At 59.7% G+C, this 112,419-nt stretch carries 113 protein-coding genes and 2 pseudogenes (1 of these 115 cut by a window edge); 58 read left to right on the plus strand and 57 right to left on the minus strand.

Annotated features, from left to right (window positions below; all coding sequences use genetic code 11):
* Nucleotides 1-56: 56 nt before the first annotated feature.
* A complete protein-coding gene (locus tag ABH912_RS08260) occupies nt 57-227 on the plus strand; it encodes a hypothetical protein (RefSeq protein ID WP_156363914.1) in 171 nt (56 codons plus the stop codon).
* Between the two features lie 3 nt (nt 228-230).
* Here the strand turns inward: ABH912_RS08260 and ABH912_RS08265 are convergent, their stop codons facing one another.
* The gene (locus ABH912_RS08265) at nt 231-884 is read right to left on the minus strand and encodes a peroxiredoxin (RefSeq protein WP_033056703.1); all 654 of its coding nucleotides are present in this window, start codon (nt 882-884) and stop codon (nt 231-233) included.
* A 419-nt stretch (nt 885-1,303) separates the two neighbouring features.
* Between ABH912_RS08265 and ABH912_RS08270 the strand changes: the two genes are divergently transcribed.
* Nucleotides 1,304-2,020 carry a glycosyltransferase family 25 protein gene (locus ABH912_RS08270; protein WP_050482804.1) on the plus strand — a complete coding sequence of 239 codons (717 nt, stop codon included), beginning with the start codon at nt 1,304-1,306 and terminating at the stop codon, nt 2,018-2,020.
* Nucleotides 2,021-2,121: 101 nt separating this feature from the next.
* On the opposite strand, the gene ABH912_RS08275 is transcribed toward ABH912_RS08270, so the two are convergent.
* On the minus strand, nt 2,122-2,451 hold the full coding sequence (locus ABH912_RS08275; protein WP_033056705.1) for a hypothetical protein: 330 nt from the start codon (nt 2,449-2,451) through the stop codon (nt 2,122-2,124).
* Nucleotides 2,452-2,635: 184 nt separating this feature from the next.
* On the opposite strand from ABH912_RS08275, the gene potE reads away from it, so the two are divergent.
* Nucleotides 2,636-4,039, plus strand: a complete 1,404-nt coding sequence (gene potE, locus ABH912_RS08280; protein ID WP_429510336.1) for a putrescine-ornithine antiporter — start codon at nt 2,636-2,638, stop codon at nt 4,037-4,039.
* Between the two features lie 2 nt (nt 4,040-4,041).
* Nucleotides 4,042-6,327, plus strand: a complete 2,286-nt coding sequence (locus ABH912_RS08285; protein WP_429510337.1) for an Orn/Lys/Arg decarboxylase N-terminal domain-containing protein — start codon at nt 4,042-4,044, stop codon at nt 6,325-6,327.
* A gap of 90 nt (nt 6,328-6,417) precedes the next feature.
* Here the strand turns inward: ABH912_RS08285 and betA are convergent, their stop codons facing one another.
* The 4 genes from betA to speB all read right to left on the minus strand — a co-directional run bounded on the left by betA (nt 6,418) and on the right by speB (nt 12,324).
* Nucleotides 6,418-8,106: a choline dehydrogenase gene (betA, locus tag ABH912_RS08290; RefSeq protein WP_429510338.1), complete on the minus strand. Its 1,689-nt coding sequence runs from the start codon at nt 8,104-8,106 to the stop codon at nt 6,418-6,420.
* Nucleotides 8,107-8,108: 2 nt separating this feature from the next.
* Nucleotides 8,109-9,677, minus strand: coding sequence for a purine-cytosine permease family protein (locus tag ABH912_RS08295; protein WP_429510339.1), 1,569 nt, complete (start codon nt 9,675-9,677; stop codon nt 8,109-8,111).
* Between the two features lie 106 nt (nt 9,678-9,783).
* Nucleotides 9,784-11,292: an aldehyde dehydrogenase family protein gene (locus ABH912_RS08300; protein ID WP_429510340.1), complete on the minus strand. Its 1,509-nt coding sequence runs from the start codon at nt 11,290-11,292 to the stop codon at nt 9,784-9,786.
* A 27-nt stretch (nt 11,293-11,319) separates the two neighbouring features.
* Nucleotides 11,320-12,324 (minus strand): agmatinase, encoded by a 1,005-nt coding sequence (gene speB / locus ABH912_RS08305; RefSeq protein ID WP_429513073.1) that lies wholly within the window; start codon nt 12,322-12,324, stop codon nt 11,320-11,322.
* Nucleotides 12,325-12,475: 151 nt separating this feature from the next.
* On the opposite strand from speB, the gene ABH912_RS08310 reads away from it, so the two are divergent.
* From ABH912_RS08310 to lipA, 6 genes are all read left to right on the plus strand, one after another.
* Nucleotides 12,476-13,390, plus strand: coding sequence for a LysR family transcriptional regulator (locus tag ABH912_RS08310; RefSeq protein WP_429510341.1), 915 nt, complete (start codon nt 12,476-12,478; stop codon nt 13,388-13,390).
* 56 nt (nt 13,391-13,446) lie between these two features.
* Nucleotides 13,447-14,955, plus strand: a complete 1,509-nt coding sequence (locus tag ABH912_RS08315; RefSeq protein WP_429510342.1) for a sigma-54-dependent transcriptional regulator — start codon at nt 13,447-13,449, stop codon at nt 14,953-14,955.
* A gap of 464 nt (nt 14,956-15,419) precedes the next feature.
* Complete coding sequence (gcvH, locus tag ABH912_RS08320) at nt 15,420-15,797, plus strand: glycine cleavage system protein GcvH (RefSeq protein WP_429510343.1); 378 nt, start codon at nt 15,420-15,422, stop codon at nt 15,795-15,797.
* Between the two features lie 10 nt (nt 15,798-15,807).
* Complete coding sequence (gene gcvP / locus ABH912_RS08325) at nt 15,808-18,663, plus strand: aminomethyl-transferring glycine dehydrogenase (RefSeq protein ID WP_429510344.1); 2,856 nt, start codon at nt 15,808-15,810, stop codon at nt 18,661-18,663.
* Between the two features lie 133 nt (nt 18,664-18,796).
* A complete protein-coding gene (gene glyA, locus ABH912_RS08330; RefSeq protein ID WP_429510345.1) occupies nt 18,797-20,053 on the plus strand; it encodes a serine hydroxymethyltransferase in 1,257 nt (418 codons plus the stop codon).
* Between the two features lie 209 nt (nt 20,054-20,262).
* Nucleotides 20,263-21,279, plus strand: a complete 1,017-nt coding sequence (lipA, locus tag ABH912_RS08335; protein ID WP_429510346.1) for a lipoyl synthase — start codon at nt 20,263-20,265, stop codon at nt 21,277-21,279.
* Here lipA and ABH912_RS08340 read toward each other — a convergent pair.
* Entirely contained in the window at nt 21,254-21,754 is a 501-nt protein-coding gene (locus tag ABH912_RS08340) for a winged helix-turn-helix transcriptional regulator (RefSeq protein WP_429510347.1), read from the minus strand. The genes lipA and ABH912_RS08340 overlap by 26 nt on opposite strands.
* 100 nt (nt 21,755-21,854) lie before the next feature.
* Here ABH912_RS08340 and ABH912_RS08345 point away from each other — a divergent pair, with 100 nt between their 5' ends.
* Together ABH912_RS08345 and ABH912_RS08350 are read left to right on the plus strand one after the other, a co-directional pair.
* Nucleotides 21,855-22,484, plus strand: coding sequence for an isochorismatase family cysteine hydrolase (locus ABH912_RS08345; protein ID WP_429510348.1), 630 nt, complete (start codon nt 21,855-21,857; stop codon nt 22,482-22,484).
* 4 nt (nt 22,485-22,488) lie between these two features.
* A complete protein-coding gene (locus ABH912_RS08350; protein ID WP_429510349.1) occupies nt 22,489-24,054 on the plus strand; it encodes an aldehyde dehydrogenase (NADP(+)) in 1,566 nt (521 codons plus the stop codon).
* A gap of 81 nt (nt 24,055-24,135) precedes the next feature.
* On the opposite strand, the gene ABH912_RS08355 is transcribed toward ABH912_RS08350, so the two are convergent.
* From ABH912_RS08355 to ABH912_RS08365, 3 genes are all read right to left on the minus strand, one after another.
* Nucleotides 24,136-24,516, minus strand: a complete 381-nt coding sequence (locus tag ABH912_RS08355) for a RidA family protein (RefSeq protein WP_033058768.1) — start codon at nt 24,514-24,516, stop codon at nt 24,136-24,138.
* Between the two features lie 85 nt (nt 24,517-24,601).
* A complete protein-coding gene (locus ABH912_RS08360) occupies nt 24,602-25,060 on the minus strand; it encodes a metallophosphoesterase family protein (protein ID WP_429510350.1) in 459 nt (152 codons plus the stop codon).
* 33 nt (nt 25,061-25,093) lie between these two features.
* Nucleotides 25,094-25,486, minus strand: coding sequence for a GFA family protein (locus ABH912_RS08365; protein ID WP_429510351.1), 393 nt, complete (start codon nt 25,484-25,486; stop codon nt 25,094-25,096).
* A 111-nt stretch (nt 25,487-25,597) separates the two neighbouring features.
* Between ABH912_RS08365 and ABH912_RS08370 the strand changes: the two genes are divergently transcribed.
* The 5 genes from ABH912_RS08370 to ABH912_RS08390 all read left to right on the plus strand — a co-directional run bounded on the left by ABH912_RS08370 (nt 25,598) and on the right by ABH912_RS08390 (nt 30,488).
* Complete coding sequence (locus tag ABH912_RS08370; protein ID WP_129436701.1) at nt 25,598-25,999, plus strand: hypothetical protein; 402 nt, start codon at nt 25,598-25,600, stop codon at nt 25,997-25,999.
* A gap of 240 nt (nt 26,000-26,239) precedes the next feature.
* Entirely contained in the window at nt 26,240-26,521 is a 282-nt protein-coding gene (locus ABH912_RS08375; protein ID WP_033058760.1) for a DUF3303 domain-containing protein, read from the plus strand.
* A 289-nt stretch (nt 26,522-26,810) separates the two neighbouring features.
* Nucleotides 26,811-28,427 carry an arylsulfatase gene (locus tag ABH912_RS08380; protein WP_429510352.1) on the plus strand — a complete coding sequence of 539 codons (1,617 nt, stop codon included), beginning with the start codon at nt 26,811-26,813 and terminating at the stop codon, nt 28,425-28,427.
* 69 nt (nt 28,428-28,496) lie between these two features.
* On the plus strand, nt 28,497-29,765 hold the full coding sequence (locus tag ABH912_RS08385; protein WP_033058756.1) for an OmpP1/FadL family transporter: 1,269 nt from the start codon (nt 28,497-28,499) through the stop codon (nt 29,763-29,765).
* Nucleotides 29,766-29,813: 48 nt separating this feature from the next.
* Nucleotides 29,814-30,488 (plus strand): DUF3313 domain-containing protein, encoded by a 675-nt coding sequence (locus tag ABH912_RS08390; RefSeq protein ID WP_033058754.1) that lies wholly within the window; start codon nt 29,814-29,816, stop codon nt 30,486-30,488.
* Nucleotides 30,489-30,612: 124 nt separating this feature from the next.
* On the opposite strand, the gene ligD is transcribed toward ABH912_RS08390, so the two are convergent.
* Genes ligD through ABH912_RS08405 form a run of 3 tightly spaced genes read right to left on the minus strand, consistent with a single transcriptional unit; the run spans nt 30,613 to nt 35,589 of the window.
* The gene (gene ligD / locus ABH912_RS08395) at nt 30,613-33,204 is read right to left on the minus strand and encodes a DNA ligase D (protein WP_429510353.1); all 2,592 of its coding nucleotides are present in this window, start codon (nt 33,202-33,204) and stop codon (nt 30,613-30,615) included.
* Nucleotides 33,201-34,193: a methyltransferase gene (locus tag ABH912_RS08400; RefSeq protein WP_429510354.1), complete on the minus strand. Its 993-nt coding sequence runs from the start codon at nt 34,191-34,193 to the stop codon at nt 33,201-33,203. The genes ligD and ABH912_RS08400 overlap by 4 nt, the downstream gene beginning before the upstream one ends.
* Nucleotides 34,194-34,203: 10 nt before the next feature.
* Nucleotides 34,204-35,589, minus strand: a complete 1,386-nt coding sequence (locus ABH912_RS08405) for an iron-containing redox enzyme family protein (RefSeq protein WP_429510355.1) — start codon at nt 35,587-35,589, stop codon at nt 34,204-34,206.
* A 194-nt stretch (nt 35,590-35,783) separates the two neighbouring features.
* On the opposite strand from ABH912_RS08405, the gene ABH912_RS08410 reads away from it, so the two are divergent.
* Nucleotides 35,784-36,227, plus strand: coding sequence for a cupin domain-containing protein (locus ABH912_RS08410; protein WP_429510356.1), 444 nt, complete (start codon nt 35,784-35,786; stop codon nt 36,225-36,227).
* A gap of 67 nt (nt 36,228-36,294) precedes the next feature.
* Here the strand turns inward: ABH912_RS08410 and ABH912_RS08415 are convergent, their stop codons facing one another.
* Nucleotides 36,295-36,738, minus strand: coding sequence for a hypothetical protein (locus ABH912_RS08415; RefSeq protein ID WP_429510357.1), 444 nt, complete (start codon nt 36,736-36,738; stop codon nt 36,295-36,297).
* A gap of 380 nt (nt 36,739-37,118) precedes the next feature.
* Nucleotides 37,119-37,844, minus strand: a complete 726-nt coding sequence (locus ABH912_RS08420; protein ID WP_429510358.1) for a tellurite resistance TerB family protein — start codon at nt 37,842-37,844, stop codon at nt 37,119-37,121.
* A gap of 171 nt (nt 37,845-38,015) precedes the next feature.
* Here ABH912_RS08420 and ABH912_RS08425 point away from each other — a divergent pair, with 171 nt between their 5' ends.
* The 3 genes from ABH912_RS08425 (at nt 38,016) to ABH912_RS08435 (ending at nt 39,866) form a co-directional block, all read left to right on the plus strand.
* Nucleotides 38,016-38,441, plus strand: a complete 426-nt coding sequence (locus ABH912_RS08425; RefSeq protein ID WP_033058741.1) for a GNAT family N-acetyltransferase — start codon at nt 38,016-38,018, stop codon at nt 38,439-38,441.
* A gap of 248 nt (nt 38,442-38,689) precedes the next feature.
* On the plus strand, nt 38,690-39,406 hold the full coding sequence (gene pcsA / locus ABH912_RS08430; protein ID WP_111448744.1) for a phosphatidylcholine synthase: 717 nt from the start codon (nt 38,690-38,692) through the stop codon (nt 39,404-39,406).
* Nucleotides 39,407-39,479: 73 nt separating this feature from the next.
* Nucleotides 39,480-39,866, plus strand: a complete 387-nt coding sequence (locus ABH912_RS08435) for a DUF488 domain-containing protein (protein ID WP_429510359.1) — start codon at nt 39,480-39,482, stop codon at nt 39,864-39,866.
* Nucleotides 39,867-39,903: 37 nt separating this feature from the next.
* Here ABH912_RS08435 and ABH912_RS08440 read toward each other — a convergent pair whose 3' ends face one another.
* Nucleotides 39,904-40,371 carry an Lrp/AsnC family transcriptional regulator gene (locus tag ABH912_RS08440; RefSeq protein WP_429510360.1) on the minus strand — a complete coding sequence of 156 codons (468 nt, stop codon included), beginning with the start codon at nt 40,369-40,371 and terminating at the stop codon, nt 39,904-39,906.
* 139 nt (nt 40,372-40,510) lie between these two features.
* On the opposite strand from ABH912_RS08440, the gene ABH912_RS08445 reads away from it, so the two are divergent.
* Nucleotides 40,511-41,722, plus strand: a complete 1,212-nt coding sequence (locus tag ABH912_RS08445; protein ID WP_429510361.1) for a diaminopropionate ammonia-lyase — start codon at nt 40,511-40,513, stop codon at nt 41,720-41,722.
* 68 nt (nt 41,723-41,790) lie between these two features.
* Nucleotides 41,791-42,558 carry a metallophosphoesterase gene (locus tag ABH912_RS08450; RefSeq protein ID WP_429510362.1) on the plus strand — a complete coding sequence of 256 codons (768 nt, stop codon included), beginning with the start codon at nt 41,791-41,793 and terminating at the stop codon, nt 42,556-42,558.
* Here ABH912_RS08450 and ABH912_RS08455 read toward each other — a convergent pair.
* Nucleotides 42,532-43,407 carry an alpha/beta fold hydrolase gene (locus ABH912_RS08455; RefSeq protein ID WP_429510363.1) on the minus strand — a complete coding sequence of 292 codons (876 nt, stop codon included), beginning with the start codon at nt 43,405-43,407 and terminating at the stop codon, nt 42,532-42,534. The genes ABH912_RS08450 and ABH912_RS08455 overlap by 27 nt on opposite strands.
* Nucleotides 43,408-44,047: 640 nt before the next feature.
* On the opposite strand from ABH912_RS08455, the gene ABH912_RS08460 reads away from it, so the two are divergent.
* Entirely contained in the window at nt 44,048-44,488 is a 441-nt protein-coding gene (locus tag ABH912_RS08460) for a hypothetical protein (RefSeq protein ID WP_429510364.1), read from the plus strand.
* A gap of 49 nt (nt 44,489-44,537) precedes the next feature.
* On the opposite strand, the gene ABH912_RS08465 is transcribed toward ABH912_RS08460, so the two are convergent.
* The 3 genes from ABH912_RS08465 to ABH912_RS08475 all read right to left on the minus strand — a co-directional run bounded on the left by ABH912_RS08465 (nt 44,538) and on the right by ABH912_RS08475 (nt 46,764).
* The gene (locus tag ABH912_RS08465) at nt 44,538-45,551 is read right to left on the minus strand and encodes a GlxA family transcriptional regulator (protein ID WP_429510365.1); all 1,014 of its coding nucleotides are present in this window, start codon (nt 45,549-45,551) and stop codon (nt 44,538-44,540) included.
* Between the two features lie 158 nt (nt 45,552-45,709).
* A complete protein-coding gene (map, locus tag ABH912_RS08470) occupies nt 45,710-46,501 on the minus strand; it encodes a type I methionyl aminopeptidase (RefSeq protein WP_429510366.1) in 792 nt (263 codons plus the stop codon).
* Nucleotides 46,498-46,764, minus strand: a complete 267-nt coding sequence (locus tag ABH912_RS08475) for a ParD-like family protein (RefSeq protein ID WP_033058726.1) — start codon at nt 46,762-46,764, stop codon at nt 46,498-46,500. The genes map and ABH912_RS08475 overlap by 4 nt, the downstream gene beginning before the upstream one ends.
* Nucleotides 46,765-47,074: 310 nt before the next feature.
* On the opposite strand from ABH912_RS08475, the gene ABH912_RS08480 reads away from it, so the two are divergent.
* Together ABH912_RS08480 and ABH912_RS08485 are read left to right on the plus strand one after the other, a co-directional pair.
* Nucleotides 47,075-48,754 carry a thiamine pyrophosphate-binding protein gene (locus ABH912_RS08480; RefSeq protein WP_429510367.1) on the plus strand — a complete coding sequence of 560 codons (1,680 nt, stop codon included), beginning with the start codon at nt 47,075-47,077 and terminating at the stop codon, nt 48,752-48,754.
* Nucleotides 48,755-48,876: 122 nt separating this feature from the next.
* Nucleotides 48,877-50,094: a DUF3422 domain-containing protein gene (locus tag ABH912_RS08485; RefSeq protein ID WP_429513074.1), complete on the plus strand. Its 1,218-nt coding sequence runs from the start codon at nt 48,877-48,879 to the stop codon at nt 50,092-50,094.
* A gap of 32 nt (nt 50,095-50,126) precedes the next feature.
* Here ABH912_RS08485 and ABH912_RS08490 read toward each other — a convergent pair whose 3' ends face one another.
* The 3 genes from ABH912_RS08490 to ABH912_RS08500 form a co-directional block, all read right to left on the minus strand.
* Entirely contained in the window at nt 50,127-51,245 is a 1,119-nt protein-coding gene (locus ABH912_RS08490) for a glycosyltransferase 61 family protein (RefSeq protein ID WP_429510368.1), read from the minus strand.
* A gap of 74 nt (nt 51,246-51,319) precedes the next feature.
* Nucleotides 51,320-52,474, minus strand: a complete 1,155-nt coding sequence (locus ABH912_RS08495) for a hypothetical protein (protein WP_429510369.1) — start codon at nt 52,472-52,474, stop codon at nt 51,320-51,322.
* A gap of 323 nt (nt 52,475-52,797) precedes the next feature.
* Complete coding sequence (locus tag ABH912_RS08500) at nt 52,798-53,007, minus strand: hypothetical protein (RefSeq protein ID WP_033058718.1); 210 nt, start codon at nt 53,005-53,007, stop codon at nt 52,798-52,800.
* Between the two features lie 251 nt (nt 53,008-53,258).
* Here ABH912_RS08500 and ABH912_RS08505 point away from each other — a divergent pair, with 251 nt between their 5' ends.
* Nucleotides 53,259-53,741: a hypothetical protein gene (locus ABH912_RS08505; protein ID WP_419866198.1), complete on the plus strand. Its 483-nt coding sequence runs from the start codon at nt 53,259-53,261 to the stop codon at nt 53,739-53,741.
* 14 nt (nt 53,742-53,755) lie between these two features.
* Here the strand turns inward: ABH912_RS08505 and ABH912_RS08510 are convergent, their stop codons facing one another.
* The 6 genes from ABH912_RS08510 to ABH912_RS08535 are packed head-to-tail and all read right to left on the minus strand — an operon-like array spanning nt 53,756 to nt 59,786.
* Nucleotides 53,756-54,520, minus strand: a complete 765-nt coding sequence (locus ABH912_RS08510) for an ABC transporter ATP-binding protein (protein WP_429510370.1) — start codon at nt 54,518-54,520, stop codon at nt 53,756-53,758.
* A 6-nt stretch (nt 54,521-54,526) separates the two neighbouring features.
* Nucleotides 54,527-55,858, minus strand: a complete 1,332-nt coding sequence (locus ABH912_RS08515) for an ABC transporter substrate-binding protein (protein WP_033058715.1) — start codon at nt 55,856-55,858, stop codon at nt 54,527-54,529.
* 52 nt (nt 55,859-55,910) lie between these two features.
* Nucleotides 55,911-56,978 (minus strand): branched-chain amino acid ABC transporter permease, encoded by a 1,068-nt coding sequence (locus ABH912_RS08520; RefSeq protein WP_429510371.1) that lies wholly within the window; start codon nt 56,976-56,978, stop codon nt 55,911-55,913.
* A 22-nt stretch (nt 56,979-57,000) separates the two neighbouring features.
* Nucleotides 57,001-57,882, minus strand: coding sequence for a branched-chain amino acid ABC transporter permease (locus tag ABH912_RS08525; protein WP_429510372.1), 882 nt, complete (start codon nt 57,880-57,882; stop codon nt 57,001-57,003).
* 2 nt (nt 57,883-57,884) lie between these two features.
* Entirely contained in the window at nt 57,885-58,685 is an 801-nt protein-coding gene (locus tag ABH912_RS08530; RefSeq protein ID WP_429510373.1) for an ABC transporter ATP-binding protein, read from the minus strand.
* Nucleotides 58,686-58,694: 9 nt separating this feature from the next.
* Nucleotides 58,695-59,786 (minus strand): AMP-binding protein, encoded by a 1,092-nt coding sequence (locus tag ABH912_RS08535; protein ID WP_429510374.1) that lies wholly within the window; start codon nt 59,784-59,786, stop codon nt 58,695-58,697.
* A gap of 293 nt (nt 59,787-60,079) precedes the next feature.
* Here ABH912_RS08535 and ABH912_RS08540 point away from each other — a divergent pair, with 293 nt between their 5' ends.
* Both ABH912_RS08540 and ABH912_RS08545 read left to right on the plus strand, forming a co-directional pair.
* Nucleotides 60,080-60,241: a hypothetical protein gene (locus ABH912_RS08540; protein WP_008156931.1), complete on the plus strand. Its 162-nt coding sequence runs from the start codon at nt 60,080-60,082 to the stop codon at nt 60,239-60,241.
* The gene (locus ABH912_RS08545) at nt 60,238-60,885 is read left to right on the plus strand and encodes a helix-turn-helix domain-containing protein (RefSeq protein ID WP_008156932.1); all 648 of its coding nucleotides are present in this window, start codon (nt 60,238-60,240) and stop codon (nt 60,883-60,885) included. Before ABH912_RS08540 ends, ABH912_RS08545 begins: the two co-directional genes overlap by 4 nt.
* A gap of 71 nt (nt 60,886-60,956) precedes the next feature.
* On the opposite strand, the gene ABH912_RS08550 is transcribed toward ABH912_RS08545, so the two are convergent.
* Nucleotides 60,957-61,463, minus strand: a complete 507-nt coding sequence (locus ABH912_RS08550) for a hypothetical protein (RefSeq protein ID WP_429510375.1) — start codon at nt 61,461-61,463, stop codon at nt 60,957-60,959.
* 297 nt (nt 61,464-61,760) lie between these two features.
* Here ABH912_RS08550 and ABH912_RS08555 point away from each other — a divergent pair, with 297 nt between their 5' ends.
* Nucleotides 61,761-62,060 carry a hypothetical protein gene (locus ABH912_RS08555; protein ID WP_429510376.1) on the plus strand — a complete coding sequence of 100 codons (300 nt, stop codon included), beginning with the start codon at nt 61,761-61,763 and terminating at the stop codon, nt 62,058-62,060.
* Nucleotides 62,061-62,200: 140 nt separating this feature from the next.
* Nucleotides 62,201-63,127: a universal stress protein gene (locus ABH912_RS08560; RefSeq protein ID WP_046046606.1), complete on the plus strand. Its 927-nt coding sequence runs from the start codon at nt 62,201-62,203 to the stop codon at nt 63,125-63,127.
* 69 nt (nt 63,128-63,196) lie between these two features.
* Here the strand turns inward: ABH912_RS08560 and ABH912_RS08565 are convergent.
* Both ABH912_RS08565 and ABH912_RS08570 read right to left on the minus strand, forming a co-directional pair.
* A pseudogene (locus ABH912_RS08565) lies at nt 63,197-64,011 on the minus strand (class I SAM-dependent methyltransferase).
* A 37-nt stretch (nt 64,012-64,048) separates the two neighbouring features.
* The gene (locus tag ABH912_RS08570; RefSeq protein ID WP_033060295.1) at nt 64,049-64,318 is read right to left on the minus strand and encodes a DUF4242 domain-containing protein; all 270 of its coding nucleotides are present in this window, start codon (nt 64,316-64,318) and stop codon (nt 64,049-64,051) included.
* A gap of 180 nt (nt 64,319-64,498) precedes the next feature.
* Between ABH912_RS08570 and ABH912_RS08575 the strand changes: the two genes are divergently transcribed.
* Nucleotides 64,499-65,491: an AraC family transcriptional regulator gene (locus tag ABH912_RS08575; RefSeq protein WP_429510377.1), complete on the plus strand. Its 993-nt coding sequence runs from the start codon at nt 64,499-64,501 to the stop codon at nt 65,489-65,491.
* Nucleotides 65,492-65,500: 9 nt separating this feature from the next.
* Here the strand turns inward: ABH912_RS08575 and ABH912_RS08580 are convergent, their stop codons facing one another.
* The 3 genes and pseudogenes from ABH912_RS08580 to ABH912_RS08590 form a co-directional block, all read right to left on the minus strand.
* The gene (locus tag ABH912_RS08580; RefSeq protein WP_033060291.1) at nt 65,501-66,712 is read right to left on the minus strand and encodes a cytochrome c biogenesis protein DipZ; all 1,212 of its coding nucleotides are present in this window, start codon (nt 66,710-66,712) and stop codon (nt 65,501-65,503) included.
* Nucleotides 66,713-66,947: 235 nt separating this feature from the next.
* A pseudogene (locus tag ABH912_RS08585) lies at nt 66,948-67,159 on the minus strand (hypothetical protein).
* Between the two features lie 48 nt (nt 67,160-67,207).
* Nucleotides 67,208-67,471: a DUF2790 domain-containing protein gene (locus ABH912_RS08590; RefSeq protein ID WP_429510378.1), complete on the minus strand. Its 264-nt coding sequence runs from the start codon at nt 67,469-67,471 to the stop codon at nt 67,208-67,210.
* A gap of 305 nt (nt 67,472-67,776) precedes the next feature.
* On the opposite strand from ABH912_RS08590, the gene ABH912_RS08595 reads away from it, so the two are divergent.
* On the plus strand, nt 67,777-68,517 hold the full coding sequence (locus ABH912_RS08595; protein WP_033060285.1) for a response regulator: 741 nt from the start codon (nt 67,777-67,779) through the stop codon (nt 68,515-68,517).
* The gene (locus tag ABH912_RS08600) at nt 68,514-69,815 is read left to right on the plus strand and encodes a sensor histidine kinase (RefSeq protein WP_429510379.1); all 1,302 of its coding nucleotides are present in this window, start codon (nt 68,514-68,516) and stop codon (nt 69,813-69,815) included. The genes ABH912_RS08595 and ABH912_RS08600 overlap by 4 nt, the downstream gene beginning before the upstream one ends.
* A gap of 45 nt (nt 69,816-69,860) precedes the next feature.
* On the opposite strand, the gene ABH912_RS08605 is transcribed toward ABH912_RS08600, so the two are convergent.
* The 3 genes from ABH912_RS08605 to ABH912_RS08615 are packed head-to-tail and all read right to left on the minus strand — an operon-like array spanning nt 69,861 to nt 72,115.
* Entirely contained in the window at nt 69,861-70,271 is a 411-nt protein-coding gene (locus ABH912_RS08605) for an SRPBCC family protein (RefSeq protein WP_429510380.1), read from the minus strand.
* Between the two features lie 27 nt (nt 70,272-70,298).
* The gene (locus tag ABH912_RS08610) at nt 70,299-71,096 is read right to left on the minus strand and encodes an SDR family NAD(P)-dependent oxidoreductase (RefSeq protein ID WP_429510381.1); all 798 of its coding nucleotides are present in this window, start codon (nt 71,094-71,096) and stop codon (nt 70,299-70,301) included.
* Nucleotides 71,097-71,098: 2 nt separating this feature from the next.
* Entirely contained in the window at nt 71,099-72,115 is a 1,017-nt protein-coding gene (locus ABH912_RS08615; RefSeq protein ID WP_429510382.1) for an aldo/keto reductase, read from the minus strand.
* A 118-nt stretch (nt 72,116-72,233) separates the two neighbouring features.
* Between ABH912_RS08615 and ABH912_RS08620 the strand changes: the two genes are divergently transcribed.
* Complete coding sequence (locus tag ABH912_RS08620; RefSeq protein ID WP_429510383.1) at nt 72,234-73,133, plus strand: LysR substrate-binding domain-containing protein; 900 nt, start codon at nt 72,234-72,236, stop codon at nt 73,131-73,133.
* A gap of 54 nt (nt 73,134-73,187) precedes the next feature.
* A complete protein-coding gene (locus ABH912_RS08625) occupies nt 73,188-74,108 on the plus strand; it encodes a LysR substrate-binding domain-containing protein (RefSeq protein ID WP_429510384.1) in 921 nt (306 codons plus the stop codon).
* Here ABH912_RS08625 and ABH912_RS08630 read toward each other — a convergent pair.
* The 4 genes from ABH912_RS08630 to ABH912_RS08645 all read right to left on the minus strand — a co-directional run bounded on the left by ABH912_RS08630 (nt 74,029) and on the right by ABH912_RS08645 (nt 78,213).
* Nucleotides 74,029-74,625 carry a DinB family protein gene (locus ABH912_RS08630; RefSeq protein ID WP_429510385.1) on the minus strand — a complete coding sequence of 199 codons (597 nt, stop codon included), beginning with the start codon at nt 74,623-74,625 and terminating at the stop codon, nt 74,029-74,031. The genes ABH912_RS08625 and ABH912_RS08630 overlap by 80 nt on opposite strands.
* Before the next feature lie 244 nt (nt 74,626-74,869).
* Nucleotides 74,870-75,988, minus strand: coding sequence for an NAD(P)/FAD-dependent oxidoreductase (locus ABH912_RS08635; RefSeq protein ID WP_429510386.1), 1,119 nt, complete (start codon nt 75,986-75,988; stop codon nt 74,870-74,872).
* Nucleotides 75,989-76,004: 16 nt separating this feature from the next.
* The gene (locus ABH912_RS08640; protein WP_429510387.1) at nt 76,005-77,309 is read right to left on the minus strand and encodes an MFS transporter; all 1,305 of its coding nucleotides are present in this window, start codon (nt 77,307-77,309) and stop codon (nt 76,005-76,007) included.
* Nucleotides 77,310-77,424: 115 nt separating this feature from the next.
* A complete protein-coding gene (locus ABH912_RS08645) occupies nt 77,425-78,213 on the minus strand; it encodes an SDR family oxidoreductase (protein WP_429510388.1) in 789 nt (262 codons plus the stop codon).
* Between the two features lie 379 nt (nt 78,214-78,592).
* Here ABH912_RS08645 and ABH912_RS08650 point away from each other — a divergent pair, with 379 nt between their 5' ends.
* From ABH912_RS08650 to ABH912_RS08660, 3 genes are all read left to right on the plus strand, one after another.
* The gene (locus tag ABH912_RS08650) at nt 78,593-79,759 is read left to right on the plus strand and encodes an iron-containing alcohol dehydrogenase (RefSeq protein ID WP_429510389.1); all 1,167 of its coding nucleotides are present in this window, start codon (nt 78,593-78,595) and stop codon (nt 79,757-79,759) included.
* A 12-nt stretch (nt 79,760-79,771) separates the two neighbouring features.
* Nucleotides 79,772-80,086 carry an NIPSNAP family protein gene (locus tag ABH912_RS08655; protein ID WP_033060265.1) on the plus strand — a complete coding sequence of 105 codons (315 nt, stop codon included), beginning with the start codon at nt 79,772-79,774 and terminating at the stop codon, nt 80,084-80,086.
* A 150-nt stretch (nt 80,087-80,236) separates the two neighbouring features.
* The gene (locus ABH912_RS08660; RefSeq protein WP_429510390.1) at nt 80,237-81,220 is read left to right on the plus strand and encodes a cyclase family protein; all 984 of its coding nucleotides are present in this window, start codon (nt 80,237-80,239) and stop codon (nt 81,218-81,220) included.
* On the opposite strand, the gene ABH912_RS08665 is transcribed toward ABH912_RS08660, so the two are convergent.
* The 3 genes from ABH912_RS08665 to ABH912_RS08675 form a co-directional block, all read right to left on the minus strand.
* Entirely contained in the window at nt 81,213-82,145 is a 933-nt protein-coding gene (locus ABH912_RS08665; RefSeq protein ID WP_429510391.1) for a LysR family transcriptional regulator, read from the minus strand. The two genes, ABH912_RS08660 and ABH912_RS08665, sit on opposite strands and share 8 nt — an antisense overlap.
* Nucleotides 82,146-82,371: 226 nt before the next feature.
* On the minus strand, nt 82,372-83,712 hold the full coding sequence (locus tag ABH912_RS08670) for a PQQ-dependent sugar dehydrogenase (protein WP_429510392.1): 1,341 nt from the start codon (nt 83,710-83,712) through the stop codon (nt 82,372-82,374).
* 185 nt (nt 83,713-83,897) lie between these two features.
* Nucleotides 83,898-84,821 carry a LysR family transcriptional regulator gene (locus ABH912_RS08675; RefSeq protein WP_033060260.1) on the minus strand — a complete coding sequence of 308 codons (924 nt, stop codon included), beginning with the start codon at nt 84,819-84,821 and terminating at the stop codon, nt 83,898-83,900.
* 175 nt (nt 84,822-84,996) lie between these two features.
* Between ABH912_RS08675 and ABH912_RS08680 the strand changes: the two genes are divergently transcribed.
* The 12 genes from ABH912_RS08680 to ABH912_RS08735 all read left to right on the plus strand — a co-directional run bounded on the left by ABH912_RS08680 (nt 84,997) and on the right by ABH912_RS08735 (nt 97,991).
* On the plus strand, nt 84,997-86,136 hold the full coding sequence (locus tag ABH912_RS08680) for an iron-containing alcohol dehydrogenase (RefSeq protein WP_429510393.1): 1,140 nt from the start codon (nt 84,997-84,999) through the stop codon (nt 86,134-86,136).
* A gap of 72 nt (nt 86,137-86,208) precedes the next feature.
* A complete protein-coding gene (locus ABH912_RS08685) occupies nt 86,209-86,988 on the plus strand; it encodes an enoyl-CoA hydratase-related protein (RefSeq protein WP_033060257.1) in 780 nt (259 codons plus the stop codon).
* Nucleotide 86,989: 1 nt separating this feature from the next.
* Complete coding sequence (locus ABH912_RS08690) at nt 86,990-88,195, plus strand: CaiB/BaiF CoA transferase family protein (RefSeq protein WP_033060254.1); 1,206 nt, start codon at nt 86,990-86,992, stop codon at nt 88,193-88,195.
* 166 nt (nt 88,196-88,361) lie between these two features.
* Nucleotides 88,362-89,405, plus strand: coding sequence for a TRAP transporter substrate-binding protein (locus tag ABH912_RS08695; RefSeq protein WP_429510394.1), 1,044 nt, complete (start codon nt 88,362-88,364; stop codon nt 89,403-89,405).
* A gap of 15 nt (nt 89,406-89,420) precedes the next feature.
* Complete coding sequence (locus ABH912_RS08700) at nt 89,421-91,319, plus strand: TRAP transporter large permease subunit (RefSeq protein WP_429510395.1); 1,899 nt, start codon at nt 89,421-89,423, stop codon at nt 91,317-91,319.
* A 41-nt stretch (nt 91,320-91,360) separates the two neighbouring features.
* Nucleotides 91,361-91,819 (plus strand): thioesterase family protein, encoded by a 459-nt coding sequence (locus ABH912_RS08705; protein ID WP_429510396.1) that lies wholly within the window; start codon nt 91,361-91,363, stop codon nt 91,817-91,819.
* A gap of 15 nt (nt 91,820-91,834) precedes the next feature.
* The gene (locus ABH912_RS08710) at nt 91,835-92,794 is read left to right on the plus strand and encodes an amidohydrolase family protein (protein ID WP_429510397.1); all 960 of its coding nucleotides are present in this window, start codon (nt 91,835-91,837) and stop codon (nt 92,792-92,794) included.
* The gene (locus tag ABH912_RS08715; RefSeq protein ID WP_429510398.1) at nt 92,787-93,746 is read left to right on the plus strand and encodes an amidohydrolase family protein; all 960 of its coding nucleotides are present in this window, start codon (nt 92,787-92,789) and stop codon (nt 93,744-93,746) included. Before ABH912_RS08710 ends, ABH912_RS08715 begins: the two co-directional genes overlap by 8 nt.
* 31 nt (nt 93,747-93,777) lie before the next feature.
* Nucleotides 93,778-95,355, plus strand: coding sequence for an aldehyde dehydrogenase (NADP(+)) (locus ABH912_RS08720; RefSeq protein ID WP_429510399.1), 1,578 nt, complete (start codon nt 93,778-93,780; stop codon nt 95,353-95,355).
* 124 nt (nt 95,356-95,479) lie between these two features.
* Entirely contained in the window at nt 95,480-96,052 is a 573-nt protein-coding gene (locus ABH912_RS08725; protein ID WP_429510400.1) for a PPC domain-containing DNA-binding protein, read from the plus strand.
* Nucleotides 96,053-96,150: 98 nt separating this feature from the next.
* On the plus strand, nt 96,151-97,458 hold the full coding sequence (locus tag ABH912_RS08730) for an OprD family porin (protein ID WP_429510401.1): 1,308 nt from the start codon (nt 96,151-96,153) through the stop codon (nt 97,456-97,458).
* 215 nt (nt 97,459-97,673) lie between these two features.
* Nucleotides 97,674-97,991, plus strand: coding sequence for a DUF2388 domain-containing protein (locus ABH912_RS08735; RefSeq protein WP_033060240.1), 318 nt, complete (start codon nt 97,674-97,676; stop codon nt 97,989-97,991).
* Nucleotides 97,992-98,043: 52 nt separating this feature from the next.
* On the opposite strand, the gene ABH912_RS08740 is transcribed toward ABH912_RS08735, so the two are convergent.
* Nucleotides 98,044-98,976, minus strand: a complete 933-nt coding sequence (locus ABH912_RS08740) for a pyridoxal-phosphate dependent enzyme (RefSeq protein ID WP_429510402.1) — start codon at nt 98,974-98,976, stop codon at nt 98,044-98,046.
* A 67-nt stretch (nt 98,977-99,043) separates the two neighbouring features.
* Nucleotides 99,044-99,835 (minus strand): SDR family NAD(P)-dependent oxidoreductase, encoded by a 792-nt coding sequence (locus ABH912_RS08745; RefSeq protein WP_429510403.1) that lies wholly within the window; start codon nt 99,833-99,835, stop codon nt 99,044-99,046.
* Between the two features lie 123 nt (nt 99,836-99,958).
* On the opposite strand from ABH912_RS08745, the gene ABH912_RS08750 reads away from it, so the two are divergent.
* The gene (locus ABH912_RS08750; protein WP_033060234.1) at nt 99,959-100,906 is read left to right on the plus strand and encodes a GlxA family transcriptional regulator; all 948 of its coding nucleotides are present in this window, start codon (nt 99,959-99,961) and stop codon (nt 100,904-100,906) included.
* A gap of 43 nt (nt 100,907-100,949) precedes the next feature.
* Nucleotides 100,950-101,609: a methyltransferase family protein gene (locus tag ABH912_RS08755; protein WP_429510404.1), complete on the plus strand. Its 660-nt coding sequence runs from the start codon at nt 100,950-100,952 to the stop codon at nt 101,607-101,609.
* Here the strand turns inward: ABH912_RS08755 and ABH912_RS08760 are convergent.
* The 6 genes from ABH912_RS08760 to ABH912_RS08785 all read right to left on the minus strand — a co-directional run bounded on the left by ABH912_RS08760 (nt 101,603) and on the right by ABH912_RS08785 (nt 105,123).
* Nucleotides 101,603-102,280, minus strand: a complete 678-nt coding sequence (locus tag ABH912_RS08760) for an HAD-IA family hydrolase (RefSeq protein WP_429510405.1) — start codon at nt 102,278-102,280, stop codon at nt 101,603-101,605. The two genes, ABH912_RS08755 and ABH912_RS08760, sit on opposite strands and share 7 nt — an antisense overlap.
* Nucleotides 102,281-102,392: 112 nt before the next feature.
* Nucleotides 102,393-102,605, minus strand: coding sequence for a DUF1059 domain-containing protein (locus ABH912_RS08765; RefSeq protein WP_008156959.1), 213 nt, complete (start codon nt 102,603-102,605; stop codon nt 102,393-102,395).
* 159 nt (nt 102,606-102,764) lie between these two features.
* Nucleotides 102,765-103,172, minus strand: coding sequence for a response regulator (locus ABH912_RS08770; protein ID WP_033060229.1), 408 nt, complete (start codon nt 103,170-103,172; stop codon nt 102,765-102,767).
* A gap of 180 nt (nt 103,173-103,352) precedes the next feature.
* The gene (locus ABH912_RS08775; protein ID WP_033060227.1) at nt 103,353-103,649 is read right to left on the minus strand and encodes a pentapeptide MXKDX repeat protein; all 297 of its coding nucleotides are present in this window, start codon (nt 103,647-103,649) and stop codon (nt 103,353-103,355) included.
* Between the two features lie 71 nt (nt 103,650-103,720).
* Nucleotides 103,721-104,506, minus strand: a complete 786-nt coding sequence (locus ABH912_RS08780; protein ID WP_429510406.1) for a molybdopterin-dependent oxidoreductase — start codon at nt 104,504-104,506, stop codon at nt 103,721-103,723.
* The gene (locus tag ABH912_RS08785; protein ID WP_033060223.1) at nt 104,503-105,123 is read right to left on the minus strand and encodes a cytochrome b/b6 domain-containing protein; all 621 of its coding nucleotides are present in this window, start codon (nt 105,121-105,123) and stop codon (nt 104,503-104,505) included. The genes ABH912_RS08780 and ABH912_RS08785 overlap by 4 nt, the downstream gene beginning before the upstream one ends.
* 166 nt (nt 105,124-105,289) lie before the next feature.
* Here ABH912_RS08785 and ABH912_RS08790 point away from each other — a divergent pair, with 166 nt between their 5' ends.
* Nucleotides 105,290-106,231 carry a class I SAM-dependent methyltransferase gene (locus ABH912_RS08790; protein ID WP_033060221.1) on the plus strand — a complete coding sequence of 314 codons (942 nt, stop codon included), beginning with the start codon at nt 105,290-105,292 and terminating at the stop codon, nt 106,229-106,231.
* Here the strand turns inward: ABH912_RS08790 and ABH912_RS08795 are convergent.
* On the minus strand, nt 106,215-106,991 hold the full coding sequence (locus ABH912_RS08795; protein ID WP_429510407.1) for a helix-turn-helix transcriptional regulator: 777 nt from the start codon (nt 106,989-106,991) through the stop codon (nt 106,215-106,217). The genes ABH912_RS08790 and ABH912_RS08795 overlap by 17 nt on opposite strands.
* Nucleotides 106,992-107,102: 111 nt before the next feature.
* On the opposite strand from ABH912_RS08795, the gene ABH912_RS08800 reads away from it, so the two are divergent.
* Both ABH912_RS08800 and ABH912_RS08805 read left to right on the plus strand, forming a co-directional pair.
* On the plus strand, nt 107,103-108,206 hold the full coding sequence (locus tag ABH912_RS08800; RefSeq protein WP_429510408.1) for a polyamine ABC transporter substrate-binding protein: 1,104 nt from the start codon (nt 107,103-107,105) through the stop codon (nt 108,204-108,206).
* A gap of 52 nt (nt 108,207-108,258) precedes the next feature.
* Complete coding sequence (locus tag ABH912_RS08805) at nt 108,259-109,380, plus strand: P1 family peptidase (protein ID WP_033060217.1); 1,122 nt, start codon at nt 108,259-108,261, stop codon at nt 109,378-109,380.
* Here ABH912_RS08805 and ABH912_RS08810 read toward each other — a convergent pair.
* On the minus strand, nt 109,337-109,987 hold the full coding sequence (locus ABH912_RS08810) for an NAD(P)H-dependent oxidoreductase (protein ID WP_429510409.1): 651 nt from the start codon (nt 109,985-109,987) through the stop codon (nt 109,337-109,339). The genes ABH912_RS08805 and ABH912_RS08810 overlap by 44 nt on opposite strands.
* Before the next feature lie 86 nt (nt 109,988-110,073).
* Between ABH912_RS08810 and ABH912_RS08815 the strand changes: the two genes are divergently transcribed.
* Nucleotides 110,074-110,754, plus strand: coding sequence for a TetR/AcrR family transcriptional regulator (locus tag ABH912_RS08815; RefSeq protein WP_033060214.1), 681 nt, complete (start codon nt 110,074-110,076; stop codon nt 110,752-110,754).
* Nucleotides 110,755-110,974: 220 nt separating this feature from the next.
* On the opposite strand, the gene ABH912_RS08820 is transcribed toward ABH912_RS08815, so the two are convergent.
* Nucleotides 110,975-111,598 (minus strand): TetR/AcrR family transcriptional regulator, encoded by a 624-nt coding sequence (locus ABH912_RS08820; RefSeq protein ID WP_033060212.1) that lies wholly within the window; start codon nt 111,596-111,598, stop codon nt 110,975-110,977.
* 164 nt (nt 111,599-111,762) lie between these two features.
* On the opposite strand from ABH912_RS08820, the gene ABH912_RS08825 reads away from it, so the two are divergent.
* The gene (locus tag ABH912_RS08825; protein WP_033060210.1) at nt 111,763-112,203 is read left to right on the plus strand and encodes a hotdog fold domain-containing protein; all 441 of its coding nucleotides are present in this window, start codon (nt 111,763-111,765) and stop codon (nt 112,201-112,203) included.
* 69 nt (nt 112,204-112,272) lie between these two features.
* Here ABH912_RS08825 and ABH912_RS08830 read toward each other — a convergent pair whose 3' ends face one another.
* A protein-coding gene (locus ABH912_RS08830) for a GNAT family N-acetyltransferase (RefSeq protein WP_429510410.1) crosses the window boundary here: on the minus strand, nt 112,273-112,419 show its 3' end. It continues 546 nt past the right edge of the window; the window shows 147 of its 693 coding nt (coding positions 547-693); its start codon lies beyond the right edge, outside the window; it ends in the stop codon at nt 112,273-112,275.

Consider the following 112,419-nt stretch of genomic DNA (forward strand, 5'->3'; position numbering starts at 1 on the left):
GGCGGGGTTTGTCGGCAGTTTTCTGAAAGTACCCGGCTGACGAGAGTTTTTGACGCATGAAGACAGCATGCCAAGTAAAGGCTCCCCGTGCATTCCCGATCCTGAACACTGTAGAAGTCTCGGCGCTGCACCTGGGAGCCATGCTCAACCTCCCTGGCACCCGCGCCGAGCAGATCAATGCAATGCGCGTAAAAGGCATCGCGATTGAAGACAGGGTGAATGACTGACCATTACTTCGGTTGCGCCACCGTACGCAAATAAGGTTTCACCGTCGTGAAGCCATCCGGGTACTTCTTCCTCGCATCGTCGTCGGATACCGACGTAGGAATGATCACGTCCTCACCCGGACGCCAGTTCACCGGCGTGGCAACCGTGTGCTTGGCGTTTAACTGGATAGCATCGAGCAGCCGTAACACTTCATCGAAGTTGCGCCCGGCACTCATCGGGTAGACCAGCATCGCCTTGATCTTTTTATCCGGGCCGACAATGAACACTGAACGTACCGTGGCGTTGTCCACGGCAGTACGAGCGCCGCCACTGGCATTCGGGTGAATCATGTCGTAGAGCTTGGCCACCACCAGATTCTCGTCGCCGATCATGGGGTAGTTGACCGCATGGCCCTGGGTTTCTTCGATGTCTTTGGCCCAGGTCTGATGGTTACCGACCGGGTCGACGCTGAGGCCGACAATCTTGGTGTTGCGTTTGTCGAACTCCGGCTTGAGCCCGGCCATATAACCGAGTTCAGTGGTGCAGACCGGGGTGAAGTCCTTCGGATGTGAGAACAGGATGGCCCACTTGTCGCCAATCCATTCGTGGAAATGGAGCGTGCCTTCGGTGGTTTCGGCGGTGAAATCCGGTGCTTCGTCGCCAATACGAATGGTCATGTGCGTTCTCCTCGCTGTGCAGGGTAGGGAAACAATCGGAACGATTCAGTATAGGAGACCTTGAAGACTTACTGGTGCAGCACGCCGATTGACGAGACTAAAACTTCAGCCCGAAATGCTGCCTATACTGCAAACCGGGGTCGATAGAGAAACGGACAAAATCGCCAAGCATTCAGCCTGTCAGGTTGAGGTCATGGAAGTTGACGCCGAGCCGTCAGGAAATGCAGAAAGTGGCCGTGCTCTGACGCTGCGCGAGTGAACCGCCTGACGCCTGATTGATGAGGTGTACTTCAATCGAACACAACCCAGAAGACGTAAGGGAGTGCCTCCTGTCGGCAGTACTTACCGTACGATTTTTTCCGAAATCTGCGGGTTCCCCAATCCAACTGCCCTGATTGTCTGCCCTAAGGACCTGACAGATGAATGTGATCGAATATTTTGATCGAGTAAGAATCATCAACATCTCGTCAAGAAAGGATCGCCGTTTAGAAACAGTTGAAGAGTTCACTCGCAACGGCTTTCACATCGATGATGAAAAAATAGGCTTTTTTGAGGCTGTTACGCCCAGTGAGGGAAATGGCTTCCCGAGCGTCGGGGTCAGGGGCTGCTTTTTGAGTCATCTGGGGGTGCTGGAAGAGGCCATGCGTCTGAATTTGAAAAATATCTTGATCATGGAAGATGACATACAGTTTTCCAGACATATTTCTCAATATGGGAGAGCGGCGATCGAGTCTCTGGAAGGTATGGAGTGGGACATCGTCTATTTTGGGCACCCGTTTGAAGAAAATTCAAACTTGCCCGCCTGGAAAGCAGTCGACCGACCAATACATCTGGCCCATTTTTATGCTGTAAACGGGAAATGCTTTGGGAAATTGAGGGATTTTTTATTCCAGGTTCTGGAGCGGCCACCGGGACATCCTGACGGAGGTCCGATGCATTATGACGCGGCTCTCAATACGCTTATTCATAAGAATAAAGACATTCTGGCTTACTACTTCACCTGGAATTGTGGCTATCAAAGGCCCTCGCGAACGGACCTGCATGAGCTTTCCCTCTTTGACAGGGTGCCTCTCCTGCGACCGGTAATGGGTATGCTCCGGAGGTTAAAGGCAAAAAACCTGAGAAGAACCCGATAGTTTTCTCTCTTCAGGGAAAGTCTGAAGCACCCAATGCCTGACGTAACCAGCCCGACACGGCGCAGGAGCCGTGTCCGGGTGATTGTGGCGGTCCGCCCTCCTCATTTGCGCGCCAACTTGTACCGGACGCACTCCTCATAAAAGCTCTCGCGCAGGGCTGCGGGCTTCATTCGCGAATTACTGTCATAGGTCTGCTCGGTAATGCCCATCGCCATCATGTGCATCCACGGCTTGCTGAACTTGTAGGTATGTAACTTCTGCCGCGCTGCATACAGTGAAACCCCGGAAAGTTTGAGTTCCTGGGCTCTCGCCGCGGTACCTGCGCCCCAGCTGCAAAGGTAACGATCATTCGAGGCCAGTTCTTTGGCCTGGGCAGAAGCAGCAACGCTCACCAGGGCTAACGAAATCAGCGCAACCATTACATTCCGCATTCGCATTCGATCCCAACTAACTGAAAGTAAGTTGATTTTGGTCAAAACTTTCAGTCTTCGGGGCCAGCAAAATGCCTTATATGCGCTATAGCTTGATTTCTCGGTGTCTTACGGACATTTCTTGCGACATTTCAAACTTTTGCTATAGCTAACAGTCTCTCCCGCCACCAAATGAGGCAACGGAATGTCAGTCGCAAAGAAAATGACAGTGGGGCAACTAACGATGTTGACAGCCGTCAACATGTTGGGCTCCGGCATTGTGCTGCTCCCCACAAAACTCGCCGAAGTCGGTGGTATTTCCATTCTCTCCTGGCTGATCACGGCCACTGGCTCCCTGGCGCTAGCCTATGCCTTTGCGCGTTGCGGGATGCTCAGCAGAAAGACCGGAGGCATGGGCGGCTATGCCGAATACACCTTCGGCAAGGCGGGCAACTACATTACGAACTACACCTATGGCCTCTCGCTGTTGATTGCCAACGTGGCGATCAGTATTACGGCGGTCGGCTATATTCAGGAGCTGTTCCATATTCAACTGGGCTCACTGCAAGTGGGTCTGGCGACCATCGCTCTATTGTGGATCACCACTTTCGCCAACTTCGGCGGTGCGCGGATTACCGGGCGGATCGGTGCGGTTACGGTTTGGGGAGTGATTGCGCCGGTGGTGCTGGTGTCCACCATTGGCTGGTTCTGGTTCGACAGCAGTGTCTACGCCGCCGGCTGGAACCCCCACAACATGGGCTGGTTCGAAGCTGCAGGTGCATCGGTGGCGATCACCTTATGGGCGTTCCTCGGCCTGGAGTCAGCGTGCGCCAACACCGATGCCGTGGAAAATCCGGAGAAAAACGTACCCATTGCAGTACTTGGCGGCACCCTCGGCGCTGCGGTGATCTACATCGTCTCCACCAACGTCATCGCCGGTATCGTCGGTAACCCGGAACTGGCCTCCTCCACTGCACCGTTCGGGCTGGTCTTTGCCAAGATGTTCACCCCTCTGGTCGGCGACATTGTGATGGCCGCGATGGTACTGGCGTGCATCGGTTCGCTGCTGGGTTGGCAATTCACCATCGCGCAGGTCTATAAAAGCTCGGCGGACACCGGTTATTTCCTGTCGATCTTTGCCAAGGCCAACAAGGCCGGAACCCCCATTATCGGCATGCTGGTACTGCTGGCAGTGCAGACGGCGCTGGCTTTGCTCACCATCAGCCCTGACCTGAGCAAGCAGTTCGACACGCTCGTCAATCTCGCGGTGGTCACCAACCTGGTGCCCTACATCCTCTCCATGGCCGCGTTGATGACCATTCAAAAGATCTCCAACGTACCGGCGGGCTCGGCGCTGATAACCAACATCATTGCGTGGGTGGCGGCGGCTTACAGCTACCTGGCGCTCTACAGTTCGGGCGCGCAGGCACTGATGCTCGGCGGCGTGGCAACGATTTTTGGTTACACCCTGTTTGGCTTCGTCAACAACCGCCTGATCCGCCTCGAAGCGCTCAACAACAGCGTACCGACGCAGACCGTCAGCGCTCAACACATCACGGGCGAGCCGGTGCCGGTCAATAACTTGCAAGCAGTCAAAGTGGAGGCTTAATCATGACGGAATATAGACATTCGCTCGGAATGCTCACGCTGTTGGTCAGCAGCCCGCCGGACAAACGCACTGTCTTTGGTCGCGCCCTGCATCAGTTGATCAACGATGTGGAGGAACGCGCCGTCCGGGTACTGGCGTCGGAATCCCTGAGCGACGCCACGTCGATCCTGCGCTCGGACCCCGCCATTCAATGCGTGCTGCTCAGCTGGGAAATGGACAAAAGCGAAGGCCACGAGGAATGTATCCAACTGCTGGTCAGCCTGCGTGAGCGCAACACCCGGGTGCCGGTTTTCTTGATTAGCGACCGCAGCACCGCGTCGAACATTCCGCTGGTGGTCATGCAACACGCCGACGACTTCATCTGGTTGCCCGAGGACACCAGCCGCTTCCTCAGCGGGCGCATCCTGGCGGCCATCGAGCGTTATCGCCAAGCCGCCCTGCCCCCCATGTTCGGGGCGCTGGTGAAGTTTTCCCGCACTTATGAATATTCGTGGCACACCCCTGGACATGCCGGCGGCACCGCGTTTTTGAAGAGCACCGCGGGACGCGCCTTCTACGAGTTTTTTGGTGAGAACCTGCTGCGTTCCGACCTGTCGATTTCGGTCGGTGAACTCGGATCGCTGCTCGATCACAGCGGCCCCATCGGCCAGGGCGAGCGCTACGCCGCCAAAGTGTTCGGGGCCCACCGCACCTACTACGTCACCAACGGCTCGTCGATGTCCAACCGCGTCATCCTCATGGCCAGCGTCACGCGCAATCAGATCGCCCTGTGCGACCGCAACTGCCACAAGTCTGCCGAACATGCGATGACCCTGTCCGGTGCGATTCCGACCTATCTGGTGCCGACCCGCAACCGCTACGGCATCATCGGCCCGATCCTGCCGCAAACCCTGAGCGCCGAAGGCGTGAAAGCCGCTATCGCCAGCAACCCGCTGGTCAAGCAAGGCATCGACCCGACACCCGTCCACGCGATTATCACCAACTCCACCTACGACGGCCTGACCTATAACGTCACCCGCGTCGAAGAGTTGCTGGGGCAAAGCGTCGATCGCCTGCATTTCGATGAAGCCTGGTACGGTTATGCGCGTTTCAACCCGCTGTACCGCGAGCGCCACGCCATGCACGGTAGCCCGGACGATCACGACGACTCGAAGCCGACCGTGTTCGCCACCCAGTCGACCCACAAGTTGCTGGCTGCCCTGTCCCAGGCCTCAATGATTCACGTGCGTAACGGCCGCAACCCGATCGAACACGGGCGCTTCAACGAGTCGTACATGATGCACGCCTCGACTTCACCGAACTACGCGATCATGGCGTCCTGCGACGTCAGCTCGGCGATGATGGAAGCGCCCAGCGGGCAAATCCTCACCACCGAATCAATCGAAGAAGCCATCAGTTTCCGCCAGGTCGTCTCGCGCATGCACAACGAGATGCTGAGCAAGGATGACTGGTTCTTTACCTGCTGGCAGCCGCCGACCGTGCAGGTTGGCGCGACCACCGTGCCGTTCCATGAAGTCGACCCGGTGCTGTTGAAAACCGAGCCGAACTGCTGGGTACTGCATCCCAACGCGGTATGGCACGGCTTCGGTGACATCGAAGAAGGCTACTGCATGCTCGACCCGATCAAGGTCTCGGTGCTCAGCCCGGGCATGGGCGACGACGGCAAACTGCTCGACTCGGGTATCCCGGCTTGTGTGCTCACGGCCTACCTGGGACGTCAGGGCATCGTGGTCGAGAAAACCACCGACTTCACCATCCTGTTCCTGTTCTCCATCGGCATCACCAAAGGCAAATGGGGCACCTTGCTCAATGCCCTGCTCGACTTCAAACGCGACTACGACGACAACGCCGAACTGGAACTGTGCCTGCCGGATCTGCTGGCCGCCAACCAGTCTCGTTACGCTGGCATGGGCCTCAAGGACCTGGCCGACGAAATCTTCGCTGCCATGAAGAAACACAAAACCACCGCCAACATGGCCCAAGCGTTCGGCACACTGCCGAAAGCCGAATTCAGCCCGGTGGAGGCCTACGAAAAACTGGTCAGAAACGAAATCGAACGGGTGACGCTCGAAGAAGCCGCCGGACGCATCGCCGCAACCGGGATCGTGCCGTATCCACCGGGTATTCCATTGCTGATGCCAGGTGAAAACGCCGGGGCTGCGGATGGGCCTTTGCTGGCGTATCTCAAGGCGCTGGAAGCCTTCGACAGATCCTTCCCGGGTTTCACCCATGACACCCATGGGATCGAAAGTGAGGGCGGAGTTTATCGCTTGCTGGTACTGAAATGAGCTAGCGCCTGTAGGTGATGCGAAGTAAAAAAAACGGGCGCCCTAAGGGCGCCCGTTTTACATGTTTCCCAAGCGATTAACCCGTCGGGTTCAAACCCTGACATTGCGTCCTGGTAACGATGAGCGCTGGCTGGTTTCCCAATCCTGGACCAGCCCGACGGGCGCATCGGACGCTGGCAGCATGGTGCGCCCGCGAACCAGATCGGAGGCCCGCTCCGCCAGCATGATGGTCGGTGCATTGAGGTTGCCGTTTGGCTCGGTCGGGAACACCGATGAGTCGATCACCCGCAAACCCGCGATGCCCCGCACACGCAACTCGGAATCAACCACTGCCATCTCGTCCTCGCCCATGCGGCATGAGCCGCAAGGATGGTAGGTGCTTTCGAGGTTTTCACGCACGAAGGCGTCGATTTCTTCGTCGGTGTTCACCTGTGGTCCGGGGGCGATCTCGCCGTCGCGGAAACGGTCCATCGCCGGCTGGCCGATGATCTCGCGAGTCAGGCGAATGCAACGGCGGAAACCTTCGCGGTCTTCCTCGCGTTGCAGGTAGTTGAACTGAATCTGCGGATGTTCGTAAGGGTCAGCGGAACGCGCCCGGACATAGCCGCGACTCTTCGGTTTGTTCGGCCCGGTGAGCACCATGAAGCCGTGGCCCTTGATCGGTTTGTTGCCGTCATAACGCATGGCTGCGGGCAGAAAGTGGAACTGAATGTCCGGCCAGCGCAGGCCCTTGTCCGAGCGGATGAAACCACCGGCCTCGAAATGGTTGGTGGCGCCGAGTCCGTCCTTGAACAACAGCCAGCGCAGGCCGATCATCAGTTTGCTCAGCGGGTCCATTTTGCTGTTGAGCGTCACCGGTTCCTTGCAGCCGAACTGGATGTAAACCTCGGCGTGATCCTGCAGGTTCTCCCCTACTCCCGGCAGATCATGACGGACGCCGATCCCGGCTTTGCGCAGGACCTCGGCCGGGCCGATACCGGAGCGTTGCAACAGGTGCGGTGAACCGATGGGGCCCGAGGAAATCAGCACCTCACGGTTGCAATAGACCTGGTGCGTCTGGCCTTCGTGGTCATACATGACGCCGACGGCTCGCTTGCCTTCAAGGATGATCTGGCGGGTCATTGCATGGGTGATCACGGTCAGGTTCGGACGTCCCATGGCCGGGCGCAGGTAAGCGTTGGCCGTGGAGCAGCGCACGCCGTTTTTCACCGTCATGTGCATGGCACCGAAGCCTTCCTGCATGTAGCCGTTGCAGTCATCGGTCTTGATGTAGCCCGCTTCTGCGCCGGCCTCGACCCAGGCTCCGTACAACGGGTTTTTCATGTGATTGCCGTTGGTGGTGTGCAAGGGGCCGGTGCTGCCGCGATAGCCGTCACCGCCCTCCTCGTAATGCTCGGCCCGTTTGAAGTAAGGCAGGCAATTGCGGTAGCCCCAACCCTCTGCACCGAGGGACTCCCATTCGTCAAAGTCATAGGCGTGGCCACGGATGTACACCAGGCCATTGATTGACGATGAGCCACCGAGCACTTTGCCCCTTGGGCAGTGGATACGACGTCCGTTGAGGAACGGCTCGGGCTCGGTCTCGTAGCGCCAGTTGTACTTCTTGGTGTTCATCGGGATCGAAAACGCGCTCGGCATCTGGATCACCACACTGCGATCGCTGCCGCCGAATTCCAGCACCAAAACTGAAGTGGCCGGGTCTTCGCTCAAGCGGTTGGCCAACACACAACCTGCCGAGCCGGCACCGATGATGATGTAGTCGTACTTTTGCGTAACCATGATTATCTCCGGACCGCCGATTTGTCGAAAACGGGCAACGACGGCTTGGTCAACGTGTCGCCGGTGGTGTATTGCGGGGATGTTTTTTCGATGTGCTGGATGACCATTTCTTCGCGCTTGAGGTCGATCGAGCGGCTGAACCAGTAGTACACCAGCCCCGACACGATCAGCCCGACGAGCCAGGCAATGTCGATGCTGCCGAGCGCTTTGGCGAGCGGGCCGACATAGACCTCACGCTGCTCGACGCCATCGTAGATGTAGAAGAACGGGATCATCGAAATGAAGCCGATGGCATACGCCGCGATGCCGCGCAGACCCCAGCTGCCGTAGATGTTGCCGTGGGGCATGAAGAAGTGCGGGATGGCGTAGCGGCCCTTGCGGACGAAGAAGTAGTCCGTCAGGTTGACCGAGGTCCAGGGCACCAGGAAGTACAGCATCACCACCAGGTAGATGCCCAGCACCGACAAGCCTTTGCCCGAACTCTGGATGCTCAGCGCGACGCCCAGTTGCAGCAGGATCACAAAGCCGATGGCCAGGATGCGCGCCTTGCGGGTCGGTTCGATGTGCTTGATAGAGTCGACGCAGGTCAGCGTGGTCAACTTCGCGCTGTAGATGTTCATGGCGATGACCGGCAGGAACGCCAGGATCGTCACGACCACCACCACAGTTCCCATCAGCGGCGACACGGTGTTGCCGACTTGCCCAAGGGCCACCAGCACGTCCGTGGAATGCAGGTGATCGGCCAGCCAGCCACCGACAGAGATCATCCATGCGCCGGACAACGAGGCACCCAGGAACACCACCGCGATCAGTTTGCCGCTGGAGGTGTTCTTCGGCAGGTAACGCGAATAGTCGGACACATACGGGGCGTAAGCGATGTTGTAACTCGCCGCTGCCGCGAACTGGGCGATGAAACCGGTCCAGTTGAAGCCCAATGGCGCCGGGGCCACTTCACCGGCCGCGAGTACCGGCATCGCGGCATCGGGAACCCAGCCCATCAGCACCGCTAACGTCACCAGGCCGTAAAGCGGAAGCGACAGGTACAACGCCCATTTGAAACTGCGGTGCATCCAGTCATGCCCGAGGATCGCCAACACTGCCGCCGGTATCGTCACCGCCACCGCGATCAGCGCGGGGTCGAAGCCGAATAGCGTGTGCAGCCCCTGCATCATCAACACCAGGTTGACGATGTTGAAACCGGCGAACACAAACAGCGTCGCCAGCAGCACCAGGATCACACCGCGATAGCCGAACTGCGCACGGGACTGGATCATCTGCGGCAGGCCAAGGTGCGGGCCTTGCGAGCCGTGAAACGCCATGAACAGCGTGCCGAACATGATGCCCAGCGTGCCGGCGAGTGTGGTCCAGAGCGCGGTCAGGCCGACGCTCGGGCCGACGAAGCCGATGGTCATGGTGAAGAAGGTGAAATTGCCGAGGAACCAGAACGGGCCCTGGCTCGACAGTTTATCGGTGCGCTCGTTCTCCGGAATGAAATCGATTGAATGCCCTTCGACGATAGGTTTGTCGTCGAGGAGCGACACGCTTGGGGCGGCTTTGGCGTCAATGTTCATGATGTACTCTTATTTTTGGAAGATCATGACGAGGTAACTGCGTTCTTTTGGGTAAACGACGCACCCTGTGGGAGCGAATTCCCACAGGGGTTGAGTCAGCCATGACTCAGGGGAGCGTGATCCAGACCGCCTTGGTTTCGAGCAGGTAATCGAGCTGCTCCGCGCCCAGGTCCTTGCCGAACCCGGACTGCTTGTAGCCACCGAACGGCATCGACGGGTCGAGGGTGCCATGGGCGTTGACGTAGACCGAACCCGCTTTCAGCCGCGGGATCAGGCTGTGCACCTTTCCAAGGTCATTGGAATACAGTGCCGCCGCCAGGCCGTAGGGCGAGTCATTGGCCAGGGCCAAAGCCTCTTCTTCATCGTCGAACGGTGCGGTGACCAGCACCGGACCAAAGATCTCTTCCTGGACGATGCGCATGTCGTTGCGGCAATGGGCAAAAATGGTCGGCTCGACGAAGAAGCCGGGGCCCTCGACAGGCTGGCCGCCGTAGACCAGTTCGGCGCCCTCTTGCTTGCCGGTTTCGATGTAGTCGGTCACTCGCTCCTTCTGCAACGCCGAGACCAACGGGCTGATGAAGCAGTCCGGATCCAGGCCCGGTGCGATTTTCAGCGTGCGGGTGTAGGCAATCAGTTCGCGCAGGAATTCGTCGTAGACGCTGCGATGAATGTAGGCGCGAGTACCGGCATCACACACCTGGCCAGAGTTGAAAAACACGCCGTTGGCAATGGCCTGGGCGGCGGCCGGCACGTCGGCATCGGCCAATACGATTACCGGTGATTTTCCTCCGAGTTCGAGGGTTAGTCGCTTCATTTCGTCCAGCGCGGCGCGGCCAACGGTACGGCCGACCGGGGTCGAGCCGGTGAAGGTGAGCTTGTCGATACCGGGGTGTGTGGCCATCGCCGCACCGACCACGCTGCCGCGTCCGGTCACGATGTTGATCACCCCGTCCGGGATGCCGGCTTCCTTCACCAGTTCGGCAAAGCGCAAGGCCGACAGTGAGGTCAGTTCGGCAGGTTTGACCACCACGGTGCAACCGGTTGCCAGGGCGGCGCCAAGCTTCCAGGCCATGGTTTGCAGCGGGAAGTTCCAGGGCACGATGGCGCCGACCACACCCACCGCCTCCTTGCGCGTATAGGCCAGGTAATTGCCGGGCAGCGACGGTTCAACGGTTCGGCCATGCAGCTTGGTCGCCCAGCCGGCGAAATAACGCAGCGTATCGACGGTGCCCTGGATATCGACATCCCGCGCGAAGGCGACTGACTTGCCCATGTCGATCGATTCGATTTCCGCCAGTTCGGCTGCGTTGCGTTCAATCAGGTCCGCCAGGCGTTGCATCATCCGCTCGCGTTCTGCCGGTTTGGCCTGACGCCAGGCGCCACCGTCAAACTGTGCGCGGGCGGCTTGCACGGCGCGGTCCAGATCCTCGGTAGTGCCCATCGGAATGCGGGTGATCAGGCCTTCGGTCGACGGCTCGATAACATCGGATGTCTGCCCGTCGCTGGCCTCGACAAAGGCGCCACCGATGAACACTTTCTGAACCTTGCTGAGGAAGGTCTGGGTGGCCTCGGATACACCGAATTTCTGCAAATACTGCTTAACGATCGTGTCCATTTTCATACCCTCTGTGCGGCGGTCAGATCACGCCGTGGCCGTGGTGGTTTCGCTTTTGGCGTGCCGTGCTTGAGCCCGCTCGTGGAAGATGAAACCGATGCTGTTGAGCAGCAGTTGCGCCGCCAGAATCGAAGTCATACCGGTAGGGTCATAAACCGGTGCAACCTCCACCAGATCCATGCCAACGATGTTGCCTTGACTGCGTTTGGCCAGGGCCTGGATGATTTCCAGCACTTCGTAATAAAGGAAGCCGCCGTGACTTGGGGTGCCGGTGCCAGGGGCGATGGACGGGTCGAAACCGTCGATGTCGATGGTGATGTAGTAGTTGATGTTCTGCGGGATCAACGCCAGCACACCTTCGACGCCGAGGCGACGTACATCACGCACCGAAAGGATCTTCGAACCGGCCGCGTGGGCAGCTTCATAGTCGTCACGATTGGACGAAGACACGTTGCGGATGCCCATCTGGGTCATGCCGACGATGTGGTTCATTTCGGACGCGCGACGCAGCGGGTTGCCATGGCCATAGCGAACGCCATGACGCTCGTCGACGAAGTCCAGGTGTGCATCGAAGTGGATGATGTGGATCGGGCCACGGCCCTCGAACGCCTTGATCACCGGGGCGTGAACCGAATGATCGCCACCGAGTACAACCGGCATGACACCGGCATCCAGAATCTTGCGTACGGCGTATTCGGTGTTCTCGTTGCTGGTGACCATGTCGGTGTGCACGATGTCGGCATCACCCACGTCGACCATGCGCACGTCGGCGGCGGTCAGGTACATGACGTCATCTTCGTGGTCATAGGCGCCGGCATGGCCGAAGGAAAACAGGGTCGATGCCTCACGAATGCCGCGTGGTCCAAAGCGTGCGCCGGAACGCCACTGGGTGCCCATGTCGTTGGGCACACCGAGGACCGCCACGTCCGCATCCAATGCATCCCAATCGGTGCACACCGGGGATTTGCCAAAGGTGCAGTGACCCACGAATGGCAGGTTCAGGCGACCGGATTCATAACCGTTGTTCGACATTTCAGGCATCTCCAATTCTTGTTATCAGCTAGCGGACGTGGAAGGCGACCGCCGTTGGAATGACTATGGGCGCAGGTTTTCGTGGAAAAAATGCTAAACATCAGATACTCATATCGGCATTGCCGATGCATCTACACGCGGGAGGTTCAAGGTGATCCAGCTGCACGATGTCGATCTGAAACTGCTCAGGGTGTTTGCCACGATTGTCAGGTGCGGCGGGTTCTCTGCCGCGCAGGCGGCGTTGAATGCCGGCCAGTCAACCATCAGCGAACAGATGACTCATCTGGAAACCCGGCTGGGGGTCAAACTCTGTCAACGCGGGCGCAGCGGCTTTCGCCTGACCGAGCAAGGTGTGGCGATCCACGAAGCCACTCAGCGTCTGCTCTCGGCGGTGGAAAACTTCTGCATGGACGCTGACGTGCTCAAGCAGCACATCAGCGGCAAACTCAATCTGGGGATCATCGACACCACCATTACCGATCCCGATTCTCCACTGCCGCGCACCACCCAGCGCTTCGTATCCAGAGGGCATGATGTGCACCTGAACGTGTACGTCGGCACCCCCGCAGAACTGGAAGAACGCGTGCTCGACGGCCGACTGCACCTGGCCATCGGGCACTTCCCGATCTACGTTCCGGGCCTGCTGCACTCGCCGCTGTATCAGGAAGCACTGGGCTTGTATTGCGGGCGGCGGCATCCGCTGTATGGGAGCAAGGCCGAGGGCGACGAACTGCTCGATGAGATTGCCGCAAGCCGGATTGTGGTCAGGGGCTACATGCAGCAATACGACCTGGAACACCTGGGCGTCAGCAAGGCTGCGGCCACGGTGGACAACATCGAAGCGCTGGCGATTCTGCTGATCTCCGGCGCCTATCTGGGCTTTCTGCCGATGCACTTCGCCGCCCAGTGGGTCAAGACCGGCGAGATGCATCAACTGGCACCCACCAGCTTGCAACTGATGTCGCCGTTCGACGTGATCACCCGACGCGGCACTGCCCCGCCGCCGATCCTTCAGGCGTTCCTTGAGGATCTGGCCGCCTGCTCACGCACCACCGGCACCACCTGACAGACACAGGTGGTGCCGGTCATACTCATTCTGTTCGCAACCCTTGCAGGTCACCTATGCGCATCCACGTCACCTTCATCGACCGCGTCGGCATCACCCAGGAAGTGCTGGCCCTGCTTGGCGGGCGCCGTTTCAACCTGGATGCCGTCGAGATGGTGCCGCCCAACGTTTACATCGATGCGCCCACCCTCGGCGCCGATGTGCTTGAGGAATTGCGCGAGGCTTTTCTCGGCGTCCAGGGCGTGCAAGCGGTGACGATGGTCGACATCCTCCCGGGGCAGCGCCGACGCTTGCAACTCGATGCCTTGCTGGCGGCCAGCACCGACCCGGTGTTGGCGGTGGATGAGCGCGGTCATGTGCTGCTGGCCAACCCGGCGCTGATCGCACTCTGCGGCCGTGAACCCGCCGGTGAGCCGTTGACGGCGCTCTTCGATGATCCCTCTTTGCAACAGACGTTGATCGAACACGGTTACCGCCTGCCCATGCACGAGGTCAGTCTCGGTGGCCAGACGCTGCTGCTGGACGCCATGCCGATCACCGATGCCGGCGCCCTGCTGACCCTGTATCACCCGAACCGCATCGGTGAACGGCTCTCGGCGCTGCACCATGACCATGCCGAAGGTTTCGATGCGCTGCTGGGTGAGTCTCCGGCGATTCGTACCCTCAAGGCCCGCGCCCAGCGTGTTGCAACGCTCGATGCACCGCTGCTGATTCAGGGTGAAACCGGCACCGGCAAAGAGTTGGTGGCGCGTGCCTGCCACGCGATCAGCGCACGGCATGACGCGCCCTTCCTGGCCCTGAATTGCGCGGCACTGCCGGAAAGCCTCGCCGAAAGCGAGCTGTTCGGCTACGCCGCGGGCGCCTTCACCGGCGCCCAGCGCGGCGGCAAACTCGGCCTGCTGGAGCTGGCCGACCAAGGCACGGTGTTCCTCGACGAGGTCGGTGAAATGTCGCCCTACTTGCAGGCCAAGTTGCTGCGCTTTCTAAGCGATGGCTGCTTCCGTCGGGTGGGTGGCGATCGTGAGGTCAGGGTCAACGTGCGCGTCCTCAGCGCCACGCACCGCGACCTGGAAAAAATGGTCAGCGAAGGCAGTTTTCGCGAGGACCTGTTTTACCGCCTCAATGTGCTCAATCTGCAAGTGCCACCGTTACGCGAACGCGGCCACGACATTCTGTTGATGGCCAACCATTTCATGCAGCAGGCGTGCGCGCAAATCCAGCGTCCGGTCTGCCGCCTGGCGCCCGGGACCTACCCGGCGCTGCTCGGTAACCGCTGGCCGGGCAATGTGCGGCAACTGCAAAACGTAATTTTTCGCGCCGCCGCTATTTGCGAAAATCCGCTGGTGGACATCGACGACCTCGACATCGCCAGAACGACGATGGAGCGGCAAAACGACGGTGAGGTTGGCAGCCTTGAGCAGGCCGTCGAAGGGTTTGAAAAGAACTTGCTGGAACAGCTTTACCAAAGCTATCCATCCAGCCGTTTACTGGCGGCGCGCCTGCAAACGTCCCATAGCGCAATTGCCATTCGGCTGCGCAAATACGGCATTCCCAATAAACCCTGAAGCCGACCCACCAAGTCGCGCCACAAACTTGTAGCAGCTGGCGAAGCCTGCGTTCGGCTGCGTAGCAGTCGTGAGATCAGCCAACGCGGTGTTTCAGTAATACCGTGAATGTAGGTTTTTGCGACTGCTGCGCAGCCGAACGCAGGCTTCGCCAGCTGCTACGAGTTTGTGGCGCGGCCCTGCTTGTATGCATATCGATACAACGTATCGAATTCAAGACAAAACCTTCCCGACGAGTCTGGCCCGGACTTCGCTCCCTCCTCTGCGCACGTCTGTATTGATTTCAATACGGATGCAACGCACCAATTTAGCCAAAACAAACTTAATCCATTGATTTAAAACAAATAATAAAGATTGGCACCCCCCTTGCTATCAACCCTCAAGCCACGCTCGCTGCCCGACACGAGCCTGTCCATCGTCATCCGCCACCAGCAGTGGATGAGTCTGAACAATGAGGAGTTGATATGAGCGAATTGCGTTTTACCGTCGATCACGAATGGCTGCGTCTTGAGAGCGATGGCCTGATCACCGTGGGTATCACCGCGTATGCCCAGCAAGCGTTGGGTGACGTGGTCTTTGTTCAGGTGCCTGAATTGCGCACCTTCGGCGCTGGCGATGAGGTGGCGGTGCTGGAATCGGTGAAAGCCGCCAGCAGCGTGTACATGCCGCTGGACGGCGAAGTGGTCGAGGTGAATTCGACGCTGGAAAGCTCTCCCGAATTGATCAATGAAGACGCATTGGGTGAGGGCTGGTTCTTCCGTATGCGCCCTAGCGACACGCGTGCAATGGACGCCCTGCTCGACCAGGCCGCTTACGAGCGCCTGACCAACGACGACGCTTGAGGACTTCTGCATGACTAACTTCCTCGACACCCGTAATGAATTCATCGCCCGCCACATCGGCCCGCGTGCCGGCGACGAACAAGCCATGCTCAACAGCCTGGGTTTCGACTCGCTGGAAGCCCTGAGCGCCAGCGTCATCCCGGACAGCATCAAGGGCACCAGCGTCCTCGGCCTGGAAGACGGCCTGAGCGAAGCCGATGCCCTGGCCTTGATCAAGTCCATCGCCGGCAAAAACCAGCTGTTCAAGACCTTCATCGGCCAGGGCTACTACGGCACGCACACGCCGTCGCCGATCCTGCGCAACCTGCTGGAAAACCCGGCCTGGTACACCGCCTACACCCCGTACCAGCCGGAAATTTCTCAGGGCCGTCTCGAAGCGCTGCTGAATTTCCAGACCCTGATCAGCGACCTCACCGGCCTGCCGATCGCCAACGCCTCGCTGCTCGACGAAGCCACCGCCGCTGCCGAAGCCATGACCTTCTGCAAACGCCTGAGCAAGAACAAGGGCAGCCACGCCTTCTTCGCGTCCGTGCATTGCCACCCGCAAACCCTCGACGTGCTGCGCACCCGCGCCGAGCCGTTGGGCATCGACGTGGTGGTCGGCGACGAGCAAACACTGACGGACGTGACGCCATTCTTCGGCGCCCTGCTGCAATACCCGGCGAGCAACGGCGATCTATTCGACTACCGCGAACTGACCGAACGCTTCCACGCCGCCAACGCCTTGGTGGCCGTGGCCGCCGACCTGCTGGCCCTGACCGTGCTGACCCCGCCGGGCGAATTCGGCGCCGACGTGGCCATCGGCAGCGCGCAACGCTTCGGCGTGCCGCTGGGCTTCGGTGGTCCGCACGCGGCGTATTTCTCCACCAAGGATGCGTTCAAGCGCGACATGCCGGGCCGTCTGGTCGGCGTCTCCGTGGACCGTTTCGGCAAGCCGGCGCTGCGCCTGGCGATGCAGACCCGCGAGCAACACATCCGCCGCGAGAAGGCCACCAGCAACATCTGCACCGCGCAAGTCTTGCTGGCCAACATCGCCAGCATGTACGCCGTGTACCACGGCCCGAAAGGCCTGACGCAGATCGCCAATCGCGTGCATCACCTGACCGCGATTTTGGCTAAAGGCCTGAACACACTGGGCCTGAATGTCGAGCAAGCAAACTTCTTCGACACCCTGACGCTGAACACCGGCACGCAAACTGCCGCGTTGCACGACAAGGCTCACGCACAAAACATCAACCTGCGCGTGGTCGATGCCGAACGTCTGGGCCTGTCCCTCGACGAAACCACCTCGCAGGCCGACGTGGAAACCCTGTGGGCCCTGCTGGCCGACGGCCAACCCCTGCCGGACTTCGCCGCCCTCGCCGCCTCCGTGGCCAGCACCATCCCGGCCGCACTGCTGCGCCAGTCGCCGATCCTCAGCCACCCGGTGTTCAACCGCTATCACTCGGAAACCGAGCTGATGCGCTACCTGCGCAAACTGGCGGACAAGGACCTGGCGCTGGACCGCACCATGATCCCGCTGGGTTCGTGCACCATGAAACTCAACGCCGCCAGCGAAATGATCCCGGTGACCTGGGCCGAATTCGGCGCCCTGCACCCGTTCGCCCCGGCCGCGCAAAGCGCCGGTTACCAGCAACTGACCGACGAACTGGAAGCGATGCTCTGCGCCGCCACCGGTTACGACGCGATCTCGCTGCAACCGAACGCCGGTTCGCAGGGTGAATATGCCGGCCTGCTGGCGATCCGCGCCTATCACCAGAGCCGTGGCGAAGACCGTCGCGACATCTGCCTGATCCCCTCGTCGGCCCACGGCACCAACCCGGCCACCGCCCACATGGCCGGTATGCGCGTGGTCGTCACCGCCTGCGACGCGCGCGGCAACGTCGACATCGAAGACTTGCGCGCCAAGGCCATCGAGCACCGCGAGCACCTCGCCGCGCTGATGATCAGCTACCCGTCGACCCACGGCGTGTTCGAAGAAGGCATCCGCGAAATCTGCGGCATCATTCATGACCACGGCGGCCAGGTGTACATCGACGGCGCCAACATGAACGCGATGGTCGGCCTCTGTGCGCCGGGCAAGTTCGGCGGCGACGTGTCGCACCTGAACCTGCACAAAACCTTCTGCATCCCGCACGGCGGTGGCGGCCCGGGCGTCGGCCCGATTGGCGTGAAATCGCACCTGACCCCGTTCCTGCCGGGTCACGCCCAGATGGAACGCAAAGAAGGCGCGGTTTGCGCGGCACCGTTCGGCAGCGCGAGCATTCTGCCGATCACCTGGATGTACATTCGGATGATGGGTGGCGCCGGGCTGAAGCGTGCTTCGCAACTGGCGATCCTCAATGCCAACTACATTTCCCGGCGCCTCGAAGAGCACTACCCAGTGCTCTACACCGGCGGCAACGGCCTGGTGGCGCACGAATGCATCCTCGATTTGCGTCCATTGAAAGACAGCAGCGGCATCAGCGTCGATGACGTCGCCAAGCGCCTGATCGACTTCGGTTTCCACGCCCCGACCATGTCGTTCCCGGTCGCCGGCACGCTGATGATCGAACCGACCGAAAGCGAATCCAAGGAAGAACTGGACCGCTTCTGCGACGCCATGATCCGCATCCGCGAAGAAATCCGCGCGGTGGAAAACGGCACCCTGGACAAGGACGACAACCCGCTGAAAAACGCCCCGCACACCGCGGCGGAAATCGTCGGCGAGTGGACGCATCCGTATAGCCGTGAGCAAGCGGTGTATCCACTCGAAACCTTGATCGATGCCAAATACTGGCCGCCCGTCGGTCGCGTCGACAACGTGTTTGGCGACCGCAACCTGATCTGTGCCTGCCCGTCGATTGCGGACTACCAAGACGCCTAAGCACTAACACATCCCCCTGTAGGAGCGAGGCTTGCCCGCGAAGAGGCCCTCGGGACTGCTAAAAAGCTTCGCGGGCAAGCCTCGCTCCTACAGGTACGCATTTACCCATTCAAGAACAACAGAGGATTGCACCATGTTCAGCAAGCACGACCAGATCAAAGGCTACGACGACGAACTGCTGGCAGCGATGAACGCCGAAGACGCACGGCAAGAACACCACATCGAGCTGATTGCTTCGGAAAACTACACCAGTCAACGGGTGATGGAAGCGCAAGGCAGCGGCCTGACCAACAAGTACGCCGAAGGCTATCCGGGCAAGCGCTATTACGGCGGCTGCGAACACGTCGATGTGGTCGAACAATTGGCCATCGACCGCGCCAAACAGCTGTTCGGCGCCGATTACGCCAATGTCCAGCCGCACTCCGGCAGCCAAGCGAACGCAGCGGTCTATCTGGCGTTGCTGCAAGCCGGCGACACCGTGCTGGGCATGAGCCTGGCCCACGGCGGTCACCTGACCCACGGCGCCAAAGTCAGTTTTTCCGGCAAGTTGTACAACGCCGTCCAGTACGGCATCGACACCGCGACCGGGCTGATCGATTACGACGAAGTCGAACGCCTGGCCGTCGAACACCAGCCGAAAATGATCATCGCCGGCTTCTCCGCTTACTCGAAGACCCTGGACTTCCCACGTTTCCGTCAGATCGCTGACAAGGTCGGCGCTTATTTGTTTGTCGATATGGCCCACGTTGCCGGGCTGGTAGCGACCGGTTTGTACCCGAACCCGATTCCCTTTGCCGATGTCGTCACCACCACAACCCACAAAACCCTGCGCGGTCCGCGTGGCGGCCTGATCCTCGCGAAGGCCAATCCGGAACTGGAGAAAAAACTCAACGCCGCAGTGTTCCCCGGCGGTCAGGGTGGCCCGTTGATGCACGTGATCGCGGCCAAGGCTGTGTGCTTCAAAGAAGCGCTGGAGCCCGCCTTCAAGACCTATCAGGCGCAAGTGATCCGCAACGCCCAGGCGATGGCAAACGTTTTTATTGATCGAGGCTACGACGTGGTGTCGGGCGGTACCGACAACCACCTGTTCCTGGTCAGCCTGATTCGTCAGGGCCTGACCGGCAAAGACGCCGACGCCGCCCTCGGTCGTGCCGGTATCACCGTGAACAAGAACGCCGTACCGAACGACCCGCAATCGCCGTTCGTAACCTCTGGCCTGCGCATCGGCACGCCGGCGATCACCAGCCGTGGTTTCAAGGAAGCCCAGAGCATCGAGCTGGCGGGCTGGATCTGCGACATTCTCGATCACCTCGGCGATGCCGATGTCGAGGCCCACGTCGCCCGGCAAGCCGCTGCAATGTGCAGCGATTTTCCGGTCTACCGCGACTGATCCGCAGCGGGAGGGTCTGGCTCACAACGTAATGTGTAGCAGCTGGCGAAGCCTGCGTTCGGCTGCGCAGCAGTCGTAAAACCTGAGTGCGAGGTTTTTCTGAAACACCGCATCGTCTGATTTCACGACTGCTTCGCAGCCGAACGCAGGCTTCGCCAGCTGCTACAAAGTACCGGCCGCCCTCCCGCTCGCGCAAAAGGAAAAAGTACATGAGTGTAATTGTGGAATCGACCGGCAAAAGTCCGGTAAAAATGCAAGTCGGGGTCAAACTGCGCGGTGCAGAAAAGGTCGCGCGAATTCCGGTGAAGATCATCCCGACCGATGAGTTCCCACGAAAACCGGACTGGATTCGCGTACGCATTCCGATCTCCCCCGAGGTCGACCGGATCAAACAGCTGCTGCGCAAACACAAGCTGCACAGCGTCTGTGAGGAAGCCTCCTGCCCGAACCTCGGCGAGTGTTTTTCCGGTGGCACGGCGACCTTCATGATCATGGGTGACATCTGCACCCGCCGTTGCCCGTTCTGCGATGTCGGCCACGGTCGGCCGAAACCGCTGGACGCCGACGAACCGATGAACCTCGCTGTGGCCATCGCCGACCTGCGCCTGAAGTACGTGGTGATCACCTCGGTGGACCGCGACGACTTGCGCGACGGCGGCGCCCAGCATTTCGTCGATTGCCTGCGCGAAATCCGCAAGTTGTCGCCGGGCGTGCAACTGGAAACCCTGGTGCCGGATTACCGTGGCCGGATGGACGTTGCCCTGGCGATCACCGCCACTGAGCCACCCGATGTGTTCAACCATAATCTGGAGACCGTCCCGCGCCTGTACAAAGCTGCGCGACCGGGTTCGGATTTCGAGTGGTCGCTGGATCTGCTGCAGAAGTTCAAACGATTGGTCCCGGCTGTACCGACCAAATCCGGCCTGATGCTGGGCCTTGGCGAGACCGACGAGGAAGTCATCGAAGTCATGCAGCGCATGCGTGAGCACGATGTCGACATGCTCACCCTCGGCCAGTACCTGCAACCGTCTCGCAGCCACTTGCCGGTCCAGCGTTTCGTCCACCCGGACGTGTTCGCCTGGTTCGCCGAACAAGGTACGCGGATGGGTTTCAAGAACGTCGCGTCCGGCCCTCTGGTGCGCTCGTCCTACCATGCGGACCAACAAGTTCAGGGAGCAACGAACACGGTGGATTCCGTCCTTACAGCTGGATTCGCCCCCCTTTAAATGCCTCACGCCGTGCGTTGCGTTCTTCGAGGTAGGCGGCGCTCGGCTCGCTGATCAGCTCTTCACGGCGCAAGAGTTCGCCGCAATGTTCGCAAAGCGGCCCTAATCCGGCGGGCTGGCCACAGGTTTTGTGGGTGTAAACGACTGCCAACCCCTCCTCCGGCGACTTGCACCAGGTTTCTCCCCAGGCCCGCAGCGCAAGCACCACAGAATAAAAAGCCTGCCCTTTCGGGGTGAGGTGATATTCGTAGCGTGGCGGCCGCTCGTTGTAAGGACGGCGTGCGACGAGTCCGTCAGCCTCCATGTTTTTCAGGCGCGTCGCGATCATTTGCGGGGTTCCTCCGGTCTGCGCCTGGATCTCGTCGAATCGATGGCTCCCCATGAACAACTCACGCAGGACCAGTACGGTCCAGCGGTCCCCCACTATTGCCTCGGCCCGTGAAATTGGGCACAGCGTTTGAGTGTTTACCGACATAAGGACTTGCCTCTTCTACAGTTGCTATGATTATCATATCAACAGCGTAACAAGACAAGCCCACGGCACGAGTCATCCAAAATCCCTGGAGAAAATCGCCATGTCCAAAGCCATTTATCCCCTCAACAGAACCGCGTATCTGCTGGTCGATCCTTACAATGATTTCCTGTCGGAAGGCGGAAAGGTCTACCCCTTGATCGAGCCGATTGCCGAGCAAGTCGGCCTGCTCGACAACCTGCGCACCCTCGACCGTACCGTCCGTGCACTCGATATTCCGGTGGTCATCGTTCCGCACCGCCGTTGGGAGCAAGGCGACTATGACGGCTGGGATCATCCAAGCCCCACCCAATGCAAGGTCATGCACATGCATCACTTCGCACGCGGGGAATGGGGCGGCGAATGGCACCCCGATTTCGCGCCAAAGGACGGCGACATCGTCGTCCAGGAACATTGGGGCTCCAGCGGCTTTGCCAATACCGACCTTGATTTTCGCCTCAAGCAGAAAGGCATCACACACGTGATCATCGTTGGCCTGCTGGCCAATACCTGCATCGAGGCAACAGCGCGCTACGCCGTGGAACTCGGTTACCACGTCACACTGGTGCGTGATGCGACCGCTGCCTTCAAACCGGAAATGATGCATGCCGCGCATGAACTCAACGGTCCCACGTTCGCCCACGCCATTGTGGCGACGGACGAGCTGATCGCGTCCCTGGCACAGCAGGGGTAAAACTATGAAATTGACTGGAAACCTCATCATTGGTGCAAACGAAGTCCCGGCCACTGAAGGGACGATGAAGGCGCTCAACCCCGCAATTAACCAGTTGATCGAACCGGATTTCGCATTCGGTGGCGTGGCGCAAGTCGACCAGGCGGCGACGCTCGCCGACGAAGCATTCGACCGTTACAGCCATACCTCACTCGCCCGGCGCGCGGCGTTCCTGGAATGCATTGCCGACAATCTCGACGCTGTCCGCCATGAGCTTGCCGCACGGGCCGCGCTCGAAACGGGTTTGCCTGAGGCTCAGCTTGAGGGCGAAGCGGCAAAAGCCGCCACCCAGTTTCGCCAATTCGCGGATGTCGTACGCAAAGGGCGCTTCCTCCAGTTGGCCATCGATCCGGCACAGCCTCATCGTCAGCCTCGCCCACGCATGGATCATCGACTTCAGAAAATGGCGATCGGCCCGGTGGCTGTTTTCGGCGCGAGCAACTTTCCCATTTCGTATTCGGTCGCCGGTGGCGATACCGCTTCAGCATTGGCGGCCGGCGCGACCGTTATTGTGAAGGCGCATAACGCTCACCCAGGCGCATCGGAAATCCAGGCGCGCGCCATCCGCAAGGCGGTGCAAGAGAACGGACTGCCCGAGGGTGTTTTCTCGATGGTGCGTGGCAGTGGCAACTCGATCGGCGAAGCCTTGGTCGATCATCCGTTGATCAAGGCCGTGACGTTCACCGGCTCGGAGGGTGGCGGCATGGCGCTGTACCGGCGTGCGCAGCAACGCCCCGATCCCATTCCCGTGTTCACCGAGATGACCAGCGTCAACCCCACGTTCATTCTGCCCCATGCGCTGGCGGCGCGTGGAGCGCAAATCGGTGATGGTTTTATCGAGCGCATGCTGGTCAATGTGGGGCAAGCCTGTCTCAGACCCGCCCTCCTCTTCGCCATCAAAGGGGCTGGTTTTGAAGCCATGCGCGCCGCCATGGTCGAGCGCGTCACCGAAGCATCGGCGCGTACCATGCTGACGCCGGGTATTCATGCGTCCTACTTGAGCGGCCTCGCCGCAATGGAGAGCGTTGGTGCAAGTCGCGTCGCCGAAGGCTCGCTATCCAACGCTGATTTTGATGGTCAGTCGATGTTGCATGAGGTCGACGGCCAACATTTCCTGACCGAGACGGCACTTGCGAAAGAAGTATTCGGTCCTTCAGCACTGCTGGTGAACGTCAAGGATGAGGATGAACTGCTCGCCGTCGCACGCTCGCTCAAGGGCCAGCTCAGCGCTGCCATGCAGCTTGATGAGCGCGATATGCCACTGGCTCATCGTTTGTTGCCGGTCCTGGAGCGGCGCACCGGGCGAATCGTTGTCAACGCCTTCGCGCATCCTCAGGAGGTGTCTTTCGCCACCATCCACGGCGGACCGTTTCCGGCAACCTCGGACAGCCGCTTCACCTCGGTTGGCATGACGTCGATTGAACGCTTTTTGCGCCCGGTGTCTTACCAGGGTTTTCCTGATGCGCTATTGCCTGAGTCATTGCGCGAGGTTAATCCCTTGGGGCTGCCTCGCCTGGTAGACGGCCAATAAAAGCCATCCTTGACGCCGTCGTTGCCAACCCGCCCGGTGGCGCCCGCTCGTTGAGCGACGCCGCCGGTCAAGCCCACGGACTCAGCCCTTGGCCGCCATCGCGGTGACTTCCACGCGCATGCCTTCAACCGCCAGGGAGGCCACACCAACGGCGGCCCGAACCGGCCAGGGCTTGGCGAAGAAGCGCTGGTAGACCTCGTTGAAGGCGGCGCGGTCAGCCATGTCGGTGAGGTAGATGGTCAGGTGCAGAACCCGGTCCATGGAACTGCCGGCGTGCTCCAACGCTACCTTCAGTGCCTGCAGGGTGCATTCGCTTTGCAGGGTGATGTCGCCCAGTTCCAGGCTGCCGTCGGCGCGGGTGGGGATCTGAGTGGAGACCAACAGGCCGCCAAAACCGGCGACATCCGAGGAGATAGATTCCGGATCGGGGTCGGGGAGAAAGGTGATGTCGTGGTTTGCCATGGGGATCTCTTGTTTGAGGGGGTAAAGGGGCTGCCGAGTATATAGCGGCTGGAAAACTCAGAAAAAACTAAAACCCTGGGAAAGGTCATTCCACTAGCGAGATCAGACGCGGCTCAATTGAGGTCTCAAGCACCTCGAGCAGAGCCAGCGTCACCGGCAGCTTGAAGCGTCGGCGTCCCGCGCTGCCGGGATTGAGGTAGAGCCGTTCGCCGCGCCATTCTATGCGGGGCTTGTGCGAGTGGCCGGTGATCACCAGCTTAATGCCTGGATCAAGCACGGCTGGGACATCGGCACTGTCATGTACCAGCAAGACCTGCCATCCGTTCAGGTCGAAACAGAGGCAGTCGGCGATATTTTCTGCCCAAGGGGCGTCCAGATCATTGTTCCCGCGGACCACATGCAGCGGGGCTATTGATGCCAGTTGATCGAGGATTTCGGGCTTGCCGATGTCCCCCGCGTGAATAATCCGTTCACACCCCTGCAGTGCAGCAAGGGCTTCGGCGCGGAGCAAACCATGGGTATCGGAAATCACGCCCACTTTCATGCAGCGCTCCAGATCAGGTTCAACAATTGGCACCTACTCCTCAAAGCGACCCGTGGCGTCACGGTCGCGCTCGTATCGTCTCGTGAGAGGAAACGGCGGCAACCAGGCCTCGCGACGCACGATCCAGCTTTCGTAGGTCGGCATCAGTTGGTCAGGGGCATCCAGGGACCCCAGGTTCACTTCGATTTCGTCGTCGGTGCGCGAAAAAACGGACGAGCCGCAGCGGGGACAGAAAAACCGCCCGGCGTAGTCGCGTGTTTCGCCTTCGATCGTCACCGCACTCTGAGGGAATATCGCCGAAGCATGAAAAAGCGCCCCATGATGCTTGCGGCAGTCGAGGCAGTGACAAAGGCCGACCCGATACGGAAGTCCCGACGCCTCAATTCGGACGTTGCCGCACAAGCAACCACCCGCGAATCGCTCCATGCTGCGTCTCCTCTAAAAGACTCTCAAGCCTAGCCCCGGCGTGACCCGTTCGCCAGAAGGGCAAGAAACCCTATGGGCAAACCTGATTGGAGCACTCTATGATTGAACCCCATGACCACCACGCCTCCGATCCGCCAACCCTGCCCGCCCGGCGCCTGCGACTGCGGGCGTGACCCGTTGCTGGAAACACCGGGTGCGGACGTGCGCATCCTGTTTCTGACCCGCTCAGAGGAAAAGCGCCTGGTCGAACGCCTGGAAAACCTCCAGAGCCTGAGTGACCTCGAGCGTCTGCAACAGCGGATGTACGAGCAGTTGGGCATCCGCGTGGACATCGTCCCCAGTTTCAACGAAGTACGTACCATGCGCGGTATCGGGATTAACCTCGGCGAACAACCGGGGCTATGCCGCAAAACCCGTCAATCGATCCCGGCCGCGATTCGCCGCGCACTGGAGAAGCGCCCGGAGATTGCCTACGAACTGCTCAATGCCAACGACCTGTTGCGCGACGCGTGAAATCAGCCTGATGAACCTTGTCTTGCTGGTGAAACACACGTCATCCACGACCCTAAATAAAAGCAACGAAACAGGATCAGCGGTCATACGCAGAGTCTGGCCCACTGCTATGCCTTCTCATGGGAGCAATGGTTTCAAGCCAGTCAGGGATGAAGCTGGACACTCAAGCGTGATCGTGGTCCCGGCACCAGCCAGGTGCGCGAAGAGCAACAGGTGCCAATCCGTAGCAGGAGGTGGCCAATGTTATTCATAGTCAGTTGGTCTATCAGTTCGGCAAATCGTAACAGCGCAATCGAGCGTTTCCTCAAGACCGGGGGGGCTCCACCCGCTGGCGTCAAAATGCTGGGACGCTGGCACGCCGTCGGTGGTGCATCCGGTTTTGGCGTGGCAGAGGCCAGTGATCCGGTAGCCATTCAGAAGTGGGTGCTGGAATGGAGCGACCTCATGACCATGGAGGTCCAGGCGGCACTGACCGATGAACAGATAGCGCCGCTGCTGGCGGCCGCTGTCGGCAAGCAATAGTCGTTGGGGCGGCGAGCCGGGCTCGCCGCCTCATGCCCTCCCCCCGATTCGAGCTACACATTCCCTATGATCGATCCAGGCGCGGATCGAGGACTTCGTCTTCTTGAGATGTCAGTAATCATCCGAAACCACGACAAGCTGTAAAGCCCGTGAAACAAGGCCTTCGGCCGAAAAATCAATGACTGGAAATTTCACAATTCTTGCCTACGCTCTTCGCGGGGGATCCAAAATTTCCTGGGCGGTCGGGGGCTCGTCTCAGAGTACCAACGCAAGTGCGAAGGAGCTCGATATGAACCGGACAAAGCTATCCTCGGTGCTCGCCGTCCCCTTGTTTCTATCTGCAATGGTTCTCCCCGGAATCACTCAAGCTGCCGACAAAACAGTCCCCAACATTGTTGTCATCATGGGTGACGATATTGGCTGGTCCAACATCGGTGTCTACAACCAGGGCATGATGGCCGGTCGAACCCCCAACCTCGACCAGCTCGCGGCTGAAGGCATGCGTTTCACCGACTACTACGCCGAGGCCAGTTGCACTGCCGGGCGGGCCAACTTCATTACCGGTGAACTGCCGATCCGTACCGGGATGACCACTGTCGGGCAGGCCGGCTCCCCCGTTGGTATTCCCGCCGAAGCGGTCACCATCGCCACCACCCTCAAGTCCATGGGCTACGCCACCGGCCAGTTCGGCAAGAACCACCTGGGCGACTTGAACGAATTCCTGCCGACCGTGCATGGTTTCGACGAGTTCTTTGGCTATCTCTATCACCTCGATGCCATGGAAGACCCGGCGCACCCCAACTATCCACAAGATCTTCTGCCCACCGTCGGCCCGCGGAACATGGTTCACAGCTGGGCCACGACGACTGACGATACGACCGTGATGCCGCGCTGGGGCAAGGTCGGCAAACAGAAAATCGAAGACGCCGGCACGCTGTATCCCGAACGGATGAAAACCATCGACGAAGAGATTCGTGACAAGGCATTCGCCTTTGTGGACAAGGCCAAGCAGGACAGTAAGCCATTCTTCCTCTGGCTCAACCCGACCCGCATGCACATCGTCACGCACCTCTCCGACAAATATGAGGCCATGCGCAATGCGCAAAATGGCTGGTCAGAACAGGAAGCAGGCATGGCACAGCTCGACGATATTGTCGGCGACCTGATGGCCAAGCTGAAAAAAGACGGCATGGATGACAACACCATCGTGATTTTCACCACCGACAACGGCGCGGAAAACTTCACCTGGCCGGATGGCGGCACCACCCCGTTCGCCATGGGCAAGGGCACAGTGATGGAAGGTGGTTTCCGCGTACCGGCGATCATTCGCTGGCCGGGAAAAGTACCGGTCAATACGGTGGCAATCGGCATCATGTCCGGTATGGACTGGTTCCCGACCCTGGTCGCGGCAGCCGGCAATCCGAACATCACTGCCGAACTGCTCAAGGGCAAACAATTGGGCGATACCACGTACAAGGTGCATCTGGACGGCTACGACCAGACGCCGATGATCACCGGCAAAGGTCCGTCGAACCGGCATGAAATCTTCTACTTTGGCGAGAGTTCGCTCGGTGCGGTACGGATCGATGACTACAAATACCGTTTCATTGAACAACCAGGTGGCTGGATGGGCGCCAAATTGGCGGTCGATGTACCGATCCTGACCAACCTGCGCCTCGACCCCTTCGAGCGTATGGGCTGGCCGGAAAACCAGGCCGCGCAGGGATCCCAACAGTACTTTGACTGGTTCAAATTCCAGTTCTGGCGCTTCGTGTTCGTTCAGCAACAGGTCGCCAAACTGGCCGAAACCGCGATTGAGTTCCCGCCGATGCAAAAAGGCGCGAGCTTCAACCTCGATTCCGTCAAAGCCAAGATCGCAGCCGCTCGGGCGGAAATGGCCAAGTAAACGGTCGAGTCAACGGGTGGCCAACGCCGGCCACCCGCGTTCGGGAAGGACATTTGCTGAGGTAACCCAATGCAGATAAAAACATCCACCCTGCCCGCCTTCACCTTGCTTGCGTTGTGCTGTCAGCAAGCGTATGCCGGCGGTCTCATGCTCTACGAAATCGGCACTGATAACGCCGGCCTGGCCAACGCCGGTGCCGCCGCCCGGGCTCAGGGCCCTTCGACCATCGCCAGTAACCCGGCGGGCATGAGTTATCTGCCCGGCACACAGATCACCGGTGGTTTACAGATTCTCTACGGCGACCTGACCTTCGATCGCGACTCAAACACCAATGGCACCGGTACTGGCAGTGGCAACGCCCTCGACCCGATTCCCGGTGGCAGCTTCTTCGTCAGCCATCAATTCGACGACCACTGGAGCATTGGCTTCGGCCAGTACGCTGACTTCGGGTTGGCAGAGAATTACGACAACGACTGGTCCGGGCGCTACTTCGCACAAAACGCCAGCCTCGGCGGTTTATCTTTTGTACCCAGCGTGGCTTATCGCTTTAACGAGCAATGGTCGGTGGGCGTTGGCGTGAAAGCCATGTACGGCATGTTGCAATCCGACACCGCGATTGACCGCTCGCCGTTCGGCTTCACCGAGCGCAGCGACGGCCAATTCAAATACAAGGACAACGATTGGGGTTTCGGCGCGAATGTGGGTGTGATCTATGCCCCGCAACCCGGCACCCGCATCGGCCTTGCCTACACCAGCAAGGTCGATCTGGAGTTCGAGGACGGGCTGGACGTCAAGGGCGACGGCCCCGCTCTGGATCGCCTGGATGGCCTGAACACCCAACTCGACATGACCGTGCCGCAAACTGCAACGCTGAGTCTGTTCCAGCAACTCGACCCGCAATGGGCCCTGCTGGCCTCGGTCAACTGGCAGGACTGGTCAGAGTTTGGCGATATCGCGGTGCAAGTTGACACCACCGCGTTTGGCGCTCAATCGAGGACGGTCGACGCCCATTTCAAAGACACCTGGCAACTGGCGCTCGGCGCGCAATATCAGGCCACGCCGCAACTGCTGTGGAACGTTGGTGTGGCGTATGACAGCAGCGCCGTTTCGGACGGAAACCGAACTTTTACCGTGCCCATGGGCGAATCCTGGCGCATTGCGGCCGGAGCCACCTATGCTCTGAACAAGGTCACGGACATTAATGTCAGTTGGGCCATGGTCTGGCTAGGCGATATGCCGGTGGACCAGACCAAATCCACGTCGGGTATTCGCACCTCCGGCGAGTTCGACAATGCCTGGATTCAGGCCTTGACCGGCAACATGACCTGGCGCTTCTGATGCCCTTTACTGAAATAAAACGATTTCATCCATGGAGCACACACCACTATGAACCTGTCCCGAAAACTGTTTATTGGCGCTGCGCTGGCCAGCCTGCTGCTCAGCGGTTGCACCTCGAAAGTCACCGAGCGTGAGCAGTATTCCGGCTTCCTGTCCAACTACAACAACCTGCAAGAAGTGACCACCCCCAGCGGCGGAACAGCGATGCGCTGGGTGAGCCCGTCATGGAACCCGAATGCGTATGACACGGTGGCTTTCAACAAACTGGAGCTCTACCCGGCGCCCAAGCCCAATGAGCGGGTGAACCAGCAGACGCTCAGCGACATTCAGAACTACATGACCAGCAAAGCCAAAAGTACGCTGGGGCAGAAATACCGCGTGGTCACCAACGCAAGCTCGGCCCCCAAAGGCTCAAAACTCCTGATCATGCGCGCGGCCATCACCGGGGTGAGTGCCGAAAACGCAGGCATGAAGTGGTATGAAGTGGTTCCGGTCGCCGCCGTGGTCGGGGCGACACAGGCAGCGACCGGTCACCGGGACCAGGACACTACCCTGTTCATCGAAGCCGAGTTCATCGACGCGAAAACCAATCAGACGGTGGCCAAAGTGGTGCGCAAGGTGTTCGGCACCCAGCTTTCGAACGAGAGCCAGAAGGTTACCGCCAAAGATTTCAAAGCGGCGATCGATAAACTGACCACTGATATGCAGGCGTTCATCAAGTAATACCCCCTCCCTGTAGGAGCTGCCGCAGGCTGCGATCTTTTGATCTTGATGTTGTCGGTGTAACAACCGTCGCAAAGATCGCAGGCTTCGCCAGCTCCTACACCGAGCGTGTTCACCCCAACCGCTATTTTTTCATCCCAACCCGCCGCCGCATCTCGGCGGTAATCGACTGGCGGGTTTTCTTCAGGTCCGCCCAAGGCTTGTCACCGACCTCAGCCAGGCGTTCATGCACAGTGCGCACGTTCCACTGGTTGCCCCCCTTGAGCTCGCCCACTTCTTCGCGAAAGATCGGCACCGACACCGGCAGCCCTTCACGGGTGCGCACGGCGTAGGCGCAGATGGTCGTGGCGCCAAGGCCGTTGCGCAGGTAATCGATGAAGATCCGTCCGACCCGGTTCTTCGGTCCCGATACAGCGGAAAAACGCTCGGGCAGCAACTTGGCCATGTGGCTGACGATCGCGTGGCTGAAGTCTTTCACCTCATCCCAACCCAGCTTGCGGGTCAGTGGCACTACCAGGTGAATCCCCTTGCCGCCGCTGGTCTTGAGAAACGCCTTGAGCCCCAGTTCATCGAGTACCGAGAGGGTCAGCTGGGTGGCTTCGACCATGCTTTTCCAGGGCAGCGCCGGGTCCGGGTCGAGGTCGAGGACAAAGCGGTCGGGTTTGTCGAGGTTGTCCGAGGTAGCGTTCCAGGTGTGCAACTCGACGGTGCTCATCTGCACGGCACCGACCAGGGCCTCAGCGTTGTTGATGATCATCACCGGTTGGCCGGTGAGTGCCTTGTCCAGGGAGGTGATCCCCGGAATGGCCAGGCGCTCGGCGTTCTTCTGGAAAAACAGTTCGCCGGCAATGCCGTCCGGCGCGCGCACCAGCGCCACGGGTCGGTCCTTGAGCTCGGGCAAAATCCATTCGGCGACGCTGGCGTAATACTCCGCCAGTTGCACTTTGGTGGTGCCGCTGCTGGCGTCGATGACCCGGTCCGGGTGAGTGATGCGGACCTTGCCCTCGCCCAGGCCGAATTGTGAGGGTGCGGGCGCGGCTTTCTTTTTGGCCGGGGTGGAAGGTTTTTCGGCAGTGGTTTTTTTCGCGGCTGAAGTCTTCACGGCTTTCGGACGCTCCTCGGTAATGTCGTCGGCAGGTTTGTCGTCACGCAGGCCATGGAACACTGCATGACGGACTGAACCTTCTTTGGTCATTTCGGCAAAAGCGACCTCAGCCAGCAGCGTGGGCTTGAGCCAGTGCACACCCTTGGCGTCAAAACCGCTCGGCGGGTTGACCACCGAAATCTTTTTGCTTTGCAGCGGTTTCAGTTGCTCGTAAATGCGCTTGAGCGTCGTCTCGTTGAACCCGGTGCCGACCTTGCCCGCGTAACGCAACTCACCGCTGTCGCGGTCGTGTAATCCCAGCAGCAGCGCACCGAAAGCATTGCGCGAGCCTTTCGGGTCGGTGAAACCGACGACCACAAATTCCTGCCGATGCTTGCACTTGAGCTTGATCCAGTCGCTGCTGCGCCGCGACACGTAAGGCGAACCCAGACGCTTGCCGATCAGCCCTTCCATCTGCATTTGGCAGGCGCTGTTGAGCAGCGCTTCCGGTTCTTCACTAAAGGCATCGGAGAAGCGCAGCAGTGGGTCTTTGTTGGGGTTGAGCACGGTCGACAGCGCAACCCTTCGCTCCTCGACCGGCACCTCGCGCAGGTCCACGCCGTTGAGGTAAGGCATGTCGAACAGGTAGTAAAGGATGTTGCCGCTGCGGCCCGAGTCGAAGGCGTTTTGCAAGGCCTGGAAGTCCGGCACACCCTGCTCGTCGGCAACCACCATTTCCCCGTCGAGCCAGGCCGATTCGAGACCCAGTGCCGCTAACGCCTCGGCTTGTCTGGGCAGTTTGTGGGTCCAGTCGTGGCCGTTGCGGGTGAACAGTTTGACTTCGTCGTGGTCGATGCGCGCCATGATCCGATAGCCATCGAACTTGATCTCATAGCTCCACTCGCCGCCTGGGGCCTTTTCGACCAGCGTCGCCAGTTCCGGTTTGAGCAGCTCCGGCAATTTGGCTTTGCGGGCGCCCGTCAATGACGCCGACTTTTCCTTGCGCGTCGGGGCGGCGGCTTTTTTGAGGGGTTTGGGCTTGGCAGCGGTCTTCGGCTTTTTGGCCACGATGGTCCGGTCACTGAGCACGCTGTCGGGCTCGGCGGCGACCACGTCATAATCGCTTTCGGGTTTGGCCGCGCTGTCCTGATGCTTGATCAGAAACCATTGCTCCTGCTTGCCCGGCATGTGCGTGCGCACCAGATTCCACAGGCCGCCGAGCTTCTCGCCCTTCAGCTCGAATTTGAGCTTGCCCTTGGCGTAGGCCTCGGCCGGATCGTCCTGAGGAATCCACACCCCCCGGTCCCAGACAATCACCTCGCCGGCACCGTAATGCCCTTCGGGAATGCTGCCCTCGAAGGTGGCGTAATCAATCGGATGGTCTTCGACGTGCACCGCCAGGCGCTTGACCTTGGGGTCCAGCGACGGGCCTTTGGGCACCGCCCAGCTTTTCAGTGCGCCATCGAGCTCCAGGCGAAAGTCGTAATGCAGACGTGAAGCGTCGTGCTTCTGGATGCAGAACTGCAAGGCATGGTCTTTCGCTTTTTTTTTGCCCGAACGTTTACCGGCGGCCGGTTCAGAGGTCGCCGAGAAATCGCGCATGCGATTGTAATCGTCCAGGCTCCTGGTCATGGCGCACCGGTTGATGTAACGGTGCCCCCGATGCCTGGGCCGATACGCGTGACAGTCAGGGCGACGACGGCAATGCGCTCCACCCGCTGATAGCCAGGGGTCAACAGTTCTTCACCAAACACATCGGGGTCGAGTTCGCGGTAAGTCCAGCCTAACATCGGCGATTCCAGATACGGAGTCACCGCATCCAGGAACGGGTCGAGACCATCGATCATCGCCACGCCGGTATACAGCACCAGGGAGCCACCGGGGGCCAATCGATGCAGGGCTTGCTCGACAATGCGCAACGACAATTGCGCGCCCAGCGCCCCACCGCCATGCCGGTAAGCACGCTCGGCCGGGTCGGCCATGTAGGGCGGATTGGCGACGATCAAGTCGAAGTGGCCGTCGACGTCTTGCAGCACATCGCTGGCCTCGATGCTGACGTTGGCCACCTCGGCGAGCGCGACGTTGACCGCCGTCATGCGTAACGCTAAAGGGTTGATGTCGACGGCCAGCACTTCGGCCTCACGGCGTGCGCGGGCAATCACAATCGCTCCAACGCCAGCGCCGCAACCAATGTCCACGGCGCGCCTGATCGGCGCGAAGCTCTGTTGCAGATGCGCGTGAATCAGTTGTGCAAAACGATACGTGTCGGGACCGAAGAACACCGCGTCAGCGGCATCAGTGGGGTAACCCGAATGCACGAACAACAGGTCATCGAGGCTTGACCAGCGCACATGACTTTTCAGTCGACCATTGCATTCCTCGAGGACGCCGGCCTGTTGCAACTGCCGCTGCTCCTCCACCGACAACAGACCGGGCTCAAACGGCCGCGACCAGCCAAATACTTCGCGCAAGGTCCGAGCGTTTTGCCCGAAGACGCGATCATTGACCCGCTGATGGGTCAGCGGCGAGGGTGTGATGAAACGGTAACCGTCGGCCTGCAAGCGGCGCCCCAGTTGCAACAAGGCCAGATCGGCGGCGCTGAGTTGTTCTTCCTGATTCATGACGGACTCCCTATCGAAAACCGGATTTGAGTTCGATGAACCGTCGCGTGGCCATCAGGCCTGCGGGGTGGGCGTGCCGATGGGCGGACAACCACGGAATCAAGACCTGCATTTGCTCGTCGGCGGCAAGCCCTTTAAGTGTAGCGTGCAGACTATGGATATCCGGGTCATTGACGGGCATGGGTGGTTCGGAGGCGGCACTGCTACCGCGTCGAACCGCTGCCGGCGCTCGCTCAGCTCGCCAGTCCCCGGCTATCCAGTCGTGCAGCAGTTGTTTTTCATAGGGGCTGAACACCCCGAACATGGCCGCGCCGTCACCCTCGACCAATTGCCAGAAACGGCTGGCTTGCGGGTCCTGGTGACGCTTGATCCAGCCCTTGTTTTCCATGGCGGTGAGGAAGCCAGGCAACTGCTCCGGCGACGACAGCCATTGATTGACGGTCTTGCCTTCAAACCGGCAATAGTCGGAATGCATGTGCTGACCAAACGGGCGCTTGCGTTCAAGCATGTTCAGCAACTCGCCGTACAGGTCGAACGACTCGATGATCGCACGACTGCCCTGCCCCAGATCGTTGAGCCGATAACCCAACGCCACCCTGCGCAGAAAGTCTTCGCGGTCGCCTTCCACCGGCAACAATTGCAGCACCGCTTGCACAGCCTTTTGCGCGTGGCCGGTGCTGGCATTATCGATGGTCACGTGCAGGGTGAAGTAATACGGATCGATGCCCAGCTCGGCGAGTTCGTAGGCGCTGATCAGCAGATGCAGCGGCAGTTGTTCATAACCGAGGTTGTAGCCGATCACTTCCGGCAAAAAATCGTCGCTGCAATAACCCAGTGCCAATTGCACCGCGCCTTGTAAATAACGCTCATCCGGGATGAGCGTGTTGTCCAGCAAGCCATGTTCGGCCAGCAGCTTGCGGTAAATCACCACATGATTTTGCGCCGGGTTGCCGTCGCCCAGCTCTTCCAGATAGGTGCAAATCAGGCCTTCGAAACGCGGGTCATGCCAGTGCCGCAGCAGACCATACAGCCACGCGCCGTCCACCAGTTTGGTCGGGGCAACGGCTTGCAGGAAATACAACGCGTGCGCCTTGTTGGTGAAGAACTGCCGCGGCCCGCCGTCCTTGCGCTGTTGCAGGTAATCGGCGTATTGGCGAGCCACATCGGCACAGTGCTGTTCGACAAAGGTTTGCAGTGCCGACAGGTCTCGCGGCATGTCCTCGGGCAGGTCCGTTGCCTGCGCAAGTTGAGCCTCGAGAAAGGTTTTACCGAGCGCGCGCTGGTGTTCGATATCGTCGCTCAGCAATAACTGTTCGTAGATCGTTTTCAGGCTGCCGGCGGTCAGGATCGTGCGTTCGTGAGCGGGCTGGGCTTCAAGTCGTGTCAGGGCAGTCATGGGGTCGTCTCTCGGTCTGAGGCCAGTGGCAGGACGCTGAATCAGCACGTCTCTACATCAGCAGAGCGACACCCCCGGAAGAAAATTCCATCGGCGTTAAAATCGCCCGGACAGACGGGCAAGTGGCGCGGCACCCGGCGCCAGACCAAGTGAATATACTCAGCGAGTGTGGACTCACCCTTCGGAGAGCAATCATGCGAACGGTTCATGTCATCGAGCCCGAAAAAAAACCCGACCCGGTCAATGTCGTGGGTGAGGCCATCACCATTCTCGCGGGCGGCGATCTGAGCAAGCCTTTTGAAATGCATATCCAGGAAGGCGTCCAAGGCGGCGGGCCGCCCCCGCACTTTCACCCTTGGGACGAAGCGTTCTACGTGATTGACGGGCAAGTGGAAGTGACGGTTGCGGGCAAGGCCACCACCGTTTTCCCCGGGGGTTATGTGCATATCCCCGGTGGGACTATTCATGCTTACAAGAACATCAGCCCGACGGCGAAGATGATCGGCGTGGTGTCTGATCCGCGTGGTGGTCAATTCTTTGCCGCGGTGGATCAGCTCAAAGTGCCGCAGGATTTGCCGCGGATACTGGCAATCGCCGAGAGCTTCGGCGTTACGTTTCTGGTGCCGAAAAAAGCCTGAAACCCGGCAGAGGCCAGCACCCTCGTTTCCAGACTCGGCGTAGAAACGAGGGCAAGATCGACTGTTTTCAGCTCAGATTCCCGCAGAAAGCATTCTGATTTCCATCAGCCGGATTTTCACGCACAACCAACGCATAGCCGCCCGTTCGAAGCGTATCGACGGCTACAGGTGCGCTTTTATAGAAATACTGGAGCGATGACGGCGAATAGAACCTCGCATTAGGGCCGTCGTTAAGGTCAAAGGCTGGTTTCGAACCCAGGCTCGCACAACTTCCCGGATAGATGTAGGCCTCCAAACGGCCTGGTAATGCGCTGCCCATGGTCTTGCCCTTGACGGCAAACCAGAACATGGTCCCACTGCCATTGGGCATCATGGTCGTCTGGGCGATACTCCCGGCATTTGTGGAAGTAGCGTTCAAGGGAACGTTGATGACTTGAGGGTCAGGTACTGAGGAGCACCCAAGGATCCACCCGACCGCAACCACTAACGTCAGCGAAGATACGATTTTCATCGTGAAACTCCCGCTTAGAAAGGACGCGTTGAAGTAATCCCCCGAGAAATTTTAGCCGACAGGGAAAAACCCGGGATTTTTCCGATGGTCGGTTGCGGTAGTCAATGACGCGGAGCAGATAAAAAACGACCTTCGCAGGCTAATGCCGATCAGTTAAGCAATTTCAGCTACTACGCACTCCTTGTAGCAGCTGGCGAAGCCTGCGTTCGACTGCGCAGCAGTCGTGAAACCTGAGTTTGCGGTCTTCCTGAAACACCGCATCATCTGATTTCACGACTGCTGCGTCCGAACGCGGCCCGAACCGAACGCAGCCTTCGGCAGCTGCTACGGATTGTGTCGTTCCTTAACTGATTGGCATTAGCCTTCTTAGGCCGTTTTCATCAGGCCACGCCACCTTTGGCCTGCTGCTCCAGATGCACTTGCAGGTCCGGATCGATGTTCAGCGCCGCAGCCAGTTCATCCAGATAGCTACGTTCGGCGTCCTGCTGATCGTCCACCAGCATCACACTGGCCAGGTACATCTCCGCCGCCATGCCGGAATCCGTGGCCGACTGCGCCACATCGGCGGCGTCCAGCGGCCGCGCGACTTCGTCATCCAGCCATTGCTGGAGCTCTGGGTCATCGGTGTGGCGGCCGATTTCGGTGCTGATCATCTGCTTTTCGGCGTCATCAATCCGGCCATCGGCCTTCGCCGCCGCAATCAATGCACGAAGAATCGCATGGCTGTGGTCCTCGACTTCAGGGCCGGACAACAGGTCGACAGTGCGCGGTGCCTGTTGCGGCGCCGAGGCCTGGCTGCGTTGCCAGGCTTGATAAGCCTGGAATGCCATCATTCCGAGCGAAGCCAGCGCCGCGTAGTTGGCGCCGCCACCCGAACGGGTCTGGGTCGAACCGCCCATGGTTGAGCCACCGCCCAGCAGACCACCGAGCAAACCACCCAGGCCACCGCCCCCGGCGCTTGATCCGGCACCACCGCCCAACAGGCCGCCGAGCAATCCACCGAGACCGCCGAGACCACCTTGGGCCGACGCGCCACCGCCACCCTGTTGCGACATTGAGCCTTGGCCGGCCCTTAGTAATTGTTCGAGCAGATCGCTGGTGTTCATGACGATGTCCTCATCGGTTGGAGTGACCCAGTCAGGCAACAATAGTCCTCGCCGACAAATGCGCCACCACCGTTTGGCTGACGTAAAACCCTTATTGCGCTTGACCCCGATGACCATCGGCTGCGAGTGTTCTACCCTCGCCAACCCGATGCCCAGAGGATCAACGAACACATGGACCGCCACCTGATTGTCGTCAGCGACGTCATCGAACCTGAAGTCGAGCACGTACTCAGCGCCGGGCTGAGTGCCTTCAATGATCAGATGACTGGCATCAACGACCGTCAGTCGCTTGCGGTCACGGTCCGCGATCCGGATACCCATCAGGTGTTGGGCGGTATTACCGGCCGTACGTCGCTCGGTCTGCTGTTCCTCGATTTGTTCTACCTGCCCGAGTCACTGCGTGGCTCCGGGCTCGGGTCTCGACTGCTCAACGCGTACGAGGACGAAGGCCGTCGTCGCGGTTGCCGCTCGGCGGTGCTCTATACCCTCAGTTTCCAGGCCCCGCAGTTCTATGAAAAGCACGGCTGGCAGCGCTTTGGCGAAGTGCCCTGCGACCCGCCAGGCACGAGTCGGGTGTTCATGAGCAAGACGCTGTGAATGAGCCTGTCTGCACAAGGTCAAACCGCCGATCACTGCGCTTGAGTAAAACGTATCGCCCAGCGCCGATGCTTCATTTAATACCGGCGGATTTATCCGGGGTATTTTTTTGCCACCCAGCTAAGATTTACAGATGGTGAACCTTATCCCCGGATACCCGGTCGATACATGCAACCTGACTTGGTTTGCCGACACCCCCCATTGAAGGGGTGATAACAGGCTTGCTTCACTTTCTGGAGAACGCCCCCGTGATATCGACCCTACACATCGCCAGGCTCAAAGCTTGGGGCGCCCATGGTTTTACCGCCACTGGCGTGGTCACTGCCTTCCTCGCGACCCTCGCCCTGCTGGAAAATCAGGCCACAAACTGCCTGCTGTGGCTGGGCGTAGCCTTGATCGTCGATGGGCTGGATGGCGCGTTGGCACGCAAGGTCAATGTCCAGTCGGTACTGCCAAGTTTCGATGGCTCGATCCTCGATCTGGTCATCGACTACCTGACGTACGTGTTTATCCCCGCGCTGTTCATTTATCGTTACATCCCCTTGCCGGACTACACGCTGCTGCTGTCCGTGTCGCTGATTCTGGTCTCGTCGCTGTTTTGCTTCTGCAACGTCAACATGAAGAGCAAGGACAACTACTTCCAGGGCTTCCCCGCCGCCTGGAACGTGGTCGCCCTGTGCCTGTACATCATCGCCCCGTCGCCGTGGATCACTCTTCTCACCATCATTGGCCTGGCGCTGTTGACCGTGACCCGGATGAAGTTCCTCCACCCGTTCCGCGTGCGCAAGTTCATGCCGATCAACATCGCGGTAACGGCCATCTGGCTGCTGTGCAGCTTGTCGCTGGTGGTCAACCATCCGGTCATCAACCCAATGGTGATGGGGCTTTGGCTGCTGATGTCGGCTTACTTCCTGGGGATCTGCATCTGGCGCACGGCGCTGGAGTGGTTCGAAAACTCGCGGTGAAAAAGGACTCCAGAGCGTGGCCGATTTCTCCCGCACACGGCAGAAATCGGCCATAAGAGGGAACACATCGACCATGCCCATCCATATCGTGCGCCTCGGTTCACCGCGCGTAGTCAATGAAGGCCTGCGCCTGGGCACGGTACGTCGCCCGCCGCGTGGCGTGCCGAAAGCCGAGTTTGCCAGTCGGGATTTTTATGACGTGTGGCAGCCGCTGCTGTCTCCCAGTGCAGAACTGGTCGCAGAAGCCAAAGCGGCAGAAGACGCCAAGGCGTGGGAAGCCTTCAAGCGCAAGTTCAAGACCGAAATGAACCACCCGGCGCCCAGCCAATTGCTCGATTTGTTGGCGGCGTTGTCCCACCAAACGTCACTGGCCATTGGCTGTTACTGCGAAGATGAAGCGCATTGCCATCGGTCGGTATTGCGGGAGTTGTTAGAGGCGCGAGGTGCGCAGCTCATATAGTCGCTGGCGCAGGCTACTGCGACATTGACTGCTCAGCTCAAACTACCTCCACCGGCACCTGCAACCCCACCTTTACGTTGCTCATGGAAACCAGCGTCTTGAAGCGCTTCACATTGTTGTTCTCGAAAAACAACTCTCGTGTCAGCTCTGTGTACTGCTCCATGTTGCGCACCGCCAGCACCAGCACAAAGTCCCACTCCCCGGCGACGTAGTAACACTGCTGCACCTGCGGGCAGTTGGCGAAGCTGCGCTTCATGGCGTCCAGCAGATCCAGACGCTCACTCTCCACTTCGACTTGAGCGACGATGGTCAGCGGGTAGCCGAGTTTCTCTTGATCCACCACCGCCACAGTGCCTTTGATGAAGCCGTCCTGAGTCAGGCGTTTAAGGCGGCGGTTAACGGCGGCCGAGGACAAATTGACCCGCGCGCCCAGTTCGCTTTGGGACAGGCCGGCGTCTTGCTGGACTTCGGCAATCAGCTTCAGGTCGAAGGCATCGAGACTCATGGTGAAGGGGCTCGCAATAAAATTGATGTAAAACGCATGAATAGGTAATGAAAGTGCGGCGACTGTGCCGATTTCAAGAAAAGAGTGTGACAGCAGCGAGATATTATTTCACTCCACTGCCCACCACCAGGAACCGACGATGCTGATCGCCAACCCCAACGCCAGCCGTAATACCTATCCCGATGACCTCAAGGCCATCCTGAACATTCAGACAGCCGCCGAAAGCCGCACCTGGCTGGCGAACTGGAACGCACTCAATCGCGCCAGCACACCCTTGTTCGGCCTGCCAGACCTGGCTGCCAATCTTGGTATCGCCGGGCTCCTGATCAAGGATGAGTCGAGCCGTTCGCCGCTGGGGAGTTTCAAAGCGCTGGGCGCACCGATTGCCCTGGTGCGGTTAATCCTGAGGCTGTTCCCCGAACACCCTTTCGAACCCCGGGGCCTGCTGATGGGCGACTACTGCGACGCCTTGAAGGACTTTACGGTGATCAGCGCCACCGACGGCAACCACGGCCGTGCCCTCGCCGCGGCGGCACAAAGCGTCGGTTGCCGTTGCGTCATTGTGCTGCACGCCAATGTCAGCATCGAACGGGAACAGGCCATCGCCGCCTATGGTGCACAGATCGTGCGAGTCCCCGGCAACTACGATGAATCGGTTGAAGAAGCCGCCGCGCTGGCCGTCGAGCACAACTGGCAGGTGGTGTCTGACACCTCCTACGAGGGCTACGAAGACATTCCCCGGGATGTGATGCAAGGCTACGGCACTATTGCAGCGGAAGTCGTTGAGCAGGCCAGTGGCCAAACCTTCACTCACGTATTCCTTCAGGGCGGCGTAGGTGGTCTGGCGGCTGGAATCGCCAGTTACTTCTGGGAGCTTTATGGCACAGCACGACCGGCGATGATCGTCGTCGAACCGCAACAGGCCGACTGCCTGTTCCAAAGCGCCCTCGCCGGCCATGCGGCGAAAACCCAAGGTTCAGTGGATTCCGTGATGGCCGGGTTGGCCTGCGGTGAAACCTCGCCCCTGGCCTGGAAGTTCCTGCAGACCAGCATCGACCATTTCACGACGATTGAAGATGAGGATGCCGTCAACGCCATGCGCAGGCTGGCGCGGGGCAGTGATCGGGACGTTCCGCTGGTGGCCGGTGAGTCGGCCGTGGCCGGGCTCGCGGGGTTGATCCAGTTGCTCAAGTCGCCCCACCTGGCCGCTGAAGTGGAGATTGATGAGTCTTCACGGGTTCTGCTCATCAGCACCGAAGGCGCCACTGCGCCAGCCGTTTACAGCGAACTGGTGGGAGAGACGGCTCAATCGGTTCTGCAACGACAGCAACTTTGGCTGCAACGAAAATAAGGTGTGGCAGGAGGTTATCAACTTGTCAGTAGAATGGGCTGCGATTCAAAACAGGTAGGAGTTGATCGATGCGCATCGCCTTGCTGTCAGACATCCATTTGTCCGTCAACGCGGTACCTTTTCCCGAGGTGGATGCCGACATTGTCGTCCTCGCGGGAGACATCTCCCGACCGGCCATGGCCATTGAGTGGGCCAAATCGTGCCCTATTCCGATCGTGTACGTGGCAGGGAATCACGAGTTTTATGGCAGCGACTTGATCTCTACCTACGAGCACTTGAACAGGTTGTCGCAAGGCACACAGATCCACGTATTGGAACGCTCGGAGTATCTCCACAACGGCGTGCGGTTTTTGGGTTGCACGCTGTGGTCTGACTATCGACTTTTCGATTCTGCGGAGCATCGGGCGCAGGGTGTTGATCTGGCTACGAAGCTCATGCGGGACTTCACCCACATAAAAATCTCGCCAGATTTTCCAGACCTGTTCAGCCCGGCCATTTCCCAACTGATTTTTTTACAGACAGTCGCCTGGCTGGAAGACTGCTTCACCCGCGACAGCACCACGCCCACGGTGGTGGTTTCGCATTTTGCACCGACACGATTGAGCATCAGCCCGCTGTTTGAGAGTTCGCCGATTAACGCGAGTTTTGTTTCAGACCTCGAAGACCGGATCAAGGTCTGGCACCCGGCACTTTGGCTGCATGGCCATACCCATGGGAGCTTTGACTACCAGGTGGGCAACACTCGCGTCATTTGCAACGCCCGGGGCTATGCCAAAAATGGCATTGATGAAAACCCGGAATTTAATCGCTCATACGTGATTGACCTGGATCTCTGAGGCAACGCGGCCCTGCCTCCTGGAAGCCGGGTCCAGAAAACCGAGCAAGGCCTGCCGGGTCTCTTGCCAGGCCGCTGTATGTTCCATATCGAGGAAGTGCCCGGCGTTCTTGATGGTATGGAACCGGGACTGAGCCGCATGATCGGCGAACAGCCGGGCGTCTTCGACCGAGGTGTACTCATCCCATTCGCCGTTGACAAACAGCAGCGGTATTTCGATGGCAGCGGCACAGGCGACATAACAATGGGTGTCTTGGGTCAACACCTCATTGACGTGGAAATGCATCTGTCTGTACTCGTGCTCGTCCAGGCTTCTGACATGGCGGTCATTAAAGCGTTTGAACAGCGATGGCAGGTGCTTGCCGATTGTGCTGTTGATCAAGCGACCGACATTGAGGCGGTCGCACGCCTGGAGGTGGTTCAGGCCGCTCTCCAGGTAATCGCGCATCGGTGTATTGATACGCGCTGCGAATGAATTGATCACCGCCTTCTCGATTCTCCGCGGACGCTGAGCCAGCGCCAGCAAGGTGGCCGCACCGCCCCAGGAAAAGGACAGCACGTGGTGCGCACCAAAGTGTTCGATCAAATCCAGCAGTATCGCGGCCTCGTCTTCCTTTCTGATCGGTTGGCCGTGGAGGTTGTGTTCCTTCGACTGACCGGCGTAGGGCTGGTCGTAGAGAACCACATTGAATCGCGGCTGCAGGTAACGCACCGTTTGGGCAAAAGATGCGGTCGTTGCCAGTGAGCCGTTGACCAGAATGATGGTCTTGTCAGCGGCAGTGTTGAGATAGTGCTCGGTATAAACCTTGTACTTCCCGCAGATCTCGACGATGGCAGTTTTCGGCATCATGACATTTACTTCCTTGAACCCATTGGACTAAGCGCACAGCGTTTGGGATGCCCACAGGGCCCTGTCGCAGACAGCAGAACACGTGGACCTGACAGTCAAGTGCCAGGCCAATACATTAATAACTAATAACTCAGGGTGATTTTCAAACGTCAACGCATAGGCCTCCTCGGGCTTAATCTGGAAACACGGACAAGCGACAACAGCGCGAGGGTGCTCGAATGGTCACCGTGACCAATGAGTCACTGACTGACCATATGTTCAGAGTTAAGCAGGGATTTCCTCGTCTGCAAGAAGGCAGACGAGTTATTGCGTCGAAGACGGCGTGATGGTCGAACGATGTCACCCCAGACGAGGCGACGCGCGAAAGCTCCCGGGTGACGCCCCCGAGGCATCGGTCTCGTCGAAATACTTGGCTATTGGCTCAGGCCTTGCTTTGGCCTCATTGCGATGCCTGACAGGGCTTGGCAGGCGAGCGCTGGTGCTGAGGCAGACCGCTCCACTTTCAGGAATACCCCCAAGGTTGGGGACTTTGGCCCGCCAGAGCTGGCTGGCTCATTGATTGCCAAGCGTCATTAAAGGCAGGCTCACCAAGCTCCGCGCGCACCTATAAAAATAAAAAATCAACAAGGGGAACCCTACCTTGAAAATTTCAACAATCTGCTTCGCGGGCACCCTTTTGGTTTCGGTCGCGGCTTCTGCTACAGGGGTTATTCCCGTCCTCGACCTGGACTTCACACGGTCGGCTGCCGAAACGCTGAAAAAACGGGGCATCGAAGACGCTTGTATTATTGCCGCGTCAAACCCGAAAACGTTCACCTATTGCCGAGAAGGATCGCCAACGCTCTGGAAGTATCAGGCTTTGGATCTGGAACAACAGGCGACGATCCTGAATCGCGAAAAGCGGCACCTGACAGACTACGGGCAAATCACCGTCGTGGAAGACGATAGCGCAGCCTGCCAACAAGATAACCCTGTGCCATTGATTAAACCGGCGATGACTCGTGGGCTGGGCCTCGGCCTGATCACCCTGCTTCTGTTGATGGGTTTGCGATACACCTACCGGGCAAGCCGTCGTCCGTAACCAAAACGTCTGTGCAAACCACGAGTCAGCACAGACTCAAAAAACAGTGTTATTTGACCAGTCGCGTTTCCTTGGAAGGCCTGTATCCGAAGTACGAGCTATAGCACTTGCTGAAATGGCTGGGCGATACAAAGCCACACGCAACCAACACGTCCACCTGGGACAGCTCTGTGTGCTGGAGCAACCGACGCGCCTCGGTTATCCGCAATTCCATGTAATACCGTTGCGGCGTTGTGCCCAGTTGCTCCTTGAACAAGCGCTCGAGTTGTCGACGCGAACGGCCTGCGTATACGGCCAACTGCTCCAACTCCAGAGGCTCTTCGAGGTTGGCATCCATCAGCTTCACCACCTCGCGTAATGGCGCGCTCACACAGATATTTTCAGTCGGTTTTATGCGCCGATAACGCGACTCCTCGAAAGCCAGGATGTCCTCGATACCCTCGACAAGTGCTTTGTCGTGCAGTCCTTTGATCCAGTCCAGCGCCATGTGGAATGCCCCCGAGGGGCTGGAAGCCGTGAGCCGGTCTCGATCGATGACGTAGGGCTCACTGGTGACATGCGTCGCCTTGGAGATTTCCGCGAGCGCGGGGCGATGTTCGGGGTGAATCGCGCAACGATATCCGTCAAGCAAGCCTGCCCTTCCCAGGAACCATGCACCATTCCACAACCCGGCCAGACTGACACCCTGGTCTGATGCAGCCCTCAACAGCGAGATGAGTTCATCCGTCGCTTTGAGTTCTGTCCTGTAGCCGCCACAAATGACCAGAAGGTCCAGGTCCTGGATCACTGAACAATCAAAACGGGTATCCGGGCGAATGACCAGTCCCAGGTCGCTGATGACCTCCTCATCGGTCAAGCCGAACGTTCGGGAAGAGAACAACCCGGGTCGCAGAAGATTCGCGGTGACAATCGTATCCAGTGCTTGCGTGAATGCGGGCAGCGAGAAATGCTCAAGCAACAGAAATCCTGCCCGAACCATTTGAGTTTTCTCGTTGGGGTTCTCATTCAGATAGCGGAGATTTTTCCCCTTCATGCCTCCGCTAAATTGGCGTCGTTCGATCAATGTTCGGCCTACTCGGTGACGTAACCCAACCTGTCGTTGGGTGCGTTGATAAACCTCAATGCTAACTGTAGAAGTTTCAAAACCACTAGCGCCATTTTTACGATTGATCAGGCCAGCTGAAAGCCGTGACGTAGCGTTGTATCACTCGCAAGCTGCGCCTAAACGATGGCGGGATACCCATCGACACTGTCGGGCCAACGGGTCAGAACCTCGAAGCCGTCGTCAGTGACCGCGACCATATGCTCCCACTGAGCCGAAAGTGAGTGGTCCTTGGTGACCACGGTCCAGCCATCAGCCAGCGTTTTCACATGGCGTTTGCCAGCGTTCAACATGGGTTCGATGGTGAAGATCATGCCGGCTTTCAGTACCAGCCCCTGGCCTGGGTAGCCGTAGTGAAGGACTTGCGGCTCATCGTGATAAATCTTGCCGATACCGTGACCGCAGTATTCGCGCACGACGCTGAATCCGTCTCTTTCGGCCACCTTCTGAATGGCATGGCCAATGTCACCCAGCGTAGCGCCGGGGCGGACGACGCGAATACCGGCGCACATCGCTTCATAGGTCGTCTCTGCCAGGCGTCGGGCATCCGGGCCGGGCTCACCCACGAAGTACATGCGGCTGGTATCGCCGTACCAACCCTCCTTGATAACGGCAATGTCGATATTCACGATATCGCCATCCTTTAGTGGCGTGGCCGAAGGAATGCCATGGCAGACCACCTGGTTGACCGATGCACACACGGTTTTCGGGAAGCCGTGATAGCCGACATTCCCCGGAATGGCTTTCTGCACGTTGACGATGTAGTCGTGACAGAGCCGATCCAGTTCGTCGGTGGTGACCCCCGCTTTGACATGCGGAGCAATCATGGCCAGGACCTCGGCGGCCAGCGTGCCCGCAGCACGAGACATGGCTATTTCTGCCGGGGTATTGAGCCTGACATTGGCCTTCATTGCTTGACTCCTGATGCTGCATCAACCTGGGTGCTTTGCGAAAAATCGGCGAGTGCGCACAGCTGTTTAACATCGAGGCCGCCAGCCAGTTCGGCACGAATCAGCAAGCGGCAGAGGTCGCTGTGGTCCAGGTTTGGATATAACTCCGCAAGCATCCCGATGCGCATCCAGTGCTCGGCTTGTGCGTTGATCGAGCGACTCAACGCGTCGCTGGCGACGCGTAGATTCTCGTGCATGGCTTCTGAGATTTTTACGATACCCACTGCTCAATCCAATATGAAATGTATATGGATCGTATATTAGTCGGTAGTCGGGTGAAATTGCAATTTCACGATTTGTAGCCACGCCTGAAGCGTGCGATAGCATAAAAAAGTCACTGGGCGACTTGAAGTCCGACTTCAATAGCTGAAGGAATGAAGTGCTGAGCAATCATCGTTTGTCCCCCTACCCGATGATGCTCAGAATTCGTGGCGCAAACGTTAGCCGTTGTTCTTCCAATTGATCGAGTCAGTACCTGTCAGAAAGAGCGCGACTCACCCTTTCACACCGCACCATTCGACTCAGGAGATAACAATGAATAAAACCATTTCTCGTCGTAGCGGAGGTCAGATATTGGTGGATGCCTTACGCATCCATGGCGTCAAACGAGCTTTTTGTGTTCCTGGAGAAAGCTACCTCGCGGTTCTCGATGCATTGCATGACGTGCAAGAAGAAATCGATCTGGTGGTGTGCCGCCAGGAAGGTGGGGCGGCCTATATGGCAGAAGCCTACGGCAAGCTCACCGGAGAGCCAGGCATTTGCTTCGTGACCCGAGGCCCGGGTGCAACGAACGCCTCGGTTGGCGTTCACACAGCGTTCCAGGATTCATCGCCGATGATTCTGTTCATTGGCCAAGTCGCTCGCGATCAGCAGTATCGCGAAGCCTTCCAGGAAGTTGATTTCCGCCAGATGTTTGGCCCCTTGGCGAAATGGGTCGTGCAAATAGACGACACCCGCAGAATTCCCGAACTGATCAGCCAGGCGTTCCACCGGGCAGTCAATGGCAGGCCTGGACCTGTAGTGGTCGCACTGCCGGAAGACATGCTGACCGAAATGGCGGAAGTCAGTGATGCCGGGGCGTTCAAACGCGTATTGATGACCCCGGCAGCCGAGCAAATGGCCGCCATGCAGCAACTGCTTGAGCGATCAGAGCGGCCACTGATGGTGCTGGGTGGCAGCGGTTGGGATACCGAGTCAGTGCACGACATCCGACTTTTTGCTGAACAGCAAAACATCCCGGTTGCCGCCTCTTTTCGCTGCCAGGACCTGTTCGACAATCGACACCCGAACTATGTCGGCGATCTTGGTTTCGCCGCGTCAGCGCAACTGTCCTCGGCGGTAAAAAACGCCGACCTGCTGTTGGTCGTGGGTTCCAGAATGGGTGAAGTTTCAACGGGCGGGTATGCGGCCCTGGACATCCCGGTGCCGAAGCAAACCTTGATCCATATTCACCAAGGCATCGAGGAACTGGGACGGGTTTACCAACCTGCGTTAGCGATCAACAGCAGCATGTCGACCTTTGCCAAATCAGCCGCAACGCTTCCAGCGGTGGCCAGCCAGGTAAAGAGTGAATGGACGCGCACCCTCAACAACAACTACCGCGACAATCTGCAACACTCGCCCTCCCCTGGCGATGTGCAAATGGCCGAAATCATTGAGTGGTTGAATCGCAGACTTCCAGACGACGCGATCCTGACCAATGGCGCCGGAAACTATGCCGTCTGGCTTCAACGCTTCTATCAGTTCCGCCAGTACCGTACTCAGTTAGGCCCTACCAATGGCTCCATGGGCTACGGCGTTCCTGCGGCGGTGGCCGCCAAACTGACGTGCCCGGAGCGAGTAGTGGTTTCGTTTTCCGGGGATGGCTGCTTCTTGATGAACGGCCAGGAGATAGCGACTGCTGCGCAATATGGGGCCCATGTGATTTTCGTGGTGATCAACAACGGAATGTACGGAACCATCAGAATGCACCAGGAACGCAATTACCCTGGACGCGTGTCAGGCACTGAATTGCACAACCCGGATTTCGCCGCACTCGCCCAAGCTTATGGACTGCATGGCGAGGTGGTCACCGCCACGTCGCAATTTGCGCCAGCGTTTGAGCGCTGCCTTGAAATGTCCCGGCCATCCTTGATTGAGGTCAGAGTCGACCCTGAAGCATTGACTCCTCGACTCAGCCTGACTCAGATCAGAGAGCAATCAAGCAAGAAGTAACCCGTTCCTACCGTTTTTGGCGCCTGACTCACCATTTACAAGGCGCCTTTTTTGAGCGTGTGACTCATCAGTTCATCGACCTGTCCCACCTACAACAGCAGTCGATCGATGGCCTGAACAGCATGCATCCGCAAAGACAAACCCTGCACAACGAACTGCACGCGCGTCCGTCACTGTATTTCGACGAACCGGCCCATGTGTTTCATCTGGCCTTCCTTGGCGGGGAACCGGAGTGCAATGCGCTGCTGGAGCGCTGCTGCCCTGCTCCGATCGATCCTCATGCCGCCCAGGGCATCACCCAACTCGATGGCCACGCCCTGAAATGGGAACGCCACGCCGAGTTCTTCACCCTGACCCTGGTGGTCACTTCATCCTGCGATGACTTGTCCTGGACATCGTTGCCCGAGGTGCTGGCGCAGAAGGTCGAAGCGCATTTGCCGCAGCTGATCAACTCGGTGCAGATCGTCGTGCGTGGCGAAGCCGGCCTGGACCTCGCCGGCTACGGCTTCAAGGACCCGTGCGGTTCCTGCGTGGGCGGTGGCGATGCGGTGGTCTGGAGCGATTTTCGTCTCAGCGAGGATGGCAACAACCACATCCTGTTCATCAATCGGCGCCTCAACGCTTACCGCCAAGGGCGGATGATCCGCCGTCTGCTGGAAATCGAGACCTACCGCATGATGGCCTCGCTGTCGTTGACCACGGCCAAGACCTTGAGCGCGCAACTCGATGTCTTTGACAAGACCTTGGTCACCCTCTCCGAGCGTAACGCCGGCGCTGACAGCGGCAACGCGAAAGCCCTGTTGGCGGACATCTCCAACCTGTCAGCCCAAGTGGTCAGCAGTACCGCGAAAACCCGCCACCGCTTCAGTGCCACCCAAGCCTATGCCCAACTCGTGTACGAGCGTCTGGGCGAATTGCGGGAAAGTCACGTCGGCGATTGCCAGCGCCTCGGGGTGTTCATCGAGCGCCGCTTCAAACCCACCGTCAGGTACTGCACCGCCACCGAACAACGCCTGGAGCACCTGGCGAAAAGCGTGGCCAACCTGGGCGACCTGTTGCAAGCGCGGGTTCAGGTGGAAATGGAAGAACAGAACTCGGAAATTCTCAAAAGCCTGAATGCCCGCGCCGACGCCCAGATCAAGATCCAGCGCGCCGTCGAAGGCCTGTCGATTATTGCCATTACTTACTACCTGCTGAACCTGCTCAAACTTGGCTACTCAGGGTTGCACCTGCTCGGCGCCGAGGTGGCCCCGCGAGAGGCGATGCTGGCCATGACACCCCTCGCGATCGCCATCCTTGCGCTGATTATTTTGCGCATCAAGAAAGTCAAAGAGCACTGATACGGTGAATCGCAGGGAGGCGCCATCACCCATCAGGATGGGAACATGTCCAGTGTGCGCTCAACCTCTTGAATGTCGATTTTGAAGCCATCGCCCTCTGGCGTTCCGACCACAAAGCCAAAATTCTGGTTGTCGCGATCCGTCAGGTACTTGAAGTAGCTGACGAAACGGTTCGGTGGCTGCAGTACCAGCAACGAACCACCCTGCGGCAGCACATTGATGCCATGTACAAGCTGGCTCCCTTCGACCCCCACCACGGTCCGCGCCCCGGCACACGTCGCCACTATCGTCGGAACATCGGTTTTCAAAGGATTGATGATGCGAAACCCTCTGGTCTTGCGCAGATGTTCAGCGAGCTCCATTTCATTGCGCAATAAACGCAAGTCACCGTCGCCACCCCGCAGAATGAACACGCCAGGGTGAGTGTCATAGCTCACGTGCGACAGTAGCTTTTCACCCATGGCACGGAAGCGTAAGTGCCTGCTTTGATTGTTGCTCACATCGTCGAACAGCACGAGCTCATGAAAAAACGCACTGTGCAGGCGAAGCGGCTTCATATCAAACCAGTCCTCATAGGCGGGAGCCTGGGTAAACAGAGGAAACCTGGCGGATGGCGCGGTGGTTACCGGGACGCCTTCGTCGCATGCCAATGAATAGGTCGGGCAGTCTTCCATCAACCATGTGCCAAACCATGTGTTTCCATTTTGCGTGCAGTAGGCGGCACCGCGCTCGATCTCGTTTTCCACGTGAATTCGCGGAAACATACCGGGCTTGAGAGACAACCAGTGACTTGCATTGTCTTTGTAGAGCGCTCCATCGATCAGCCAGACATCCTTGATCAGGTAGCCACGTGTCGGAGCTTGTACGACGTTGCCCAGCCCTTCCATTGTGCGAGCGGGATGCTCGAAAGGATAAAAGCGCTTCGCCTCCCATCCTGTGACACGGTCCATTTGATTGGGCAGAAAGAATGCAGGCGGAGAATACGATGTCCCACCCGGAGCAACATTCCAGGTTTTCGCCGCCAGGCTTTTCAAGTTGATCTCCGCCTTTCGTGCGAATCTTTTTCTTGCCATATACCGGTAGGCGGCAAGGGTCCATTTTTTTCGATTGCCAGTGGTCGACGTACTTATTGGCGAGACATCACTTTCCATGAAGAGTCCTCCCTGCGGGACAGGGTCAATAGCCAGACGCGAAGCGCTCTGTTTATTTCAGTCGTGGACATTGCTCAGCTGGATGCAATCCTTTTCATAATGGGTGGGGTCTGCAAACCGGCGTAGCGACTACGCAAGGTTTCGAGAAACTGTTCGCCCGAACTCTTGGCGCAATACAGATAAATCTTGTGCAGCCCGCCAAATACCATTTCATGATAACGGCTGGCGACCTCCTCATCGCTTAGCCCGTCCGGCAAGCCAAGGTGAAGGGTCATTTCCTTTCCTTCGACAGCGAATAGCGGCGTGTCCCAGAGGAATTTGGCGGCCCCTGTCTTGGGCAGCCGGACAAACATATAAGCGTGGTTTCCCAGGGAATCAATATCGCCGCCGCGCCTTCTTTTCCATTTCAGAAGTCCGTCATCCGGTCGCGCCAGGCAAAGACCGATGTCGTAATAATCGAAGCCATTGTCTATCGCCCATTCAAGTGCCATGAAGGTGGTAATCGAGTTCACTTCACGCAGTTTTTTGGCATCTGAAAATATCGCCTCGGTATATCCGAAACGTAGCGTGCTCCAGTAGCGCTTTCCGCCCCGGGTTATTACGCAGCCAAGGTGGCATGCAACAACCTCGTCTTCCAGCATGATCAGGTCGAGCCGGCCGACAGTCTTGGCGATCCTGAAAACCTCTTGCGTGGCAAATTGCGCAGCGTGGATGCCTTGCCTTGCCGTGGCATAAGGTCGAAGCATTTCCCTGTCTGCCTTTTCAATGTCTTCATCCAACAACGTCTGGACCATTCGGTAGCGCGGTCGGTTCTTGCGTATATTTCGACGCAATTCGCTATCGTATTTTGTGGTGATCTCCTCGATGGATCGCCCCAGCGGTACGACGGCACTCAGATACAAGGGTACAGACAAGGCCCCGGAGGTCGGCATTTCACTGACCCCTACCACATGACTCGACGCGCCAGGTTCCTGTTCACCGTCGACCATAGGGGAATCACCTTGGGACTTTCCCCTTATGAGCAGCTTGGCCATCTCCCGCTTCTTTTTCCTTCCGATATAGAGAATTTCGTAAGGACTTTCGTTCTGCGCTCTGAACCTGGCAATTTCCCAGCGCCAGAAACACGCACGTCCAAAAATATCTCGTAACCAGTTTGAAGCGTTTCTTATTTCATATCGCATTGAAGGCGATATGAGTTTGCGAATAACTTCCGCCACGTTCTTTTTCATTTCTTCGTCATCCTTTGAGCTTTATTTTGGGTAGATCAGAAAAAGATCAAGGCGGAACTTCAAAAGGCGTGATTAAGCCTTGATATAAAAGACATATTTTATAAGGAGCGCTCTCACGTTCTGTGACTAGTAAAGATCAAGGTAGCGACTTTGCAAGCGACATAGGGGGGCGCCAGTCATCTATTTCATGACGCCAATTTTTATTCCAGACTCAGTAGAAGCGCCGTCAGTATGGCGTTGTCGATCGACCCCCTGGTCGCGCCCCGGTTAACTGACGTGGAATGTCCCCCGCACAATCGTCCTTAGTCAGCGCCCAACGTAATTTACGGCGTGACTAACTCAGTGCTTGAAGTAGAGACATTAAGGAAGGCATTCCAAATCTCGTAAGCATCGTGATGCCGTTTGGTCGCCTCTTCCCATTCTGGTCCTGAAACACATTTGGAAGAGACCAGCGTCATCATGCCCATCGTTGCGGCGTCCAGCTCGATCAGGAAAGCGTGAGACTGGATTCTGAAGTCTTCGACCGATGGCATTACGTGTTCCCCCGGCGGATTGCACCGCCATTAAGGAGCGGATGCTCCTCGGACGGTGGAGTACCGCCAGGAGGGAAAATTCAGGCAATCTGACCGCCGGTACGTTTCGTTGCCCAAGCTGATCGCCGAGGGTCGTGAGGCCATAATCTTGAAGACATGCCGCTCCTTTACTACTGTAATTTGCATTGACGTTGAACGGGGCCAGACCGGTTCCGGTGCTACGCTTTCATTTCCTGATAGAGAACGAAGCGATGTCCACCGAACTCTCAACCCCCATACTCACGACTTTAGCCATGAAACGGATCCTGATCGGTGGTATCACAGCAGCGATTATCGGCACGATGACGTATGGATTTTTCCAATGGAAAATCGTCGAAAGCCAAAAACACGACATGCTGTGCGGACAGGCCAAGCAGACGCTCAAAGGCGTGGAAATCCGGGCGCGGGCATTGGCTGCCGGACTGTCCGTAGAAGCCTATGGCAAGGCTGAAGAAGACGAAGTGGCGACACTCATTGGTGCGCTCGACGCCGCCAGGAGCGACGCTGAAGTCGACTCGGTCATAGAGGCTCACGCTGCCACCATAGAAGCAGAGGATGCAGCTATTGACGCTCAGGTTGATACCCGAGGCGATCAGACATTCCTCGAGCAACGACTCGTGAAACAGCGGATACCGGTCGACGTTAAACTAGAACTGCGACGCGCCGCGAAGGCCGTTAGCCTCATGTGCAGTTAGTATTCAACAGTGCCCTACCCCACGCCCCCCAAGTAATAGTTCTGAATATCCTCGCGCACGGCCAACCCGGCCGCCGAACCTTCATCCACCACCCGGCCGTTCTCCAGCACAAATGCGTACTGAGCGTAATCCAGGGCGATGTTGATGTTCTGCTCGGCCACCAACAGGCTCAAACCCTCCTCACGGTTGAGCCGGGCGAGAATCTCGAAAATCTCCTCGACCACCTGCGGCGCCAGGCCCATGGACGGTTCATCCAGCAGTAACAGACGCGGCTCGGACATCAGTGCCCGGCCGATGGCAACCATTTGCTGCTCCCCACCGGAGGTGTAGCCGGCCAGGCGCTTGCGCAGCAGGCGCAACCTGGGGAAGTAACCGTAGATGCGCTCCAGACGCTGATTCAGCACCTTGCGTGACGGCCGCCCGACAAATCCGCCGATCAGCAGATTCTGTTCGACGCTCAGGTGGGTGAAGCAATGCCGCCCTTCAAGCACCTGGGCCAGCCCCGCCAGCACCAGGCTGGCGGGGTCGGCATCGGTGATCACTTGCCCTTGATAGATAATTCGGCCCTTGACCACTTCACCGCGTTCGGCCCGCACCAGGCTGGAAATCGCCTTGAGCGTCGTGCTCTTGCCCGCCCCATTGGCCCCGAGCAGGGCCACCATTTGCCCCTTGCCGACCTGCAGCGTTACACCGCGCAAGGCGAGAATCGACTGTTCGTAGAAAACTTCGACCTGCTCCACGCTCAGCAATGGCGGGTCGGCTTGTAAGCTCTGGCTCATCGGACCTTATTGCTCCTGGCTGCAGTTGCGCGGGGTGATGCCTTTTTCCTTGGCGTACTGGGCGGCGGAGGCTTCGATGATCGGCCGTAACAAGGCGCGATCAGCCTGGACCCAGTCGCTGATCAGGTTCCAGCGTTGGCCGTCCCATTGCTGAAAACGCACGGCGCCACCGCCTTCATGGTCGGCACACGACAGCTTCAATGGCTGCACCAATCCTTTGGCGCCCAAGGCCTGCAAACGCGCATCGTCGAGGTTCAAGTGCTCGAAGCCCCAGCGCACTTGCTCACCGGTCAGCGGTTTATCGCCATACTTTTCCTGTGCCAGACGCAGGGCTTCGACGTTGAGGATGCCGTTCACCACGCCGAGGTTGTAGTACACGGTGCCAAAACGCTTCGGATCGGCCAGGTTGCCTTTGCTGGCGTCCACCACGTTTTGCTTGATGCCTTGCAGCACCGGGAAATCAGTGCCCGAAGGGTGGGTGGTGATCGAGATGAACCCTTTGGCGGCAGCACCGGCCGGGACCACGTCTTCTTCCGAGTTGCTCCAGATATTGCCGATGATGTGATCCGCCGGGTAACCGACCTTTTGCGCCGACTTCAGCGCCACCGGGTTCATGACTCCCCAGCCGCGCAGGATCACCCAGTCAGGCTTGAGGCGACGGATGTTCAACCACTGCGATTGTTGCTCGTTGCCGGGGTGCGGCACTTCCAGAAGGGTCAGCTCGAAACCGGCGTTTTTCGCCAGGGTTTCCAGTACGCCGTTGGTTTCCTTGCCATACGGCGAGCCGTGGTAGAGCACGGCGATTTTCTTGCCCTTGAGTTTGTCAGCCCCGCCTTCGCGCTGGCCGATGTAATTGATGATCGCCGAGACTTCCGAATACGGGTTGAGCTGCAACGGGAACACATACGGGAAAACACTGCCGTCGGTGGAGTCGGTGCGGCCATGGTTGATGGTGATCAGCGGCAGTTTGTCGGCCGTCGAACGATCCAGTGTCGCGTAGGCAATGCCCACCGACAGCGGATTGGTCGCGGCCGCTGGCGCACCGTTGAGGCCACCTTTGAGGCGCTCGTAGCATTCGACGCCCTTCTCCACCACGTACTCGGTTTCGCATTCGCTCCAGGTCAACTTGACCCCGTTGACCCCGCCCTTGGCGTTGACGTATTGCAGGTAATCGATAAACCCGCCGAAGAAGCCGGTGCCACCGGCGGCGTACGGGCCGACCCGATAGCTCTGCAAGGGAAAGTACTGTTCGTTGGCAGCCTGGACGCCGGCACTGAGCCCGGCAGTCAGCAAGGCCAGGCCCAACGCCAGGCGGCGCAGCGGTTTACGGTGAGTCATAAGGGCAGTTCCTCGTGTGAGATCGATGGTGTTTTGTCAGGGATAAAAGGAATCAGTAACGCAACGGCCAGACCCGCGCGCGTTGACGAAAACGCTGCCAGAGCCTCGCCAGGCCTTCGGGTTCCTTGATCAGGAAGGCGATGATCAGTGCGCCGAAGAGCATTTTCTGAATGTTTTCCAACTGCCCGGAATCGATCAGCCCCGAGGGTAAAAGCCCAAAGACATTGGCCAACAGAATCGGGAACAGCACGATGAACGCAGCGCCCAGAAAGTTGCCGAGCACACTGCCCAGGCCGCCGATAATGATGATGAACAACACCTGGAATGAGCGGCTGAGATCAAAGCCGTGGGGCTCCACCGTGCCCAAATAGGCGAACGCCCACAGCGAACCGGCAACACCGAGGTAGAAGCCGCTGATGGCAAACGCCAGCAGCTTGGCCTTGAACAGACGAATACCGATCACCGCCGCGGCCGTGTCCATGTCGCGCACCGCCATCCAGTTGCGGCCCAACTCACTGCGCACCAGATTCTTGCCCAGCCAGAACAGCGCTACCACCACGGCCAGGGTCAACAGGTAACGGCCACGGGGCGAACTGAAATCCAGCCCGGCGATCAGCAGCGGTGGCGAGGTGATAACCCCGGACGCGTTGTCGTTGGTAAACCAGCTGAACCGGGTCAGCACCCACTCCACGACAAACTGCGCGGCCAAGGTCGCCACCAACAGGTAAAAACCCTTGATCCGCAGGCTCGGCAAACCGAAGAGCACGGCCACCAGCGCGGCGATCACCCCGCCCAGGGCAAAACTCACCAGCAACGGCAACCCCGGCACTCGCAATTGCAGGTTGTAGGCCGCAAACGCTCCCACCGCCATGAACGCGGCGGAACCCAGTGAAAGTTGTCCGGCATAGCCGGTCAGCAGGTTCAAACCCAGCCCCGCCAGGGACAGCACCAGCAGCGGCACCAGAATCGCGCTGAACCAATAGTCATTACCGAGCAAAGGCACCGCGAAGAACGCAAAGCCCAATAGTAGCCACAAACCCAGACGGTCCTGGCGCAAGCGAAACGTGCGCCGCTCTGCCGCGTAGGTGGTGCTCAGTTGACCGGCTTCTCGATAAAGCATGGAAGTATTCCTTGAAAGAAAATCAGACCCGTTCGATTGCCCGCTCACCGAATAACCCGGCAGGCCGCACCAACAGGAACAGCAACGCAAGGACGTAAGGCACCCAGTTTTCGATCCCGCTGCCGATAATCGGGCCGAGGTAAATCTCGGCGAGTTTTTCCGCCGCGCCGATGATCAGCCCGCCGACAATGGCGCCACCAATCGAGGAGAAACCGCCGATGATCAGCACCGGCAACGCCTTGAGCACCACCAGCGACAGGGAAAACTGAACCCCAAGACGAGCGCCCCAGAGCAGCCCCGCGACCAGCCCGACGAAACCCGCCACCGCCCACACCAGCGCCCAGATCCGTGGCAGGCGAATGCCTACCGCCAAGGAAGCCAGCGGATCATCGGCCACCGCTCGCAAGGACAAACCGACCCGGGTCTTGTTGAACAACAGCGACAAGGCGATCACCAGGGTGGCAGCGGTGCCCGCGGCGAACAGGTCGAATTGCGAGAGCAACATGCCGCGGATTTCCAGTGGCTCATCGGCGATGCCCAATTCCAGGCCGTGGACCTGAGCCCCCCACAGAAACTGCGCAAGGCCTTCGATCATGTACGACAGCCCGAGGGTGGCCATGAACAGGATGATCGGCGGGCGATTGACCAAGGGCCGCAGGACCATTTTCTCGACCAGCAACGCCAGCACCACCATGCTCGCCAGGGTGACGATAAAGGCCAAAACGAATGGAAAGCCGCGTTCGAGCAGGCTGACAAAGGTCAGCGCGGCGAACAGCACCATCGCGCCCTGGGCGAAATTGAACACACCGGAGGCCTTGTAGATCAGCACAAAACCGATGGCCACCAAGGAATACATGACGCCGGCCAGCAACCCGCCAATCAGCACTTCAAAGAAAAATTCCATGCTCAGTGGCGCTCCGTGCGGGTTCGCCGCGTGCCCAGATAGGCCGCGATCACGTCGGGGTTGGCGCGCACTTGCTCAGGGGTGCCGTCACCAATTTTGCGACCGTAATCGAGCACCACCACGTGATCGCACAGCCCCATGACCACACCGATGTCATGCTCGATCAGCACAACGGTGGTGCCGAACTCACGGTTGATGTCACGGATGAACTGGCTCATCTCACCCTTCTCTTGCGCGTTCATGCCGGCCATCGGTTCATCCAGCAGCAGCAACCTCGGCTCAGCGGCCAGGGCTCGGGCCAGTTCGACACGCTTCTGCAATCCATACGGCAACTTACCCACCAGCACATGGCGCCAGGGATGGATGCGCAGAAACTCGATGACCTTTTCGGCGTGGCGGCGTTGTTCGTCGTCCTCGCGAGGGGCACGTCCCAGGCGCAGCATCTGCTCGACCCAGCTGCTGCGCCGTTTGAGGTTGCGACCGGTCAGCACGTTGTCGAGCACGCTCATGCCCTTGAACAACGCGATGTTTTGAAAGGTCCGCGCAATGCCTCGCTCGGCTGCCTGGTGCGGGCGCATGCGTCGACGCGTCTGCCCGGCGTAGCTGACGCTGCCGCTCTGGGCCTGGTAGACGCCATTGATCACATTCAGCAGCGAACTTTTGCCGGCGCCGTTGGGGCCGATCAGCGCGCAGATTTCCCCGGCCTTCACAGCGAAGCTGATGGACGTAATGGCCTTGACGCCCTTGAACGACAGGGAGATGTCATCGAGCCGCAGTAATACGGATTCAGTGGTTGCGCTCATGGGGGCTCGTCAGACGGATTGAGAAATCAGGAGGGCTGGCGCATCGACCAGTGCCCGAGGGGTGAATGGCTCCTGCCAGTTGCCTGGGCGGATGCCCAGCGCACCAAAGAACTCGGCGCTCTCTGGGCTCAGCGCTGGCCCGACCAACAACGGTACGCGCAGGCGGCTCATGCCCAGTACGTCGAGCAACGGTCGGCGGATCAGCCAGTGACCGAGCCAGCGGCGAACACCGTTCACCTCCGGCACCATCGCCCAGCGGTACAGACGATGGCTGAAGGTGCCTGGCAACGGCAGGCGCTCCCGGGCCCAGAACTCAAGGCGGGCATAGGATTCGCGGGTACCCAGCACCAGCGTCGGCCCGAGCTCGCGGCGATCGGTGTCGCGCGTGGCCAGGGCCTCAGGGAAGTTCAAGCAGAAGCCGGCGCCCAGCCACGGCGCCAGCAAGTAACGCGCCTGACCGCTGGCGGCGAACACCCGGGCCGCCAGCGCTTCTTCGCTGGCGCTCAGCGACTCTCGCGCCACCAACTTGCGTGCGCCGTCCAGCAACTGCCCATGGCTCAAACGCTGGGGCTGACCAAGGCCGGCAGGATGAAAAACAAACGCCGTGGCTGCCGAGTCACTGACGGGCGCGGGTGCATCCGTCGTTACGCCTACGGACAACTCGGCATAAGCGTTCAGTGCGCGATCTTCGGCCGTGTTCAGTCCACGCCCGTCCAGGAACAGCAACACCCGTGGCGGTGTATCGATGCTGCGTACCTGTTGCACAGCGTCCAAGGCTTCGGCCAACACAAAGGCCGGTTTCAGTCGGGTCAACAGCGGTCGATTGTCGAGATCAGGGTCAAAAAGCGTGACGCTGCCCCCCAGCCACTGCGCGGCCAGTGCCAGCAACAACGCTTCTGAACGTGCCTGACTGATGATCAGCAAGTCATCGCCGCGACTGAACCCGCGTTGATGTAAAGCAGCGGCGAGCCGTCTGACATCCTCTGCCAATTCGCGCCAGCTACGGACGTGCCAGATGCCCAGGCGTTTGTAGCGCAGGGCAATCGCCGAACCACGGGTTTCGGCTTGTAGCAACAAGGTCTGGGGCAATGTATGGGTCATGTGGCCATCCTTCGGAGTGCTGTCTGCCAACAGCCATTGCAGCCTCCGTGCCAGCCACTAATTACTTATTTATCAATGTGTTAAACGAATCTATCGATCCAGCGCCCTGTATCGCTTGAGCACAGCCTGCCTAAACCCTGTTGCCTCACCAACACTTGCGCTCACTTGAGTGGATGCGTCGCTTTTATAAGAACCAAAAAGCATTAATAAATACAAAATCAGTATTTATCGTTATAAAAATATCCGCGTACTCTCAGCTCATCCCGTCATTCATCACCACAGTGAAGTGCCCCATGAATCCGACTGACAACCTCATCGACTTCGCCAGCTACCGCAAACGCAAACAGGCTCAGCAACGGGCGCGGGCCATGTGGGAAATGTATGCACGCAATGCAGGTTTACAGGCTTTTCAGTGGGTGCAAGCCGCTAAAGCCACCGAGACGCGTCACGCATGAACGCGCAGCAACCCTCGCGCTTTCTGGCGAGCGCCGACGAACCCGTGCTGGATTTGAATAACCTGGAACCACTGGAAGAAGACCCGATCTGCGAACGGGTCGCACAGAACCTGCAACGTCTGCGCGGCAAGCGTCATCTGTCCCTCGACGCCCTCGCCCGACAGTGCGGTGTCAGCCGGGCCATGTTGGCGCAGATCGAATCCGGGCGCAGCGTGCCGTCGATCAAGGTGCTGTGCAAAATTGCCAAGGGCTTGAAGGTGTCGGTGGCCGCGTTTCTTGAGCATCGGGCCTTCGAAGGCGTGGCGGTGCTGTCGGCCAGCCAGAGCAAACGCCTGGTCAGTGCCAGCGGCGCCTTTGTCAGCCGTGCGTTGTTCCCGTTCGACGTAGCGCGCCAATCGGAGTTTTACGAACTGCGCCTGAGCCCGCTCGGTGAAGACGTCTCCGAGGGCCATGGCCCCGGCGTGCAGGAAAACCTGGTGGTGTCGCAGGGCGTGCTGGAAATTAGTGTCAACGATGAACGCTACTTGCTCTCCACTGGCGACTCGATCCTGTTCTATGCCGACCAGCCCCACCGCTACCGCAACCCGGCCGACAGCGAGGCGGTGGCCTATCTGGTGGTGACGTACCCGGAACGCCTGGACTGAAAAAAAGCAGGCATTAAAAAGCCCGGCAGGTTTAACCCCTGCCGGGCTTTTTTAATGTCTGTCGCTGAGGATCAGCAGGTGCAGCACATCAGCGGCATGCCATTGCAGCTCATCATCATCGGCATGCTGCAGTCGTTCATCATTTTCATCATCAGGGCGCAGCAGTTTTTCATCATGTCCATGTTCATGCCCGCCATCGGCATGATTTTGCACATCATGCAGTCGGCCATCAGCGTGCATTCCATCACGCACTTCATCGATGGCATCGGCATGCCCATCATCGGCATTGGCATCATGGTGCTCATCATCGGCATGGCCATGCTCGCCTGGGACATGCACATCATGCTCATGTTGCCGCAATGCATCATCATCGGCATGCCGCAGTTCATCATCATCTGCATCATTTCAGCGCTGTTCTTGAACATGGCCATGTCCATGCCCGCTGCCGGCATCATCTTGCACATCATGCCGTCGTCCATCATTTCGCAGGTCATGGTCGCCATCATCATCGGCATGCCCATCATCGGCATCATTGGCAGGGTGGTGTTCATCGGCATTTGCATTGGCATGGCATTCATCTTGGTGTTGCTCCCTGAATCATTAAATAATTGGACGAAGCTGATGGCGCCGATTCTAAGGACTGACGCAGAGGCGACAAGATGATGACCGAGCAGCAAAAATGGATGTTGGAACCGCCCTGGTGCGGCTTACAGGGCAACAATGGCTGCTACAACGAACAAAACGCCGTCATCACGAATACATGCACAGCCATGACGCGGCTTTATGGGTAATGGATATGCAAACAACAGCTATATAAATAACCGAAAGAAATAATCGATCTAAACAGTATCCGGTTTTTTCAGTTCAGCGGCTCAATGTCAGCGGCTCGGCAGAGTTCTGGCAAGATCAGCCAGGCCTCCGAGCAGATCGAGGGTGCGACGCTGCAATTGTCTGCGTCCTCCAAACAGGGATTGAGCAGCGCTGCCGCCGTCAGTTTCATTTCGTTGTCACTGCAGGAACAGCGCGCCGCCAGTGAGCAAGTCGCCTGCAACGTCGAAAGAGTGGCGCAAAGTGTGGAAGAGAACGCCGCCCAAAGCGGGATCGTGCGAACCACCCAGGAACTCAAGGCAATGTCCGACGGACTGGGCGTTATTCTGCAGCGGTTCAGTTTCTAAATAACCCAGGAAGGACCTGCAGCACGAACCTCAGCCTGCCCCCGGTTTACGGACGGCAGGTTGATCATGGTCAATACTTAGAGACTGGATGTACGACGCACGAGCCGCACGTCGGGCGGCTAATCCACGGGAGGTTCGTCATGTCTGGTCAATCCCGCTTCATGCTGGTTGCATCACCGCTGATGGAACACAGCCCCGCTTTCGACAGGGCCGCCGCACTGGCCAAGGCCGAAGACGCCGCGCTGCACATCGTCGCCTTCGATTATCTGGAAGGCCTGGCGACCGCCAGTCTGGTCAACGAAAAGGCCCTGGAACAGATGCGCGTGGGCTACGTCGAGCGCCACCGCCAATGGCTGGAGGAACAGGCCCGCCCCTTGCGCAAAATCGGGGTGCACGTCACCACCGAAGTGGCCTGGGTCGAACGCCCCCTGGAGGAAATCCTGATTCACCTCAAAGAGCAGCCGATGGACGTGCTGATCAAGGCGCTGGAGCACGAATCGCTGCTGTCGCGGCTGATGTTTACCCCGCTCGATGTGCATTTGCTGCGCGAATGCCCGGTGCCGCTGCATTTCGTCAGCCACGCCGTGCACGCCTTGCCGCGAAAGATCGTCGCGGCGGTCGACCCCTTTCATCGCGATGACCATTACAAGACCTTCAACGACCGAATCCTTCACGAAGCGGCGAAACTGGCGAGCGCCTGTAATGCCGAGCTCGATGTGGTCTACGCCTATGACCTTTCATCCATCAGCGCCGACGAATTCGGCTTCGACAACGGGTCGGCGTTTTTCTCCTCGGGCAAGGCCAGGACCGTGTTCGATTACCAGGAGGATGCCTTCAACGACCTGGCCGAGCGCAACGGCATCGCGCCGGAGCAGCGGCACATGATCATGGGCAACCCGGCCAAGGTCCTCACCCGCTATGTCGATGCCTATGACGTTGACGTGATTGTCATGGGCCGGATCGGCCATCGCGGCATGGGCCGGCTGATCGGCAGTACGGTGGAGCATCTGCTGTACAAAATGCCGTGCAGCGTTTGGGTGGTGTACACCGAGCGGCTGGATGAGTGATTACCCAACCTGACACCACAAACCCCTGTGGGAGCAAGCTCACTTCCACAGGGGTTTTGTGTTGGCAGTTCAGCGCCGGGTGATGACTACTTCCAGGTATTCACTCGGCACCACCAGCGATTTATCTCCCGCTCTGTTCATGCGGTTGATCAGTTCGGTCAGGTCGTTTTCCAGCGCTTGGGCGCTTTCAGGCGCAGCAGCGCCGCGAAGGCTTTGTGGACCGGGCCGTACCAGGTGCGGAACGTATTGATGAAATGCGCCGCCGAGCGGTAACGAAAGTTGAAGGTCCTGCGCGTCACCTGGAGCAGAAAATCACGTTCGTCGAACTGCGTGTGCAGCCAGGCTTCGGTGCCCCACTGCGAAGGCGGTTGAGCGCCCGACGGTAGCGGCAGGTGGCGGCCGAGGGTCTTGAACATCTGGCCGACAAACCCTTCGGGCGTCCAGTTCGCCAGGCCGATCCGCCCTCCGGGACGACAGACCCGCGCCAGTTCCGCGGCGGCCTTGGGCTGGTCCGGCGTAAACATCACCCCGAAGGTGGAAAGCACGGCATCGAAGCTGGCATCCTCGAACGGCAAGGCTTCCGCATCAGCCACTTGAAACGTCACTTCCAGGCGTTCTGCCCTGGCCCGGTCTTCGCCGCGTTCCAGCAGCGCGGCCACGTAGTCAGTGGAGGTGACGTGGCAACCACGGCGCGCGGCAGCGAGCGTCGCGTTACCGTTGCCGGCGGCCACATCGAGCACGCGTTCATCGCAAAGCAGGTCGCAGGCCTCGGCGAGCTGCTCACCGACGATCTGCAAAGTGGTGCCGATCACGGCATAGTCGCCACTGGCCCAAGAGGCCATCTGACGGTTTTTCAAGGCAGTAAGATCAATGGGTGTACTCATGAATTCCGCTCCGTTGCGGGTTGGAATGCAACCCGGCTTATTCGGCCGTGGTGGGATCGATGATGGCCGTGACCTGGGAAATGCGGTTGGCCGGGAAACCGCTCTGCCTGGCGTGTTCCTTGATCAACTCTTCGTTGGGCGCGATGTACACGCAGTAGAGCTTGTCGCCGGTGACATAACTTTGCTGCCACTGCACCTCTGGCAAGTCGCGCAACGTCCTGCAGGACTTTTGCGAAGCCGCTTTCAAATCCCTTTCTGACAGTGTTCCAGCACCCGGAATCTCGCGTTCTATAACGAACTTAGGCATGGCAACCTCTCATTCTTGTTATTGATGACAGGGTCGGCAGACCCTGTGTGCCAACTATCGCGCCGGGCAACGCTGGCGTCCTGCCCGATCGTCGGCCAACCCTGCCCGATCGTCCGGAGATTTCACGGTTTGCGGCCACAGGCTCACAATCGAAAGAATCCGCCTGCACGGGAAAACCCCATGGACGCCCTGTCCCAGACGCTGCGCGTCGTCCGCCTGGTCGGCGCGATTTTTATCAATGCCAGGTTCACCGCCCCCTGGTGCTACCAATCGCCGAGCGCAGACACGGCGGCGCCGTTTCTGGAGCCCGGCGCCGAACGCGTGGTGATCTTCCACTTGATCACCGAAGGCGAGTGTTACGTCGAACTGGGTGATGATCCCCCGCTCCTGCTGACAGCCGGCGATGTGGTGGTTTTCCCCCAGGGAGATGCCCATCGCATGAGCTCACAACCGGGGCTCGCGCCTGCCACCGGTGCGCGGCTGGACGTGGTGCTGGCGCGGCGTCCACGGCAATTGAGCTATGGCGGTGGTGGCGCGGTAACACGGTTGGTGTGCGGCTATCTGGCGTGCGATACACGTCTGGCCGGCATGTTGCTGACCGGGTTGCCGGCCATCGTCAGGGTCAATGTGCGCGGCTCGAATGCCGGTATCTGGCTGGAATCGTCGGTCCGTTATGCGCTGGCCGAAGCGCGCTCGCCCCGCCCCGGCGGCGAAGGTGTGCTGGCGAAACTGGCCGAGGTGTTGTTCATCGAGGTGCTGCGCCTGTACATGCACGAACAAGGCGAAGGTCGCACCGGTTGGCTGGCGGGAGTGAGCGACCGGATCGTCGGCGCCGCCCTCAACGCGTTGCACAAAAAACCGTGTCACACCTGGACGCTGGATGAACTGGCGCGCACTGCCGGCACTTCAAGGTCGGTGTTGGCCGAGCGGTTCCAGCAGCTGGTGGGAAGTTCGCCGATGCAGTACCTGACGCAATGGCGGATGTTGTTGGCGGCCAACCTGTTACGCAGCAGTAACAGTTCGTTGATGCGGATTGCCGAAGAGGTGGGCTACCAGACTGACACGGCGTTCAGTCGGGCGTTTCGTCGAGAGTATGGAGCGCCACCGGCGGCGTGGCGGCGCAGTCAGGAGAAAAAACCAATGGCCCACAGCGCGCAGCCTGTGAGCCATTGATGTGAAGCGTTACGCAGCGGGTGCTTTAGCCTCTTCCAGCAACTGCTGAATCACTTTCTCCTGAGTCTCGTAACTGCCTTCACCAAAGTGGGTGTAACGCACCTGGCCCTTGGCATCGATCAGGTAGTGAGCCGGCCAGTACTGGTTGTCAAAATTGCGCCAGATCGCGTAGTTGTTGTCGATCGCCACCGGGTAGGTAATGCCGAGCTTTTTCACTTGATCCTTGACGTTGTCGATGATGCGCTCGAAACCGTATTCAGGGGTATGGACGCCGATCACCACCAGGCCATCCTTCTCGTACTTCTTCGCCCAGTCCTTCACGTAGGGCAAGGTGTGCTGGCAGTTGATGCAGTCGAAGGTCCAGAAATCCACCAACACGACTTTGCCTTTCAGGGACTCGTTGGTCAGGGCTGGCGAGTTAAGCCATTGCACTGCGCCGGCAATGGACGGCATCGCGCCTTTGGCGTTGTCCATGGACGATTCCGCGTTGACCTTGCTGACGAAGTAATCGACGACTTTCGGTACGGTTTCCAACACACTTTTCTCGATGCTGCTCACGCCTTCGGACGATGTGCCGGCCAGCAGTGTTTTGTCGGCACCGGTGGAAATCACCGCCGCCGCCGCCAGCACCGCAACCCCCGTACCTCGACGCAGCCAACCGGTGACCGGGATCGACGCTTTCAGGCGATTGACCAGGCCGCGACCGGCGAAGATCAAGGTGCCCAGGGACAATGCGCTGCCCAGGCCGTACGCCACCAGTAACAGGCTGGTTTGAGCGTTTGCGCCTTGCAGCATGGCGCCTGTGAGGATGACCCCGAGGATTGGCCCGGCACACGGCGCCCAGAGCAGACCGGTGGCAACGCCGATCATGAGCGAACTCAACGGGCCGGACATTTTGCGGGTGTCCGGATCGAGGCGGTTGCCCAGCGCCACGAAGGGACGGGCCAGCCAGTCACCGACACGGGCGGAGATTAGCGACAGGGCGAACAGCACCATCACGATCAGCGCTACGTGGCGACCGGTGTTGTTGGCCTGTACCACCCACTCGCTGCTGACCACGGCCAGGCTGGAAATCAGGGCGAAGGTCAGGACCATGCCGCCGAGGGTGAGCAGGATCGAGGAACGTGTGCGTTTAACACCGGCGAACAGGAACGGCACGACCGGGAGGATGCAGGGGCTGAGGACGGTCAAAATGCCGCCCAGGAAAGCGATGAGAAACATGGCTGTCACCTTAAAAATGGTGGTTAGGATTCGAAATCCACCCCTCACCCTAACCCTCCCGAAACGTCGGACTGCCCCAGAGGAGCGAGGGGGTTGATTGAGTGGTTTGTCCGAGCTGCTGCGACGTGTAATACCGAGCTGAATGCAGATTTCGAAAGCGCTGGAGATCTGCCCCCTTTCCCCCTCTCCCCACTGGGGAGAGGGCTGGGGTGAGGGGTGGCTCTCACGGACACCCTCAAGCAGTCTGGTTACCCAACAACTGCCCCTGCGGAGTCCGGCTACCACCGTTCTCTACCAGGAAGGCGTCCCCACCCTTCTCCCCACCGGCGTCAATTGAAAGCAAGTCGCGCTGCCACAGCTTTTTTGTTCAACAGCAGCGTTGGCATGGGCAGCGGCGCCAGCCACGGAGAAGGCAATGGCAGTCAAAAAGCGGGTGACGTTGATCATGATGTTCTTCCTGTTTCAATTGGGATGGGCGATGGGTCAGCGCAGCAATCAGTTGTCCGAGTTGCAGCCATCAGCAAATTTGCGATAGTCCAGGACCTGGGTTTTGTTATGGGAGTCCAGGTAAGTCAGCTGGGCATCCACAACCCCGCAGGAAGTCGAGGCGTCCTGTGTCAGCGACACCACTTTCTTGATGTCCAGGTGCGTGCCGTAGGTGTAGGTTTTAGCGGAGACATCGGCTTCGGCGCGGGCCGACAAGGTGCAGATGTTCAGGGCGGCAAACAGGCAAGCGGCGTAGACGGCTTTGGTGTTCATGGCGGTTTCCTCAAGGCTTCAATAGGTCAATCGTTGATTGGGCCGAGGCGACTTGATTTGCCTCGATGGAACCTATTAGAAGCTCGCGAGGTATCCCGACTGTGTCGGGAACAGGCGCGTGTAAATCGGTACGTATCAAAACCGGGCCGGGATACACAGCGATACAAAAGCACTGAAAATGGGTGTTTTTGCGTCCACGTGTATCCGCCGATATGCCAGATACACTGCAATACAAAGGACTGCGGGCGAGCGGGCCAAGGCTCGATAGACTGCGCGACATCCCCCACCTACAGAGGCCTGGCCAAATGGAACACGTCGATCACATTCTCATCGTGGACGATGACCGCGAGATCCGGGAACTGGTAGGCAACTACCTCAAGAAAAACGGCCTGCGCACCACCGTCGTGGCGGATGGACGGCAGATGCGCACGTTTCTGGAATCCACGCCGGTGGACCTGATCGTGCTCGACATCATGATGCCGGGCGACGATGGCCTGATGCTGTGCCGTGAGTTGCGCGCCGGCAAACACAAGGCCACGCCGGTGCTGATGCTCACCGCGCGCAACGACGAAACCGACCGCATCATCGGCCTGGAAATGGGTGCCGACGATTACCTGGTCAAGCCATTCGCTGCCCGTGAGCTGCTCGCCCGAATCAACGCCGTGCTGCGCCGCACGCGGATGCTGCCGCCCAACCTGGTGGTCACCGAAAGCGGTCGCCTGCTGGCCTTCGGGCGCTGGCGCCTGGACACCTCGGCCCGGCACTTGCTCGATGAGGACGGCACGATGGTCGCGCTCAGTGGCGCGGAATATCGGTTGCTGCGGGTATTCCTCGATCATCCTCAGCGGGTGCTCAATCGCGATCAATTGCTGAACCTGACCCAAGGCCGCGATGCCGACCTGTTCGACCGCTCCATCGACTTGCTGGTCAGCCGCTTGCGCCAGCGACTGCTGGACGATGCCCGCGAACCGGCCTACATCAAAACCGTGCGCAGCGAAGGCTATGTGTTTTCCCTGCCGGTGGAAGTCCTCGGGGCACCGTCATGAACTTCACCCTTCGTTGGCCCCGCACCCTCGCCTCGCGACTGTCGCTGATCTTCCTGATCGGCTTGATTCTCGCGCAGGCGCTGTCCTTCGGCGCGCAGTACTACGAGCGGTACGAAAGCACGAAGAACACCATGCTGGGCAATCTGGAAACCGACGTCTCGACCTCCATCGCCATCCTCGACCGCTTGCCGGCCGAAGAACGCATGAGCTGGCTGCAACAACTGGATCGACGTAACTACCGCTATTTGTTGAACGAAGGCTCGCCGGGCATGCCCATGAGCGATTCGCCCATAGCGATGACGTCGATCAAAGAGGCCATCGGCAAGGATTACCCGATGACAGTGACCGACATCCCCGGGCCGGATAAACATTTTCAGGTCCACCTGAAACTGGCGGACGGCAGCCCAGTGACCATCGACGTGCGACCTTCAATGGTGCCGTTGTCGCCGTGGCTACCCATCGTGTTGCTGGGGCAACTGGCACTGATGCTCATCTGCACCTGGCTGGCCGTGAGAATCGCCATCCGCCCCCTCACCCGTCTCGCCCAAGCGGTAGAGACCCTGGACCCCAACACCCACGCGGTGCACCTGGACGAAAAAGGCCCGACCGAAGTCGCGCATGCCGCCATGGCCTTCAATTCGATGCAGGCGCGCATCGCCGCTTACCTCAAGGAACGCATGCAACTGCTGGCGGCGATTTCCCACGACCTGCAAACCCCGATCACCCGCATGAAACTGCGCGCCGAATTCATGGACGACTCCGCCGAGAAAGACAAACTCTGGAATGACCTTGGCGAGATAGAACACCTGGTGCGCGAAGGCGTGGCCTATGCCCGCAGCGTTCATGGCGCCACCGAAGAAAGTCGCCGCACCAATCTGGATTCGTTCCTCGACAGCCTGGTGTTCGACTATCAGGACATGGGCAAAGACGTGCAGCTCGGCGGTAAAAGTGACGCGGTGATCAACACCCGGCCGCACGCCTTGCGGCGGGTGCTGGTGAACCTGACGGACAACGCGCTGAAGTTCGCTGGCGCCGCCGAATTGTGGGTGGAAGCGAAGGCTGACGGCAGTTTGTCGGTGAAGGTGATGGACCGTGGTCCGGGGATTGCCGAGGAGGAATTGGCTCAGGTGATGGAACCGTTTTATCGCGTGGAGAACTCGCGTAACCGCAGCACCGGCGGGACCGGGTTGGGGTTGGCGATTGCACAGCAGTTGGCGTTGGCGATCGGGGGATCGTTGACGTTGAGTAATCGTGAGGGCGGTGGGTTGTGCGCGGAGCTTAGATTGCCGGCTCAGTAACTGATCGTTCCCACGCTCTGAACGTGGGAAACGATCAGTTCAGGGTCAGGCCGGGTAATTGGCGCGTAACGCCTCTAGGCCACCCTGATAGATACCGGTAAACAGCGCCGCCACTTCCTCGTCACTCACACCGACAGGTGCAAACCGCCCAGACCAGGTCACTCGCGCGCCCTGCCCCTGCGCTTCAACACGGATAGTCGCCAGATAGTCAGTCGCCGGAAACGGCGCCTGCAAAATCGAATAACTGTAAGTCTTCCCAGCGTTATCAAACGCCTCCAACCGCTCAACCACCACCGCCCCGTCCGCCGTTTGCAAGCTACGCACCCGGCCGCCTTCACTCAGCTCGCTTTTGGGAATAAACGGCAGCCAGTCCGGCAGCGAGTCAAAGCCGCCAATCAATTGCCAAACCTGGTCGGCGGTCGCCGGGATGTCGATGAATGCTGATGCTGTAGCCATGAAATATTCTCTCTCAATCAATTAGGTTCAAATCGCCAAGCTGTCGACAACACCGCCGTCGACCCGCAAAGCTGCGCCAGTCGTCGCCGAAGACAGCGGCGAGGCGATATAAGCCACCAGATTCGCGACCTCCTCGACATCCGCCACGCGCTGGATGATCGAACTCGGCCGGGCCTTGCGCACGAAGGCGTCGGCTTCTTCCCGAACACTGCGCCCGGATTCGGCGGTGGCGTCCTTGAGCATCTGCTCCAGCCCATCGGTCAACGTCGGGCCAGGCAGGATCGCATTGACCGTCACCCCGGTGCCCGCCAGCCGCTTGGCCAGACCATGGGACACCGCCAGGTTGGCGCTTTTGGTCACGCCGTAATTGAGCATGTCGGCCGGGATCGCGATCCCGGATTCCGAGGACACGAAGATCACCCGACCCCAACCCTGCTTGACCATGTCTGGCACGTAATGCCGTGACAGGCGCACGCCGGAGATCACGTTGACCTCATAGAAGCGCGTCCACTCGCAGTCCGGTGCGTCGAAGAAATCCACGTCGTTGAAGATCCCGAGGTTGTTCACCAGGATGTCCGCTCGTGGTTCGGCGGCGAACAACAACTCGGCGCCTTCGGCAGTGCCCAAGTCAGCGGTCAGGCCACGCAGTTGCGCGCCCGGCACGCTCTGGCGAATGCTCGCCAGCGCCTGTTCGACCTTGGCCGTCTCGCGGCCGATTACCACCACCGTGGCGCCAGATTCGGCCAGCGCCTTGCTGATGCCCAGGCCAATGCCGGCGGTGCTGCCGCTGACGATGGCGAGTTTTCCAGTCAGATCGATTTTCATGCTCAACCTCCAATAATCGGCAAGGGTGCGCGTTCAGACACCAGTTTCGCGTCGCGCATTGCCTGCCAGAAAGCAGTGGGAATGACGGCCGACATCGCGGCAACGTCTTCAGCAATCCGGTCCGGACGGCTGGACCCCGGGATCACCGCCGCTACGGCCGGGTTAGCCAACGAGAACTGCAAAGCAGCCGCCTTGATGTCGACACCATGCGCGGCAGCAATTCGCTTGATGTGCTCGACTTTGTTGATGATCGCCGGGCTGGCCTTCTGGTATTCGAAGTGTGTACCACCGGCCAAAATGCCCGAGCTGTAAGGTCCACCGACCACGATCTCGACGTTCTGCGCCAGCGCGGCGTCCATCAGACGTTGCAAGGCACGATCGTGGTCGAGCAGCGTGTAGCGACCCGCCAACAGAAAACCGTCTGGCTGGGCTTCGGTCAGATCCAGGGTCAGTTCGCACGGTTCAACCTTGTTCACGCCCAGGCCCCAGCCCTTTATCACGCCTTCTTCGCGCAAACGGGTGAGTACTTTGAAGGCGCCGGTGCGGGCCTGATTGAAGTATTCCAGCCATTGATCGCCGTAGAAGTCCTGGGCGATGTCATGCACCCAGACGATGTCCAGACGATCGGTTTGCAGGCGCTTGAGGCTGTCTTCGATGGAACGCATCGTGGCGTCGGCGCTGTAGTCGTTGACGATCTTGTTCGGGCGACCGTGTTCGAACACACCACTTTTTTCGCCCAAGTCGCGGGCCGCGGCGTCTTCGACTTCATCGAGAATCACCCGGCCGACTTTGCTGCTGAGTACATAGTCGTCGCGGTCGTACTGGGCCAACGCGGTGCCCAGACGAATTTCCGACAGGCCTGAGCCGTAAAACGGCGCGGTGTCGAAGTAGCGCACGCCGGCATCCCAAGCGGCGTGGACGGTGGCCATCGCCTCTTCTTCAGGAATGGCGCGGAACATGTTGCCCAATGGGGCGGTACCGAAACCGAGGGTGCCAGGTAGTTTGTCTTTCAAGCTCATGGGTTTTTCCTCTTGAGTGTCAGGGGTCATCAGAGGTGACCGTTGAGCAGATGCTAGATTGCGATGGTCGGACCGTCCAAGACATAATGTGCAGCACTTGAGTCCCTATAGGTCTGACATGATCGACATCCGCCAATTGCGCTACTTCGTCGCCGTCGCCGAGGAAGAACACGTCGGTCGCGCCGCCGAACGCCTGCACATTTCCCAATCGCCCCTGAGCCGGCAGATCGCCCAGCTCGAAGAGCGCCTGGGCCTGACCCTGTTTGAACGCAGCCAACAACGCATTCGCCTGACCCGCGACGGCCAGACTTTCCTGGCCGAAACCCGTGCCCTGCTGACCCACGCCAATCGCCTGGAATCCTTGGGCAAGCGCCTCGGCCGTGGCGAAGAAGGCGGCTTGTGCATCGGCTACATCGAAAACGCCATGCACGCCGGCGTCTTGCCCAATGCCTTGCGGGTGCTGCGGGTCGACCGGCCGAACGTGCATGTCGCGCTGTACAACCTCAATTCCGCCGAACAACTCGAAGGCCTGCGTCAGCGTAGTCTGGATATCGCACTGGTCAGCGAACCGCCCGTCGCCGACGACCCGGACCTGCTGGGTTTTCAGGTGCTGGACGATCCGATGCTGCTGGCCCTGCCCCAGCACCATCCTTTGGCGAACCACTCAACCCTGACCCCGGCAGACCTGGCCGACCAGGAATGGATCGGCGTGCAACCCCGCCAGGACGCCGCCAGCCGCGACGACTTCGTCAGCGCCTGCATCCGCGCCGGTTTCACCCCGGACATTCGTATGGAAGCCACTGAACCGTTTACCGCGTTGGGATTGGTGGCATCGGGGCTGGGCATCGCCATGATCCAGAAAGGCCTGAGCCGCAACGCACCGCCCGGCGTAGTGCTGCGGGAAGTGCCGTGGATTTCCTTCACCACGCCGCTGTGGGCCGCGTGGCACCGGATCAATTTGCGGCCGCTGGTGGAAACGTTCAGGAAAGTGCTGACGGAACCGGGTCCGCCCACATGATCGTTCCCATGGTGCTTTACTGAAAAGATCCCGAAATCCTGCGAGTAACCCCGCATGAACCGCAACGACCTGCGCCGTGTCGACATGAACCTGCTGGTGATTTTCGAAACCCTGATGTTCGAAAGGAACCTGACCCGGGCCGGGGAGAAGCTGTTTCTCGGCCAGCCCGCCGTCAGTGCCTCACTGGCCAAGTTGCGTGACCTGTTCGACGACCCGCTGCTGGTGCGTAACGGTCGCGTGCTGGAGCCGACCCAGCGGGCCCTGGCGATCCTCAAGGAGTTGCAGCCAGCAATGGACACCATCTCCGGCGCGGTCAGTCGGGCCAAGGATTTCGACCCGTCCACCAGCCGCGATGTGTTTCGCATCGGCCTGTCTGACGACGCCGAATTTGGCCTGTTTCCGCCGTTGCTCAAGCAAATACGCGAAGAGGCGCAGAACGTTGTGGTGGTGGTGCGTCGGGTGAATTTCCTGCTGATGTCGTCGATGTTGGCCAGCGGGGAGATTTCCGTCGGGATCAGCTACACCACGGAGCTGCCGGCCAACGCCAAGCGCAAGAAGTTGCGAGACCTGAGCGTGAAGATCCTGCGCGGCGACAATCGTCCCGGCACCCTGACCCTGGACGAATACTGCGAGCGTCCGCACGCGCTGGTGTCGTTTTCCGGGGATTTGACCGGTGCCATCGACAACGACCTCGCGCGCATCGGCCGCTCACGCCGGGTGGTGCTGGCGGTGCCGCAATTTGCCGGCCTGCGCGCCTTGCTGGCCGGCACCGATATGCTGGCCACGGTGCCGGACTACGCGGCGTGCGCGCTGATCGAAGGCAGCAGCCAGCTGCGTGCCGACGACCCGCCGTTTGACATCAACCTGTCCGAACTGTCCATGGTCTGGAACGGGGTCAACGATAACGATCCGGCAGAACGTTGGTTGCGCTCGCGAATTTCGCAACACATGTCGGCGCCGCTGCCGGTGCATTGAGCGATTGGAAAGCAGCCGGGTCGGTCTCACGCAGGTACACCGGCAAGTCAGTGACCGGCGGCATGACCGGAATCTCGAAATACATCTGGATCACCCAACCGCGGTGATAACTGGCGTGATTGACCACATGCATCAGGATCGCGCCGGCGCTCATGATGCCGCTTTCCCCCGAGACAAAGCTGAACTCGACGGGTTTATCCAGCGAGGCATCGGTCTGCCGTTCGCTCCAGTCGCAGTACCAGTGATCGATGTCCTTTTGCGCCTGGCGCAGCTCGGCGAGTTCGGGATGCAGCAAATCGTGTGACGTCTTGAAGCCGTGCCCTCGGCCTTCGAGGTGAGCCTGCCAGATGCAGTCCACCACGTAGATGTGGTTCAGGGTGCCGATCATGTTCTTGAACACCGACACGCGCTCTTTATTGACCTCACCCGGTGGCAGTGCGGTCAGGCTGTCAAAGAGGCGTTGATTGGCCCAGCGTTTGTAATCGGCAAGCATGCGGGCAGTGCGTACGTTAATCATCGCAGGTCTCCCATTGTGATGGGCGCACTGCCAAGCATAGCCCTCAGGGCGAACGGCATTGCAAACGCTGATTACCGGTCACTTCGCCACAACACGACCCGCGTAGCAGCTGTCGAGCAACGCGAGGCTGCGTTCGGCTGCGAAGCAGTCGTGAATCCTGTGCACGCGGTTTGTCTGAGACACCGCAGCGTATGGTTTAGCGACGGCTTCGCCGCCGAACGCAGCCTCGCAGGCTCGGCAGCTGCTACATAAGTCGTGGTGTGGCTAGTATCGTCGTCACCCGATCTGCCAGCGCCAGGCAACTGGTCAGCCCCGGTGACTCGATGCCGAACAGGTTCACCAGCCCCGGCACACCATGCTCGGCCGGACCACTGATGACAAAGTCGGCTGCCGGTTCGGTCGGCCCGGTGATTTTCGGGCGGATGCCACTGTAGGCCGGTTGCAGACTGTTATCGGGCAATGCCGGCCAGTAGCGCCGGATCGCCTGGTAGAAGCCATCGGCTCGGCGTGGATCCACACGGTAATCGACCTGATCGACCCATTCGACGTCCGGCCCGAAGCGCGCCTGACCGCCCAGGTCCAGCGTCATGTGCACGCCCAGCCCCGCGCTTTCCGGGGCCGGGTACACCAGATGCCGGAACGGCGCACGACCACTGAAACTGAAATAGCTGCCCTTGCACAATCGTGCCTCGGGAATGTACTGCGACGGCAAGCCTTCAATCCGGCTCGCCACCTCAGGCGCGGACAGTCCGGCGCAATTGATCAACTCACGGCAACTCAAGGTCATCGGTTGGGCGCCGCCCATCTGCAGTTCGAAACCTTGCTCGGTGCAACGGGCCGACGCCAGCGGCGTATGAAAAACCAGCGACGTGCCGCTGGCCTCGGCATCCGCCTGAAGCGCCAGCATCAGGGCATGGGAATCGACGATCCCGGTGGACGGCGACCAGAGCGCAGCGACGCAGGACACTGCCGGCTCAAGTTCCCGTGCCTGTACGGCGTCCAGCCATTGCAAGTCATCGACGCCATTGCGCCGCCCCTGCTCCAGCAACGTCCGCAAGGCCGCGCACTGACCGTCATCCGTGGCGACGATCAGCTTGCCCAGGCGTCGATAATCGACGCCGCGTTCATCGCAAAAAGCGTAAAGGCGTTGCTTGCCCTCCACGCACATTTGCGCCTTGAGGCTGCCGCTCGGGTAGTAAATGCCGGCGTGGATCACTTCCGAATGGCGCGAGCTGATGCCCACGCCAATGCCCTCGCCCGCCTCAACCAGGATCACCTCCCGCCCGCTGCGGGCCAGGGCTCTGGCGACCGCCAGCCCGACCACCCCGGCCCCGACCACCACGCATTCGATATCGACGCTCACCTGCCCTCCGCTCCTTTCACGCCAGCCCTCGTTCCCGATAATCGATCAGGCTGGAGAATATCGCCAGCAGCAGGGCCATGACCACGAAGAAGATCAGCACCAGGAAATACGACCCGGTGAACTGCACGATCAGCCCGATCAGAATCGGCACGATCACCCCGGCCATGTTCCCGCAGAAGTTCATGGTGCCGGCCAGCACGCCGGTTTTCGAAGTGCCACCGAGGATCGACGGAATGCACCAGTACATGCCGCACCAGCGAATGAAAAACATCGCCACGCAGAGCAAGCCGATCGCTTTGCTGGCCTCGCTCGCATACGCCACCGCCAGCATGCACAGGGCCGCCACCAGCGCCGAGCCGCTGAACATGCTGCGCATCACGAGGTTTGGCGAGGCGCCGCTGGATTTCCATTTATCCCCCAGGTAACCGCCGACCAGCTCGCCGACGAAACCGCACATGAAGATCAGGAACGTCGCCCCGCCCATGCTCGAAATGTTCAAGCCGTGGGTCTGGTGCAGGTAGCTCGGCATCCAGGTCAACAGTCCGTAGAACACGCTGAGGATGCAGCAGTAACCGGCGAACATCGCCAGCACCGAGCGATCCTTGAGCAGCTCCTTGAGAGGAATGCTGGTGACCGCGCCAGGTTGGCTGACTTTGATATTGCCCTCGGTGATGTGCGCCAGTTCCGCCGCATTCACCCCTGGGTGTTCGCTGGGATGGTTGCGGATGTATTTCCAGGCCAGCACGCCAGCGAGCATGGTGCCGATGCCCGCGATCACGAAAGCGATGCGCCAGGAGTCGAACCAGCCAATCAGCCCGGCAATGATGATCGCGCCGAAGGCACTGCCCAGCGGTGCGCCGCCATCGACCAGCACCGCGCCGCGCCCGCGTTCGTTAGGGGTCAGCCAGGCGCCGTTGAGCTTGGCCCCGGCCGGCATGATCGGCGACTCGGCAATGCCCAGGCCCATGCGGGTGATCAGCAGCGTGATCCAGTTATGCGCACCGGCGGCCAGGGCCTGAAAGGCGCCCCAGGCGACGGTCGCGATGACGATCACACGGCGAGTCTGAAAACGATCCAGCAGCATGCCGCCGGGAATCTGCATCAACGCGTAGGACCAGAAAAACGCGCTGAGCATCAAGCCTTCCAGCGCGGGCGGAATCTGGAACTCACTGGAAATCAGCGGCAAGGCCACCGACAGCGAGGCGCGGTCGATGTAATTGATCGCGGTCAGCAGCAACATGATGAGGAAGATCCGCCAGCGCACGCTGGTCGGGCGCTCGGTGGCGGTCAGGGACAGAGTTTCGGCACTCGGGTTGTTCATGAGGGGCGCTCTTTATTGTTGTGGATGCAAGCGGCCCCACTCTAATCACGCACCCGACAGCTGAATAATGAGGAGATCTGATGGGGGGATCACCAATCGTCATCCCCCCAATCGATCAGAACGTACCGGGGTAACTGCCGCCGTCCAGCAACAGGTTTTGCCCGGTGAGGAAACCGGCGTGGGCGCTGCAGATGAACGCGCAATAGGCGCCGAACTCGTCGGGCTGGCCGAAACGCTGGGCCGGAACGTGCTGGCGCCGCTGCTCGCTGATGTTCTCGACCGTGGTGCTGTTGGCCTCGGCGGCGGCACTCAAGGTTTTGTGCAAGCGCTCGGTCTCGAACGGACCTGGCAGCAGATTGTTGATGGTGACGTTATGCCCGGCCAGCCGCGACTGACGCGCGAGCCCGGCGATAAAACCGGTCAGCCCGCTGCGGGCACCATTGGACAGACCCAGCACATCGATCGGCGCCTTCACCGCGCCAGAGGTGATGTTGACGATGCGCCCGAAACCGCGCTCGGCCATGCCGTCGACGCAGGCTTTGATCAGCTCGATGGGCGTGAGCATGTTGGCATCCAGCGCCTTCAACCAGTCTTCGCGCTGCCAGTCGCGGAAGTCACCCGGCGGCGGGCCACCAGCGTTATTGATCAGGATGTCCACCTGCGGACACGCCGCCAACACCTGCTCGCGCACCTCAGGCGTGCTGATGTCCCCGGCCACCGTTCGCACTTCAATACCCGGTGCCAGTTGGCGTAATTGGTCGGCGGCGGCTTGCAGCGTTTCATCGCCGCGAGCGTTGATCACCAGGTTGACGCCCTCCTTCGCCAAGGCTCGCGCACAGGCCAGACCCAGACCCTTGCTGGCGGCGCAGACGATGGCCCAGCGGCCTGAAATAGCCAAATCCATGATGGTGCTCCTGTTGGTTGTGAGTTGAGGAAGGTATGCGTTCAGGGTAAGGACGTGGTGTTTCTGGACTTTGCACCTGGCTTCGGAACCAGCCCTCACCCTAGCCCTCTCCCGGGGGGAGAGGGAACTGACGGTGTTGTTCTTGGAGCCACATCGACCTGAAATATCGAGTCGAACTCGGGTTTGAAAACAATACAAATCGGCTCCCTTTCCCCTCTCCCCCATGGGGAGAGGGTTGGGGTGAGGGGCTGGATCTTGAAGCCAACACATCCCCGCCGACAAGTGATGACAAACAGTGATCCCCAGATCAGACCTTTTCATTATCAGCCGCCCCCCACGCTTATTACTGTCTCCAGACCAATAAGAACCGGAGACACCCATGAACCCGTTCCAGTTTTATTTCCCCACGCCCCTGAAAAGCGGCAACGGCCTGGTGCGTCAGGCCGGTGCGCTGCTCAAGCCGCATGTTCGAAAAAAACTGCTGGTGGTCACCGACGAAGGGCTGATGGCGTCGGGCGTGATGGAAGGTTTTTTCACTTCGCTGGCCGAGAGTGACATTCACTACGAAGTGTTTTCCGGTGTCGAACCCAACCCCACCACCGACGTGCTGGAACGCGCCGTGGCGTTCCTGAAAAACCACGACTGCGATTCGGTGATCGGCGTCGGTGGCGGCAGCAGCATCGACACCGCCAAGGGTGTGGCAGCCATGGCCACCAACCCCGGCAACATTCTCGACTACGAGGGCTACGACAAACTGCTGCACCCGCCTCTGCCGATCTTTGCCATTCCGACCACCTCCGGCACCGGCAGCGAATGCACGGCGTCCACGGTGTTCACCAACACCAAAACCCTGTTCAAGACCGTGATCATCAGCCCGGCGCTGTTTCCGAAACTGGCGATTCTCGATGCAGAACTGACGCTCAAACTGCCGCCGTCGATCACCGCTGCCACGGGCATGGACGCGTTGACCCACGCCATCGAATCCTACGTATCAAAGCAGGCCAACCCGGTCAGCCAGGCCCTGGCGCTGCAAGCGATCAAGATGATCTGCACGCACCTGCCAAAAGCGTTTTTCAGCGGCTCCGACCTGCACGCCCGGGAACAGATGCTGCTCGGTTCGTTCCTCGCCGGCGTCGCGTTCGCTCAATCGAAACTGGGCAACGTGCATGCGATCTCCCACACCTTCGGCGGCGTGTTCAACATTCCCCATGGCATCGCCAACGCGACGCTGCTGCCCTACGTCATCGAATACAACCTGGCGGCCTGCCCGGAGTTGTTCCGCGAAATCGCCATGGCCATGGGCGAGAACGTCGATGGCCTGAGCGTTGCCCGCGCCGGGCACAAAGTGGTGGAACACGTGGTGGCGTTGAACAAGGCCATCGGCATTCCCGACAACATCAAGGACCTGGGCGTGGACCTGGACTACATGCCGCAAATGGTCAGCGACTCGATGCGCAGCGGCAACGTGCTGGTCAATCCGCGCCTGACCACCGCCGCCGACATCGAACGAATCATCAGCAACGCCTGGCACGGCATTCATTCCTAAGAGACGACTCCCATGTTTTACGAAATGCGCACCTACACGATTCAAATCGGAAAAATGCAGACCTACCTCAAGCACTTCGAAGAAACCGGCCTGCCGGTGATCTCCCGCTACACCACGCTGGTGGGCTGGTGGTACACCGAAATCGGCGAGCTGAATCAAGTCATCCACATCTGGGCCTACGAGAGCCTCGATGACCGGATCAAGAAACGCGCGGCGCTGTATCAGGATCCAGACTGGCTCGAAGGCTTCGTGCCGAAAGCATTCCCGATGTTGGAAAAGATGGAATCGAAACTGCTGATGCCCGCGGATTTCTCCCCCATCAAATAATCCCCTGACCACCACCGACTTCTGTAGGAGCGAGGCTTGCCCGCGAAGGCGGAGTGTCAATCGACATCATCGTTATTGACACTCCGCCTTCGCGGGCAAGCCTCGCTCCTACCGGGGCGGGTACGTCTGTTAATTCCCAAGGACAACCTCATGTGCGACCACAATCCCAATAACACCGCCGCTGACCGTTCTCCCGACATCAAAGCCTTGCTCGAAGGCCTGCCGACCAACTGGGGCAAATGGGGGCCGGACGATGAAGTCGGCGCCCTGAATTACCTGCAAAGCGCAGAAATCCTCCGGGGTATCGCCTCGGTCCGACAGGGCAAGACCTTCACCCTGCAAGTGCAGATCGGCCACCCCAAAGGCGAACCGTTGTGGCCCGGCCGACGTCCGTCGATGCGGGTCAACGTGCTGGACAAGGGCCATTTCCTGGCCGGCAAGACCCACTTCGACGGCCATGTGGAATACGCCGACGACGTGATTTTCATGCACCTGCAAGGCTCGACCCAATACGACGCGCTGGGCCACGTCTGGCACGACAACAAACTGTGGAATGGCTACGACGCCATGAGCACCATCGGCAGCATGGACAAGGCCAGCATCCTGCCGATTGCCGAACGCGGGATCGTCGGGCGCGCCGTGTTGATCGACATGGCCCGCCATCGCGGCAAAGCGGTGCTGGACAAGGGCGAAACCTTCAATCACCTGGACCTGCTGGCTGCGGCGAAAGCCCAAGGCATCGAGATCCAGAAACGCGACATCCTGATCATCCGCACGGGCTGGATCGGCTCGTTCTATGAGCGTGAACCGGAAGAGTTCTACAAGGACTTCGCCGAGCCGGGCCTGACCTTCAGCCGCGAGCTGGTGGAGTGGTTTCACCAGATGGAAATCCCCAACCTGGTGACCGACACCATGGCCAACGAAGTGGCGGTCGACCCCACCTCGGGCGTGCTGATCCCGCTGCACAATGCCTTGATGCGTAACCTCGGCGTGACTTTCACCGAAGTGGCGATGCTCGATGATCTGGCCACAGATTGCGCCGCAGACGGTCAGTGGCAGTTCCTCTACACCGCCGCGCCGTTGAAGGTCGTTGGCGGCACGGGTGCACCGGTCAATCCGATCGTGATCAAGTAATCAGGTCCTGCTGCAGTTCGTTGATCAGCAGGGTTGCCGCCGGAGACAAGTCGGCGCCGGCCCGGCTGATCACGCCGTAAGGCTCGGTCAATGCGCGCATCGACACCGGGAGCTTTACCAGCAAATCGAATTGCTCGCAGAACCTGGCCACTTCCACCGGAATCACCGCCAACAAGTTAGGGTCTTGTTGCACCAACAAAATGGTGGCGAAAATCGACGAGGTTTCCAGCGGATAACGCGGAGTCCCCAGCCCGGCCTCATTCAGCTCACGTTCCAGGGTCTGACGCATCGGCATGTCTTTGGGATAGACCACCCAGCGGTAGTCGCTCAACTGCGACAGCTGCAAAGACTCGGCACTGGCCAGTGGATGGTCCTTGCTGGCGACCACCGCCAAGGGTTCTTCACTCAGTTCGATGCAGTCATAAGCGTCCGAGCGCTGGCCGACGCTGGTGCGACAAATCGCCAGGTCCAGCCGTCCCTGATCCAGCAACCCGAGCAACGCGGCGCTGGTGTTTTCCACCAGTTCCACCGACAGCTCCGGCTGCTTCAGGCGCAACTCGGTCAGGGCTCGCGTCAGCAACGGCACCGCCCCCATGATCACCCCCACCGAGAGCCGCCCGCCCTGGCCTTGCATGATGCTGAGCATTTCTTCGCGCAAGTGCTCGACATCGCTGTAGATCAACCGCGCATAACGAATCATGCACCGGCCCATTTCGTTGGCCACCAGACCTTTGGGCTGACGTTCGAACAGCGGCATGCCGAGCAATGACTCGACTTCATGCAGCGCCTTGGTGGCGCCGGACTGGGAAATCGAAATCTTCTCGGCGGCCTTGTGCAAGGAGCCACGATCATCCAGCGCGATCAACAAACGCAGTTGTTTGAGGCGCAAGCGTGCAGCGATGCTGCAAAGGGAAGGAACAACCATATCCGTGTGTTCTCGATTCAAGAGCCGTTGTTTTTCGTAGGAGCAAGGCTTGCCCGCGAAGAACGATCACGCGGCGTGTTAGGCCTGACGCCATCGCGAGCAGGCTCACTCCCACAGGGTCCGGTGTCGGCCACAAATCTCGCGAACAACATAAAACCAATGTAGGAGTGAGCCTGCTCGCGATGGCGGCTCATCCTGCATCCATCTAACTGTCCCAATCCTCAATCTAGGGTTTGGCGATCGCGATACGCCAAACCTTGTTCCCGACATCATCGGCCACCAACAACGCGCCGCTCTGATCAAGCGTGACGCCCACCGGGCGCCCTTGCGCTTCGCCATCGGCATTGAGGAAACCTGTCAAGAAATCGACCGGCATGCCGGAAGGCTTTCCGTCGCTAAACGGAATGAACACCACCTTGTAGCCCGCCTGCGGATTACGGTTCCACGAGCCGTGTTCACCGACAAAAACGCCACTGGCGAAGTTGGCCGGCATCGCCCGTGAATCAGAGAACGTCAGGCCTAACGGTGCAACGTGAGTGCCGAGCGCGTAGTCCGGTGCGATGGCCTTGGCCACCTTGTCCGGACGCGGCGGCTCGACGCGGGTGTCGACATGGGCGCCGTAGTAGCTCCACGGCCAGCCGTAGAACGCACCGTCCTGCACCGACGTCAGGTAATCCGGCACAAGGTCGCTGCCGATTTCGTCACGCTCGTTGACCACCGTCCACAACTGGGTCGAACCGGGCTTCCAGGCCAGCCCGTTGGGGTTGCGCAGGCCGCTGGCAAACAGACGCTTGCTGCCGCTTTTGACGTCTACCTCCCAAATCGCTGCGCGCCCTTCTTCTGCATCAAGGCCGTTCTCGCCGACATTGCTGTTGGAACCGACCGTGACGTAAAGCTTGGTGCCCTCGAGGTTAGCGAGGACATTCTTGGTCCAGTGGTGATTGATGCCTGCGGGCAGGTCGGTGACTTTCACCGGGATGGCGTCACTCTCGGTTTGCCCCTCGCTGTAGGGCACTTTGACCAAGGCATCGGCGTTGCCGATAAACAATTCATTGCCCACCAACGCCATGCCAAACGGCGAAGCGAGGTCAGTCATGAATACCTTCCGGACTTCCGCGTGGCCATCACCGTCGGCGTCGCGCAACAAGGTAATGCGATTGGCGCTGGGTGCATCAGCGCCAATACGGCCCATCACAACACCCATGACAGTGCGTTTTGCCCAGGCGATCGGGCCGGTGCCACCGTCCGTAGCGCCTTCCGGCATCGGCGGGTGGTTACTCTCGGCAACCAGCACATCGCCATTGGGCAGCGTATACACCCAGCGCGGGTGATCGAGGTTTTCGGCCAGCGCGGTCACTTTGAAACCGGCAGGTGCCTTGGGCATGTCACTACCCGCCCAGCCGACCGCTTTGGACACTTTTAACGTAGGGATCAGCGAGGTGGTGGGTTCAGGCAATTGCGGGGACGGACCGACGCTGGCCTGAGGCGGCAGTTTGGAAGACTCACCACACGCGGTGAGTAGCGCGGCAGTGGTCATCAAGAGCGCAAGTCGGTTGGACACATTCATTGTTCTAACCTCGCAACGGCCATCCGTGGGCCAATTATTGGGCAGGCAAAATCCCGGCGAAGTATCGCGGCGCGGGTCCGTTTCAAACACCGCGTCTGTCGCAAATCAAATTTGCCTGAAACGCACGAATGCGCGCCTCCAAAGCCGGGCACTATCGCAAGCGCCTGTTTCAACCGTTCCCGAGCTCAAACGGGGTTCAACAACGCCTCTCGCAGCAACCTGGCGGCCGGCGAATCCGGTACGCCTTTGCGCGATACCAGCTCATACGGTTCGCTGCGCGAGGTAATGGGCAGCGGCAGCGTGGTGGTGAAACCGTAGCCGGAGCAGAACTTCGCCACATCGGTCGACACCAACGCGACGAGGGTCGGGTTTTCCTGAAGCAGCGACAAGGTGGCAAACGCCGACGTGGTTTCCAGCAAGTGCACCGGAAAACGCAGGTCAGCCTCGTGAAATTCGCGCTCCAGCAGCAAACGCATCGGCATGTTGGCGCGATAGACCACCCAGCGGTAATCCACCAGGTCCTTCAGCGAGAGCTGCCGGGCATAGGCGAACGGATGCTGAGTGCTGGCGATCACTGCCAGGGTTTCTTCGACGAAGGTCGAGCTCTCATACAAGTAAGGCGTGTTGCTGATGGTCGTACGGCAGATCGCAAGGTCCAGGCGCCCGGCGTCGAGCTGGCTGAGCAGTGCGGCGCTGGTGTCTTCGACGATCTCGATGGACAGCTTCGGGTGGTCGGCAATCACCCGGCTGATCGCAGTGGTCAGCAGCGGGACGGCGCCCATGATGGTGCCGACGGACACACGTCCGCCCTCTCCGCTCATGATCCCGATGATCTCTTCGCGCAGGTGCGCAAGGTCGGTCTGGATCAAGCGTGCGTAACGAATGACCGAGCGTCCGGCATCGTTCGGTTCAAGCCCGCGGTTAGTGCGGGTGAACAGCGCGGTGCCGAACGTGGTTTCGATTTCTTGCAGGGCTTTACTGGCTCCGGGCTGGGTCAGCGCGACCTGTTTGGCCGCGCCCAGCAAGGAGCCGTGTTCATCAAGGGCTATCAACAAGCGAAGCTGCTTGATGTGCAGGCGGGACATGATCGAATTGAGTGAGGGCGTCATCAGGGTTAACTAAAAGTTATAGAGGTATCGAAAGTTGTCAGTATCGAGGCTCGCCACGACGGCCCTATAGTCCACCCCACAACCAGGCAATGCAATGGGTTTGACCAGAGAGCGAAAGCCTTCCTGCCGCAGACCGATTGCAACAATAACAATCCTGTATAACTTGTGGTGAATCATGTCCCTCATCAATTACGTCACCAAGATCCAGTTCGGCTACGACAGCCTGCAGCATCTGGCCGCCGAAGCCGAGCGCGCGGGCATTACCCGGCCGCTGATCGTCACCGACATCGGCGTGCGCAATGCCGGCATCGTCGACAAGGTCATCGCGGCCCTCGGCGCCAGTCTTCCTCCTTCTATTTTCGACGCCACCCCATCCAATCCCAACGAGCACGCCGTGCGTGAAGCCGTCGCGCAATACCACCGCGACGAGTGCAACGGCATCATCGCGGTCGGCGGTGGTTCTTCCATCGACCTGGCCAAAGGTGTCGCTGTTTGCGCCACGCACGACGGCCCTCTGCAAAGCTTTGCGGTGATCGAAGGCGGCCTGGATCGCATCACCTCTGCCACCGCGCCGCTGATCGCCATTCCTACCACGGCGGGCACCGGCAGCGAAGTCGGACGAGGCGCCATCCTGATCCTCGACGATGGTCGCAAAGTGGGCGTAATCTCACCTTATGTAGTGCCTCGCGTGGCCATCTGCGACCCGGAACTGACCCTGGGCCTGCCACCGATGCTGACCGCCGCCACCGGCATGGACGCGATCGCTCATTGCATCGAGACGTTCATGGCGCCGGCCTTCAACCCGGCGGCGGATGGCATCGCCCTCGACGGCCTGTGGCGTGCCTGGGAACACATCGAGCGCGCCACCGCCGAACCCGGTGATCGTGAAGCGCGAATGAACATGATGAGCGCGTCGATGCAGGGCGCACTCGCCTTTCAGAAGGGATTGGGCTGCGTGCACAGCCTGTCTCACGCCTTGGGCGGCATCAATCCGAAGCTGCACCACGGCACTTTGAACGCCATCTTCCTGCCAGCGGTCGTGGACTTCAACGCCAACGCCCCGACCGTTCGCGACGAACGCAAGCTCGAACGCCTGCGACATGCCATGGGCCTTGAGGCCGGCGCCAATATCGGCACGGCCATCGAAGACATGACCCGACGCCTGGGCCTGCCGACCCGCCTGAGCGAAATCGGCGTCGACGAAAGCCTGTTTGCCGGCATCGTCGAAGGCGCGTTGCACGATCACAGCCACAAGACCAACCCCCGCGAAGCATCGTCCGCGGACTACCTCTCGATGCTTGAGCAGTCGTTGTAACCGTCGCTACCCAACAATAAAAAATGAGGAGGCAGCCGCGTCGTCGGTTAAACCGACGCCAGCGCAACAATCATGAAGCCCACCGTCCTTATCGACCGGCAAGACAGCCTTGCCACCGTCACCCTCAGCCACCCGGGGAAAATGAACGCCCTGACCTTGTCCATGTGGCAGGACCTGGGTGATGTCATGACCGAGTTGTCCGCCGACGCCAGCGTGCGTTGTGTCGTGTTGCGCGGTGCCGGCGAACAAGCCTTCGCGGCCGGCGCCGATGTCAGCGAGTTCCCGACCGTGCGCGCCAACGCGGCGCAGGCCCGGGTGTATGCCGACATCACTTCCAGGGCCATGCGCGCCGTTGCCGACTGCCCGCACCCGGTGATCGCGATGATCCATGGCGTGTGTGTCGGCGGCGGCCTGGAAATCGCGGCGCTCTGCGACCTGCGTATCTGCGGCACCTCCAGTCGTTTCGGCGCGCCGGTCGGCAAACTGGGGCTGGTCATGTCGTATGACGAAATGGCCGGTCTGGTGGCGCTGGCCGGACGCTCGACGACCCTGGAGATTCTTCTCGAAGGCCGCATTCTCGACGCCAATGATGCCTACGTAAAAAACCTCGTGACCCGCGTCGTGCCCGATGCCGAGGTCGAGTCGGAAACCCTCGCCACCGCCAAACGCATCGCCAATGGAGCGCCCCTCGTCGCCCGCTGGCATCGCCAGGCCGCACGCCAGCTTGAGGCCGGCGTTGCGCCCACCGTCGAGCAGATTGACGCGAGTTACTTCTGCTACGACACCGAAGATTTTCAGATCGGTCTGAACGCTTTCATCGAGAAAGCCAAACCACAATTCAAGGGGAAATAACATGGGACCGCTGACAGGAATGCGCGTTGTAGAACTGGCTCACATCATGTCCGGCCCGGTGTGCGGAATGATGCTGGCCGACATGGGCGCGGACGTGGTGAAGGTCGAGAAAGTCCCGGGCGGTGATGATTCGCGCCGCTTCTCGCCGATCATGGCCAGCGGTGAATCCGCCTCGTTCATGGTGGTGAACCGCAACAAGCGCGGTATTGGCCTGAACCTGAAAACCGAGGGCGGGCGCGACGTGTTGCGCCGCCTGTTGATGGACGCCGATGTGGTCACGGAAAACTACCGTGCCGGCACCATGGAGAAATTTGGCCTGGGCTATGAAACGCTGAAAACCCTCAACCCAGGGCTGATCTACTGCGCGATTTCCGGTTACGGCCGCAGCGGGCCGTTTGGCGAAAAAGGCGGTTTCGACCTGATCGCCCAAGGCATGAGCGGCATGATGAGCATGACCGGTGAAGCCGGGCGTGAACCGGTCAAGGCCGGTTCGCCAGTCGCTGACATCAACTCCGGCATTCTCGCCGCCCTCGGCATCTGTGCAGCGTACGCCGCCAAACAGAAAACCGGCCTCGGGCAGATGGTCGACACCTCGCTGTTCGAAGCCGGCCTGCAACAGATGTACTGGCCGGCGGCGGCGTATTTCGCCGACGGCACGATCCTGCCGAAGATGGGTTCGGCCAACTCCACCAGCGCGCCGTATCAGGTGTTCCGCACGGCGGACGGCTGGATCAACATTGGCGCCGCCAACCAGGCCAACTACGAACGGCTGGTCGAGGCACTCGCCCTGCCACAACTCAAAGCCGACCCACGCTTCGCCAGCAACGCGTTGCGCATGGAGCACCGTCTGGCCCTGGTGGAAATCCTCAACGAAGTCCTGGTCGCGCGCACCACGGATGAATGGATGGTGCTGTTCGACAGCCTCGGCCTGCCTGCCGGGCCGGTCCTCGATATCGCGGCGGCGCTGGCTCACCCACAAACCGAAGCACGCGGCATGGTCGTCGAGACCCAACACCCGACCGAAGGCCGGGTACGCGGCATGGGCCTGCCGATTCACTTCTCCGACATGGACAACGCCGCGCCGCCGACCAGTCGGCATGCCCCGCTGCTCGGTGAACACACCCGCGAAGTGTTGAAAGAAAGCGGCTTCTCGGAAACCGAAATCGATGAGCTGATTAGAACCCAGGCCGTCGTGGCACTGAAATAACGCAAACCTGTAGGAGCGAGCCTGCTCGCGAATGCGGTGGGTCAGTCGACATGAATTTCGAGTCTGACGACACTATCGCGAGCAGGCTCACTCCTACAGGGAGCAGCGCTCGCTTGAACGATCCGCAGTTTTTTTGAACAACTACAAAAACAATAAGGTGAACATCATGAGCCGTATCTTGACCGAGTCCGTCAGCCGCCGATCATTTCTAGTGTCTGCCGGCGTCACCGTTGGCGGCGCATTCGCCGCCAACCTGCTGCCCTCCAGCGTCTTCGCCGCGACCAAACCCATTGTGTTGCGTTACACCAGCAGCCTGCCCGACACCCATCCGCTGAACATCCAGATGAAGGCGGCTTCGCTCGCCATCAAGGCCGAAACCAACGGCGCCGTGGACCTGCAGGTGTACGCCAACGGCGCAATGGGCGGCGACACCGACATGCTGTCCCAGGTACGCGCCGGGGCAATTGACTTCATTCCCTTGCCAGGCGCGATTCTCTCCACGCTGGTGCCGGCCATGTCGATCGAAAGCATGCCGTTCGCGTTCAAGGACTACGACAGTGTCTGGGCCGCGCTGGACGGCAAGCTGGGCGAGTACGTACGCGCCAAGACCGAGAAGGTCGGCCTGATCCCGATGGAGAAAGTGTGGAACAACGGCTTCCGCCAGATCACCAGCTCGACGCGTCCGATCAACACCCCGCAAGACCTGGCCGGTTTCAAACTGCGTGTGCTGGTCAGCCCGTTGTGGACCTCCATGTTCAGCGCCCTGGGCGCCTCCCCTACCGGCATCAGCATCAACGAGACCTACTCGGCGTTGCAGACCAAAGTCGTCGACGGCCAGGAAAACCCATTGGTGGTGGTCGAGGCCGCACGCTTCTATGAAGTGCAGAAATACTGCTCCATGACCGACCACATCTGGGGCGGTTTCTGGATCGTCGCCTCGGGCAAGACCTTTCCAAAATTGCCCGCAGATGTGCAGGAAATCGTTTCCCGGCAGATCAACGCCGCCGCGCTGATCCAGCGTCAACAGGTGATTGATCTCAACGCCAGCCTGGAGCCGTCCCTGACCGCCCACGGCATCACTTTCAACAAAGTCGATCGTTCATTGTTCAGGACTGATCTGCAGTCCAAAGGCTTCTACTCCCAATGGAAGGAAAAGTACGGCCCTGAAGCCTGGAGCTTGCTCGAGCAGTACGCGGGTCAACTGTCCTAAGCCGGAGACAAGGTCATGAAAAGCGAAATACCAATGACGGATGTTTCTCCCGCTGAAGGACTCAGCACGCGCCCCACCACGTTTCGTCTCGGTCGCGCTTTGGACACCGGGCTGCGCTGGCTGACCGAAGGCAGCGCGGCGTTGCTGGTGGTCATCGAAGTCACGCTGCTGTTTTGCAATGTGTTCTCGCGCTACGTGCTCAATCAACCCATCGTCTGGGGCGACGAACTGGCCTCGCTGCTGTTTCTCTGGCTGGCGATGCTCGGCTCAGTGGTGGCGATGCGTCGAGGCGAGCACATGCGGCTGACCTCGTTCATCGGGCGGCTGCCGCTGGAAAAACGCGCCTTTGTCGACACTTTGGGCGCGGTGATTGTCATCACGTTCATCGGGTTGCTGTTCACGCCGGCCTGGGAGTACGTCAGCGACGAGTGGATCATCACCACCGCCGCCCTCGAAATTCCCAACGCCTTTCGCGTGTCCGCCATCGCGGTCGGCCTGAGCCTGATGCTGATGACCTGTGTCGCGCGTCTGCTGACCAGCGCCCGGTTGATCGACTTCTCGGTGTCGGTGGCGATGCTGGCTTCCCTCGCCGGATTGTTGTGGGTGGCGGAAGGCCCCCTGCTGCTGATGGGCAACTGGAACCTGGTGGTCTTCTTCATGATCGGCGTGATGGCCATGATCGTGATCGGCGTGCCAATCATGGTCGCGTTCGGCCTGGCGACCGTGGCTTACCTGTCGACCATGACCAGCACGCCGCTGACCCTGGTCGTCGGGCGAATGGACGAAGGCATGGCGAGCCTGATTTTGCTGGCCATCCCGTTGTTCGTGTTTTTGGGTGCATTGATCGAAGCCATGGGCATGGCCCGAGCGATGATCCGCTTCCTCTGCTCGTTGATCGGCCATGTCCGTGGCGGCCTGTCTTACGTGCTGATCGGCGCCATTTACCTGATCTCTGGCATTTCCGGCTCCAAGGCTGCGGACATGGCCGCTATCGCACCGGCGCTGTTTCCGGAAATGAAGAAACGCGGTGAGGATGAAAACGAACTGGTGGCGATGCTCAATGCCTCCGGGGCGATGTCGGAAACCATTCCGCCTAGCCTGGTACTGATCACCATCGGTTCGGTGACCGGCGTGTCGATTTCCGCGCTGTTTACCGGTGGTTTCATGCCGGCGGTGGTGGGTGCCATCGCCATGGCGGCGGTGATCTGGTGGAAAAACCGCAAAGGCGAGGCCTCCACCGGCAAACGCGCTTCGGGCAAGGAAATCGGCCACTCGCTGCTGATCGCGTTACCGGCACTGGCCCTGCCCTTCGTGATCCGCACCGCGGTGGTTGAAGGGGTCGCGACCGCCACCGAAGTCGCCGCCATTGGCGTGGCCTACACCTTTATCGTCGGGTTGCTGTGCTACCGCTGCTTTGACTGGCGCCGGCTGTATCCGATCCTGGTCAGCACCGCGTCGCTGTCCGGCGCGATCCTGATCATCATCGGCAGCGCGACCGCCATGGCCTGGGCATTGACCCAGTCGGGCTTCTCGCACCAGTTGGCGCAGGTGATGTCGACGGTGCCGGGTGGCGCGATGGGCTTCCTGATCATCTCCGCCGTGGCGTTCATCCTTCTGGGCAGTTTTCTGGAAGGCATCCCGGCCATCGTGCTGTTCGGGCCGCTGCTGTTCCCGATTGCCAAGGCCATGGGCATCAACGACGTGCATTACGCCATGGTCGCGATCTTCGCCATGGGCCTGGGTTTGTTCGCCCCGCCATTTGGCGTGGGCTTCTACGCCGCCTGCGCCATCGCCAAGGTCGACCCCAGCGGCGCCATGCGTCGGGTCTGGCCGTATCTCGGCGCACTCGTTGTGGCCTTGGGCGTGCTGATCGCCGTGCCATGGATCTCCATCGGTTTCCTGCCCAACGCCTGAATCAATTTTTTGACTGTCAGCACTCAAATACGAGGTTTTTCATGAATTTCTCCACACTCGAAGCCGGCACCGCCACCGAACGCCAACTGATCGTCGACAAGGAACGCACCATCTCGTTTCTCGGCGAAGACTTGCGCATCTACGCCACGCCCCGCCTGGTGGATGACATCGAACGGACGTGCCTGGACTACCTGCTGACCTTCCTCGATGAGGGCGAAAACACCGTCGGTGCGGCAGTCGACATTCGCCACGTCGGCGCCACGTTGCTGGGCATGTCAGTCAGCATCGTCGCCACGGTCACCCGGATCGAGGGGCGCAGCGTCACCTTCAACGTCGAAGTGCGCGATGACGTCGAGCTGGTGGCCACGGCGGCGCATACCCGGGTGGTGGTGAACGTCGCCAAACTGCGCAGCCGCGTCCAGGCCAAGGCCGAGGCAGCCGCCGCAGGGGAAGTCGAAGACAGCGCACTCAGCCCTTCCCAATTCGCCGCGTCGCGCTGAGCAAGGGACCCCGTCATGATCACGCTGCACGAACGCAACGGCTTGCCCAACCTTGCGGCCGAGGATGCGCTACCGATTGTCGATGCTCACCACCACTTGTGGGACCTGGGCAACGGTCGTTATCCCTGGCTGCAGGACGAGTATCACGAGGATTTTTTCCTCGGCGACTATCACAGTCTGTGCCGTGATTTCTTGCCGGAAAACTTTCTTGCCCTGACCGAAAGACAACGGTTGGTGGGCACAGTGCATGTCGAGGCTGAACGTGCTCGCGATGAGCAAGTCGCCGAGACACGCTGGCTGGAACAGGTGAATGCCCGTTACGGCTTCCCAAATGCCATCGTTGCCCACGCCTGGTTCGATCGTGAGGACAGCGCGGAAATTCTCGCGGCTCAAGCCGCCAGGCCACTGGTGAAAGGCATACGCTCCAAACCCGTCACCTCGGCATCGCCGGAGGTGTCGATTGCCGGCGCCAGGGGCACCATGCAAGACCCGAAATGGCTGGAAGGCTTTTCGCGGCTGGCGGATCACGACCTGTCGTGGGATCTGCGCGTGCCACCGTGGCACCTGGTCGAGGCCGCTGATGTGGCGGCGATGTTTCCGCAGATCCGGATCGCGCTCAATCACACGGGATTCGCCTGGGATCGCAGCCCGCACGGCATGGCCCGTTGGCGCAAAGGCCTGGAAGCCCTGGCCCTGCAACCCAACGTGCACATCAAGCTCTCGGAGTTCGGGCTGAAAGACTCGCCCTGGAACTACAACGACAACCGGATCGTGGTGCTGACCGCACTGGAGATTTTCGGCCCCGAGCGCTGCATGTTCGCCAGCAATTTCCCGGTCGCCGGATTGCGCGCGTCCTACGACACGATTGCCGACGGCATGGCCGCGATGCTCGCGCCAATGGGGCGTGCCGTACAGGAAGCGGTGTTCGCCGGCAATGCTCAACGTTTTTATCGTCTGGAGGAACAGCATGGATAACCCATCCGTGATCGACTGGCGTGCGCGCTTTCTGGCCAGCGGCGAGGATGCGGACTTACCCATCGTCGACGCCCATCAGCACTATTTCGATATCGAAAAGCATTACTACCCGTGGCTGAACGACCGCCCGTTGCGCCCCTTTCGTTACGGCGATTATTCATCGATCTGCCGCAACTTTCTGCCTGAGGACTATCGCCGGCTGACGGGCAACCATCGCATCGTGCAGACCGTCGTCATCGAGGGTGAATGGGACCCTGCGACGCCCGCCGATGAGGTGAGGTTTGTCGAGTCACTGGCACAGAACGAACCGACCCTGGAGGCGATGGTGGCGCAGGCCTGGCTTGACCGTGAAGACGCATCGGACCTCTTGCGCCAGTACGGCGATCATCCGTTGGTGCGCGGCGTGCGCCACAAACCTGCGGTCACCCACCTTGAAGCATGGCGCGAAGATTTCGTGGCGCCGGGCTCGATGCGCGATCCCCGCTGGCGCGAGGGCTACGCACAACTGGCTGAAAACGGTCTGCACTTCGAGTTGCAGGCGCCCTGGTGGCATCTGGCGGAAGCGGCCGAGCTGGCCAGGGATTTTCCCGATGTGACCATCGTGGTCAATCACACCGCACTGCCGGCGGATCGTTCGGAAGCAGGGTTGGCCGGCTGGCGTGAAAACCTCGCGTTGCTGGCACGGGAGCCGAACGTTGCCTTGAAGATTTCAGGCATTTGCATCCCCGGCGAGGCGTGGCCCATCGAGTCGAACCGCGTGGTGGTGAACGACGCGATTTCGATTGTCGATGTCAGTCGCTGTGCGTTTGCCAGCAATTACCCGGTCGACGGCGTCGTGAACGGCATGAGCGAGATCTTCGACGGCTTCAAAACGATTGTCAGCGACCGTTCCCTCACGGATCGGCTCGCCCTGTTTCATGACAACGCCCGCCGTATTTACCGGCTCACTTGACCCTCATTTGAACAGCCCTTCAGGAGTTCCCATGTTTGAAGTTTCAGGCCTCAACTACATCGCTGGCGCGCGTTCGGCAAAAGGTTCGAGCACCTTGCAAAGCCACGACGCCAATACCGGCGAAGCACTGCCCTATCGTTTCCATCAGGCGACCGTGGATGAAGTGAACACCGCTGCAGAAGCGGCGGCCACGGCTTACCCGATCTTTCGCCAACTTTCATCCGCCCGACGCGCTCAGTTTTTGGAGGCTATTGCCACTGAGCTTGACGTGCTGGACGACTCGTTCATTGCCCTCGTGTGCCGGGAAACCGCCCTGCCCGCCGGCCGTATTCAAGGTGAGCGGGCACGCACCAGCGGCCAGATGCGCCTGTTCGCCACGATGCTGCGTCGCGGCGATTTCTACGGCGCCCGCATCGACCGTGCGCTGCCCGACCGGCAACCGCTGCCCCGCCCCGACCTGCGCCAGTACCGCACCGGGCTCGGTCCGGTCGCCGTGTTCGGGGCCAGCAATTTCCCGTTGGCCTTCTCCACCGCTGGCGGCGACACCGCAGCGGCACTCGCCGCCGGTTGCCCGGTGGTGTTCAAGGCCCATAGCGGGCATATGGCAACCGCCGATTATGTCGCCGATGCAATCACACGCGCGGCCAGAAAAACCGGAATGCCGGATGGCGTGTTCAACATGCTCTACGGCAGCGTCGGCGAAGCGCTGGTCAAGCACCCGGCGATCCAGGCGGTGGGTTTCACGGGGTCATTGCGTGGCGGCCGGGCCTTGTGCGACATGGCAGCGGCGCGTCCTCAACCGATCCCGGTGTTCGCCGAGATGAGCAGCATCAACCCGGTGGTGGTGATGCCCGAAGCACTCAAGATTCGCGGTGACAAGATCGCTGCCGAATTGGCCGCTTCCGTGGTGTTGGGCGCAGGTCAGTTCTGCACCAATCCCGGTTTGGTACTGGGCATTCGCTCGCCCGAGTTCACGGCTTTCCTCGAACGCTTTACCGGTTTGATGAATGAACAACCGGCGCAAACCATGCTCAACACCGGGGCGTTGAAAAGTTATTGCCACGGTTTGGACAACCTTCGCGCTCACGCTGGCATGACTCACCTGGCCGGCGCAGAACAACAAGGCAACCAGGCACAACCGCAAGTGTTCAAGGCCGACGTCAGCCTCTTGATCAACGGTGATGAGCTGCTGCAGGAAGAAGTCTTCGGCCCGACCACCCTCGTGGTGGAACTCGCTGACCAGGCCGAGTTGCTCCAGGCATTGCACGGTTTGCGCGGTCAGTTGACCGCCACGCTGATCGTCGAAGATTCGGAACTCAATACCCTGAACGAAGTGCTGGCCCTGCTGGAACAGAAAGTCGGGCGCGTGCTGTTCAACGGCTACCCGACCGGCGTGGAAGTCTGCGATGCCATGGTCCACGGCGGACCGTACCCGGCCACTTCGGATGCTCGCGGTACCTCGGTCGGGACGTTGGCGATCGATCGTTTTCTACGTCCCGTGTGTTATCAGAACTGCCCCGACAGCTTGCTGCCGGACGCGCTGAAGAACGCTAACCCGCTCAGCATCGCCCGACTGGTGGACGGCGTCAGCAGCCGCGATGCGCTGTAAGTCACCCGGCTTCAACTAACACCCGCTGTCAGCACAACTTCCGCGCCTGTTGAACAACAGGCGTCGGATTGGCTCGTCCCGAAAACCGCACCACCCACACAACAACAAAAACAGAGGAAGTCTCATGCACGTTCAACTTCACCCGACACTGCGTTTCTCCAAGATGATGTTGGCGGTCACCGCTGCCGTTCTGATCAATTCAACGTTTTCCCCACTCGCGGTTGCAGAAACCGCACCCACCGCGACGGCAGCGCCTATGCAATGTGTATCTGAAACGACACCGCGCTACACCAAAACCCCCACCGGCTACCTCATGGTGCTGCGCATGGGCGATAACGCTTTTAAAGAACTGACCAAACTGGCCATCGCCGAAAAAATCCCCAGCGCCTCCATCACCGGCATCGGCTTCGGCAATGTGAAGTTCGGTTTCTGGAACAAGGACAAGAAAGACTTCGACGCCAAGACCTTGAACAGTGTCGAGATGGCGAGCATCACCGGGTCCGTGGCCTGGAAGAACGATCAGCCTTCGATCCATATGCACGGCGTCGCCGGCGACGCGACGTTCCAGGCGTACGGCGGCCACATCCTCGACTTCGAGGTCACGACGGGTTCGATGGAAATTACCGTGATCGTCCATCAGCGTCGTCTGGAACGCGGCATTGACCCGTGCATCGGCGCCAACGTGCTGGGTATTTAACTCAAGCGTCACGCTCCCGCAGGCAACTGGCGTTGCCGGCATCCGCGACTGCGGGAGCCACTCTCCCCTATTCAAATTACAAAAAAAGGGCGATTTCGATGAGCAGTAAAAAAACGGCGGTAACGATTGCACTGGGTGCCATCGCACTGAGCACCCAAGCGCACGCCGACTTCCTGAGTGACAGCAAAGCCACCCTCGGAATGAGAAATTTCTACTTCAACAACGACAACCGCGACGGCACGGCCGCGCCTTCGAAAACCGAAGAGTGGGCACAGGGTTTCATGCTCGACTACAAGTCGGGCTACACCGATGGCACGGTTGGTTTTGGCGTCGACGCACTGGGCCTGATGGGGATTACGCTGGACAGTGGCAAGGGACGGCATGTCGGCAGCTCGATGATTCCTTCGGACAGCGACAACAGCGCCGTCGACGAATGGAGCCGGCTGGGGTTGACCGGCAAGGTCAAGGTGTCGAAAACCGAACTTCGCCTGGGCACGCTGATGCCTAAGCTGCCGATCCTGGTGTCCAACGACGGCCGCCTGTTGCCGCAAACCTTTGAAGGAGGCCAGATCACCTCGGGCGAGTTCAAGGATCTGACCCTCACGGGCGGCCGAATCGAACACGCAACCGGTCGCGGCTCAAGCGATCAGACCGGGTTGGCCGCCACGGGCGGCACCCGTGAAAGCAACGCGTTCGACTTCGCCGGCGGCGACTGGAAAATCACCAAGGACCTGACCGCCCAGTATTACTACGCCCACCTGGACGACTACTACACCCAGCAGTTTTTCGGCCTGATCCACACGCTGGCGATCGCGGAAGGTCAGTCGTTGAAGACCGACTTGCGCTACTTCAAGACCGACTCATCTGGTAGAAACAGCTCTGGCACGTCGGGCTACAGAATCAGTGGCTTCACCGAAGGCAATGATGGCGAGATCGACAATAAAACCTGGAGTGCTGCGCTGATTTACACGGTGGGTGGTCATGCAATCACGGCGGGCTATCAAAGTGTTTCAAGTGGCAGCAACTTCACGCAGCTCAATCAGGGTGGCCTGGCCAACAAAGGGGCCGGCGGCTCCAGCCTTTACCTGTACACCGACCGTCTGATTCAAACCTTCACCCGTGCGGGGGAACGCACAGCCTTCGGTCAATACGCCTATGACTTTGCCGCCATGGGCGTGCCCGGCCTGAAAGCGTCCGTCATGTACCTCAGCGGGGACGACATCAAGACGACCTCTGGCAATACCCAAAAGGAATGGGAGCGGGACATTGCGCTGGACTACGTGATTCAGTCCGGTGCCCTGAAAAATGTCGGATTTGGATGGCGTAACGGCAAGTCCAACAGCGAGGCGGCGCGTGACCAGGACCAGAATCGCTTGATCGTGAGCTACAGCATTCCTCTGCTTTAGCATCGCGGCCCCGCGCTTGCAGCGAAGCAACGCTGGCGCGTCCAGCGTTGTTGGTGGAGGATGATTGTGTGTGTGTGTGCGGCGAAGGACTGCGCTTTTTCAGAAGCGCAGGCTTTGAACTGATCACGCTTGAACAGGGAACTCCTGACGACCGCCACGCATCCTACAGATGTGGTACTTCCTTTTTTGCTTCACGCTTTACAGAGGACACCGTCATGCGCCGTCTGATTATCATCTCTTCCCTTTTGCTGTGTTTACCCTTCGGCTCCGCTATGGCCAAAGTGGATGCGGGCGATGTCGCCACGTCAGCCGGGGTTTCCGCATCGTTGTACTCGACCTTCAAGGATGACAAACGAGTGATTCCGGCTCGGGATGACGCCTCCAGCTTCGTTGCCAGTGGCGGCGCGATTCGTGGTGTTTACCTGGAGTCATACTTGAAGCAGATTCGTCAGGAACATCCCGGCCTCAACGCCAGCGACGAAGACCTGGCCAGAGCAATCCTCGTCCAGGACGGCGTTGCAGCGGGTCAATAAAGGCTGAAAAAGTAGCGGTGGGGCTTGCGACACCCGGATAGCGTTTGCAGCCCTACCTTGCTTCAACACCGGAGGACAATCGCGCCCAACCCGCCACCAGTTGCGCGCTGATGCTCACGCCGCCGCACACCACAATCACCACATCATGGGCTCCGGCAATCGCTGGATGGTCCAGGTATCCAATCGCCAACGAAACGCCGCACGCCGGCTCGACCAACTGACGCAAGTCGTTGGCGTAACGCACCACGCCCATGATTGCCTCGTCATCGCTGAGCACCACGCACTCATGGGGGAAATCGAGGATGTGCTGCACCGGCCAGGCGGCTACCTGAGCAGCACCTAGCGAAGTGGCAACGGTGTCGATCCTCGGCAACCTGACCGGATGCCCGGCCTCGACCGCTGCCGCAAAAGAGGCCGCCCCCTGGGTTTCGCAAGCAATGATCCGGCAGTCCATGCGGTCATGGCGAATCAACCCGGTGAGAATGCCCGCCAGCAAACCACCACCTCCTACCGACGTCACTATTGCATCGACCTGAGGACAATCCTCGAGGATTTCATCGACTATCGTGCTGTGCCCTTCCCACAACACCGGATGATCGAAGGCCGGCACGTATTCAGTGTCCGCGCCTTGCGAGAGTTCCTTCGCCCGTTGATTTGCATCGTCCCAGACCTTGCCATGGACGATCACCTCGGCACCGGTTTTCCTGATCCGTGCGCGGGTGGTTTCGGGTGTGGTGTGCGGCACCACAATGCAGGCTTTCAACCCCAGGATGGCGGCAGCCACCGCAGTGGCGAACCCGGCATTGCCGCCGGAAGGACAGACGACTTTGCGTTTGCCCTGCGCCTTTGCCTGACTGCACAAACGACCCATGCCACGCAATTTGAATGAACCGCTGGGTTGCAGGTTTTCCAGCTTGAGCCAGATCCGCCGGGCCGGCGTCGACAGGCCCGGGTGCAGAATCAACGGCGTTCTGATGTGAAGCATGGCGGTGCTCCTTAAGGGTGAACGGTCCTAATCCAAGCTTAGTTCACCCTGCCCGGAGGCTACCGCTTCAGCGATAACGCGGTGCGGCCGTGGAATTGCCGAACAAGCCTGAAAGCGTCTGGCGCTGGGCTTCGTAGGTGTCCCACTGGTCGCCTTGGTGCAGGCCCGGAATGGTCACCACTTCGCCTTGCGCCAGCCCCGTCAGCGCGGCATCGACCATGTCCTGGGCAGACATCACGATCTCTTGCGGCAGGTTTTCCACGGGGTTGCCGGCCTCGCTCCAGAAATCGGTGGCGGTGGCGCCGGGCAATACAGCCTGGATCCGAATGCCTTTGTCGGCCAGCTCGCGGTGCATGGATTGGCTCAGGCCGAGGACAAACGCCTTGGTCCCGCCATACACGCCGTTGAGAATTTCCGGGGCGACGGCAACGATCGAGGAGATATTGATCACCGTCCCGGTGCCGCGAGCAACGAAGCCTGGTACCACCGCGTAAGCGAGGCGCATCAACGCGGTCACGTTGAGGGTGATCATGTCTTCCATGTCATCCACGGGGCTGCCGAGCAGCGGCATGACAGCGCCGACCCCGGCGTTGTTGACCAATAGGGTGATACTGGCGTCGGAGCGTAGAATTTCTTCGACCCGCCGCACATCGGCCTTGTCCTTCAGATCAGCGGCGACCACTTCGACGGCGCGGCCGGTTTCGTTACTCAGGTGGTTGGCCAGGGCGTTCAGTTTTGCCTGGCTGCGGGCGACCAGAATCAGGTCGTAACCCTGCCGGGCGAGACGGTCGGCATACACCGCGCCGATGCCCGAAGAAGCGCCAGTGATCAGCGCGGTACCTTTGGATGAGAGGGCCATGTCGATTTCCTTCACAGTGAGGCGATAACTTCGCCGGGTGTGAATCGTTATAAACGGTCTAACGCTCGTCTCAAATGACGTTTAAAGTACGTTTTTCGGACATGACCTTTTGAGGACATCTCGATGACTTCCGTGGCGTTTGTAGTGTTTGAAGGGTTCCAGTCCATGGCGCTGGCGGCCATGCCGGTGTTCGAGTACGCCAACTTCAGCGCCGGCGAAGCGCTGTATGACGTCAGCGTACTGTCCGAAGACGGCCGCACATTGCGCGCTTCCGGTGGGCTGAGCGTCGGCACCGAGGCCTTTGGTGAGCGGGTGTTCGATACGGTGATTGTGGTGGGCGGCGATGCCATCCTCGAGCAGGCACCCGAGGGCGTGCTGAACTACCTGCGCGCAAACGTTAAAACCGCGCGGCGCACGGCGTCGATCTGTTCCGGGGCGTTCGTCCTGGCCCAGGCCGGCTTGCTCGACGGACGGCGCGCCACCACCCACTGGGCCTATGCACGGGAGCTGCAAGCGCGGTTTCCGTCGATCAAGGTCGAAGAAGACCGCATCTACGTCGTCGACGGTTCGATCTGGACCTCCGCCGGGATGACCGCCGGCATCGACCTGGCGCTGGCCATGGTCGAAAAGGATCACGGCGCCGCACTGGCCCGTTCCGTGGCGCAGAAACTGGTGATGTACCACCGCCGCGCGGGCGGCCAGTCGCAGCACTCGGCGCTGCTGGAACTGGAAGCGAAATCCGACCGTATTCAAACCGTCCTTGGCTATGCGCGAGAACACCTCACCGAGACGTTGTCGGTGGAACAACTGGCAGACGTCGCGCGCCTCAGCCCTCGGCAGTTCAGCCGGGCCTTCCGGGCGGAAACCGGTCAATCACCGGCCAAAGCCATCGAGAACCTGCGCCTGGAAACGGCACGGCAAATGCTGGAACGCGGGCGCCTGACCCTCGACCAGATCGCCGAAGAATCCGGCTTCAGCGACTGCCGCCGCATGCGCGAAGCCTTCCTTCGGGCGTTCGGGCAGCCGCCGCAGGTGATTCGGCGTAATGCCAGGGCCGGGTTGAACGCGTGAGGGGCGCCAGACCTCTAAACTGAAAAGATCAGACGAGGTGCTTATGAAAATCTCGGCCAAACTGGCGTTTTTCGCCGTTGTTTCCACCCTCGCCTACCTTGGCCTCGCGGTGTGGGGGCTCGGCGGGTTCTCGGCGTTTTTCTCTCATGCGCCGCTGGTGGTCATCGTGCTTGCCACTTTGGTGATGGCCATCGCGTCCTTGTTCACTGAGGTCAACCTGAGTTCCGGCGAACGTGAAGACCGGGCCAATCGCTGGGTGCTGCCGGCGTTCGGGGTGATCGGATTATTGAGCGGATACCTGCCGGCCTATACCGACCGGATCGATTTCTGGACCTTGGGTGGCGAAGGTGTTCGCTGGTTAGGGGCTTTGCTGTTCATCATCGGCGGCACGCTGCGGCTGTGGCCGGTGTTTGTGCTGGGCAAGCGTTTCAGTGGACTGGTGGCAATTCAGCCGGGGCACACGCTGGTCACCGACGGGATTTATCGCACCTTGCGCAACCCCAGTTACCTGGGGCTGATGATCACTGCGGTGGGCTGGGCACTGGCCTTTCGCTCCGGCGTTGGCCTGTTGCTGGCCGCGATAACGCTGATACCGCTGATCGCCCGCATTCACGCCGAAGAAGGTCTGTTACGGGCGCAGTTTGGCAGCGAATACGAGGCTTACTGCGCCCGCAGTTGGCGGTTGATTCCCGGGGTTTACTGAAGGTCCCGTGGCTCAAGGCGCAGCAGACCATCTGCCTCCACGCGGCTGCCGACCGACTCATAGCTGGCGAGCGTGGCATGAGGAGTCTGGAGCGGATGGTCGTGGGTCGCGGTCACCACGATCAGGTCCGCGCCCGCGGCCTCGGCGGCGAGAATGCCCACGGTGGCGTCTTCGAAAATCAGGCAATCGGCCGGTTCAACGCCCAAGCGCTTGGCCGCCAGTCGATAACCCGCGGGATCGGGTTTGCCAGCGCTGACGTCTTCGGCAGTGACCATCACCAAAGGCTGCGGAATACCCGCCGCCGCCATCCGCCGCAACGCCAATGCCTTCGGCGCAGAAGTGACGATTGCCCATTGATTGGCGGGCAGCGATTTCAGGAAATTCGCCGCGCCGGGCACCTCGATGATCCCCTCGACATCCTCGATTTCTGCCTCGGTAATGAACGCCGCTTCAGCCTCGGCATCCACACCGGGCAACGCCAAGCGATTGATGGTGTCGATGGCGCGAACGCCATGGATGGTGGGCAGGAAGGTGTCGACATCGACGCCGTGGCGCAAGGCCCAGGCCGCCCAGATCCGCTCGGCAGCGGCGATGGAATTGAGGACGGTGCCGTCCATATCAAACAGAAAAGCGCGGTACGGGGTGTTGAAAACGGATTCTTGAGCAGACAAGGGGGAGCTTCCTCTCGCAAGTGCCAGGCGGGTTCGCCGAACAATGTAGCATTTGCGAGGAGCTGCCGAACGCGGCCCAAGTCTTCGGCAACTCCTGCAGAGGATTTCCTGACTAAGCGGGACGCGGTGCTTCAACAGGCGGGGTGCCATCGTGAAACATCGTCTTCAGTTGAGCACGCAGTTCCGGCGAGTCGGTGTGCTTGTGAACACTGACCGCATGCTGTGCGGCGGCTTCGAGCAGTTCGTTTTCAGAGTCTGCGGACAGTGCGACCGAGCATTTGGCATCGCTTGGAAACTCGCGGCAGTCGATGTATTTACGCGCCATGATCTTCTCCTCCCTACGACGAAGGCAGGCCGTGGCCTGCGTGAACGATCACTCGACGCGCCACCCCATCCATCAAACCCGATTGCAAGTCGCACCGAGTGTGCCGACTCTTGAAGTATAGGCCCGCCACAAGGCGCATCGTGTCAGGTTGTAGTGGTTCTACAGGGTTTGTTTCGACTTCAAGGCACCTTCGACACAGTCCAGCAACTGCCCAAGCGCCCACGGTTTCTTGATGAACGACACCGAATGCCTGACCCCGGCGCTTTCCGGTGTTTCGAAACCGGACATGATCATGATCGGTTTGTCGGGCCAACGGTCGCCAAACTGATTGGCCAGGTCCGCACCATTGAGTGTGCCCGGCATGGTGATGTCCGTGAGCAATAGACGGACGCCGTCCGAGTGTTGCTCCAGATACGCTGACGCGGCATCCGCACTGACATGCGCTTCAACCACAAAGCCTTCCTCCTGAAGAATTTCGCAGAGAAATTCCAGAATCAGCGGGTCGTCCTCAACCACAAGAATCAACCCGCTTGGGAGATGATCGCCCGCCGTCGATACTGGTCTCATGACTGTGCCACTCCCTGATTACCTAAATGATTTCGCGCGCTTAAATCCGCTACCTACAGGTATGAGCAGCGGACTTCGCGGAAATTCATTTTTGATGCAATCGGGCGATGAATCAGGCGCCATACAGCGCTGTATGGGCGCCTGAAAACCAGGATCCGGCCTCGAAAAAGGGTGTCGGGATCAGTACGACGGAGCTTCTTTTTTCATGGTGTCCTTGGACATCGCATCCTTCTTCATTCCGTCCTTGCTCATGGCGTCCTTGGACATCGTGTCTTTCTTCATCGTGTCCTTGCTCATGGAATCCTTGGACATGGCGTCCTTCTTCATCGTGTCTTTGTGCATGGCGTCTTTAGACATTGAATCCTTGCTCATGCTGTCGTTGCTCATGCCGTTATTGGTTGTGGGATCGGCGGCAAACACGCTGGCGACGCCAAACGCCAGGCACATGGACAGTACGGTGGTCGCTAACTTTTTCATGATGAAACTCCTTGAAGCACAGGTTGCGAATGAGCGCAGCGGGTGCCGCGCCGTGAAGTGGCCAGGCGCCATCAACTGCCACCAAACCAGTTGTAGCCCTGGTCTTCCCAGTAGCCACCCGGATAGGTGTTGGTGACGAAAATCGCCTGAATGTGTTTGGGATTCTTGTAGCCCAGCTTGGTGGGCATACGCAGCTTCATCGGGAAGCCGTACTGGCGAGGCAGCACCGCGCCGTCATAGGTCAGCGTCAACAATGTTTGCGCATGCAGTGCGGTGGCCATGTCGATGCTGGTGTAGTAGTCGTCCGCGCATTTGAAGCCGACAAATTTGGCATCCGTGTCGGCACCAACCCGCTTCAGGAAGTCGCTGAACCGCACGCCGCCCCAGCGACCGATCGCGCTCCAGCCTTCGACGCAAATGTGTCGGGTAATCTGTTCGGTCTGCGCCATGGCCCGCAGCTCTTCGAGCCGCCAGCTGCGCTTGTCCGCGACCAGCCCGGTCACTTCCAGTCGATAACTCTCTTCCTCCACTGTCGGCGCCTCGTCGATGCCGTAGAAGGCATTGAACGGAAACGGCCGGGTGATCATCGACTCGGGATAGGTCGGTGCCAGGTTATTGGGGTTGAACAACCAGCCCTGCACCCGATCGTTGAACCGGGACATCGAGAACAACGCGGTTTCGACGCTTTCGTTGTCGGTGATGTTGCAGCCGGACAACATGGCCACACCGCCGAGGGTCAGGCTGCGTATCAGGAACGTGCGTCGTGAGCGGTCCTCGATCTGTGGTGCAAGGATCTTTCTGGCCTCTGTCAGGATGGACGATTCGTCCAGCCCTGAGCCTTGAAAACGCTTTTTCATACGACCTCCTTGCGACCGACAATCATGGCCCACAACGTTTTGGGAACCAGCGCGACCATCACCAGATGAACCGCGACAAAGGCCACCAACAGCGACATCGCGATGAAATGCACGTGCCGCGCGCCTTCGTAACCGCCCAGCAGTTCACGTAACAGCGGAAACTGGACGGACTTCCACAAGACCAGCCCGGAGATCACCAGCAGCGTGATGTCGACCATCACGAACAGGTACGCCACCCGTTGCACCTGGTTGTAATGACTCAGGTCGGCATGCCCCAATTTCCCTCTCAACGCCGCCCACAGGTCATGCAGGACACCTTTAGGCGAAACCGGGAAAAAGCGCCGTTTCAGACGTCCACTGACGAGGTTGAAGATCAGGTAGACAAGACCGTTCACGACCAGAAACCACATCGCCGCGAAATGCCATTGCAATGCGCCGCCGAGCCAGCCACCCAACGTGATTTCCTTGGGAAAACTGAAGTCATACAGCGGAGACGCGTTATAGATTCGCCAGCCGCTGGTGACCATGACCAACACCGCCAAGGCGTTCAGCCAATGGGTCAGCCGTAACCAGCGGGGATGAGTGCTGACTTTGGGTGAAGCAGCTAACTGCGACATGTTCGGCTCCCGGTGGTTGATCGTTGGAGCCGATTATGCGAGCCGACAGATCGCCAAATCCTCACGTAAAGTTAAATAAAACGTGATAACTCTCTGCGCCCTGCAGCGGTCCTTGCAGCGCAATTGTGGTTAAAATGCCGCCCCTCCAAATTGCCGACGTTGCCCGATGAACTCAGACGCCCTCTCCACTCTCCACGACCATTTACTGACGGCCCTGGCAACTGCCCCCGCAGAAACCCGCCGGCTGTTCCACGGCCGTGGCCGGTGCTGGCCGGGTCTGGAGCAATTGACGGTCGACTGGTTGCAGGGCGTGGTGCTGGTGTCGCTGTTCAAGGAACCCGACGCGTCGCAGCTGGAAGCGTTGAAACACAAGCTGATGGACGTCACGCAATCGCCTGCGTGGACGCAATCCGGCGCGCACACGCTCCTGCTGCAACATCGCTACCTGCTGCAAAGCACCACCGAGTGGCTGTTGGGGGACGCTATCGACGAGATGACGATCACCGAGGGCGGCCTGCATTACCGGGTGGATCTGGGCCGCAAGCAGAACACCGGCCTGTTCCTCGACATGCGTTACGGCCGCGACTGGGTGCGGGCCAATGCCCAGGGCAAGCGCGTGCTGAACCTGTTCGCCTACACCTGCGGATTCTCGGTGGCGGCCATCGAAGGGGGGGCGACGCACGTGGTCAATCTGGACATGTCCAGCCCGGCCCTGAGCCGTGGTCGCGACAATCACCGGCTCAACGGCCACGACCTGAGCAAGGTGACGTTCCTCGGTCACGACCTGTTCAAATCCTGGGGCAAGGTGATCGGCAAGGGCCCTTACGACCTGGTGATCATCGACCCACCGTCCTTTCAGAAAGGCAGTTTTCTGCTGACCAAGGACTACCAGCGCGTCCTGCGCCGACTGCCGGAATTGCTCAGCCCTCAGGGCACGGTACTGGCGTGCATGAACGATCCGGCGTTCGGTGCGGACTTCCTCATCGACGGCGTCACCCGCGAAGCACCGAGCCTGCGTTTCGAGCAACGGCTGGACAATCCGCCGGAGTTTCCGGACGCCGATATTGAATGCGGGTTGAAGGCGCTGGTGTTCAGGCTGGAGGATTGAGCACCAGCGCAAACAACTCACCATGCCCATTCACATTGAGCTTGTGATAGAGATTGCGCCGGTGAACCTTCACCGTCTCCGGGGAAATGCCCATCTGCTGGGCGATGGCCTTGCTTGAGAAGCCCTGCAGAATCAGGCGCGCCGTTTCGATTTCCCGTACCGACAGGCGCGCGTCGAAACGATCCAGCAGGGTCGCCAGATCCCCGGCCACCGCCTCGGTTGCCGGTCCTTCCGGCGGCATCAATTGCAGGTGACGGCGCATCGCCGCCAGCACCCAATCGCGCACGCACAGCAGGCGCCCCTGTTCCTCCAGCGTGAATCGCGTCGAGCGTCCCAACGACAAACCGAGCACGGCGCCATCGATGTTGACCATGAACTGCAACTCGTCACCGCCTACCACGGTGCGAAAGTAGCTCAGGTAATACTCGCTCTGCTGAAACTGGTCGGGGGCCACCGATTCGAGGCTGTGCAAACCGTCGGCAATGCCGGCACAGGCAGCCTGATAAAACGGATCGAGCAGGTACATGCCGGCCCTGTAGTCCGCCAGTTCTTCTTGCTCGGTAGCACCGCCCTTTGAGTCGAAGTCGATCAGCAGGCGCGGCACCCGCCCGGCTCGCATAACCGCGACCAACGCGTTGTCCATCGGCACCAGCAGCCGCAGCGTGTCGACCAGCGCACGCCAGAACCCGTCCTGCCCCACGGCAGCAAATACCCGCGCCAGCCCCTGGTGCACCGGTAACTCTTTCAACAACGCGTCCACGCCCTACCCCTTTCGAGTAACCCATGATGGGAATGGGTGAGTCCACTCCCTGCCGATACGCTGCAAGCACCTGATCATCACCGGCCTGCAGCAGGCCAGGAGTGCCGCATCATGAGTCGTCACCGCTCGCATATCAATCTCGGACTGGCCGCCTGTTTGTCGGTCTCGCTATCGGCGGTTGCCGCCGACGGCCCGACGGTCCACGTCTACAACTGGTATGACTACATTGGTCCCACGACCCTGCAGGATTTCAAGCGTGACACCGGGATCGTGCCGGTCTACGACACCTTCGACAGCGCCGAAGTACTGGAAGGCAAATTGCTCACCAGCCGCAGCGGATACGACGTGGTGGTGGCCAGCAACTTCAGCTTGCCGACCCTGATCAAGGCCGGTGCACTTGCACCTCTGCCCCACGCGCAGATGCCTGACTTCAAAAACATGGATGCCGATCTGTTGGCGAAACTGGCCAACAACGACCCGGGCAACCAGTACGCCGTGCCATATCTGTGGGGCACTAACGGCATCGGCTACAACATCGACAAGGTCCGCGCCGCGCTGGGCGACAAGGCCCCGGTGGATTCCTGGGACCTGGTGTTCAAGGAAGAAAACCTGGCCAAACTCGGCCAGTGCGGCGTGGCCATGCTCGACTCGCCAGCCGAGATGTTGCCGGTCGCCCTGCACTACCTCGGCCTGCCACCCAACAGCACCAACCCCGAGGACTACAAAAAGGCCGAAGCACTGCTGCTCAAGCTGCGGCCGCATATTGCCTACTTCAACTCGTCCAAATTCATCAGCGACCTCGCCAACGGCAACATCTGCGTGGCGGTGGGCTGGTCCGGCGCGATGCTGGAAGCCAAGACCAATGCCGAGCAGGCGAACAATGGCGTGAAGATCGCCTACAGCCTGCCGAAAGAAGGCGCGCCGGTGTGGTTCGACACCCTGGTGTTGCTCAAGGATGCGCCGCATCCGGAACAGGGTTTGGCCTTCATCGATTACCTGATGCGCCCCGACGTCATCGCGCCGGTCAGTGATCACCTCTCCTACCCCAACGGCAACCGCAGCGCGACGCCACTGGTGGCCGAAGCGACCCGCAACAACCCGGCCGTGTATCCGTCCGCCGAAGCCATGGCCACGTTATTCACCCTCCAGCCACTGCCGCCCGCCACCGAACGCGTGCGGACGCGGATCTGGAGCAAAGTCAAAAACGGTCAATAACCCATTGCGTTAGCCAATCACTTTTTTGAATACATTGAAGATGAGAGAAACGATGAAACCACGTGCCCGCGATCTGAACATCCAGTTCGGCCAACTGCAACCCGGCCCCCTCAACGCGATCACCGATGTGCCCGGCGTACGGGTCGGTCACAGCAATGTGCGAGGACGCACCGCCAATGGCCGCGACATCCTGACCGGCGTCACTGTGATCGAGCCGCGTGCCGGCTCTACCAGCCTGCAACCGTGCTTTGCCGGCGTCCATGTGCTCAACGGCAACGGCGACGCGACCGGTCTTGAATGGATTCGCGAAGCCGGACTGTTGACCAGCCCGATCGCCTTCACCAACACCCACAGCCTGGGTGTGGTGCGCGATGCGCTGGTGACACTGGATCGCCAAAACCAGCCCGATGACGGGCGACTCTACTGGAACATGCCGGTGGTGCTGGAGACCTTCGACGGTCTGCTCAACGACATCAACGGTTTCCACGTGAAGGTCGAACATGTGGCCGAAGCCCTGCGCACGGCGGTGGGTGGTCCGGTGATCGAAGGCGCCGTCGGCGGCGGCAGCGGCATGATCTGCCACGAATTCAAGGGTGGGATCGGCACCGCTTCGCGACGTCTGAGCAGTGCTGAGGGTGGCTGGACCGTCGGCGCTATCGTCCAGGCCAACCATGGCATCCGCAACGAACTGCGTGTCGATGGTTATCCGGTCGGGCGCTACATGGAACAGGCCGATTCACCGTTCCTCAAAGCGTCGTTGCCGCATCCGGGTATGGGATCGATTGTCGTCTGCCTGGCCACCGATGCACCGTTGCTGCCACACCAGTGCACGCGCCTCGCGCAACGCGCCAGCCTCGGCCTGGCCCGCACCGGTGGAGGCAATGAAGACCACAGCGGTGACATCTTCATCGCCTTCGCCACTGGCAACCAGCACGTGCCGCCGGCCGCTTACGAGAGCAAACGTGCGCCGACCACCGACAACCTGAGCATGGTCAACAACGACCACATCAGCGAGCTATTCCTGGCCGCCACCGAAGCCGTAGAAGAAGCGATCATCAATGCCTTGCTGGCCTCCGACACTGCCGAAGGCAATGGCCATGCGGTGCCGGGACTGGATGCCGGGACGCTGCTTAGCGCCTTGCGTCGGGCGGGCTGGCCGGGTGAACAGGTCTAACAGGGTTGAGGCGTCTGGATGCCGCAAAGAGCTCGCGACCAAGGCTTTTCGCGGCGTCCAGGTGCACCGCCGGATCCTGAATTTCCGATTCAAGCAGTAGCTCGGACGTCACCACCTGAGCACCGCAATAATCAAAAATCCCATGGTCAATCTGCGTCTTCAGGGCCTCGGCATAACCGTGCCGGGCATAGGTTCTCGCATCGGCACCGCCCACACCAATCAAGTGAACCCGCAGATGGCCAAGCTTCTTCTCCAGCTTGGCATCCGCAGTGAAATCGAACGCCCAGCCGTTGGTGAACACCCGATCAATCCAGCCCTTGAGCAGCGCCGGCATTGACCACCAATAGACCGGATAAACCAGCACCACCGCATCCGCGCGGTCTACCCGCGCTTGCTCGGCAATAACATCAGCAGGGGGCGGCGCTTCTCGGTGATGCACCGCCAGATCAGCGACGCTGAACCTCGGATCGAACCCTTCGGCCGAGAGGTCGGCGATTTCAAAGGTATGACCCGGATCGTCCAGGGCGATGCCCTGAGCGACTTGCTTAGCCATGCTGTGGGTGAGCGAACGAGGATCGTGATGAGCCACAACGATAAGCGCGTGCATGCTGGAAACTCCTGATTGAGAGCACAAGGCGGACCTTATATACTCTTGGTAAGTTACGATCAGTAAGTTACTTTTGGTACATAGTCATGTCAACCACCGAAACAGACGCGCAAGATTCCACGCCGCAACCGCGACGACGAATGTCCCGGGAGGACCGCCAACGCCAGTTGCTGGACGTCGCCTGGCAACTCGTTCGGGAAGAAGGCACCGACGCGCTGACATTGGGGCGACTTGCCGAGCTGGCCGGGATCACCAAACCGGTGGTTTACGATCACTTCACGACGCGACCCGGGTTACTGGCGGCGCTCTATCAGGACTTTGACGCCCGACAGACAGCGCTGATGGATGCCGCACTACAGAGCAGCGAACCGACTTTACCCGGCACCGCCAGGGTGATCGCTTCGTCGTACGTCGGCTGCGTACTGCTTCAGGGCAACGAGATCCCCGGCGTCATCGCGGCACTGGCCAGCTCCCCGGAACTGGAGAAGATCAAGCGTGAATACGAAGCGATTTTTCTCAATAAGTGCCGAACCGTCCTCGCTCCTTTCGCTGGCGCGGGTGAGATCAAGGCAGCGGGATTGCGGGCGATGCTCGGTGCGGCGGAAGCCTTGTCTCACGCCGCCGCGAATGGAGAAATCAGCGCCTTGCAGGCACAGGACGAGCTGTACGAAACCATCATCGCTATGGTCGAAAGAAGTGCCCGTGGCGATGTTGGAAAAATCGCGGAAACTGACACCAGACAGTTGGATTCGACTAGCGGTACTTGAGTGCCAAACCCCAACTTTCTACGATAATTCTACGCAACCGCTTGTTTGCTCAAGCCGCTGCGTAAGTGGTGAGTGAACTGAACCCCAACAAGCTCACCACTTGTTTCATGCGCATCTTGAGCCTCGAGGGCTCTTCTTCCTCCCCATCAAAGAGCTTTGAGGCTCTTTTTTATCTGCACGAATTCCAGACACAAAAAAGCCCGGCATTTGGCCGGGCTTTTTACATTTGTTCGACGCAGATCGATCTCCACGCCGCCTGGGCAAGCATATCCCTGTAGGTCTTCGGACGGCCCTTCACCCGGCCCGACAACCATGTCCGGCAATAGCTTTCCGCCTGGCCAATGATCAGCGACAGCATCAATTCGGCCGGAAAACCTTTTAACTCATCGCCTCGCGCCGAAGCCGACAGCCACTCCAGCAGTTGCTTGTTGCGAGCCTTGTTACGGGTAGCCAGTTCTTCCTTGAACGGCCCTTTAGTGACGGAAAATCGCGCGTGGTACTGGAAGCGCGCCCATTCGGGCTGGTTGTCGACCCAATCCACATAGCTGTGCACCAGCGCGTACACCCCCTCTTGCGTCGTGCCCGCGTCGCTCAGGTAGCTGTCGCGCAACCTGGCCTGATCATCCAAAGCGGTGAAAAACAGCGCGGCCACCAAACCTTCCTTGTTCCCGAAATGGTGATAAATCGCACCCACGCTGGTATCGCATTCGGCGCGGATCATCTCAATGGTCGTGGCTTCGATCCCCTGCTCGTTAAACAGCGTGAGGGCCTTTCTAAAGATGTCGCGTTTGAGTTCAGCGCGTCTTCCGGGGTAGCAGCGCTCGAGTAAATCTGACGTTTCCATGCTCAACACAGACCCAAAAAATCAATGGTGAAGGCAGGTAACTGCCATCGGACAAGTGGCGCTAGGTTGACAGATTTCTCGTCGACAGAATACTGTTCCGCAACAGAACATTATTCTGTTACGGAACATCATTCTGTATATCAACCCATCAGCGAGGCGTCAAAATGAGTCAGTTTCTCAGCATGTTCACCAGCGCAGGCCCGCAAGCGTTCAGCAAAATGGCCTGCCAGGTGGCGCCCTACTTCAGCACCATCAACCCGCTGGTCACGGCGTTGCGCAAAGACTTCGCGACGGTGCAGGTGCCGTTCGCCAAGGAGATCACCAACCACCTGGGTACGGTTCACGCAATTGCGATGTGTAATGCCGCCGAACTGGCAGCCGGGATGATGACCGATGTGTCGATTCCCGAAGGCGCACGCTGGATTCCCAAAGGCATGACGGTCGAGTATCTGGCGAAGGCAAAAACCGATGTGACGGCGGTGGCCGATGGAGGTGGCGTCGACTGGACGACTGAAGGCGACAAGATCGTGCCGGTTGACATTCAAGACGCCGAGGGCAAGAAAGTGTTCACGGCGCGGATCACCATGAACGTGAAGCTGACTTAAACGCTGACGGGGCCTAATGTGGGGGCGAGCTTGCTCCCACAGTTGATCGAGTTGTCTGGGCGAGCGCGGTTAGCGTGAATCTTCGCCCAGTCGTTCGCGCACAAACTCACTGGCCCTGCGCGTCATCTGGTCCAGATGTCGGTCACGCTGTTTTTCTGCATCTTGCATGGCCCGCTTGCCGTGTTTTTGCAGCAGGTACGTATGAATCTGTCGCAC

The organism is Pseudomonas sp. BT76 TE3572 (assembly GCF_050435365.1).
GTDB classification, from domain to species: Bacteria; Pseudomonadota; Gammaproteobacteria; order Pseudomonadales; family Pseudomonadaceae; genus Aquipseudomonas; species Aquipseudomonas fluorescens_W.

Bases quoted from the DNA above. Each gene is read 5' to 3' on its own strand.
- ABH912_RS08655 (WP_033060265.1), top strand. From the start codon at position 79,772: ATGTTTTACGAAATGCGCACCTACACGATTCAAATCGGAAAAATGCAG.
- ABH912_RS08650 (WP_429510389.1), top strand. From the start codon at position 78,593: ATGAACCCGTTCCAGTTTTATTTCCCCACGCCCCTGAAAAGCGGCAAC.
- ABH912_RS08545 (WP_008156932.1), top strand. From the start codon at position 60,238: ATGAACGCGCAGCAACCCTCGCGCTTTCTGGCGAGCGCCGACGAACCC.
- ABH912_RS08785 (WP_033060223.1), bottom strand. From the start codon at position 105,123: ATGTCGCAGTTAGCTGCTTCACCCAAAGTCAGCACTCATCCCCGCTGG.
- ABH912_RS08580 (WP_033060291.1), bottom strand. From the start codon at position 66,712: ATGTTTCTCATCGCTTTCCTGGGCGGCATTTTGACCGTCCTCAGCCCC.
- ABH912_RS08735 (WP_033060240.1), top strand. From the start codon at position 97,674: ATGCGCCGTCTGATTATCATCTCTTCCCTTTTGCTGTGTTTACCCTTC.
- ABH912_RS08315 (WP_429510342.1), top strand. From the start codon at position 13,447: ATGCGCATCCACGTCACCTTCATCGACCGCGTCGGCATCACCCAGGAA.
- glyA (WP_429510345.1), top strand. From the start codon at position 18,797: ATGTTCAGCAAGCACGACCAGATCAAAGGCTACGACGACGAACTGCTG.
- ABH912_RS08770 (WP_033060229.1), bottom strand. From the start codon at position 103,172: ATGAGACCAGTATCGACGGCGGGCGATCATCTCCCAAGCGGGTTGATT.
- ABH912_RS08715 (WP_429510398.1), top strand. From the start codon at position 92,787: ATGGATAACCCATCCGTGATCGACTGGCGTGCGCGCTTTCTGGCCAGC.
- ABH912_RS08450 (WP_429510362.1), top strand. From the start codon at position 41,791: ATGCGCATCGCCTTGCTGTCAGACATCCATTTGTCCGTCAACGCGGTA.
- ABH912_RS08550 (WP_429510375.1), bottom strand. From the start codon at position 61,463: ATGAATGCCATGCCAATGCAAATGCCGATGAACACCACCCTGCCAATG.
- ABH912_RS08615 (WP_429510382.1), bottom strand. From the start codon at position 72,115: ATGAGCTTGAAAGACAAACTACCTGGCACCCTCGGTTTCGGTACCGCC.
- ABH912_RS08645 (WP_429510388.1), bottom strand. From the start codon at position 78,213: ATGGATTTGGCTATTTCAGGCCGCTGGGCCATCGTCTGCGCCGCCAGC.
- ABH912_RS08800 (WP_429510408.1), top strand. From the start codon at position 107,103: ATGAGTCGTCACCGCTCGCATATCAATCTCGGACTGGCCGCCTGTTTG.
- ABH912_RS08600 (WP_429510379.1), top strand. From the start codon at position 68,514: ATGAACTTCACCCTTCGTTGGCCCCGCACCCTCGCCTCGCGACTGTCG.
- ABH912_RS08270 (WP_050482804.1), top strand. From the start codon at position 1,304: ATGAATGTGATCGAATATTTTGATCGAGTAAGAATCATCAACATCTCG.
- ABH912_RS08815 (WP_033060214.1), top strand. From the start codon at position 110,074: ATGTCAACCACCGAAACAGACGCGCAAGATTCCACGCCGCAACCGCGA.
- ABH912_RS08625 (WP_429510384.1), top strand. From the start codon at position 73,188: ATGAACCGCAACGACCTGCGCCGTGTCGACATGAACCTGCTGGTGATT.
- ABH912_RS08620 (WP_429510383.1), top strand. From the start codon at position 72,234: ATGATCGACATCCGCCAATTGCGCTACTTCGTCGCCGTCGCCGAGGAA.
- gcvP (WP_429510344.1), top strand. From the start codon at position 15,808: ATGACTAACTTCCTCGACACCCGTAATGAATTCATCGCCCGCCACATC.
- ligD (WP_429510353.1), bottom strand. From the start codon at position 33,204: ATGACCAGGAGCCTGGACGATTACAATCGCATGCGCGATTTCTCGGCG.
- ABH912_RS08755 (WP_429510404.1), top strand. From the start codon at position 100,950: ATGAAAATCTCGGCCAAACTGGCGTTTTTCGCCGTTGTTTCCACCCTC.
- ABH912_RS08500 (WP_033058718.1), bottom strand. From the start codon at position 53,007: ATGCCATCGGTCGAAGACTTCAGAATCCAGTCTCACGCTTTCCTGATC.
- ABH912_RS08510 (WP_429510370.1), bottom strand. From the start codon at position 54,520: ATGAGCCAGAGCTTACAAGCCGACCCGCCATTGCTGAGCGTGGAGCAG.
- ABH912_RS08340 (WP_429510347.1), bottom strand. From the start codon at position 21,754: ATGTCGGTAAACACTCAAACGCTGTGCCCAATTTCACGGGCCGAGGCA.
- ABH912_RS08570 (WP_033060295.1), bottom strand. From the start codon at position 64,318: ATGCCTAAGTTCGTTATAGAACGCGAGATTCCGGGTGCTGGAACACTG.
- potE (WP_429510336.1), top strand. From the start codon at position 2,636: ATGTCAGTCGCAAAGAAAATGACAGTGGGGCAACTAACGATGTTGACA.
- ABH912_RS08285 (WP_429510337.1), top strand. From the start codon at position 4,042: ATGACGGAATATAGACATTCGCTCGGAATGCTCACGCTGTTGGTCAGC.
- ABH912_RS08805 (WP_033060217.1), top strand. From the start codon at position 108,259: ATGAAACCACGTGCCCGCGATCTGAACATCCAGTTCGGCCAACTGCAA.
- ABH912_RS08365 (WP_429510351.1), bottom strand. From the start codon at position 25,486: ATGGAGCGATTCGCGGGTGGTTGCTTGTGCGGCAACGTCCGAATTGAG.
- ABH912_RS08300 (WP_429510340.1), bottom strand. From the start codon at position 11,292: ATGGACACGATCGTTAAGCAGTATTTGCAGAAATTCGGTGTATCCGAG.
- ABH912_RS08420 (WP_429510358.1), bottom strand. From the start codon at position 37,844: ATGAACACCAGCGATCTGCTCGAACAATTACTAAGGGCCGGCCAAGGC.
- ABH912_RS08630 (WP_429510385.1), bottom strand. From the start codon at position 74,625: ATGATTAACGTACGCACTGCCCGCATGCTTGCCGATTACAAACGCTGG.
- map (WP_429510366.1), bottom strand. From the start codon at position 46,501: ATGAAGGCCAATGTCAGGCTCAATACCCCGGCAGAAATAGCCATGTCT.
- ABH912_RS08360 (WP_429510350.1), bottom strand. From the start codon at position 25,060: ATGAAAGTGGGCGTGATTTCCGATACCCATGGTTTGCTCCGCGCCGAA.
- ABH912_RS08740 (WP_429510402.1), bottom strand. From the start codon at position 98,976: ATGCTTCACATCAGAACGCCGTTGATTCTGCACCCGGGCCTGTCGACG.
- ABH912_RS08425 (WP_033058741.1), top strand. From the start codon at position 38,016: ATGGACCGCCACCTGATTGTCGTCAGCGACGTCATCGAACCTGAAGTC.
- ABH912_RS08445 (WP_429510361.1), top strand. From the start codon at position 40,511: ATGCTGATCGCCAACCCCAACGCCAGCCGTAATACCTATCCCGATGAC.
- ABH912_RS08705 (WP_429510396.1), top strand. From the start codon at position 91,361: ATGAATTTCTCCACACTCGAAGCCGGCACCGCCACCGAACGCCAACTG.
- ABH912_RS08690 (WP_033060254.1), top strand. From the start codon at position 86,990: ATGGGACCGCTGACAGGAATGCGCGTTGTAGAACTGGCTCACATCATG.
- ABH912_RS08555 (WP_429510376.1), top strand. From the start codon at position 61,761: ATGTCAGCGGCTCGGCAGAGTTCTGGCAAGATCAGCCAGGCCTCCGAG.
- ABH912_RS08750 (WP_033060234.1), top strand. From the start codon at position 99,959: ATGACTTCCGTGGCGTTTGTAGTGTTTGAAGGGTTCCAGTCCATGGCG.
- ABH912_RS08665 (WP_429510391.1), bottom strand. From the start codon at position 82,145: ATGGTTGTTCCTTCCCTTTGCAGCATCGCTGCACGCTTGCGCCTCAAA.
- ABH912_RS08640 (WP_429510387.1), bottom strand. From the start codon at position 77,309: ATGAACAACCCGAGTGCCGAAACTCTGTCCCTGACCGCCACCGAGCGC.
- ABH912_RS08610 (WP_429510381.1), bottom strand. From the start codon at position 71,096: ATGAAAATCGATCTGACTGGAAAACTCGCCATCGTCAGCGGCAGCACC.
- ABH912_RS08435 (WP_429510359.1), top strand. From the start codon at position 39,480: ATGCCCATCCATATCGTGCGCCTCGGTTCACCGCGCGTAGTCAATGAA.
- ABH912_RS08495 (WP_429510369.1), bottom strand. From the start codon at position 52,474: ATGAAAAAGAACGTGGCGGAAGTTATTCGCAAACTCATATCGCCTTCA.
- ABH912_RS08560 (WP_046046606.1), top strand. From the start codon at position 62,201: ATGTCTGGTCAATCCCGCTTCATGCTGGTTGCATCACCGCTGATGGAA.
- ABH912_RS08515 (WP_033058715.1), bottom strand. From the start codon at position 55,858: ATGACTCACCGTAAACCGCTGCGCCGCCTGGCGTTGGGCCTGGCCTTG.
- ABH912_RS08485 (WP_429513074.1), top strand. From the start codon at position 48,877: ATGCATCCGCAAAGACAAACCCTGCACAACGAACTGCACGCGCGTCCG.
- ABH912_RS08345 (WP_429510348.1), top strand. From the start codon at position 21,855: ATGTCCAAAGCCATTTATCCCCTCAACAGAACCGCGTATCTGCTGGTC.
- ABH912_RS08505 (WP_419866198.1), top strand. From the start codon at position 53,259: ATGTCCACCGAACTCTCAACCCCCATACTCACGACTTTAGCCATGAAA.
- ABH912_RS08730 (WP_429510401.1), top strand. From the start codon at position 96,151: ATGAGCAGTAAAAAAACGGCGGTAACGATTGCACTGGGTGCCATCGCA.
- ABH912_RS08660 (WP_429510390.1), top strand. From the start codon at position 80,237: ATGTGCGACCACAATCCCAATAACACCGCCGCTGACCGTTCTCCCGAC.
- ABH912_RS08675 (WP_033060260.1), bottom strand. From the start codon at position 84,821: ATGACGCCCTCACTCAATTCGATCATGTCCCGCCTGCACATCAAGCAG.
- ABH912_RS08595 (WP_033060285.1), top strand. From the start codon at position 67,777: ATGGAACACGTCGATCACATTCTCATCGTGGACGATGACCGCGAGATC.
- ABH912_RS08810 (WP_429510409.1), bottom strand. From the start codon at position 109,987: ATGCACGCGCTTATCGTTGTGGCTCATCACGATCCTCGTTCGCTCACC.
- ABH912_RS08355 (WP_033058768.1), bottom strand. From the start codon at position 24,516: ATGGCAAACCACGACATCACCTTTCTCCCCGACCCCGATCCGGAATCT.
- ABH912_RS08530 (WP_429510373.1), bottom strand. From the start codon at position 58,685: ATGAGCGCAACCACTGAATCCGTATTACTGCGGCTCGATGACATCTCC.
- ABH912_RS08535 (WP_429510374.1), bottom strand. From the start codon at position 59,786: ATGACCCATACATTGCCCCAGACCTTGTTGCTACAAGCCGAAACCCGT.
- ABH912_RS08685 (WP_033060257.1), top strand. From the start codon at position 86,209: ATGAAGCCCACCGTCCTTATCGACCGGCAAGACAGCCTTGCCACCGTC.
- speB (WP_429513073.1), bottom strand. From the start codon at position 12,324: ATGTCGAACAACGGTTATGAATCCGGTCGCCTGAACCTGCCATTCGTG.
- ABH912_RS08695 (WP_429510394.1), top strand. From the start codon at position 88,362: ATGAGCCGTATCTTGACCGAGTCCGTCAGCCGCCGATCATTTCTAGTG.
- ABH912_RS08825 (WP_033060210.1), top strand. From the start codon at position 111,763: ATGAGTCAGTTTCTCAGCATGTTCACCAGCGCAGGCCCGCAAGCGTTC.
- ABH912_RS08780 (WP_429510406.1), bottom strand. From the start codon at position 104,506: ATGAAAAAGCGTTTTCAAGGCTCAGGGCTGGACGAATCGTCCATCCTG.
- ABH912_RS08725 (WP_429510400.1), top strand. From the start codon at position 95,480: ATGCACGTTCAACTTCACCCGACACTGCGTTTCTCCAAGATGATGTTG.
- ABH912_RS08745 (WP_429510403.1), bottom strand. From the start codon at position 99,835: ATGGCCCTCTCATCCAAAGGTACCGCGCTGATCACTGGCGCTTCTTCG.
- gcvH (WP_429510343.1), top strand. From the start codon at position 15,420: ATGAGCGAATTGCGTTTTACCGTCGATCACGAATGGCTGCGTCTTGAG.
- ABH912_RS08575 (WP_429510377.1), top strand. From the start codon at position 64,499: ATGGACGCCCTGTCCCAGACGCTGCGCGTCGTCCGCCTGGTCGGCGCG.
- ABH912_RS08275 (WP_033056705.1), bottom strand. From the start codon at position 2,451: ATGCGGAATGTAATGGTTGCGCTGATTTCGTTAGCCCTGGTGAGCGTT.
- ABH912_RS08380 (WP_429510352.1), top strand. From the start codon at position 26,811: ATGAACCGGACAAAGCTATCCTCGGTGCTCGCCGTCCCCTTGTTTCTA.
- ABH912_RS08670 (WP_429510392.1), bottom strand. From the start codon at position 83,712: ATGAATGTGTCCAACCGACTTGCGCTCTTGATGACCACTGCCGCGCTA.
- lipA (WP_429510346.1), top strand. From the start codon at position 20,263: ATGAGTGTAATTGTGGAATCGACCGGCAAAAGTCCGGTAAAAATGCAA.
- ABH912_RS08295 (WP_429510339.1), bottom strand. From the start codon at position 9,677: ATGAACATTGACGCCAAAGCCGCCCCAAGCGTGTCGCTCCTCGACGAC.
- ABH912_RS08370 (WP_129436701.1), top strand. From the start codon at position 25,598: ATGACCACCACGCCTCCGATCCGCCAACCCTGCCCGCCCGGCGCCTGC.
- ABH912_RS08540 (WP_008156931.1), top strand. From the start codon at position 60,080: ATGAATCCGACTGACAACCTCATCGACTTCGCCAGCTACCGCAAACGC.
- ABH912_RS08400 (WP_429510354.1), bottom strand. From the start codon at position 34,193: ATGAATCAGGAAGAACAACTCAGCGCCGCCGATCTGGCCTTGTTGCAA.
- ABH912_RS08605 (WP_429510380.1), bottom strand. From the start codon at position 70,271: ATGGCTACAGCATCAGCATTCATCGACATCCCGGCGACCGCCGACCAG.
- ABH912_RS08520 (WP_429510371.1), bottom strand. From the start codon at position 56,978: ATGCTTTATCGAGAAGCCGGTCAACTGAGCACCACCTACGCGGCAGAG.
- ABH912_RS08490 (WP_429510368.1), bottom strand. From the start codon at position 51,245: ATGGAAAGTGATGTCTCGCCAATAAGTACGTCGACCACTGGCAATCGA.
- ABH912_RS08385 (WP_033058756.1), top strand. From the start codon at position 28,497: ATGCAGATAAAAACATCCACCCTGCCCGCCTTCACCTTGCTTGCGTTG.
- ABH912_RS08710 (WP_429510397.1), top strand. From the start codon at position 91,835: ATGATCACGCTGCACGAACGCAACGGCTTGCCCAACCTTGCGGCCGAG.
- ABH912_RS08440 (WP_429510360.1), bottom strand. From the start codon at position 40,371: ATGAGTCTCGATGCCTTCGACCTGAAGCTGATTGCCGAAGTCCAGCAA.
- ABH912_RS08455 (WP_429510363.1), bottom strand. From the start codon at position 43,407: ATGATGCCGAAAACTGCCATCGTCGAGATCTGCGGGAAGTACAAGGTT.
- ABH912_RS08350 (WP_429510349.1), top strand. From the start codon at position 22,489: ATGAAATTGACTGGAAACCTCATCATTGGTGCAAACGAAGTCCCGGCC.
- ABH912_RS08590 (WP_429510378.1), bottom strand. From the start codon at position 67,471: ATGAACACCAAAGCCGTCTACGCCGCTTGCCTGTTTGCCGCCCTGAAC.
- ABH912_RS08680 (WP_429510393.1), top strand. From the start codon at position 84,997: ATGTCCCTCATCAATTACGTCACCAAGATCCAGTTCGGCTACGACAGC.
- ABH912_RS08415 (WP_429510357.1), bottom strand. From the start codon at position 36,738: ATGAAAATCGTATCTTCGCTGACGTTAGTGGTTGCGGTCGGGTGGATC.
- betA (WP_429510338.1), bottom strand. From the start codon at position 8,106: ATGGTTACGCAAAAGTACGACTACATCATCATCGGTGCCGGCTCGGCA.
- ABH912_RS08775 (WP_033060227.1), bottom strand. From the start codon at position 103,649: ATGAAAAAGTTAGCGACCACCGTACTGTCCATGTGCCTGGCGTTTGGC.
- ABH912_RS08375 (WP_033058760.1), top strand. From the start codon at position 26,240: ATGTTATTCATAGTCAGTTGGTCTATCAGTTCGGCAAATCGTAACAGC.
- ABH912_RS08700 (WP_429510395.1), top strand. From the start codon at position 89,421: ATGAAAAGCGAAATACCAATGACGGATGTTTCTCCCGCTGAAGGACTC.
- ABH912_RS08390 (WP_033058754.1), top strand. From the start codon at position 29,814: ATGAACCTGTCCCGAAAACTGTTTATTGGCGCTGCGCTGGCCAGCCTG.
- ABH912_RS08765 (WP_008156959.1), bottom strand. From the start codon at position 102,605: ATGGCGCGTAAATACATCGACTGCCGCGAGTTTCCAAGCGATGCCAAA.
- ABH912_RS08720 (WP_429510399.1), top strand. From the start codon at position 93,778: ATGTTTGAAGTTTCAGGCCTCAACTACATCGCTGGCGCGCGTTCGGCA.
- ABH912_RS08820 (WP_033060212.1), bottom strand. From the start codon at position 111,598: ATGGAAACGTCAGATTTACTCGAGCGCTGCTACCCCGGAAGACGCGCT.
- ABH912_RS08260 (WP_156363914.1), top strand. From the start codon at position 57: ATGAAGACAGCATGCCAAGTAAAGGCTCCCCGTGCATTCCCGATCCTG.
- ABH912_RS08790 (WP_033060221.1), top strand. From the start codon at position 105,290: ATGAACTCAGACGCCCTCTCCACTCTCCACGACCATTTACTGACGGCC.
- ABH912_RS08265 (WP_033056703.1), bottom strand. From the start codon at position 884: ATGACCATTCGTATTGGCGACGAAGCACCGGATTTCACCGCCGAAACC.
- ABH912_RS08405 (WP_429510355.1), bottom strand. From the start codon at position 35,589: ATGACTGCCCTGACACGACTTGAAGCCCAGCCCGCTCACGAACGCACG.
- ABH912_RS08525 (WP_429510372.1), bottom strand. From the start codon at position 57,882: ATGGAATTTTTCTTTGAAGTGCTGATTGGCGGGTTGCTGGCCGGCGTC.
- ABH912_RS08410 (WP_429510356.1), top strand. From the start codon at position 35,784: ATGCGAACGGTTCATGTCATCGAGCCCGAAAAAAAACCCGACCCGGTC.
- ABH912_RS08480 (WP_429510367.1), top strand. From the start codon at position 47,075: ATGAATAAAACCATTTCTCGTCGTAGCGGAGGTCAGATATTGGTGGAT.